At 62.0% G+C, this 111,527-nt stretch carries 112 protein-coding genes, 1 tRNA gene, 1 pseudogene and 1 riboswitch (1 of these 115 running past the window's edge); of the genes and pseudogenes, 62 read left to right on the top strand and 52 right to left on the bottom strand.

All coding sequences use genetic code 11. The features are described from left to right. Positions 1-181 precede the first annotated feature (181 nt). A complete protein-coding gene (locus NKH95_RS24730; RefSeq protein WP_023728964.1) occupies positions 182-397 on the bottom strand; it encodes a helix-turn-helix domain-containing protein in 216 nt (71 codons plus the stop codon). 125 nt (positions 398-522) lie between these two features. Here NKH95_RS24730 and NKH95_RS24735 point away from each other — a divergent pair, with 125 nt between their 5' ends. The 11 genes from NKH95_RS24735 to NKH95_RS24785 all read left to right on the top strand — a co-directional run bounded on the left by NKH95_RS24735 (position 523) and on the right by NKH95_RS24785 (position 8,232). After that, positions 523-801: a DNA -binding domain-containing protein gene (locus NKH95_RS24735; RefSeq protein ID WP_023728963.1), complete on the top strand. Its 279-nt coding sequence runs from the start codon at positions 523-525 to the stop codon at positions 799-801. A 190-nt stretch (positions 802-991) separates the two neighbouring features. Continuing rightward, positions 992-1,147: a transcriptional regulator domain-containing protein gene (locus NKH95_RS24740; protein WP_352893613.1), complete on the top strand. Its 156-nt coding sequence runs from the start codon at positions 992-994 to the stop codon at positions 1,145-1,147. Beyond that, entirely contained in the window at positions 1,092-1,733 is a 642-nt protein-coding gene (locus NKH95_RS24745) for a DUF2285 domain-containing protein (RefSeq protein ID WP_352893520.1), read from the top strand. Before NKH95_RS24740 ends, NKH95_RS24745 begins: the two co-directional genes overlap by 56 nt. A 133-nt stretch (positions 1,734-1,866) precedes the next feature. After that, positions 1,867-2,157, top strand: a complete 291-nt coding sequence (locus NKH95_RS24750) for a helix-turn-helix transcriptional regulator (RefSeq protein ID WP_095084952.1) — start codon at positions 1,867-1,869, stop codon at positions 2,155-2,157. Positions 2,158-2,173: 16 nt separating this feature from the next. Further along, positions 2,174-3,049: a replication initiator protein A gene (locus tag NKH95_RS24755; RefSeq protein WP_352893523.1), complete on the top strand. Its 876-nt coding sequence runs from the start codon at positions 2,174-2,176 to the stop codon at positions 3,047-3,049. Between the two features lie 319 nt (positions 3,050-3,368). Further along, complete coding sequence (locus tag NKH95_RS24760) at positions 3,369-3,833, top strand: DUF2840 domain-containing protein (protein WP_352893525.1); 465 nt, start codon at positions 3,369-3,371, stop codon at positions 3,831-3,833. Next, entirely contained in the window at positions 3,830-4,390 is a 561-nt protein-coding gene (locus NKH95_RS24765; protein ID WP_352893527.1) for a S26 family signal peptidase, read from the top strand. Before NKH95_RS24760 ends, NKH95_RS24765 begins: the two co-directional genes overlap by 4 nt. Positions 4,391-4,436: 46 nt before the next feature. Then, a complete protein-coding gene (locus NKH95_RS24770; RefSeq protein WP_352893529.1) occupies positions 4,437-4,763 on the top strand; it encodes a DUF736 domain-containing protein in 327 nt (108 codons plus the stop codon). Between the two features lie 157 nt (positions 4,764-4,920). Beyond that, complete coding sequence (locus tag NKH95_RS24775) at positions 4,921-5,856, top strand: lytic transglycosylase domain-containing protein (protein WP_352893532.1); 936 nt, start codon at positions 4,921-4,923, stop codon at positions 5,854-5,856. A 246-nt stretch (positions 5,857-6,102) separates the two neighbouring features. Beyond that, positions 6,103-7,842, top strand: a complete 1,740-nt coding sequence (locus NKH95_RS24780) for a relaxase/mobilization nuclease domain-containing protein (RefSeq protein WP_352893534.1) — start codon at positions 6,103-6,105, stop codon at positions 7,840-7,842. 45 nt (positions 7,843-7,887) lie between these two features. Continuing rightward, positions 7,888-8,232, top strand: coding sequence for a hypothetical protein (locus tag NKH95_RS24785; protein ID WP_352893536.1), 345 nt, complete (start codon positions 7,888-7,890; stop codon positions 8,230-8,232). Between the two features lie 119 nt (positions 8,233-8,351). Here the strand turns inward: NKH95_RS24785 and NKH95_RS24790 are convergent, their stop codons facing one another. Genes NKH95_RS24790 through NKH95_RS24800 form a run of 3 tightly spaced genes read right to left on the bottom strand, consistent with a single transcriptional unit; the run spans position 8,352 to position 10,610 of the window. Beyond that, the gene (locus NKH95_RS24790) at positions 8,352-9,422 is read right to left on the bottom strand and encodes a COG3904 family protein (protein ID WP_352893537.1); all 1,071 of its coding nucleotides are present in this window, start codon (positions 9,420-9,422) and stop codon (positions 8,352-8,354) included. Next, positions 9,419-10,135 (bottom strand): hypothetical protein, encoded by a 717-nt coding sequence (locus NKH95_RS24795; protein ID WP_352893539.1) that lies wholly within the window; start codon positions 10,133-10,135, stop codon positions 9,419-9,421. Before NKH95_RS24795 ends, NKH95_RS24790 begins: the two co-directional genes overlap by 4 nt. Then, positions 10,128-10,610, bottom strand: coding sequence for a hypothetical protein (locus NKH95_RS24800; RefSeq protein ID WP_352893540.1), 483 nt, complete (start codon positions 10,608-10,610; stop codon positions 10,128-10,130). Before NKH95_RS24800 ends, NKH95_RS24795 begins: the two co-directional genes overlap by 8 nt. A 605-nt stretch (positions 10,611-11,215) precedes the next feature. Here NKH95_RS24800 and NKH95_RS24805 point away from each other — a divergent pair. The 13 genes from NKH95_RS24805 to NKH95_RS24865 all read left to right on the top strand — a co-directional run bounded on the left by NKH95_RS24805 (position 11,216) and on the right by NKH95_RS24865 (position 23,653). Further along, entirely contained in the window at positions 11,216-13,213 is a 1,998-nt protein-coding gene (locus NKH95_RS24805; RefSeq protein ID WP_352893541.1) for a conjugal transfer protein TraG, read from the top strand. 5 nt (positions 13,214-13,218) lie between these two features. Continuing rightward, positions 13,219-13,671 carry a CopG family transcriptional regulator gene (locus NKH95_RS24810; RefSeq protein ID WP_352560527.1) on the top strand — a complete coding sequence of 151 codons (453 nt, stop codon included), beginning with the start codon at positions 13,219-13,221 and terminating at the stop codon, positions 13,669-13,671. Between the two features lie 208 nt (positions 13,672-13,879). Next, positions 13,880-14,875 (top strand): P-type conjugative transfer ATPase TrbB, encoded by a 996-nt coding sequence (trbB, locus tag NKH95_RS24815; RefSeq protein ID WP_352893615.1) that lies wholly within the window; start codon positions 13,880-13,882, stop codon positions 14,873-14,875. A gap of 52 nt (positions 14,876-14,927) precedes the next feature. Next, positions 14,928-15,188, top strand: a complete 261-nt coding sequence (locus NKH95_RS24820; RefSeq protein WP_502895333.1) for a TrbC/VirB2 family type IV secretion system protein — start codon at positions 14,928-14,930, stop codon at positions 15,186-15,188. Beyond that, positions 15,188-15,469: a VirB3 family type IV secretion system protein gene (locus tag NKH95_RS24825; RefSeq protein ID WP_352560531.1), complete on the top strand. Its 282-nt coding sequence runs from the start codon at positions 15,188-15,190 to the stop codon at positions 15,467-15,469. Before NKH95_RS24820 ends, NKH95_RS24825 begins: the two co-directional genes overlap by 1 nt. Before the next feature lie 13 nt (positions 15,470-15,482). Continuing rightward, entirely contained in the window at positions 15,483-17,990 is a 2,508-nt protein-coding gene (gene trbE, locus NKH95_RS24830; RefSeq protein ID WP_352893616.1) for a conjugal transfer protein TrbE, read from the top strand. A 32-nt stretch (positions 17,991-18,022) separates the two neighbouring features. After that, positions 18,023-18,736, top strand: coding sequence for a P-type conjugative transfer protein TrbJ (gene trbJ / locus NKH95_RS24835; protein ID WP_352560669.1), 714 nt, complete (start codon positions 18,023-18,025; stop codon positions 18,734-18,736). An 8-nt stretch (positions 18,737-18,744) separates the two neighbouring features. Beyond that, the gene (trbK-alt, locus tag NKH95_RS24840; protein ID WP_352560533.1) at positions 18,745-19,107 is read left to right on the top strand and encodes a putative entry exclusion protein TrbK-alt; all 363 of its coding nucleotides are present in this window, start codon (positions 18,745-18,747) and stop codon (positions 19,105-19,107) included. Beyond that, positions 19,104-20,474 (top strand): P-type conjugative transfer protein TrbL, encoded by a 1,371-nt coding sequence (gene trbL, locus NKH95_RS24845; protein ID WP_352893543.1) that lies wholly within the window; start codon positions 19,104-19,106, stop codon positions 20,472-20,474. The genes trbK-alt and trbL overlap by 4 nt, the downstream gene beginning before the upstream one ends. Next, a complete protein-coding gene (trbF, locus tag NKH95_RS24850; protein ID WP_352560537.1) occupies positions 20,471-21,157 on the top strand; it encodes a conjugal transfer protein TrbF in 687 nt (228 codons plus the stop codon). The genes trbL and trbF overlap by 4 nt, the downstream gene beginning before the upstream one ends. A gap of 47 nt (positions 21,158-21,204) precedes the next feature. Further along, entirely contained in the window at positions 21,205-22,218 is a 1,014-nt protein-coding gene (gene trbG / locus NKH95_RS24855) for a P-type conjugative transfer protein TrbG (RefSeq protein ID WP_352560539.1), read from the top strand. Beyond that, complete coding sequence (locus NKH95_RS24860; protein ID WP_352893545.1) at positions 22,215-23,429, top strand: TraB/TrbI/VirB10 family type IV secretion system protein; 1,215 nt, start codon at positions 22,215-22,217, stop codon at positions 23,427-23,429. The genes trbG and NKH95_RS24860 overlap by 4 nt, the downstream gene beginning before the upstream one ends. Beyond that, a complete protein-coding gene (locus NKH95_RS24865; protein ID WP_352560543.1) occupies positions 23,426-23,653 on the top strand; it encodes a DUF2274 domain-containing protein in 228 nt (75 codons plus the stop codon). The genes NKH95_RS24860 and NKH95_RS24865 overlap by 4 nt, the downstream gene beginning before the upstream one ends. 25 nt (positions 23,654-23,678) lie before the next feature. On the opposite strand, the gene NKH95_RS24870 is transcribed toward NKH95_RS24865, so the two are convergent. The 7 genes from NKH95_RS24870 to NKH95_RS24900 all read right to left on the bottom strand — a co-directional run bounded on the left by NKH95_RS24870 (position 23,679) and on the right by NKH95_RS24900 (position 29,508). Then, on the bottom strand, positions 23,679-24,095 hold the full coding sequence (locus NKH95_RS24870) for a LysR family transcriptional regulator (RefSeq protein ID WP_352560545.1): 417 nt from the start codon (positions 24,093-24,095) through the stop codon (positions 23,679-23,681). A 35-nt stretch (positions 24,096-24,130) separates the two neighbouring features. Continuing rightward, positions 24,131-24,733, bottom strand: a complete 603-nt coding sequence (locus NKH95_RS24875) for an acyl-homoserine-lactone synthase (protein WP_352560547.1) — start codon at positions 24,731-24,733, stop codon at positions 24,131-24,133. Between the two features lie 76 nt (positions 24,734-24,809). Continuing rightward, positions 24,810-25,856: a helix-turn-helix transcriptional regulator gene (locus tag NKH95_RS24880; protein ID WP_352893548.1), complete on the bottom strand. Its 1,047-nt coding sequence runs from the start codon at positions 25,854-25,856 to the stop codon at positions 24,810-24,812. Positions 25,857-25,990: 134 nt separating this feature from the next. Then, on the bottom strand, positions 25,991-26,839 hold the full coding sequence (locus NKH95_RS24885) for a hydroxypyruvate isomerase family protein (protein ID WP_352560551.1): 849 nt from the start codon (positions 26,837-26,839) through the stop codon (positions 25,991-25,993). Further along, positions 26,839-27,477 carry a 3-oxo-tetronate 4-phosphate decarboxylase gene (gene otnC, locus NKH95_RS24890; protein ID WP_352560553.1) on the bottom strand — a complete coding sequence of 213 codons (639 nt, stop codon included), beginning with the start codon at positions 27,475-27,477 and terminating at the stop codon, positions 26,839-26,841. Before otnC ends, NKH95_RS24885 begins: the two co-directional genes overlap by 1 nt. Beyond that, the gene (otnK, locus tag NKH95_RS24895) at positions 27,474-28,736 is read right to left on the bottom strand and encodes a 3-oxo-tetronate kinase (RefSeq protein WP_352893551.1); all 1,263 of its coding nucleotides are present in this window, start codon (positions 28,734-28,736) and stop codon (positions 27,474-27,476) included. Before otnK ends, otnC begins: the two co-directional genes overlap by 4 nt. 109 nt (positions 28,737-28,845) lie before the next feature. Beyond that, positions 28,846-29,508: an arylsulfatase gene (locus tag NKH95_RS24900; protein ID WP_352893553.1), complete on the bottom strand. Its 663-nt coding sequence runs from the start codon at positions 29,506-29,508 to the stop codon at positions 28,846-28,848. Positions 29,509-29,785: 277 nt separating this feature from the next. On the opposite strand from NKH95_RS24900, the gene NKH95_RS24905 reads away from it, so the two are divergent. The 4 genes from NKH95_RS24905 (at position 29,786) to NKH95_RS24920 (ending at position 34,806) form a co-directional block, all read left to right on the top strand. Beyond that, complete coding sequence (locus NKH95_RS24905) at positions 29,786-30,862, top strand: isocitrate/isopropylmalate dehydrogenase family protein (RefSeq protein ID WP_352893555.1); 1,077 nt, start codon at positions 29,786-29,788, stop codon at positions 30,860-30,862. A gap of 78 nt (positions 30,863-30,940) precedes the next feature. After that, positions 30,941-32,035, top strand: coding sequence for an ABC transporter substrate-binding protein (locus NKH95_RS24910; RefSeq protein ID WP_352893556.1), 1,095 nt, complete (start codon positions 30,941-30,943; stop codon positions 32,033-32,035). A 19-nt stretch (positions 32,036-32,054) separates the two neighbouring features. Next, positions 32,055-33,743: an ABC transporter permease gene (locus NKH95_RS24915; protein ID WP_352893559.1), complete on the top strand. Its 1,689-nt coding sequence runs from the start codon at positions 32,055-32,057 to the stop codon at positions 33,741-33,743. Beyond that, on the top strand, positions 33,736-34,806 hold the full coding sequence (locus NKH95_RS24920; RefSeq protein WP_352560564.1) for an ABC transporter ATP-binding protein: 1,071 nt from the start codon (positions 33,736-33,738) through the stop codon (positions 34,804-34,806). The genes NKH95_RS24915 and NKH95_RS24920 overlap by 8 nt, the downstream gene beginning before the upstream one ends. 219 nt (positions 34,807-35,025) lie before the next feature. Here the strand turns inward: NKH95_RS24920 and NKH95_RS24925 are convergent, their stop codons facing one another. The 3 genes from NKH95_RS24925 to NKH95_RS24935 form a co-directional block, all read right to left on the bottom strand. Next, positions 35,026-35,691 (bottom strand): GntR family transcriptional regulator, encoded by a 666-nt coding sequence (locus NKH95_RS24925; protein WP_352560565.1) that lies wholly within the window; start codon positions 35,689-35,691, stop codon positions 35,026-35,028. 593 nt (positions 35,692-36,284) lie between these two features. After that, positions 36,285-36,361: transfer RNA gene (locus tag NKH95_RS24930), tRNA-Arg, on the bottom strand. Between the two features lie 83 nt (positions 36,362-36,444). Next, positions 36,445-37,608, bottom strand: a complete 1,164-nt coding sequence (locus NKH95_RS24935; protein WP_352723216.1) for a M20 aminoacylase family protein — start codon at positions 37,606-37,608, stop codon at positions 36,445-36,447. Positions 37,609-37,820: 212 nt separating this feature from the next. Between NKH95_RS24935 and NKH95_RS24940 the strand changes: the two genes are divergently transcribed. Further along, positions 37,821-38,984 carry a D-alanyl-D-alanine carboxypeptidase family protein gene (locus tag NKH95_RS24940; RefSeq protein ID WP_352893561.1) on the top strand — a complete coding sequence of 388 codons (1,164 nt, stop codon included), beginning with the start codon at positions 37,821-37,823 and terminating at the stop codon, positions 38,982-38,984. Between the two features lie 3 nt (positions 38,985-38,987). Beyond that, positions 38,988-40,103: a CobW family GTP-binding protein gene (locus NKH95_RS24945; protein ID WP_352798714.1), complete on the top strand. Its 1,116-nt coding sequence runs from the start codon at positions 38,988-38,990 to the stop codon at positions 40,101-40,103. A 3-nt stretch (positions 40,104-40,106) separates the two neighbouring features. Here NKH95_RS24945 and NKH95_RS24950 read toward each other — a convergent pair whose 3' ends face one another. From NKH95_RS24950 to NKH95_RS24970, 5 genes are all read right to left on the bottom strand, one after another. Further along, complete coding sequence (locus tag NKH95_RS24950) at positions 40,107-40,349, bottom strand: sulfurtransferase TusA family protein (protein ID WP_023811061.1); 243 nt, start codon at positions 40,347-40,349, stop codon at positions 40,107-40,109. An 8-nt stretch (positions 40,350-40,357) separates the two neighbouring features. Beyond that, positions 40,358-41,656, bottom strand: coding sequence for a L,D-transpeptidase family protein (locus NKH95_RS24955; protein WP_127295953.1), 1,299 nt, complete (start codon positions 41,654-41,656; stop codon positions 40,358-40,360). A 217-nt stretch (positions 41,657-41,873) separates the two neighbouring features. Next, entirely contained in the window at positions 41,874-42,824 is a 951-nt protein-coding gene (locus NKH95_RS24960; protein WP_023811063.1) for an acetyl-CoA carboxylase carboxyltransferase subunit alpha, read from the bottom strand. 99 nt (positions 42,825-42,923) lie between these two features. Next, complete coding sequence (locus tag NKH95_RS24965; protein WP_352723211.1) at positions 42,924-43,841, bottom strand: site-specific tyrosine recombinase XerD; 918 nt, start codon at positions 43,839-43,841, stop codon at positions 42,924-42,926. 16 nt (positions 43,842-43,857) lie between these two features. Further along, positions 43,858-44,010 carry a hypothetical protein gene (locus NKH95_RS24970; RefSeq protein WP_013529356.1) on the bottom strand — a complete coding sequence of 51 codons (153 nt, stop codon included), beginning with the start codon at positions 44,008-44,010 and terminating at the stop codon, positions 43,858-43,860. A gap of 210 nt (positions 44,011-44,220) precedes the next feature. Here NKH95_RS24970 and NKH95_RS24975 point away from each other — a divergent pair, with 210 nt between their 5' ends. The 3 genes from NKH95_RS24975 to NKH95_RS24985 are packed head-to-tail and all read left to right on the top strand — an operon-like array spanning position 44,221 to position 46,864. Further along, positions 44,221-44,832, top strand: a complete 612-nt coding sequence (locus NKH95_RS24975) for a shikimate kinase (protein ID WP_128304684.1) — start codon at positions 44,221-44,223, stop codon at positions 44,830-44,832. Next, positions 44,829-45,971, top strand: coding sequence for a 3-dehydroquinate synthase (gene aroB / locus NKH95_RS24980; protein WP_352893565.1), 1,143 nt, complete (start codon positions 44,829-44,831; stop codon positions 45,969-45,971). The genes NKH95_RS24975 and aroB overlap by 4 nt, the downstream gene beginning before the upstream one ends. Beyond that, complete coding sequence (locus tag NKH95_RS24985; protein ID WP_128304682.1) at positions 45,968-46,864, top strand: HlyC/CorC family transporter; 897 nt, start codon at positions 45,968-45,970, stop codon at positions 46,862-46,864. The genes aroB and NKH95_RS24985 overlap by 4 nt, the downstream gene beginning before the upstream one ends. 24 nt (positions 46,865-46,888) lie before the next feature. Here NKH95_RS24985 and NKH95_RS24990 read toward each other — a convergent pair whose 3' ends face one another. Genes NKH95_RS24990 through NKH95_RS25000 form a run of 3 tightly spaced genes read right to left on the bottom strand, consistent with a single transcriptional unit; the run spans position 46,889 to position 51,717 of the window. Further along, complete coding sequence (locus NKH95_RS24990; protein WP_023811068.1) at positions 46,889-48,430, bottom strand: SpoVR family protein; 1,542 nt, start codon at positions 48,428-48,430, stop codon at positions 46,889-46,891. A gap of 9 nt (positions 48,431-48,439) precedes the next feature. After that, the gene (locus tag NKH95_RS24995; protein ID WP_352441756.1) at positions 48,440-49,750 is read right to left on the bottom strand and encodes a YeaH/YhbH family protein; all 1,311 of its coding nucleotides are present in this window, start codon (positions 49,748-49,750) and stop codon (positions 48,440-48,442) included. Between the two features lie 17 nt (positions 49,751-49,767). Next, positions 49,768-51,717, bottom strand: a complete 1,950-nt coding sequence (locus NKH95_RS25000; RefSeq protein ID WP_352723208.1) for a PrkA family serine protein kinase — start codon at positions 51,715-51,717, stop codon at positions 49,768-49,770. A 241-nt stretch (positions 51,718-51,958) separates the two neighbouring features. On the opposite strand from NKH95_RS25000, the gene NKH95_RS25005 reads away from it, so the two are divergent. Continuing rightward, entirely contained in the window at positions 51,959-52,765 is an 807-nt protein-coding gene (locus tag NKH95_RS25005) for an alpha/beta hydrolase (protein ID WP_352554447.1), read from the top strand. A gap of 100 nt (positions 52,766-52,865) precedes the next feature. Next, a complete protein-coding gene (locus NKH95_RS25010) occupies positions 52,866-54,419 on the top strand; it encodes an acetolactate synthase large subunit (RefSeq protein ID WP_128304679.1) in 1,554 nt (517 codons plus the stop codon). A 30-nt stretch (positions 54,420-54,449) separates the two neighbouring features. Here the strand turns inward: NKH95_RS25010 and NKH95_RS25015 are convergent, their stop codons facing one another. Then, complete coding sequence (locus NKH95_RS25015; protein ID WP_128304678.1) at positions 54,450-54,752, bottom strand: BolA family protein; 303 nt, start codon at positions 54,750-54,752, stop codon at positions 54,450-54,452. 181 nt (positions 54,753-54,933) lie between these two features. Between NKH95_RS25015 and NKH95_RS25020 the strand changes: the two genes are divergently transcribed. The 4 genes from NKH95_RS25020 to NKH95_RS25035 all read left to right on the top strand — a co-directional run bounded on the left by NKH95_RS25020 (position 54,934) and on the right by NKH95_RS25035 (position 59,647). Then, positions 54,934-55,563, top strand: coding sequence for a J domain-containing protein (locus NKH95_RS25020; protein WP_032909134.1), 630 nt, complete (start codon positions 54,934-54,936; stop codon positions 55,561-55,563). 123 nt (positions 55,564-55,686) lie between these two features. Continuing rightward, positions 55,687-56,673 (top strand): cobaltochelatase subunit CobS, encoded by a 987-nt coding sequence (gene cobS / locus NKH95_RS25025; RefSeq protein ID WP_023811073.1) that lies wholly within the window; start codon positions 55,687-55,689, stop codon positions 56,671-56,673. A gap of 11 nt (positions 56,674-56,684) precedes the next feature. After that, positions 56,685-58,586, top strand: a complete 1,902-nt coding sequence (gene cobT, locus NKH95_RS25030; protein WP_352893569.1) for a cobaltochelatase subunit CobT — start codon at positions 56,685-56,687, stop codon at positions 58,584-58,586. Next, positions 58,583-59,647, top strand: a complete 1,065-nt coding sequence (locus NKH95_RS25035; protein ID WP_352893571.1) for an esterase-like activity of phytase family protein — start codon at positions 58,583-58,585, stop codon at positions 59,645-59,647. The genes cobT and NKH95_RS25035 overlap by 4 nt, the downstream gene beginning before the upstream one ends. Here NKH95_RS25035 and NKH95_RS25040 read toward each other — a convergent pair. From NKH95_RS25040 to rpmB, 3 genes are all read right to left on the bottom strand, one after another. Further along, entirely contained in the window at positions 59,622-60,293 is a 672-nt protein-coding gene (locus NKH95_RS25040) for a spermidine synthase family protein (RefSeq protein ID WP_352441750.1), read from the bottom strand. The two genes, NKH95_RS25035 and NKH95_RS25040, sit on opposite strands and share 26 nt — an antisense overlap. 59 nt (positions 60,294-60,352) lie before the next feature. Next, positions 60,353-61,033, bottom strand: coding sequence for a queuosine precursor transporter (locus NKH95_RS25045; RefSeq protein WP_352441749.1), 681 nt, complete (start codon positions 61,031-61,033; stop codon positions 60,353-60,355). 182 nt (positions 61,034-61,215) lie between these two features. Further along, a complete protein-coding gene (gene rpmB / locus NKH95_RS25050; RefSeq protein WP_013529373.1) occupies positions 61,216-61,512 on the bottom strand; it encodes a 50S ribosomal protein L28 in 297 nt (98 codons plus the stop codon). Positions 61,513-61,784: 272 nt separating this feature from the next. Between rpmB and NKH95_RS25055 the strand changes: the two genes are divergently transcribed. Genes NKH95_RS25055 through NKH95_RS25065 form a run of 3 tightly spaced genes read left to right on the top strand, consistent with a single transcriptional unit; the run spans position 61,785 to position 64,235 of the window. Continuing rightward, positions 61,785-62,573 (top strand): DUF3108 domain-containing protein, encoded by a 789-nt coding sequence (locus NKH95_RS25055; RefSeq protein ID WP_023811078.1) that lies wholly within the window; start codon positions 61,785-61,787, stop codon positions 62,571-62,573. A gap of 34 nt (positions 62,574-62,607) precedes the next feature. Next, the gene (yddG, locus tag NKH95_RS25060) at positions 62,608-63,564 is read left to right on the top strand and encodes an aromatic amino acid exporter YddG (protein WP_352893574.1); all 957 of its coding nucleotides are present in this window, start codon (positions 62,608-62,610) and stop codon (positions 63,562-63,564) included. Next, positions 63,561-64,235 carry a lysoplasmalogenase family protein gene (locus tag NKH95_RS25065; protein ID WP_128304673.1) on the top strand — a complete coding sequence of 225 codons (675 nt, stop codon included), beginning with the start codon at positions 63,561-63,563 and terminating at the stop codon, positions 64,233-64,235. Before yddG ends, NKH95_RS25065 begins: the two co-directional genes overlap by 4 nt. A gap of 13 nt (positions 64,236-64,248) precedes the next feature. On the opposite strand, the gene NKH95_RS25070 is transcribed toward NKH95_RS25065, so the two are convergent. Then, positions 64,249-64,689, bottom strand: a complete 441-nt coding sequence (locus NKH95_RS25070; protein ID WP_128304672.1) for a cupin domain-containing protein — start codon at positions 64,687-64,689, stop codon at positions 64,249-64,251. A gap of 19 nt (positions 64,690-64,708) precedes the next feature. Next, on the bottom strand, positions 64,709-65,476 hold the full coding sequence (gene gloB / locus NKH95_RS25075) for a hydroxyacylglutathione hydrolase (protein ID WP_128304700.1): 768 nt from the start codon (positions 65,474-65,476) through the stop codon (positions 64,709-64,711). Positions 65,477-65,671: 195 nt separating this feature from the next. Here gloB and NKH95_RS25080 point away from each other — a divergent pair, with 195 nt between their 5' ends. The 3 genes from NKH95_RS25080 (at position 65,672) to NKH95_RS25090 (ending at position 69,303) form a co-directional block, all read left to right on the top strand. After that, entirely contained in the window at positions 65,672-66,454 is a 783-nt protein-coding gene (locus tag NKH95_RS25080) for a class I SAM-dependent methyltransferase (protein WP_352441747.1), read from the top strand. A 132-nt stretch (positions 66,455-66,586) separates the two neighbouring features. Further along, a complete protein-coding gene (locus NKH95_RS25085) occupies positions 66,587-68,413 on the top strand; it encodes an ABC transporter ATP-binding protein/permease (protein WP_352441746.1) in 1,827 nt (608 codons plus the stop codon). Positions 68,414-68,499: 86 nt separating this feature from the next. Then, the gene (locus NKH95_RS25090) at positions 68,500-69,303 is read left to right on the top strand and encodes a DUF1194 domain-containing protein (RefSeq protein ID WP_352441745.1); all 804 of its coding nucleotides are present in this window, start codon (positions 68,500-68,502) and stop codon (positions 69,301-69,303) included. Positions 69,304-69,373: 70 nt separating this feature from the next. Here the strand turns inward: NKH95_RS25090 and NKH95_RS25095 are convergent, their stop codons facing one another. Continuing rightward, entirely contained in the window at positions 69,374-70,306 is a 933-nt protein-coding gene (locus NKH95_RS25095) for a glycosyltransferase family 2 protein (RefSeq protein WP_352441744.1), read from the bottom strand. A 407-nt stretch (positions 70,307-70,713) separates the two neighbouring features. Between NKH95_RS25095 and NKH95_RS25100 the strand changes: the two are divergent. After that, positions 70,714-71,024 (top strand): annotated as a pseudogene (locus NKH95_RS25100) (DUF1330 domain-containing protein). Positions 71,025-71,054: 30 nt separating this feature from the next. On the opposite strand, the gene NKH95_RS25105 reads toward NKH95_RS25100, so the two are convergent. From NKH95_RS25105 to metX, 4 genes are all read right to left on the bottom strand, one after another. Beyond that, a complete protein-coding gene (locus tag NKH95_RS25105; protein ID WP_245273210.1) occupies positions 71,055-72,062 on the bottom strand; it encodes a glycosyltransferase family 2 protein in 1,008 nt (335 codons plus the stop codon). Between the two features lie 163 nt (positions 72,063-72,225). After that, the gene (locus NKH95_RS25110) at positions 72,226-73,080 is read right to left on the bottom strand and encodes a Stf0 family sulfotransferase (protein WP_352774798.1); all 855 of its coding nucleotides are present in this window, start codon (positions 73,078-73,080) and stop codon (positions 72,226-72,228) included. Next, a complete protein-coding gene (gene metW / locus NKH95_RS25115; RefSeq protein ID WP_023811089.1) occupies positions 73,029-73,643 on the bottom strand; it encodes a methionine biosynthesis protein MetW in 615 nt (204 codons plus the stop codon). Before metW ends, NKH95_RS25110 begins: the two co-directional genes overlap by 52 nt. Positions 73,644-73,701: 58 nt before the next feature. After that, on the bottom strand, positions 73,702-74,871 hold the full coding sequence (metX, locus tag NKH95_RS25120) for a homoserine O-acetyltransferase MetX (protein WP_352893578.1): 1,170 nt from the start codon (positions 74,869-74,871) through the stop codon (positions 73,702-73,704). Between the two features lie 114 nt (positions 74,872-74,985). Then, positions 74,986-75,063, bottom strand: a riboswitch (SAM riboswitch). Between the two features lie 136 nt (positions 75,064-75,199). Between metX and hisC the strand changes: the two genes are divergently transcribed. Continuing rightward, on the top strand, positions 75,200-76,309 hold the full coding sequence (gene hisC, locus NKH95_RS25125) for a histidinol-phosphate transaminase (protein WP_023811091.1): 1,110 nt from the start codon (positions 75,200-75,202) through the stop codon (positions 76,307-76,309). Positions 76,310-76,315: 6 nt separating this feature from the next. Beyond that, positions 76,316-77,251: a prephenate/arogenate dehydrogenase family protein gene (locus tag NKH95_RS25130; RefSeq protein WP_023811092.1), complete on the top strand. Its 936-nt coding sequence runs from the start codon at positions 76,316-76,318 to the stop codon at positions 77,249-77,251. A gap of 7 nt (positions 77,252-77,258) precedes the next feature. Here NKH95_RS25130 and NKH95_RS25135 read toward each other — a convergent pair whose 3' ends face one another. Together NKH95_RS25135 and NKH95_RS25140 are read right to left on the bottom strand one after the other, a co-directional pair. Then, positions 77,259-78,182: a sugar kinase gene (locus NKH95_RS25135; protein WP_023811093.1), complete on the bottom strand. Its 924-nt coding sequence runs from the start codon at positions 78,180-78,182 to the stop codon at positions 77,259-77,261. 7 nt (positions 78,183-78,189) lie between these two features. Then, positions 78,190-79,188 (bottom strand): DUF2125 domain-containing protein, encoded by a 999-nt coding sequence (locus tag NKH95_RS25140; RefSeq protein WP_023811094.1) that lies wholly within the window; start codon positions 79,186-79,188, stop codon positions 78,190-78,192. Positions 79,189-79,329: 141 nt separating this feature from the next. Here NKH95_RS25140 and NKH95_RS25145 point away from each other — a divergent pair, with 141 nt between their 5' ends. From NKH95_RS25145 to NKH95_RS25155, 3 genes are all read left to right on the top strand, one after another. Beyond that, positions 79,330-79,851, top strand: coding sequence for a gamma-glutamylcyclotransferase (locus NKH95_RS25145; protein ID WP_127295979.1), 522 nt, complete (start codon positions 79,330-79,332; stop codon positions 79,849-79,851). Positions 79,852-79,972: 121 nt separating this feature from the next. Then, positions 79,973-80,920: an aldo/keto reductase gene (locus tag NKH95_RS25150; protein WP_352723186.1), complete on the top strand. Its 948-nt coding sequence runs from the start codon at positions 79,973-79,975 to the stop codon at positions 80,918-80,920. Positions 80,921-81,010: 90 nt separating this feature from the next. Then, positions 81,011-81,637 (top strand): LysE family translocator, encoded by a 627-nt coding sequence (locus tag NKH95_RS25155; RefSeq protein ID WP_128304661.1) that lies wholly within the window; start codon positions 81,011-81,013, stop codon positions 81,635-81,637. A gap of 25 nt (positions 81,638-81,662) precedes the next feature. On the opposite strand, the gene NKH95_RS25160 is transcribed toward NKH95_RS25155, so the two are convergent. Together NKH95_RS25160 and NKH95_RS25165 are read right to left on the bottom strand one after the other, a co-directional pair. Then, a complete protein-coding gene (locus tag NKH95_RS25160; protein ID WP_352893580.1) occupies positions 81,663-82,463 on the bottom strand; it encodes a lysophospholipid acyltransferase family protein in 801 nt (266 codons plus the stop codon). Between the two features lie 119 nt (positions 82,464-82,582). Further along, positions 82,583-83,476, bottom strand: coding sequence for a LysR family transcriptional regulator (locus tag NKH95_RS25165; RefSeq protein WP_352893582.1), 894 nt, complete (start codon positions 83,474-83,476; stop codon positions 82,583-82,585). A gap of 116 nt (positions 83,477-83,592) precedes the next feature. Here NKH95_RS25165 and NKH95_RS25170 point away from each other — a divergent pair, with 116 nt between their 5' ends. After that, positions 83,593-84,063 (top strand): nuclear transport factor 2 family protein, encoded by a 471-nt coding sequence (locus NKH95_RS25170; RefSeq protein WP_352631955.1) that lies wholly within the window; start codon positions 83,593-83,595, stop codon positions 84,061-84,063. A 21-nt stretch (positions 84,064-84,084) separates the two neighbouring features. Further along, the gene (locus NKH95_RS25175; RefSeq protein ID WP_352612748.1) at positions 84,085-84,717 is read left to right on the top strand and encodes a pyridoxamine 5'-phosphate oxidase family protein; all 633 of its coding nucleotides are present in this window, start codon (positions 84,085-84,087) and stop codon (positions 84,715-84,717) included. Here the strand turns inward: NKH95_RS25175 and NKH95_RS25180 are convergent, their stop codons facing one another. The 3 genes from NKH95_RS25180 to ftsE all read right to left on the bottom strand — a co-directional run bounded on the left by NKH95_RS25180 (position 84,718) and on the right by ftsE (position 87,224). Further along, a complete protein-coding gene (locus NKH95_RS25180; protein ID WP_352893586.1) occupies positions 84,718-85,443 on the bottom strand; it encodes a YdcF family protein in 726 nt (241 codons plus the stop codon). It abuts the gene before it with no gap. Between the two features lie 133 nt (positions 85,444-85,576). Next, on the bottom strand, positions 85,577-86,572 hold the full coding sequence (locus NKH95_RS25185; RefSeq protein ID WP_027038121.1) for a cell division protein FtsX: 996 nt from the start codon (positions 86,570-86,572) through the stop codon (positions 85,577-85,579). Beyond that, positions 86,565-87,224: a cell division ATP-binding protein FtsE gene (gene ftsE, locus NKH95_RS25190; RefSeq protein ID WP_010911739.1), complete on the bottom strand. Its 660-nt coding sequence runs from the start codon at positions 87,222-87,224 to the stop codon at positions 86,565-86,567. The genes NKH95_RS25185 and ftsE overlap by 8 nt, the downstream gene beginning before the upstream one ends. A 192-nt stretch (positions 87,225-87,416) precedes the next feature. Between ftsE and NKH95_RS25195 the strand changes: the two genes are divergently transcribed. From NKH95_RS25195 to NKH95_RS25205, 3 genes are all read left to right on the top strand, one after another. Further along, a complete protein-coding gene (locus NKH95_RS25195) occupies positions 87,417-88,061 on the top strand; it encodes a hypothetical protein (RefSeq protein ID WP_352612750.1) in 645 nt (214 codons plus the stop codon). A gap of 23 nt (positions 88,062-88,084) precedes the next feature. Further along, a complete protein-coding gene (hpt, locus tag NKH95_RS25200) occupies positions 88,085-88,627 on the top strand; it encodes a hypoxanthine phosphoribosyltransferase (protein WP_352441732.1) in 543 nt (180 codons plus the stop codon). A gap of 198 nt (positions 88,628-88,825) precedes the next feature. Next, positions 88,826-89,197 carry a response regulator gene (locus NKH95_RS25205; protein ID WP_352893589.1) on the top strand — a complete coding sequence of 124 codons (372 nt, stop codon included), beginning with the start codon at positions 88,826-88,828 and terminating at the stop codon, positions 89,195-89,197. Here NKH95_RS25205 and NKH95_RS25210 read toward each other — a convergent pair whose 3' ends face one another. Then, the gene (locus NKH95_RS25210) at positions 89,198-90,145 is read right to left on the bottom strand and encodes a DMT family transporter (RefSeq protein ID WP_352893618.1); all 948 of its coding nucleotides are present in this window, start codon (positions 90,143-90,145) and stop codon (positions 89,198-89,200) included. Positions 90,146-90,367: 222 nt separating this feature from the next. On the opposite strand from NKH95_RS25210, the gene NKH95_RS25215 reads away from it, so the two are divergent. Then, positions 90,368-91,249, top strand: a complete 882-nt coding sequence (locus NKH95_RS25215) for a LysR family transcriptional regulator (protein ID WP_023811107.1) — start codon at positions 90,368-90,370, stop codon at positions 91,247-91,249. On the opposite strand, the gene NKH95_RS25220 is transcribed toward NKH95_RS25215, so the two are convergent. From NKH95_RS25220 to argH, 6 genes are all read right to left on the bottom strand, one after another. Next, entirely contained in the window at positions 91,228-91,599 is a 372-nt protein-coding gene (locus NKH95_RS25220) for a glyoxalase superfamily protein (RefSeq protein ID WP_023811108.1), read from the bottom strand. The two genes, NKH95_RS25215 and NKH95_RS25220, sit on opposite strands and share 22 nt — an antisense overlap. Before the next feature lie 109 nt (positions 91,600-91,708). Further along, a complete protein-coding gene (locus tag NKH95_RS25225; protein WP_352893591.1) occupies positions 91,709-94,297 on the bottom strand; it encodes a TIGR02302 family protein in 2,589 nt (862 codons plus the stop codon). 240 nt (positions 94,298-94,537) lie between these two features. Beyond that, positions 94,538-95,479, bottom strand: coding sequence for a threonine/serine dehydratase (locus tag NKH95_RS25230; protein WP_352893593.1), 942 nt, complete (start codon positions 95,477-95,479; stop codon positions 94,538-94,540). Positions 95,480-95,519: 40 nt separating this feature from the next. Beyond that, positions 95,520-96,788: a diaminopimelate decarboxylase gene (gene lysA / locus NKH95_RS25235; protein ID WP_352441727.1), complete on the bottom strand. Its 1,269-nt coding sequence runs from the start codon at positions 96,786-96,788 to the stop codon at positions 95,520-95,522. A gap of 63 nt (positions 96,789-96,851) precedes the next feature. Further along, positions 96,852-97,058, bottom strand: a complete 207-nt coding sequence (gene lptM / locus NKH95_RS25240; RefSeq protein WP_023811112.1) for an LPS translocon maturation chaperone LptM — start codon at positions 97,056-97,058, stop codon at positions 96,852-96,854. Positions 97,059-97,176: 118 nt separating this feature from the next. Next, positions 97,177-98,577 (bottom strand): argininosuccinate lyase, encoded by a 1,401-nt coding sequence (gene argH / locus NKH95_RS25245; RefSeq protein WP_352441726.1) that lies wholly within the window; start codon positions 98,575-98,577, stop codon positions 97,177-97,179. Positions 98,578-98,612: 35 nt separating this feature from the next. Between argH and tlpA the strand changes: the two genes are divergently transcribed. Beyond that, positions 98,613-99,302, top strand: a complete 690-nt coding sequence (gene tlpA / locus NKH95_RS25250; protein WP_352441725.1) for a thiol:disulfide interchange protein TlpA — start codon at positions 98,613-98,615, stop codon at positions 99,300-99,302. On the opposite strand, the gene NKH95_RS25255 is transcribed toward tlpA, so the two are convergent. Further along, positions 99,299-101,731 carry an EAL domain-containing protein gene (locus NKH95_RS25255; protein ID WP_352441724.1) on the bottom strand — a complete coding sequence of 811 codons (2,433 nt, stop codon included), beginning with the start codon at positions 101,729-101,731 and terminating at the stop codon, positions 99,299-99,301. The genes tlpA and NKH95_RS25255 overlap by 4 nt on opposite strands. A 360-nt stretch (positions 101,732-102,091) precedes the next feature. Between NKH95_RS25255 and ugpB the strand changes: the two genes are divergently transcribed. The 4 genes from ugpB to NKH95_RS25275 all read left to right on the top strand — a co-directional run bounded on the left by ugpB (position 102,092) and on the right by NKH95_RS25275 (position 106,414). Next, on the top strand, positions 102,092-103,402 hold the full coding sequence (ugpB, locus tag NKH95_RS25260) for a sn-glycerol-3-phosphate ABC transporter substrate-binding protein UgpB (protein WP_023811116.1): 1,311 nt from the start codon (positions 102,092-102,094) through the stop codon (positions 103,400-103,402). Between the two features lie 194 nt (positions 103,403-103,596). Continuing rightward, positions 103,597-104,481, top strand: a complete 885-nt coding sequence (gene ugpA, locus NKH95_RS25265; protein WP_352441723.1) for a sn-glycerol-3-phosphate ABC transporter permease UgpA — start codon at positions 103,597-103,599, stop codon at positions 104,479-104,481. A gap of 9 nt (positions 104,482-104,490) precedes the next feature. Continuing rightward, positions 104,491-105,339 (top strand): sn-glycerol-3-phosphate ABC transporter permease UgpE, encoded by an 849-nt coding sequence (ugpE, locus tag NKH95_RS25270; protein WP_352893596.1) that lies wholly within the window; start codon positions 104,491-104,493, stop codon positions 105,337-105,339. A 7-nt stretch (positions 105,340-105,346) separates the two neighbouring features. Further along, the gene (locus tag NKH95_RS25275) at positions 105,347-106,414 is read left to right on the top strand and encodes a sn-glycerol-3-phosphate import ATP-binding protein UgpC (RefSeq protein WP_352893598.1); all 1,068 of its coding nucleotides are present in this window, start codon (positions 105,347-105,349) and stop codon (positions 106,412-106,414) included. 13 nt (positions 106,415-106,427) lie between these two features. Here the strand turns inward: NKH95_RS25275 and NKH95_RS25280 are convergent, their stop codons facing one another. From NKH95_RS25280 to NKH95_RS25295, 4 genes are all read right to left on the bottom strand, one after another. Next, positions 106,428-107,510: an ABC transporter ATP-binding protein gene (locus tag NKH95_RS25280; protein WP_352893600.1), complete on the bottom strand. Its 1,083-nt coding sequence runs from the start codon at positions 107,508-107,510 to the stop codon at positions 106,428-106,430. After that, positions 107,507-109,087, bottom strand: a complete 1,581-nt coding sequence (locus NKH95_RS25285; protein ID WP_352893619.1) for an ABC transporter permease — start codon at positions 109,085-109,087, stop codon at positions 107,507-107,509. The genes NKH95_RS25280 and NKH95_RS25285 overlap by 4 nt, the downstream gene beginning before the upstream one ends. A gap of 174 nt (positions 109,088-109,261) precedes the next feature. Next, a complete protein-coding gene (locus NKH95_RS25290) occupies positions 109,262-110,269 on the bottom strand; it encodes an iron ABC transporter substrate-binding protein (protein WP_352893602.1) in 1,008 nt (335 codons plus the stop codon). Positions 110,270-110,427: 158 nt separating this feature from the next. After that, positions 110,428-111,527, bottom strand: partial view of a cytochrome P450 gene (locus tag NKH95_RS25295; protein ID WP_352893603.1) — the 3' portion only. 127 nt of this gene lie beyond the right edge of the window; only the last 1,100 of its 1,227 coding nucleotides appear in the window; its start codon lies beyond the right edge, outside the window; its stop codon occupies positions 110,428-110,430.

Raw genomic sequence — 111,527 nt, forward strand, 5'->3', positions numbered from 1 at the left:
CCCCATTTAAAACGCCACCCTCAACCAAAAATAAAATCTCCCCACACTTCGGGGGGGGGGGGGGTGGTGTCTTTTTTACCCCGGGCGGCCGGTCGGGGGGCTCGGCCCGGCTCGCGACTCTACTGCTCTCATGTTCGGAACTGGTGCACTTCGGGCCAGGTGCGCCATCCAGCCAATCAGTTCACCGTGTCGTTTTTCTGATCAACTCGCATGGGTCCACATTTAGCGCCTTTGCGATCCTACCAAGAACGCTGACGCTTGCCGAAACCCGGGCGCGCTCGATCGATCCGACGTAGCGCATGCTCAGTCCAGAGCTGGCGGCCAGTTCCTCCTGCGTCACGTTCTGGTCATGGCGCAGACGACGCATGTTGACCGCCATGATCTCCTTGAGATCCATGGTGGATTAGGGACCAGAAAGGGAACTATCGTTCTAGGAATGATCGTTCCTATTCGTTATGATCAGACCTCGACTTGGATGATAGTTCCTTCGGGATCGCCGCCAAAATATTAGCGATTGATACTATGCTTAAGCCGCTGCTCGATCCCGATGTCGCCGACGTCGCGCCGGATGCGCCAATCCTGACCGGCTATGACGAGGAGCGATTGCTCACCTATATCCGCCTGCTCGACGCCGCGGCCGAAGATGCGGATTGGCGTGAGGTCGCCAAGATCGTTCTACATATCGACCCTCAGCAAGAACCGGAACGCGCATTCAGGTCGTGGGAGACGCATCTCGCACGCGCCCGCTGGATGACGACGAACGGCTATCGATATCTCCTGGCGGGCGGCGCCCCGCACTAAGTGCTGCTCGCGATTCGCCAGGTTTGCTGAATCAGCACAGCGGTTTGCCGACTCTCCAACTACCCAACGTCTGTATCGGCCTGGATGCTGATTGCAAGGCCTACGGCCTGGTGCCGGCATCGGGAGAGGATTTGGCGCATTGCAAGGCGATTGGACCGATCCGGAAGCCTACGCGCACATGCAAGGCTACATGCCTGCAGAGTTCGCTGCCGAGTATCTGATCCGAAACGACGACTTTGTCGCTGAGTGCGGCCAACTTTCGTCACATCTCCCAGGTTCGGTAGAACCTGTTGGTCCGCCCGACTTCATCGCGCGTTGGGGCGCGCGATTTCACAGTCACCGGTGACGGGCTTCCGTTAGCTGGGAACATCGTCTGGACAGAACTGGCCTCGCCGCGCGTGCTGCGGGCCACGCAAATCCGACCATCAGTCAGCCTTTCGCATCAGACTGTTCAACTTTCCAGACTCGGCAGCGCCGCCGTTTGGAAAACCGACGAGCTTCATATTCTTTGGCCGGCATCGACCGGAACGAATAGTCTCGTCACTGACATGCGCAGCGGCGCGTCCGAATTCAACGCCATCGTCCTGCCACTCGATGCGGCATTCGAGACACGGCTCGACGCAGCGCGCCGGTTCTGGCGGGCGCTGAATGGCCGGCCGCCCGGTCCTGTCTACGGCGTGCTGCCGCAGCAAACGAAGACGAGGCACACTCTCAATCTGCGTGCTCATGACGCCCGTCGCGCAGGGGCCACCTACCGCGAGATTGCGGAGGTGCTTTTGTCACGAGAGTCGATCGCGCCTCGAGACTGGCGCGATCATCATCTCCGGCACAAGGTTCGGGCGATCCTGCGAAGGGCGGATCGCCTTGTGGCCGGCGGCTACCGCGACCTTCTCTTCTATCCACACAGCCGCAGCCGAAAATCCGATCGCTGAGTCCTTCTTCGCAGGGGAGCAAAAACACACCCCCCGATGTTTGCCCTCCCTCGACTTTTCTCATTTCGACCATCGTCCGTTTCGCGCGTCCCGGCAGGCCAGGACGACTGCAGAACCGAATGGAGATCGAGCGATGTCGAAGGGTCCCGCGGACGCGCCCCAAAAATATCTGCGAACGAAGGAGGCAGCACCGATCGTCGGTCTCTGCGCCCGTACGCTTGAAAAGCACCGGACCTACGGCACCGGCCCAAAGTACCGAAAGGTCGGCGGGCGCGTCCTCTACGACATCGATGACCTTCACGCCTGGATCGAGCTTGGCGCGCGTACCTCCACCAGCGATGCGAACGCGACCTTTGTTCCGCCTGCCAAGCCACATGCCGCCCGCGCGCCGGCCTATGCCGGCCGGCGCCATCGCGTCTCCTGATCTGCGGTGCAAGGAAATGCAGCTTCGCTCGATCGATCAGGGTCAGGTTGATTTGTTTCACGCGCGCCCCAGCGTCATTACGCCACGCGATGCGCAAGACCTGATGTCGTGGCCGTTCTTCTCACTCGCCAAATCCCGCCGCGTAACACCGATCGACTTTCGCATGGGCGAAGTCTCTATCCGCGTCGAGGCGACGGTCGAACATGGCATGGCGACGATCTGGGATGCCGACATTCTTATTTGGGCAGCCAGCCAGATCGTCGATGCACGAGACAACGGCCTTCGCACCTCACGCCTGATGGCCGCCACGCCCTATGAGATCCTTGCCTTCATTGAGCGTGGCGACTCCGCTCACTCCTACGACAGGCTGAAAGCCGCGCTCGACCGCCTGCAATCGACGACCGTCGCCACATCTATCCGCCAGTCTTCGGAGCGGCGACGGCATCGCTTCTCCTGGATCAACGAATGGAAGGAACGAATGGACGCCAACGGGCGCCCGCTCGGTATCGAGCTCATTCTGCCAGATTGGTTCTACGCCGGCGTCCTTGATGATGCCCTCATTCTCACGATCGACCGCCAATATTTTGGCCTGACAGGTGGCTTGGAGCGCTGGCTCTACCGTCTCGTTCGCAAGCACGGTGGCCGCCAGACCTATGGTTGGAGCTTCGATCTCCGCCATCTCCATGTGAAGTCCGGCAGCCTCTCGCCCATAAAACGCTTCGCCTTCGACTTGCGCGACATCGTGCGTCGTCAGCCGCTGCCTGGGTACCGGCTAGCGCTCACGATCGATCCCGATGGCCGGTCGCGCCTGAACTTCCAACCCGATCAGTTTGCAAGCGGCAACGCACCGCGCCGCGGACTTCAGGGCCGCTCAAACATTTCTGGGGAATAGCTGTGGACAGGCCCGTGCTATCAGGAACCGCAACTCCCGTGCCATCGGGAACCGGATTCCCGTGCTATCAGGAACCGGAATCGGGCTTAAGTCATTGCAGCGGTTGCCGAACCCGCTCCTCTAACGTTTCTAACTGTGAATCCTTCGGATTCTTTCTAACGGAAAGCGCTCATCCGCAGGGCTGTGGACGACAGCGGAGCCATGATCTTTCGGCCAGGCCGAGAACGATCGACGCCCGTTTTTCTTCCCGAAGCACAGCTGTCTTCTTTGATCCTCGTGTCGCCATGCTGACTGCTGACCTCCGGTCATCGGGGCCAGTATGAGCAATCTTACCCATGTCGAACTGGTGTGGCTGAAGAAGCGGATCGAGAACTACATCCGGTTCGGCCAGGTTGCTTCCAACAGGAGCATCGACCGTAGCCGTCGTGTCGTCTCCTTTACGCCAGGCAGTATCTTCGGCTTCGTTCGCTGGACCGCGAACGACTTCGGCACGGTCGCTTCCCGCATCGATATCCTACGCGCTGCTGCCACCGGCGAGCGCTGCTCGACTGTCGCCTATGTGCGGCCTGGCGCCGACATCCTGCTTACAGCTATCGGATGGCCGAACGTCGAGAAGGTGCTGAAGATTATCGACGCTATCGAAGCGATCGGCATCGATCCCATTGATGTGTCGCCGGACTACTGGCGGCATGCTCATAGCCGGCTCGCCGCGCGCGAGGCGCCCAGGCCCTACACGCGCCAGCGCCATGAGGCATGGCTCCTCCGCCGCCGAATTGAGCCATGAGCATGCGCGCAACGATCATCGTCGCGATGTTCGGCGGCGCGGTCCTCGTCGCCGCGCCGGCATGGATCGACCATCGACCGAAGTGGATCTGGAACGCGTCAGCGAGCGTCCCGGTCGGGCTCTACCGCGTCGAGCCGATCGACCGGATCGGCATTTCCGATATCGCAGTCGTCATGCCGCCCAAGCCACTGGCGGATTTGCTTGCCCAACGCGAATACCTGCCGAACGGCGTGCCGCTGCTGAAGCATGTGTTGGCACTCGCAGGCACAACAGTCTGCCGGCAAGGCGGCTCCATCATCGTCTATGGCGTGGCCTTTGGACGTGCGCTCGATCGTGACAGTCGTGGCCGGCCGCTGCCCGGCTGGCAGGGCTGCCGCATCATTGCCGATCGTGAAGTCTTCCTCATGAACTGGAACTCGGCTGACAGTTTCGATGGCAGGTATTTCGGCCCACTCCCGCTCAATTCGATCATCGGCCGCGCGGTCCCGGTCTGGATCACCGACCGCACCTCTCCCGGCACGGATAGCTCCGTCGAACAAGTTTCCCGCGAGCCATGACGGCTCACATCAAACCCTCGTCAACGCTCATGAAAGGAGCAATACAATGGCCCAGATCGGCACCTTCACCCGCAACGATGACGGCTTCTTCGGCAATATCAGTACGCTGACGCTCGACGCGAAACTCGCCATCTTGCCCGCCGAGAAATCGGACGCGGAAAACGCGCCAGACCATCGCGTCTTCTGCGAAGGCATGGAGATCGGCGCGGCATGGGATCGCGCCGGCGAGAAGGCCGGCAACTATCTCTCGGTCTCCATCGATGATCCGTCCTTCACTCAGGCGATCCGCGCCAACCTCTTTCAGTCCGATGCCGAGAAAAGTGTCTGGACCTTACACTGGAGCAGGCAATCGAAGCGCGACGAGCGAGGTTGATCGGATGCTCCGATTTCGCCTCAGCGAACGTTCTGAGTCAAACCCTTTGATCGATTGGGCGCCGGTCAAACCCTCCGACCCGATCGCCTGTCAGGCGGCCACCGCGCGCAGCGAAGGTCAATGGCGGCCGGACGCTTGCCCGTCGTTCAGGACGTCCATGGCGCCGCAGTTTGCGGCAAGCAGGTCCGGCCGGCGAAGCCTTGCCCTTGACGGAAGCGGGCACGGTGGCAGGCTGCAGGCGCGTCGAGATCGTGGTGCAGGTGCTTTTATCTGCCGAGGCATTGCAGCGCTGTCTGCAAGCGTCATGCTCGCCCTTACGGCGTCTATTGTCTGTGCTGAGCCTTCCGCGCATCGTGAGCGGCCGGCGCACTCCAGCAGTATCATCTCGTCCGTTGATCCCTGGTCGGCGCATATCCGGGAGGCGGCCAAACGCTTTGCCATTCCCGAGCGGCTGCTTCGCGCCGTCATGCATGTCGAGAGCGTTGGCGATGTTCATGCGATGTCGAGCAAGGGCGCAATGGGCTTGATGCAGATCATGCCGGCGACATGGGAGGAACTGCGCATCACGTACGGTCTCGGTGACGATCCTTATCAGCCGCGCGACAACATTTTTGCAGGTGCAGCTTATCTCCGCGAGATGCTTGACCGCTTCGGCCGCAACGGCTTCCTAGCTGCTTACAATGCCGGTCCTGGGCGCTACGAAGAGCACCTTGCAACCGGCCGGCCGCTGCCGCGTGAGACGATCGACTACGTCAGGAAGCTGGCGCCTCTGATCGATGGTTCGGTTCCCATTCCGATGCGCGCACGGCAAGGAGCGGGCAGGGCGAGCGCACTTGAAGCGGCGATTTTCGCGCGTGTCGTGAACACACGGAATAGCTCGGCGCCGCAGGGTGAGCGCGAGACCAATGTTCCCGTCAAGACAGTGTTCACGGCGATCCGTTCGTCCAGCGTGCGAGCACCGGTGGACAAAGCGGTCACCGATCTTACGGCGCTCGTACCGCAACCGGACGGCTCGCGCAGTGAAGGCGTATCAGTTCCGAAGTCCGCTATTCGTAGTCGGTTTGTGCAGACCTCCGCCGCGACTCCACAATGATCTCAGCATTCCTGGTCAATCGCATTCCGACCTGTACCGCTGCGGAAATTGCGGCGGGAGGGTTGGCCGTGAGAGAGGACGAAGAGGGATGGCAGGATAAAGGGCCGCGATGTGCGGCTCGGTCGGGGTGTTGGATTTCAAGGGTTTGTGCGTCGGTTTCGCGATGTACGTGCGAAATCCGCGATGTGCGCGACCGCCATCTTCTCAATCTTTTCAATAGAAGCCGCACCTCGCGGGAAAACGGCCATGAGAAGGGATAACGACTTCCGCGTCCGGCCTGGTCGCATCCGCTCCCATGCCGGCCATCGGGCGCGGCCCTTCATCTTCCAGGCGCTCGCAGCGGCACAGCGTGCGGGCGGTCATATCTCGCGAAAAGGCCGGATCACCTCCCCAAGTGCCTCGACCTTCGGTCGCGGCAGGTCGGCGAGCATCCGCGCCAATCGCCTTATCACCGGCCGCTCGCGCGGCGCGGTCGTCAAGGCACGTGTCGTCCGTCAGTTCCGGGGATCGGCGCCGCTCGCCGCTCATCTCAAATATCTCCGCCGCGAGGGCGTGACGCGTGACGGCGAGAAAGCAAAAATGTTTGGGCCCCACACGGACGAGGCCGATCATGACGTCTTTGCCGAACGATGCAAGGACGATCGGCATCACTTCCGTTTCATCGTATCGCCCGACGACGCCCACGAGTTGGGCGACCTCGAGAGTTTTGCTCGTGACCTCATGGTCGACATGGAGCGCGATCTCGGCACGAAGCTCGATTGGATCGGCGTTGACCATTGGAACACAGAACATCCGCACGTTCATATTCTTGTGCGCGGTGTCGCCGACGATGGCGAGAACCTCGTCATCTCACGCGACTACATCCGCCAGGGCATGCGCGATCGGGCGGGCGACATACTCACCCAGACACTGGGACCGCGGACCAACCACGACATCCGCCGGACAATCGAGCAGCAGGTCGACACCGAGCGCTGGACACAGCTCGACCGCCAGCTTGCACGAGATGCCGATCGTCATGGCGCCATCGATCTCGCGCCGCATCCTGATCGCCAGCCAGATGAGTTCCTGACGATCAAGGTCGGTCGGCTGCGCAAGCTGGAAAGCCTCGGCCTCGCCAGCGAGATCCGCCCCGGCCAGTGGACCATGGCCGAGGAGGCTGAGACGACCTTGCGCGCGCTCGGCGAGCGCGGCGACATCATCAAGCGCGTGCATCGCAGCCTGACCGGCCATGGCATCGACAAAGGCGCGGCAGACTACATCCTTGCAGCTGAGCAGATCGACAAATCTGTTATCGGTCGGCTGCTGGAGCGGGGTCTCGACGACGAGCTACGGGGCTCGGCTTATGCCATCGTCGACGGCATAGACGGTTGTTCGCATCACATCCGGTTTCATGATCTCGACGCCACCGGCGATTCCGCCCCGGGCTCGATCGTCGAACTTCGTCGCTACGCGGATGCGAAGGGCCGCAGCCGCGTTGCACTCGCCGTCCGCTCCGACCATTCGATCGGAGAGCAGGTTCAAGCCGGTGGCTCGACCTGGCTCGACCGTCGGCTTGTCGCGCGTGAACCCGTCGAAGTTGGGGAGGGCGGCTTCGGCATGGAAGTGAAGCAGGCGCTACAGGATCGCACCGATCATCTTGTCAAGCAGGGTCTCGCACGACGCGAAGGTCAACGCGTCATCTTCGCTCGCAACCTGATCGACACGCTACGCGATCGCGAGGTGAACGCACTCGGTGCTCGGCTCGCTGCCGAGACCAGACTGCCGTTCGCGAAGGCTTTGGAAGGCGACCAAGTAGCTGGCATCTACCGGCAACGTTTCTCGCTCGTGTCCGGCCGCTTCGCGATGATCGACGACGGGCTCGGTTTCCAGCTGGTGCCTTGGTCGCCATCGCTTGAAAAACAACTCGGCAGTCACGTTTCTGGCATTGCTCGGGTAGCGGGCGCAGTCGATTGGAATTTCGGAAGGAAGCGAGGAATCGGGTTGTGACTGCCAACAGCCGTCGTGCCAATTCAAGCGTGTGCTTGGTCTAGAATGCGCCAGGAGCCGACGATCGGCATCAGGATATTGAAGGTCTCGAATGTTGAGACATCGCGACTCAAGCCGCAGGAGTTCTTTGAGACGTTGCACGGGTTCTTGTACTTCCACGGGCGCGTGCTCTGGGCCGATGTGCAGGCTGAGGCGATCTCGGATCTCAATCGCTATGCCGGGCTGTCTATAGTCAAGCTGATGAACTCGACCAGCGAAGGGTTCGCGCCGCGCGAAAGGCCGGTTGGAACCGTAGGCGGGCTTACCGGGGTTTTCATCGTAGCCCTCTCGAAGGCGAGTTTTCGGTGCACCCGCGTCGCGAATGGCAGGCCGAGCGCGCGAATGGAGTAAGAGCGATGCAGGCGAATTCCGGAAGATCGAAGAACCTGAATGCCGTGCCGATGGACGATGGCAGCGGGTTTTGGATGTGGTCGCCAGGATTGTCAGGTTAGTTCGGAATCGAAAGCCAGTCACAGACAATTGCGGCGCAACATTGCGAACAGGGGCATCAACCCGTCACTTGGAATATCGGCCCTCACAGCTTCGATTTCGGGACGTACCACCCCGAAACGAACCTGAAATCTCGGAGAGTTGGTCATCGTTTCTTCGATCTCGCGATCCATTTTGAGGGTGCGATACGCAAAGCGCTCGTCTTTTCGAAGCGTAAAGTCACCACCGACCATCTTGCTATCGGTCGAGAGCAGCATCTGGCCGTCATCACTCCCGTTTCCGGCTTCCGGCAACCCCTGATCCGACGGTTTCCTATCAGCCGTCTCCTGAGAGAGCATGAGGTTTAGATTGCGATCTTTACAGAAAAGCGTCACCGTCGCCGACTTGTCGGCCGTTTGTGTCACGGCGACCAGACCATTCTTATATATTTCTAGGTGGGGAGAAGGAGCCAGTACGGGGTCCCAGTTTACCCTGAGCTGCTCCAGTTCGGTCTCGGAAAGATAGGACATGGAATCTGCAGCCTGCCCCGACGCCATTTTTACAAGGATGGGATCAGCACCCATGCGTTGCGTGTACTCGAGCAGAATGCCCGTCAGAATCTGCGCGTTGGTGATGTCAGCCGCCGAAAAAGAGGCATCGCTTCCCGGCTTCGCCTCTGATGTGAACGAGTGGATTCCGTATTTTGCGCCTGCGGGCACCGTGCGCTCGACGCCCCCTAGAAACGCGTAGGTGCAAGCCGACAAGCAGACACCCTCTCCGGATACGTCCTGGACGTCAGGATTGTCACTTCTCGGAACCGCCGCGCCGACGATTGTTCGGATCCCCTGCTTCCGGAACTCGTTTCCAAGCGCCAGTGCTCCCATCAGGCTGCCGCCCTCGGAATTCAGGTATACGAGGCCAGGCCCGCCGAGTTTTCTGAAATCATCGACGCTATCGTCTTCGATCGTGCCTTCGGCAACCATGAATTCGCAGTCATTGCAGTTTCCGCCACTGTAACCCCACACGAATTTCATGCGCTCGGCAGATCCCTCTCCACAGCCTATGAACACGGTACTGATGGCGGCAAGCAGGAACAGGAACGAAGATCTCATTGCTTCGTCAGCACGACATTGAAAGCCTGTTTGCTCTCCTCGGTCGATATCTGGAGAATCCGATTGGCATAGCCCTCCTTGCGGACAAGAATGTCGACCGGCGACAACAACTTTCTGCTTTCGACCGGTATTGCGAACGATGCATCGGTGCGCAATTCCATCTGCTCGCCGTCAACCCAGATTTCGGCATCTTCGGGTTCGCTTTTGAGGCTCACCGCAATGCTGCGCAACTTGCTGAGGTCGGTCGCCCAATTGGTGGCTCTCAAGGGAGGCGGGAGTGTTATCGTGCGAGCGGCCGCCTGCATACTCGACCCCAAATCCACAAGGGTGAAACCTTTCTCCTTGGTCAGCATAGGCTCGATATGGGCAACTTCAGCTGCCTGATCGCGATACGGGATCGACGACACTGGCGAAGATGACGATGCTAAACTCACGCCTCCGTCGTTGGACACATCGATCTCGAAGTATAACATCTTCAAACGGTAGCCGTTCGAATACACTGTCTGCAGGCGATATGTGCCGGGTTGCAGGCTGATAGCGTCACCAACTACCCCCGCAAAGGCATCGCTCATGACAAACGGGCCCTCCATCCGCTGAACTCGAAGCGAACCGTTATCGGGCGCGACAATCTTTACGGTGAAATCACCTGCAAAAGTCGCTTTCGGCACAAGAAACAAACAGGCGACAGCGGCAGCGAAAGCGATCCTACGCACAGACGACCCTCCCGACGACAGCAATGGCAACGAGGGCAGCCGAGGCAACCGTTGTCCAAAACTGGTACATGAGCAGGGACGACGACCGGGGATTTAAGAGAGGGTCCTGCCCCAATGCGATGCTGCTGATCACGACTTCATGCAGCATCTGTCCCAAGAACAACGACAACATCGTCAGGCCACAAACAAATATGAACCCCGCGGTCAAACTCGTGTGCGAGGCCTTTTCGAGCCCGTGAACCATGACATACCAAGCCGCCACGATCAGCCCGACAGACCAACTCGAGAAGAACGACGACTGGTCCAGAATTCCGGATACGGCTACCTGATACAGGTTCGGAAGAAGTTCGGGATCGATTGATTTTACGATGCCGGGCCTTGTGAGATCGTTCTCAAAAATCAACACGCCTGCGAGAATGATCACGACGGCGCACGAGGCAGCCAAGGTCGGCCAGTTCGACCATATCTTCTTCATCAACCGCCCCACAAACAATCCCATGAAACTCTTACAATGGTTGCTTGTGCGGAGACAAGCATAACGGGCTGGTGAATCGGTAGATCTGACTGACAAGTGATCCGATATGAGTCCCGCAATGACCCGCTCTGCGGCCCGATCGACTTAGCGCTTCGGTACAGCTCTTTGGAAACGTCCAGCTATAGGCAGTCAGGGCGAGCTTAATCATTACGGAGCGTGGCATTCAGCCTATGCAAATTCCTATCCCGATGCTTCTGCTCCTACTACTCGTCCGTGCCTCCAGAGTACCATCGGCGTCATGCCTATGCATCTGCAGCTCAATGTTCGCGGAAGGGGATGTCAGCTTTAGGGAGATATTTCAGATTCGTGCGACGACCGGCATGGTGCGCAAAGCGAACGGCCACGCGGCGGCCGGCTTGAGTCGTCTTCGGGTCAAAAGTTGAACTTACGCTTCTGCCCCGACAGAAATTTGAATCTGGTGAAGTCTGAATCGCATCCTGCAAGTTTCTCCACGCCCGCGCACTACGACCGGCTCCTTCTTCTTGCATAGACGAGGTTCCGACATTCTCTATCCACTCCCGATTGTGCAACCCGGGAGACGAGACGTGCCGGCAACCCGGATATTGTGGGGTCAGGTCCTTACCGTTCTTCTGATTGTGCTTATCACCACATGGGGTGCGACGCAGTGGACGGCGTGGCGGCTCGGCTTCCAGCCGCAACTCGGCTTGCCCTGGTTCGAGCTTGCCGGCCAGTCCGTTTATCCGCCGCCTGCATTTTTCTGGTGGTGGTTTCTCTACGATGCCTATGCACCAAAAGTGTTCATCGAGGGTGCGCTGATCGCGGCCAGCGGCAGCTTCATGGCGATCGCAGTTGCTATTGGGATGTCGGTATGGCGAGCGCGGGAGGCGAAGAACGCGGCCACATATGGTTCGGCGCGCTGGGCAACGCGGAAAGAGATCGAAGCCGAGGGCATGATCGGTCCGGATGGTGTTGTGCTCGGCAAGCTCGACGACGACTATCTCCGTCATGACGGTCCTGAACACGTTCTGTGCTTCGCGCCGACCCGAAGCGGCAAGGGTGTCGGTCTGGTTGTACCTTCGCTGCTGACCTGGCCCGGCTCGGCAATCGTCCACGACATCAAGGGTGAGAACTGGGAACTGACGGGCGGATGGCGCGCGCGCTTCGGCCGCGTCCTGCTGTTCGATCCGACCAACGCGACGTCGGCGGCCTACAATCCGTTGCTGGAGGTGCGGCGTGGCGAATGGGAAGTGCGCGACGTGCAGAATGTCGCTGATGTCCTGGTCGATCCGGAAGGTTCGCTGGAACGCCGGAATCATTGGGAGAAGACAAGCCACGCGTTGCTGGTCGGCGCCATCCTGCATGTTCTCTATGCCGAGAATGACAAGACGCTTGCCGGCGTCGCGAACTTCCTCTCCGATCCGCAAAGGCCGATCGAGACAACCCTGCGCACCATGATGCTGACGCGGCACCTGGGTGACGCCGGTCCGCATCCGGTCGTGGCATCGGCGGCGCGAGAACTGCTCAACAAGTCGGAGAATGAGCGCTCCGGCGTGCTGTCCACCGCCATGAGTTTTCTGGGGCTCTACCGCGATCCGGTCGTGGCGAAGGTAACATCTCGTTGCGACTGGCGGATTGCCGACCTTGTCGAGGGCGAGCGGCCGACGACACTCTACCTGGTCGTGCCGCCATCGGACATCAGCCGCACCAAGCCGCTGATCCGCCTGGTGCTCAACCAGATCGGCCGCAGATTGACGGAGGATCTCCATGCGAAGGATCGGCGGCAACGTCTGCTAATGATGCTGGACGAGTTCCCGGCGCTCGGGCGACTTGATTTCTTCGAAAGCGCGCTGGCCTTCATGGCGGGCTACGGCATCAAGTCCTTCCTGATCGCGCAGTCGCTCAACCAGATCGAAAAGGCTTATGGGCCGAACAATTCCATCCTCGACAATTGCCATGTGCGGGTGAGCTTCGCCACCAATGATGAGCGGACCGCCAAGCGCGTGTCAGACTCGCTGGGAACAGGAACCGAGATGCGAGCCATGAAGAACTATGCCGGTCACAGGTTGTCGCCCTGGCTCGGGCATCTCATGGTCTCGCGGCAGGAGACAGCGCGTGCTTTGATGACGCCCGGCGAGATCATGCAGCTTCCGCCGACCGATGCCATCGTCATGGTGTCGGGCCTGTTCCCGATCCGGGCGAAGAAAGCCCGGTACTTCGCCGATCCGCGCGTTGCCGAGCGTGTCCTGCCACCGCCGAAACCTGGAGGGAGCAAGAAGACGTCACGACACGACGATTGGACTGGCGCAACAGTTCCCGCGGCATCGGAAGGCAATCCTGCGCAATCGAAGCCCTCAATGGGTCTACAGGACGAGGATCCGGCAAATGGCGGCATCCGCCGCCAGCCCGAGCTTCCCGAACACGAGGATATCGCGCCGGAGCGAACAGCACTGCGCGACGATGAGTTCGACCTTGACCGGGACGAACCTGACGACGACGCTGTCCGTCGGCGCTCGGTCGACCAGGTTATGCGGCGCGCCGCACGACAGGCCGCCCTTGATCCCAATGACGGCATTGAGCTCTGAGCCGCATGAAGAACGCCAAGAAAAAGCGGCTCTCGGCCTATCTCGATCCAGACGTGATGAACGCGCTTGCTGATTATTCTGCACGGCGTGACGTCTCGCTGTCGCTGATCGCCGAGGCAGCGATCGCTTCCTTCCTGTCACCGGACGCCGAGGAGAGGAAGGAGGCGGCGATCACCCGCCGCCTCGACCAGATCGACCGGCGTGTGCAGCGTGTCGAGCGCGATGTCGGTATTGCCATCGAGACACTGGCGCTGTTCGTTCGCTTTTGGCTCAACTCGACTCCGGCCCTGCCAGAATCCGCCCAGGCCGAGGCCCGCGCGAAGGGCCTGCAGCGGTATGATGGTTTCGTGGATGCGCTCGGTCGCAGACTGAGCAAAGGGCCCAAACTCAGGCAGGAAATCGCCGAGGATGTACCGCCAGCCTCGCCGGCCGACACGGATGATGCCCCAGCAAGGTAGACAGCGGAGCCGGCGAGGTGACGCACCGCATTTCGCAAGTCTCTACACGTCGCAGCCCGCCCACCCGTTTTGCTTGTTGCAAGGCCGGTATTCCTGCCTCTTCTAATCATCCCCGACCGCGGCATGAAACAACTCGCCGCGAAGAATGGGGATCATCGTGGCAATCAATTATCACTCTGGTAGCGAGGCGGTTTCACGCGGCGCGCGCATGCTGCGCACGGCGCTCGGCCCGGCTATCGCCGGATATCTAGAAGACCCCGCCGTCGTTGAGATCATGCTCAACCCGGATGGGCGGCTGTGGGTTGACCAGCTGAAGGAAGGGCTTGTCGCCACCGACGAACTTCTGATCCCGGCCGATGGCGATCGCATTGTCCGACTGGTCGCGCATCATGTCGGTGCGGAAGTGCATTCCGGGCACCCTCGAGTATCGGCCGAACTGCCGGAAACGGGCGAGCGGTTCGAGGGCCTGTTGCCGCCTGTCGTGGCAGCACCCACCTTCGCTATCCGCAAGCCTGCCGTCGCTGTGTTCAAGCTCGAAGATTACGTCGCCACCGGTGTCATGAGCGAAGCCCAGGCCGATGTACTGCGGCTCGCCGTCGAAAGGCGCAAGAACGTGCTGGTCGCCGGCGGAACGTCGACCGGCAAGACGACGCTGGTCAATGCGCTGCTGGCGGAAGTGGCCAAGACTGCCGATCGCGTCGTGCTGATCGAGGACACGCGCGAACTGCAGTGTGCCGCACCGAACCTCGTGGCGCTCCGCACCAAGGACGGTGTCGCCTCGCTTTCCGATCTCGTGAAGTCGTCGCTTCGGCTTCGTCCCGACCGCATCCCGATCGGTGAGGTGCGTGGCGCGGAAGCACTCGACCTGCTGAAGGCCTGGGGCACGGGCCACCCCGGAGGCATCGGCACCATTCACGCAAGCTCCGCCGTTGGTGCTCTGCGCCGACTTGAGCAACTTGTGCAGGAGGCCGTCGTCACGGTCCCGCGCGCGCTCATTGCCGAGACGATTGACCTCGTCGCCGTACTCGCTGGCCGCGGTTCAGGCCGCCGTCTCGTCGAGATCACTTGGGTCGACGGGCTTGGCTCCACCGGCGACTACCGAACGCTCGAGGCCAAGCTCGAGACCAGGCCAACCATGAATCCCCAATCCTCCATGGAGTCCCAGAATGAATCCGATCCGCTTCACTTCATCGTCTATCCGTAAGTTTGGTTTTACGCTGCCGCTGACGACGGTCTCGACCGTCGTCACCCCCTTGATGATCGCCCCGGCCTTTGCCGCCGGTTCCTCGATGCCGTGGGAGCAGCCGCTCCAACAAATCCTCGAATCCGTCGAGGGGCCAGTCGCCAAGATCGTGGCGGTGATCATCATCATCGTCACCGGCCTGTCGCTCGCGTTCGGCGACACGTCGGGCGGATTCCGCCGGCTGATCCAGATCGTGTTCGGACTGTCGATCGCTTTTGCAGCCAGTTCGTTCTTCCTGTCCTTCTTCTCATTCGGCGGTGGGGCGCTCGTCTGATGGCAGGGCTCCCGCTGGAAGACGAAGACGTCCGTGGCTTCTTCGCGCTGGTGCATCGCGCGCTCACCGAACCGATCCTGCTCGGTGGCGCGCCGCGCGCGGTCGCCATCGCCAACGGCACGCTGGCCGGCGCGTTCGGATTGGGACTTCGCCTGTGGATCGCTGGCCTCGCCATCTGGGCGATTGGCCATTTCGCGGCCGTCTGGGCAGCGAAGCGCGATGCACAGTTCGTCGATGTCGTTCGCCGGCACCTACGCTATCCCGCGCATTTCGGCTGCTGAGAGGTTTTTCGAGATGATCAACCTCGCCGAATATCGCAAGAAGGGCGCTGGCCTCGCCGACCATCTGCCCTGGGCCGCCTTGGTCGCGCCGGGCGTCGTGTTGAACAAAGACGGCTCCTTCCAGAGGACCGCCCGTTTTCGCGGTCCCGATCTCGACAGTGCGACGCCGGCGGAACTGGTCGGCACGACGGCGCGGCTAAACAGCGTGCTTCGCCGTCTCGGCTCCGGCTGGGCGATCTTCGTCGAAGCGCAGCGTAATCCGACCACCAACTATCCCAACAGCCAGTTCCCGGATTCCGCATCGGCACTGCTCGACCTCGAGCGGCGCGAGCAGTTCGAGGACTCCGGTGTGCTGTTCGAGAGCACCTATTTTCTCACCTTCGTCTGGCTGCCGCCAGCCGAGGAAGCCTCGCGGATAGAGAGCTGGCTCTACGAAGGCCGGGAGAAGAGCGGCGTCGATCCTTGGGAATTGTTGAAGGGTTTTGTCGACCGCACCGACCGCGTGCTCAACCTAGTCGAAGGTTTTGTGCCGGAGGCCGCATGGCTCGACGACGCCGAGACTTTGACCTACCTGCATTCTTGCATTTCCACGAAGCGCCACCGTGTCCGTGTGCCGGAAACGCCGATGCATCTCGATGCGCTGCTGGTCGATCAGCCGCTTGCTGGTGGATTGGAACCGAGACTCGGCGATGCCCATCTGCGTACGCTCACCATCATCGGTTTCCCCGGCGCAACCTTTCCGGGGATACTCGACGATCTGAACCGGCTTGCCTTCCCCTACCGCTGGTCGACGCGGGCGATCATGCTCGACAAGACTGACGCGACCAGGCTGGTGGCGAAGATCCGCCGCCAGTGGTTCGCCAAGCGCAAGTCGGTCGCGGCGATCCTCAAGGAGGTGATGACCAACGAGGCATCAGTCCTCGTCGATACGGATGCCGCAAACAAGGCCGCCGATGCGGACGCCGCCCTTCAGGACCTCGGCTCCGACCAGATCGGCCAGGCCTATGTCACAGCAACGGTGACGGTGTGGGATGTCGATCCGTCAATCGCCGACGAGAAGCTACGTCTCGTCGAGAAGGTGATCCAGGGCAGGGACTTCACAGCAATCATCGAGGGCGTCAACGCCGTCGAAGCATGGCTCGGCAGCATCCCAGGCCACGTCTATGCGAATGTCCGCCAGCCGCCACTATCGACGCTGAATCTCGCTCACATGATCCCGCTATCGGCAGTCTGGGCGGGACCCGTCGAGGATGAGCATTTTCGTGCACCGCCGCTGTTCTTCGCCAGGACGGAAGGCGCGACGCCATTCCGTTTCAGCCTGCATGTCGGCGATGTCGGTCACACCCTCGTCGTGGGTCCGACCGGAGCCGGCAAGTCAGTCCTGCTGGCGATGATGGCGCTGCAGTTCAGGCGCTACGGGGACAGCCAGATCTTTGCCTTCGACTTCGGGGGTTCAATTCGAGCGGCCATGCTTGCCATGGATGGCGACTGGCACAATCTCGGCGGCAATGCGGCGAGCGGACAGGGTCCGGACGATCCGATTGCGCTGCTGACCCTGGCGGATCTGTCGGATAACGTTGACGCCGTCTCGCTGCAGCCGCTTGGCCGTATCCATCAAACGCCAGAGCGGGCCTGGGCGGCCGACTGGCTCATCGACATTATTCTGCGCGAGGGCGTCCCAGTCACGCCGGAGGTCAAGGAATATCTCTGGTCGGCGCTGACGTCATTGGCATCCGCGCCAGTTCAGGAACGCACACTGACTGGCCTGACGGTGCTGCTGCAATCGGCGCCGCTGAAGCAGGCGCTGCGGCCCTATTGCATCGGCGGTCCCTATGGCAGGCTGCTCGATGCCGAGCAAGAGCATCTTGGCGGAGCATCCGTCCAGGCATTCGAGACCGAGGGGCTGATCGGTACTGGTGCGGCGCCCGCCGTGCTTGCCTATCTCTTCCATCGGATCGAGCAGAGGATGGATGGGCGGCCGACGCTGCTGATCATCGATGAAGGTTGGCTGGCGCTCGACGATGGCGGCTTCGCCGATCAGCTCCGAGAATGGCTGAAAACCCTTCGCAAGAAGAACGCCTCCGTCATCTTTGCTACGCAATCGCTCTCCGACATCGACGGCAGCAGGATCGCGCCCGCCATCGTCGAGAGCTGTCCGACGCGGCTGTTCCTTCCGAACGACAGGGCGATCGAGCCGCAGATCACCCAGATATACCGACGCTTCGGTCTGAACGATCGCCAGATCGAGATCGTCGCCCGGGCGACCCCGAAGCGTGACTACTACTGCCAGTCGCGGCGCGGCAACCGGCTATTCGAACTGGGCCTTGGTCCGATCGGGCTGGCGCTGTGCGCCGCATCGTCCAAATCCGATCAAGCGGCAATCGACCGGATCATCACTGGCACCGGCCAGAAACATTTCCTCGAGGCCTGGCTAGCCGATCGCGGCGTTTCCTGGGCGGCCGACCTCGTTCCCGATCTCACCAACGTCATCGACCAATCCGCAAAGGATATTCCGTCATGAATTCCGTTCGCAGCAATCTTCGTTTTCGACACATGACGGCAGCCAGCGTCATCACCGTCGCGATCGCGATGTCATCGGCGCCGGCGTCGGCGTTCATCGTCTTTGATCCCACCAACTATAGCCAGAACCTTCTCCAGGCCGCTCGCGCCCTGGAGCAGATCAAGAACCAGATCACCTCGCTTCAGAATGAGGCGCAAATGCTGATCAACCAGGCAAAGAACCTCACCTCGCTGCCGACCTCGTTGCTTGGCCAGATCGAAGGCAATTTCTCTCAGATGAAGACCCTGCTCGGCGAGGCCGACAAGCTCGCCTACAGCGTCCAAGACATCGAGAGCCAGTTCACCTCGACGTACGAGAGTTTTGGTTCGGACCTCTCCAGCCAGCAGCTTGTCGATGGCGCGCGTGAACGCTGGCAGACATCGGTGTCGGCCTTCGAGCACTCGCTGAAGACCGGCGCCGTCGCCGTGGACAACATCGAGGGGACACAGGAACAGACGAGCGCGCTGGTCGGCGCCAGCCAGTCTGCCGTCGGCGTGCTGCAGGCGACGCAAGCCGGCAACCAGCTTCTTGCCGTCCAGGCAAGGCAGGTGTCGGACCTGACGGCGATGATGGCAGCGCAGGGACGCGCCAACGCACTGGAGCAGGCGAGGCGGGCCGCCGCGCAGGAGCAAGCACGAGAACAGTTCAGCCGCTTCATGGCGGGTAGCGGCTACAGCCCGTCGACAGTCCGCATGTTCCACGACTGAGGCTGGTCATGGATATCAAGATCGCCGCCCGGATGACAGCCGTTCTTGCCCTTGGCGCCGCCATGACCGCCGCCTTCATGGCGTTGCGCGGCGACGGCTCGCAGGACGCGTCCTCCCCGCGCTCCGCACATCCGGGCGGCGAGCCGGCACGAGTCGAACTTTCGCGATGCCGGAACATCGGCATGGCCGCGATAGCTGACGAAGCATGCAGGAAGGCTTGGGCGGAAAACCGCCGGCGTTTCCTTCGGCCGGCACAGCCAGCAACGCCGTATGCAGTTCCATCAGTCGAGAAGGACCAGAGCCGGCTCCTGCCCCTTCAGCCGTCGATACCCCACGAAGATCAACGCCGCCTGAACACGGTGACGCCATGAATGACACCGGGGTCATCGACCGCTTCCTGGATACTTTTACCCGTTACATCGACTCCGGGTTCGGCCTGCTTGGTGGCGAGGTGGCCTTTCTTACCTCTACCTTGATCGTCATCGACATCACACTCGCCGGACTGTTCTGGGCCTGGGGCGCGGACGAGGACGTTATGCACCGGCTGGTGAAGAAGACGCTCTATATCGGCTTCTTCGCCTTCATCATCGGCAACTTCAACCGTCTGGCCGGCATCGTCTTCGAAAGCTTTTCCGGGCTCGGCCTGAAGGCCGGAGGATCCGCACTTTCGGGCTCCGCGCTGCTTCAACCGGGACGCGTCGCGCAGGTCGGCATCGACGCCGGCAATCCGATCCTTGAGGCCGCCAGCCAGTTGATGGGCTACGTCTCCTTCTTCGAGAATTTTGTCCAGATCGCGGTGTTGATGATCGCCTGGGCGATCGTGCTCATCGCTTTTTTCATCCTCGCCGTGCAGATCTTCGTCACGCTGATCGAGTTCAAGCTGACGACGCTTGCCGGCTTCGTGCTGATACCCTTCGCACTGTTCAACCGGACCGCCTTCCTCGCCGAAAAGGTGCTCGGCAGCATTGTTGCCTCGGGCGTGAAGATTCTCGTGCTCGCCGTCATCGTCGGCATCGGCTCGGGTCTCTTCGGCGAGTTCACCCAAGGTTTTGGCGCCGAACAACCGACAATCACTGATGCACTGTCGCTCGTTCTCGGCGCCCTGTCACTGATGGGGCTTTCGATCTTCGGTCCCGGCATCGCGACCGGCCTGGTTTCCGGCGCACCGCAGCTTGGCGCGGGCGCTGCTGTGGGCACCAGTCTCGCTGCCGCCGGCCTTGGTGCTGCTGGTGCCATGGGCGCCCGCGCCGGGTTGAGCGGCGGCGCAAGTGCGCTCAGTGCAGGTAGGCGCATGTCGGCGGCCGCCGCACGCGGCGGCGCGCATTTGGCCGGCAGCACCTCGACAGCTTTCGGCCTCGCCGCCGCAACATCCGGACAGAGCGGTGCAGGCTCGATTGTCACCGGCATGGCTGGTGTCGCCAAGGCTGGTGCCGGCGCTGCCGTTCAGCCGGTGAAGCAGGCAATGTCGCGCGCGGCTTCAGCCCTGTCTTCCAGCCAGCAGGCTGGCCGCTCGGCCGCATGGACCGCAACGGGTGGAGAGCAGCCAGCAACAGCTGCTGCTTCAGGGCGTGCGTCGGCGGATGAATCCGGTGCCGGATCGCCGCCAGCATGGGCCAACCGCATGAAACGCGGCCAAGCAATGAGCCATGGCGCCAGCATGGCCGCGCATTCCGTCCGGTCCGGCGATCACGGCGGCGGCTCGATGAATGTTTCCCTCAATCAGGACGACCGCCGATGAATCTCTTCAAACGATCTTCCGTTCGTTACGGAACGACGCCTCAGCCGGAGACGCCGTATCAACGCGCTGCCCAAGCCTGGGATGAACGTATCGGCTCGGCTCGCGTGCAAGCGAAAAACTGGCGGCTGATGGCCTTCGGCGCGCTGGTTTTGGCAAGCGGTTTCGCCGCCGCGCTGATCTGGCAGTCGACGCGTGGCACGATCGTGCCCTGGGTCGTGCAGGTCGACAAGCTAGGCGAGGCGCAAGTGGTTGCTTCAGCTGTCGCCGACTATCGGCCGACTGATCCGCAGATCGCATGGCATCTGGCCCGTTTCATCGAACAGGTCAGAAGCATCCCGGACGATCCCGTCGTTGTCCGGCAGAACTGGCTGCGCGCATACGACTACACGACCGACCGCGGCGCCATTTCTCTGAACGACTATGCCCGCCTGAACGACCCATTTGCCAAGGTCGGCAAAATCCAGATCGCGGTCGAGGTCTCCAGCGTCATCCGTGCCTCGCCGGACTCCTTCCGCGTCGCCTGGACCGAGCGCCGCTACGAGAACGGCAGCCTGGCCAGCACCGAGCGCTGGACCGCCATCCTCACCATAGTGACTCAACAACCCCGCGATGCCGATCGGCTGAAGGCCAATCCGCTCGGCGTCTACGTCAACGCCATCAATTGGTCGAAGGAACTTTCATGAAGCACGCGATACAAGCAGTAAGATCAAGGGGACATTCAACCCACAACATGACCAACGCGCGGGTGCTTGTCCTGGCACTGCTGTCGGCGACGGTGCTCGCAGGCTGCGCCTCGAAAAAATACATCCCGCCGGAGATCAACTACGACGATGCGATGCCTGCCGTGCAGAAGCTCGATCCGCCTGGAGCGGTGAAAGTGGTGGAGCTGCCGAAACCGCTTCCGCTGCCCGGTCAGCTAAAGCCGATAGAGGGCAGTAAGGCGAAGGCGGAGCCGGTCGATCCGAAACAGAGGATCAGCCAGGCCAATGAGGCGGCACGAATGCAGCCCGTCCGAGATGGCTTTATCAACGCGATCCAGCTCTATCCCTGGAGCGAGGGCGCGCTCTACCAGATCTATGCCGCTCCCGGCCAAGTCACCGACATCGCGCTGGAGCCCGGCGAGCAGCTCGTCGGCTCTGGTCCTGTCGCTGCCGGCGACACCGTGCGCTGGATCATCGGTGATACGCAGAGCGGGGCAGGGGAACGGCTGCAGGTCCACATTCTCGTCAAACCTACGAGGCCCGACCTCCAGACCAACCTTGTCATCAACAGTGATCGCCGCACCTATCATCTCGAGCTGCGATCGACTGAGAAGACCTATATGGCCTCTGTGTCCTGGGAGTATCCGCAGGACCAGTTGATGGCGCTGCGGCGCCAGAACGCACAGGCTTCCGCAGCGCAGCCGGTCGCTTCCGGCGTCGACATCCAGAAACTCAATTTCCGCTACCGCATCGAGGGCGACTCGGCACCGTGGAAGCCGCTACGCGCGTTCGATGACGGCTCAAAAGCCTACATCGAGTTTCCGTCCGGCATCGCTCAGGGTGAGATGCCGCCGCTCTTCGTCATCGGCCCATCGGGCGGCTCGGAACTGGTCAACTACCGCGCTCGGCAAAACTACTATGTCGTCGACCGCCTCTTCGCCGCAGCCGAACTGAGGCTCGGCGACAAGACGAGCGAGAAGCGTGTCAGAATCGTGCGCACTGACGGGAAAAAACCGCAACGCAGCGTGGGGCTGTTCCGATGAGCGACGTTGCAAATCCCCCGAACGTTGACATCAAGGCCGAACTACGTCTGAGGCCCGAGCCCGCCAGGGTCACGCGCCTTTCGCGCAAGGTGCTGATCGGTCTTGGTGGAGTGGCCAGCGCTGCGATCCTTGGCACACTCATCTGGGCGCTCGACAGCAAGCGGCGCGACAACAATGAGCCGTCCGAACTCTTCACCACCGAAAATCGATCGACCGCCGACGGGCTACAAACGCTGCCGAAGGATTATGCAGGCATTCCAAAACTCGGCCCGCCATTGCCCGGCGATCTTGGCCGGCCAATCCTGCGTGCGCAGGAGCGCGGCCAGTCGATCGATGTGCCCAACATCACTACGCCGCGCGCCGATCCGGACGAGCAGCGCCGCCTCGCCGAGATTGAGGCCGCGCGTGTCGCAAAGCTCTTTACCGACACCAACGCGCGAGCGAATCCCGCGCGGCAGGATACTGGTGCAGGAAATGCCGTGGCGAACGCCATGTCCGGCTTGACACCACCAACCGAACAGCCGCCGCTCGATCCTGGTGCTGCGCAAAACATGCAGGACCGCAAAGCCGCCTTCGTCAACGCCGAACCGGATCGCCGCACCGTCAGTTCTGACCGTCTCGCCGAGAAGGCCTCGCCCTATGTCGTGCAGGCCGGCACGGTCATTCCGGCTGCTCTCGTCACCGGCATTCGTTCCGATCTTCCCGGTCAGATCACTGCTCAGGTTACCGAGAATGTTTACGACAGCCCGACAGGATCGTATTTGCTGATCCCCCAGGGCGCACGCCTGATCGGCCAGTACGACAGCCAGGTCGCCTTCGGCCAGTCGCGTGTGCTTCTGGTCTGGAGCCGCCTCATCATGCCCGACGGCACCGCGATCGTGCTGGAGCGCCAGCAAGGTTCCGACTCCGAAGGGTTTTCCGGGTTGGAGGACGAGATCGACCATCACTGGGGTCAGCTCTTCCGGGCGGCGGCGCTCTCGACCCTCCTCGGCGTGGGGACCTCGCTTGGTTCCGGCGACGGCGAAAGCGATATCGCTAAGGCCATCCGCGAAAGCGCACAGGATTCGGCTTCGAATGTCGGTCAGCAGATCGTGCGCGACCAGCTGAACGTCCAGCCCACGCTTACTATCCGCCCCGGTTTTCCGGTTCGGGTCATCGTCAATCGTGACCTTGTACTGACGCCTTATGGCACGGCAAAGGAGCCGTCATGATCAAGCTGAAGCTTTCCGCCATTCCTGATGATCGGCCGGTCAAGATCACGATCGAACTACCCGCCGCCGTTCACCGCGATCTCGTCGCCTACGCGGAGGTGCTCAGCCGCGAAGCCGGACGGACCGTCACCGATCCGGCTAAGCTGATTGCACCGATGCTGGCGCGGTTCATGGCGACAGATCGGGCGTTCAGCCGAACCCGAAACGATCCTAAAGGCAGCTGATTTCGTGCGCGGATGATGAAGGGTGTCAGGACGCAGGAGACCGCGTCCGGAGCAACGCGATGAAGGGAGCCACGTTGGGATCGCTGCTCATCGATCCAACGACAGCGTTGAGAAACGCGCAATGGCAGAGGGACGCACCCACCCCGGCCGATGGCTGGACACTCTGCCCCGACCCTGTTGCTTCAACCTGCTCAAGCGCTTGATCCAGATCGTCCAGAATGCGGCGGAGGTTGGCCAGGAAGCGTTCGCCGGCAGCCGTCGTGGTGACCCCGCCCGGATGGCGTTCGAACAAGGCCAAGCCCAATGTCAACTCGAGATGCCTGGTGCGCCTGCTGAGCGCGGAATGATGAATTCGCAACCGCCGGGAGGCACCGAGAAAGCTGCCTTCCTCGGCGACAACGATCGTACAGTAGAGCGTGACCAGTTGAATGGAGCGCCACATTGAGCGTCCTTTGTGCGGAGAGGAGGTAGCGCTTGTCACAAGATTGATTTGTTGAGCTTCGGGCTGCGCGTCTCGTGAAGCCTTTGCAGCGTGCGTTCATCGAAACGCGCTGTGACAGCCACTGTCTCTTCACCGCCTATGACCTTCGGCAGCCCCAGCGGGGTCACCCTGAAATGCAACTGGACCAGGCGCAGCAGCCATAGCGGGTTCATTTCGATGATGATCGTATCGATGCTGTTACCTAAGCCCCACTCGACGATACCGGACAAAAGCGCATTCGCCACTGGACTGAGCATTCGTCCCCTCTCGCGATATTGCGCCTCGACGCAGTAGCGCGTCCATTCCCAAATGTTCTCGCCGACCGGCTGTCTGCCTTCGCAAAGGTTCGACAGGACCTCCGACAAGAGGTGGGGGCGCGTCGAAGGCAGCATCCGTTGATAGCCGACAACGCGGTTCTCGGCGGTAAAAAGCATGTGGACTGCGTGCTCATCGTCGAAGCGGTCGATCTCACGACCGTCTTCGCGTCGCAGATCTGTCCAGCCCTTCTCTTCGACAAACACCCTGTGGCGAAGACGGAACGCCTGATCCAACTCTGCCGGATATTCTTCTGCATTCTGCGCCGTAACGACAAGAAGCATCTTGGTTGTCCTCCAGTTCGTGGGGTCAACCAATGGTCCTTTCCAGAAGAAGGCGGCATCACGTATTTGCGTGAGATTAGGCAATCAGACCCAGGCGGAAAGCTTCCGCGACAGCATGTATGGTGCTTGTTACGCCGAGCCTCTCGCGCACCAACCGCAAGTGAGTATCCGCAGTATTGCGGCTGATGTGGAGGTGATCGGCGATTTCGTCCACGGTAAGGCCTTCGGAAGCCCATCGCAGAACGTCGTGCTGCCGTGGAGACAGACGGGCTGGCCTCGTGTTCCGCTTTCCGTCTGCGAGAACAGCCACGCAGCCAAAAGCGTAGGCGGCAACGAACTGAAATGCGAGACGGTCGTGAGAATCTGGTTCGAGCTTTTTGCCTGCAACGGAAAACCCGATTGCGTGGCCTTCCGTTGTCGCGAACGGTAACGTCAAACCCTCGCGTAGGTTGAACTCAGCCGCCTCGTCCATGATCCGGCGCCCGGAGGGAGCGACGTTGCATAGTGTGTCTAACTCGCTCCAGAGGAATGGCATGTTGCCGCGACTTACAAGTTGAATAGTTGGGTCGCGATAGAGATAGCCCTTCGAAAAATAGCGCGTGGACCATTCCTCCGGCCATGCGTCGAGCAGCACATGTGAAAGCTGCTCACGCCTTAAAGCGCGAGGCGGAGGGATTGGCCCTGCCAGCAAGTTCGTCGCGCCAAATCGTTCGGCGTAGCAAAGAAGATGCCGACATATCTCTTGTTGGGTGGAACTTTTCCGGATCTCGTTCAGAAAGCCGAACATGTCATCAAGACGCCGGCGCCAAGTCGTGGCTGGTATAGGTACTTTCATGGCCTGTATCACATTATAATATGACGATACTTCTTTGCCTTCTGGATATCGCTCTAGCGAGCGCTGAGACTCCGGTGCGAGGTTCGCCGAGCGGCGGTTTTTGTCACAAGAGAAGCTCCTGATAACTACGCTCCAATCGTGCGAGCAAAGGCGATCATCCGCCTCTGCGCTCGCCGTCTTGCCTGCCAGCCTGCGCCGGTAGGACGTCGGAAACTCTCCGCGACCCAAAAGACCTTCCATCCGCCCCCTCATCAGCACCCGGCGGTGCGATGCGACCACAGCGGCCATCGCCTCGTCCGATCGCGCAGATCTCATCATCGGACAGAGTTCTCATGCGTTCCAATCGACGACGATCTTTCCGCTCATTGATCAAGCTGGTCGATCCGGCTGTTGGGTCACGAGCGGCGTCGTTTCTTCCGTGTTTATTTGCGAACCTCCTGTCGCTGGGAAGCGCGAGTCAGCCAGGATTTCAGGAATCGCGCGCTCTGGATTGTCGATTGTGAAGGGATGTATTCGAAGCCGATGGCGCCCGCGAAACCAACGTCTGTCAACGCCTGCAATATTGCGTCGAAGTCGATATTGCCGGTTCCTGGCTCATGGCGACCAGGAAAATCGGCAATGTGCATGTGACCGATGCGATTTCCATTTGTCGCGATCCAGATCGGAAGATCGACATTGGTGACAGCGGCATGGAACGTGTCGACAAGGAGAGCAATGTTTCCGGGTCCAAAGCTGTCCTGTACGCTTGCAGCCTTGTCGAGGGTGGAGATTGCGTAGCCCGGTACAGCAGCGCTACTGATCGCCTCGATCAAGACCTTGATGCCTGTGTTCGCAGTCCTCTCCACGGCGTATCGGATGTTTTCCAAGTAGACGTCATGTGCACGGGCTGGGTCCGCATCGCCGGGCACGCCCGCCATCGGATGCACGTAAGGTGCGCCGACGATCGAGGCATAATCTACAGCCTTGTCGAAGCTGGCTCGGAAGTCCGCTTCGCGTCCGGGGAGTGAGGCCAGGCCCTTTTCACCCTTGCGGGCATCGCCGGCCCCTCCGGCCAATTGCGCAAACGCCAGCCCGAGTTCATCAACGATCTTTCGCATCTCAGTTGCATCGATGGCGAACGGTTGGGGGTGCTCCACGGCGGTAAATCCGGTTTCGGCTGCCGTCTTCATGCGCTCTGCGAGCGGAAGCTCATTGAAGAGATAGCCGATGTGCGCGGAGAGTAGAGGCGTCCTGTCCAGAACTGCCTCGCCCGCTACGATGGCCGTACTCATCAATATCCCCCGAACACTATCTTCAACTCGGATACATTCTCCTCAGTCAGCATGCGGGCAGGCATGCCGCGGAGCAACACAAGGAGCTTTGCTGTTTCTTCCAATTCCTCGGCAGCGTACACGGCCGACGCTATGTCCTTGCCAGTCACGACGGGACCGTGATTGGCCAGAAGGACGGCCGCATATTTTCCTTCCAGCGAGCGAATGAGATCTCCCGCTTTTTCGTCGCCGGGCCTGACGTATGGGACTAGCTTGACCTGACCGACACGCATGACGACGTAGGGCGTCAGTGGGGGAATGCAGTCCCCCGGATTGGTGTCGTTGAGGCAAGACAATGCGGTCGCGTATGTTGAATGAAGGTGAACAACCGCACCTGTTTGCGGGCGCGTTTCGTAAAAGGCGTTATGGAGAAAGATTTCTTTTGAAGGCTTGTCGCCCGACAGATGCCTTCCGTCCCGGCTCACCTTGCTGATCTTCGCCGGATCAAGGAAACCGAGGCACGAGTTCGTCGGAGTCATGAGTATCACATCGTCGATGGCAGCGCTGATGTTGCCTGCGGAACCGACTGAGAAGCCACGTTCGAAGAGTGAACGCGAATACCGTGCGATATCTTCGCGGATCTTGCTTTCTGTGCTCACTTTGCGTTCAACCTTTCCAATGCTTTGAGGAAGAAGTCCGGAGAGCCGAAGTTGCCGGACTTCAAGGCGAGGGCAATTGGTTGTTCGCCTTGCGACAAAAGGACAGGCACTCCGGGGTCGATTTCCTGCCCAATGGTGAGCGCACCGAGATCGAGTGCCGATACAACTGCGCCCGACGTCTCGCCGCCCGCGACGACCAACCGCTTCACCCCTGTCGCGACGAGCTTGCGCGCGGTGTCAGCAAAGAATGCGTCCAGCTTCGCGGCAACTTCTTCGCGACCGTACCTTGCCTGCATGGCATGCACCTCTTCAGGCGTGCCCGATGAGTAAGCGAGAGGTGCACGGCCATGATTGACTTTCATGAACTCGACGATCTGATCCGATGTGGTTTCACCCCGCATCACTAGGTCGACATCGATTGCCAGAGTGGGGTGATTGGCCTTGTGCATGTCAATCTGCCCGCGGGTTGCGCCCGAGCAGCTGCCTGCCAAAATTGCCTCCGGCCCTTTGGCTCCAACCGTGCGGCCCGCGCTTCCAGTGGCCAAGCCGCGTCGAATGAAGTTTTCGGCAAGTCCTATGGCAATTCCGGAACCACCGGTCACGAACTTGTGGCCGGCAACGGCCGCCCCAATTGTTACGAGTTCCTCGTCAGATGTTGCGTCGACAATAACAAGAGTGTCTTCCTTCGAAGCCAGAGCGGCGGCGACTGCCTTGACGCCCTTTAGAACTGTATCGTGTGAGACGAGGCCGACCGAGCGCCGTGTCTGATATCCTAGCCATCTGCGGATATCCGGATCGGTCATCGGTGTTAGAGGGTGGTTCTGCATGCCGGATTCGTTGAGAAGCCGATCATGTACGAAAAGATGGCCCATGTAGACGGTACGGCCTGCCCCTGGAAAAGCCGGACACGCGACTGCAACTCTCACGCCGAGCGCTACCGCAAGCGCCTCCGCGACCGGGCCTATATTCCCTTCACGAGTTGAATCGAAGGTCGAGCAGTATTTGAACACGATCTGCTGGCACCCTTGTGCGAGCAGCCATTTCAAAGCTTCCAAAGACTGAGCAACCGCATCCTCGACGGGAATCGTACGGCTTTTCAACGCAACAACGCCCGCTTCGACGTCCGACGACGCGCCAGAGACTGGTACGCCAAGAAACTGTGCAGTCTTAAGGCCACCGCGGAGCGGCAGCCCCTTGGCAATCGTATTTGCGATGTCGCTTGCGCCGGTAAAATCGTCGGCGATTACACCAAGAAGCATTGCATCGTCCTTCTTTGTCCTCGAACCCGAGGCCCTGGCACGGCCGAGGATGTTCCCGAATGCATGGTCCAGCGCCGGCTTCGCGGCTTCGACCGACGGCTTGGGATAACTAGGATCCAATTAGCCCGCGCAACTTTGCTACGGCTTGTTCTGGACTGCTTAAGACTGGAATTGTCGTCGCGGCCTGCACGTCGGAAAGCGCGCGCGCCATCGAGAACTGGGCGAGTGTCACAGCTTCAAATCCGGAAAGGCACGTGGCTGCTTCTGCGATAAGCCGATTGTGCGTTGCCACGTCTCCGACCCTGACAGCATCGATTGCGCCGGGAACGAAGAAGCTGATAATTTCGGCAGCTGCCCCCAGCTTCCTGGCTTCTTCCCGAAATTCTTGCTCCATGCTCTCTTTCGCGGGGGCGAACGTGTAGAGCATGGCAGTCTTGCCACCTCGTGCGATCGCGGCCTCGAACATTGCCTCATTCGGCTTGAGGACCGGAACCTCTACCTTGGACGCCGCATACTCGATGGCGGGGCCGAATGCCGAACACGTAAAAAGCACTGCGGTACTGCCGGTTGACACGCCATACTCTGTCAGGCTCACAATGCGTTCGATGAGTTGATTGGAAATTTCAGCCGCTTTTGCACGATCAAGGGCGAGGCTTTCATCCAAAATATTGATGGGTTCTGCTTCGGGCCAAGTCGCGCGAAAGGCATCTAGAATTGGCTCTATAGCAACTGGCGTTGCGTGGATCAGTGCGATTCTGAATAACTTTGACATTGTCGTACTTTCGATACTGGGTAGCGGCTGGCTGGACACGGTTGGAAGCTTAGGCGCCTGTTTTCACAGCGCATTTTATGGCATGCGCTCTCTACCAGTGGACAGGCAAAGCTTCCGCGGGCGCTTAGAGCCAATCTGAAATCTTCTTTCCTCCTTTGATCCCCGTGCTTGAAGGTGGCTCTTATCCAGAGCGCGACAATTCGGGATATTTCCGATTGACGTGATCGCATACTGCAGCGTATACGGTCAAGTATAAAGCGAGGAGGAGCCACGCGAAATGAGAATTGCAGTTTTGCCAGGTGATGACATTGGTCCGGAGATCACGGAAGCATCGCTAACCGTGCTCAACGAAGCAGACAAGCGCTTCGGGTTGGGCCTTCAGTTTGACGTGCACGAAGTAGGGATGGCTTCTCACCGCCGATCCGGCACGACCCTGCCCGATGCCGCGCTCAAGGCGACTGTAGACGCCGACGGCGTGCTTCTCGGACCTGGCGGCATGACCGAATACCCGCCCGTCTCCGAAGGCGGGATCAACATTCCGGGCACGATCCGCAAGAGGTTGGACCTGTATGCAAACCTTCGCCCGGCACGCTCGAGGCCGGGTCTGGAGCGGGCACTGCCAGGTCTCGATTGCATGGTCGCCAGAGAGAACACCGAGGGCTTTTACGCTGACCGCAATATGTTCCTAGGCAGCGGCGAGTTCATGCCTACGCCGGACATCGCCTTGGCGGTTCGCAAGATCACGCGACAGGCATCACGACGCATTGCCGAGAAGGCGTTCGCCTTGGCGCAGGGTCGCCGGAAGCATGTCACGGTTGTTGGCAAGCGCCACGTCCTGCAGGTCAGCGATGGGCTTTTTGTGGAAGAGGCAGAAGCCGTTGCGTGCAACTATCCTGGCGTCGCGGTTCGCGAAGTCGATATCGACGCGATGGTGGCCGACATCTACACCAATCCAAGCCGTTTCGACGTCATCCTCATCACCAACATGTTCGGCGACATCCTGTCCAACCTCGCGGTCGCGTTATCTGGCGGTCTGGGCCTTGCCGCGGCACTGAACGTTGGTGATACGCGCGCCGCCGCGAACGCAGGGCACGGTTCGGCTCCCGACATCGCCGGAAGAGGCATTGCAAATCCAAGCGGCTTCATCCTTTCCGCCGCCATGCTTCTTGACTGGTGGGGTGCGCGTCAGGGGGGCAAGAAATTCCAGCATGCGGCAAAGGCAATCGAACAGTCGCTCGATAGCCTTCTGACATCGGGCCAGCGGACGGGTGATCTTGGTGGCCAGTTCCGAACACAGGGCTTTGCGAAAGCAATCGCCGAAAATCTCCGCGAACCGATCAAAGCAGCCAGTTAGCTGCACTCTGACGGCGAGGATTCGCTGCCAGGGCATGAACAAAGTAAAAATCACTGAAGCGTCATGGGAGGATACCAGATGCACGCACTGAAGGCAGTCGCTTACGCAGCAACATTCCAGTCGATCGTCATGACGGCCATACCCGCAAATGCGCAGCAGGTGCCTGAAGGCTACCCGGCTGAGTATTCAGACGTCGTGGCGGCCGCTATGAAGGAAGGGCAGGTCAGCGTTTATTCTCCGACAGACTCGGAGCAAGCAGAAGGCCTAATCAAGGGCTTCGAAAAGGCTTTTCCGGGCATTGCTGTGACATTGAACGACGTTGCCAGCGGGGCTGTTTACAACCGCGTGGTGAGCGAAGCCGCGGCCGGACAGGTGGGCTCTGACGTCGTGTGGTCCAACGGGCTCGATCTCCAGTTGGAACTCGTGGAAGAAGGCTATGCCGAGCGCTACAGATCGGCCGAGGCAGCAAACATTCCAGCCTGGGCTCAGTACAAGGATGCTGCCTATGCGACGACCGTCGAACCGATCATCTTCATGTACAACAACAAGATATTCAAGGAAGCGCCCCCCAAGAACCACAAGGATCTGGCCGACCTTCTCGACAGTAAGTCGACGGAACTGCAGGCCAAGGTGGCCACGTTCGATCCTGAAAAATCCGCGTCGGCCTATACCGTCATGGAAAACGATGTCATCAACGACAACGGCTTTTGGCCGTTGATCGAAACCTTCGGCAAGGCCAAAGGCAAAGTTTACTCCAGTTCGGGCCAACTGCGCGAAAAGGTGCTGTCTGGCGAACATCCCTTTGCGTTCAACGTCAACGGCGCTTACGCCAAGGGCTGGGCCAAATCGAATCCGACCTTGACCGTCTTGTATCCCGAAGACTACACGATCGCTGCCTCGCGCGCGGCCTTTATCAGCAAGAACGCCCCGCACCCAAACGCTGCAAAGCTCTTTCTCGACTACATGCTGTCGAAGGCAGGCCAAAAGGCCGTTGCAGAAGCCGGTCTTCCATCGGTTCGCAGCGACGTTTCCGCCGATAATTTCGACTCCGTGAACAAGGAAGCAGGCGGCAAGCTCGTGCCAATCAAGCTGGACGCTGCTCTGCTCGAAGGTCTGCAAGCGACCAAGCGCGGGGAGTTCTTTCGCAACTGGAAGAAAGCGCTCAATCAGTAAGGCCAAGGAGCCCGTAGAAATGGCTAGAACAAATGCCGATGCTACGGGGTTCCGACTAAGCGTCTTGGCCGCCCTCGGAATTCTCGTATTGTCTCCCGTGCTTCTGATCGTTTATCAGAGCTTCTTGACCGGGCCCTTCTTTTCGCCGATGAGCGAACTAGGCCTCGACGCCTACGTTTATATCTTCAGCGATCCAGATTTTTATCGTGCCTTGGCGACAACCGCTGTCTTTGCGCTCGGAACCATCACGGTTTGCGTGCCCTTGGGGGCGGTGCTTGCATTCCTCGTCACACGCACCGATCTCGCCGGTCGGCGTTGGCTCGAGGGCATCGTCCTCGTGCCTATGTTCCTCTCGGCGATCGTTCTGGGCTTTGGCTACACGGTCGCCGTCGGACCCGCCGGCATCGTGAGCCTCGCCTTCGAACGGGTCTTCGGCTTCGTACCCTGGAACATCTACGGCCTCTATAGCCTGATCCTGATCTCAGGTCTGACGCACGTGCCGTACGTTTACCTCTATTCATCGGCTGCCATGCGCAATCTTCCAGGTGACCTGGAGGAAGCAGCTCGGACATCGGGCGCTGGCGTGTGGACGGTTGCACGGTACGTGACATGGCCACTCATCATGCCGGCGCTCATCTTCAGTGTCGGTCTCAATGTCATGCTGGCGTTCGAAGCGTTCGGCCTGCCGCTTGTGCTTGGCGATCCGGCTGGAGTTCTTGTTCTCACCACCTACATCTACAAGCTGACGACCATCCTCGGCATTCCGTCCTATCAGCTCATGGCGGTCGTCGCGGTCGTCCTTCTTGCCATCATTTTCCCCTTGGTCTTCATTCAGCGCAAGCTTCTCAGCCGCGCCCGCCGCTTCGCGGCGATTGGCGGCAAGGGCGCTCGCGTCACGCGAATTCGCTTGGGAAAAACCGGCCAGGTCGTTGCGTGGATTGGCATCGCCACGTGGCTTTTCATTGCCATCGTGCTTCCAATCGGCGGGATCGCGGTCAGAGCGTTCGTCGACTCTTGGGGATCAGGCGTAAACCTTCTCGACCACCTCACGCTGAACAACTTCGAGCAGCTCTTTCATATCGACGCTCTGCAAAGAGGCATAGTCAACACGGTGCTCCTGGCGGTCATAGGCGGAGCGCTTGCGGTCGGCGCCTATCTGATAATCGCTTTGGCAGGTCATCGTTGGAGTGGTGCCGGTCATACGGCGCTGGACTACATGGTGCTCATGCCCAGGGCGCTGCCCGGTCTCATCATCGGTCTGGCTTTCTTCTGGATATTCCTCTTCGTGCCGTTCCTTCAACCATTGCGGCTGACTCTCATCAGCCTCCTCGTGGCGTACATCATCGTCGGGCTGTCTTACGGGCTGCGGTTGATACAGGCCACACTTCTTCAGGTCGCGCCCGAGCTGGAGGAGAGTGCGCGTTCAGCGGGCGCCACCATCGGCCAGACCTGGTCGCGGATCGTGATTCCGATTATCCGACCCGGTCTGCTCGGCGCCTGGACGATGATCATGATCATTTTCCTGAGGGAGTACGCCACCGGCGTCTACCTCATGACCAATGGCACCGAGGTGATCGGCTCGCTAATCGTTTCGCTAATGGCCAGTGGATCACTCGACACGATCGCCGCGCTGGCACTTATCAGCGTCGTCATGACGACGGGCGGTCTTGTACTGGCAAATCGCCTCGGAGGAAAAATTCATGAGTGATCTGATTGTTGATGACATTCACATGCATCTGGGGGCATTGCACGTGCTCCAGGGCACTTCATTTACGGCGAACAGAGGCGAAGTCGTCGCACTCCTCGGAGCTTCCGGCAGCGGCAAGACGACCTTGCTGCGTACCATTGCCGGCCTCGAAATCCCGAGCAAGGGTCGCATTGAGATCGGCGGCAATCCGGTGTTCGACTCTACGACGAACACGCTTCTCCCGCCGGAAAGGCGTGACATCGGTCTGGTCTTTCAATCCTATGCGCTCTGGCCTCATAGGACGGTTGCCGAGAATGTCGCTTTCGGCCTGACGATCCGCGGGAAAGATAAGACCGAGATCGGCAAGCGTGTTCAGGAAATGCTCGAAAAGCTGGGGCTTGGCCACCTCGGCGAGCGCTTTCCTTTCCAGCTTTCCGGCGGCCAGCAACAGCGTGTCGCGATCTGTCGGGCACTGGTCTATCAGCCGAAGGTCATCTTGCTTGATGAACCATTGTCGAACCTCGATGCGAAGCTCCGCGAAGAGGCGCGTTACTGGATCAGAAAGCTCATTCTCGAGCTGGAACTCTGCGCGGTGATGGTTACGCACGACCAGCACGAGGCGCTCGCCATGGCTGACAACATATTGCTGCTCAAGAATGGGACTATCGTGCAAAGTGGGTCGCCGTTGGAAATCTACAGCAATCCGACCAACCGCTACACGGCCGAATTCCTTGGCAACAACAACAGCATTGACGGCAACTTGAGCATCAAGGACGGCAAGCCAGTTGTAAGCGGACCGTCATGGTCGATCACCGGCGTCATGCCGGAAGGACCGTCGGCCGCCGATGGCAACGCGGCATCGGCAATTGTGCGTGTCGAGCGAACTGCAATTCACGATGGACCCGGTCCGAATCGCATTGCCGTCAACCTGGACGCCAGCATGTATCTGGGCGATCACTGGGAATATCGCCTCAGTGGTCCCGGCGTTTCGCTGAAGGCGCTGGGAAGTGTTCGCCGCGAGCCCGGTAACGTCTGGTGCGAGCTTCCATCAGACAGCGTCTGGATATTCTCGCGGGCATTGTAAACGTCCGGTATCCGCGGGTCGGTGAGATCCGTACGCCTCCTGGTACATTCCTATAGGCCTCCCAAGCCTGACTCTCGGCCATCCGAATCCCCTCGTGGGAGATGGATGGCCGACGTTCTTCTCGGCTTTGGACGAGCGCTGGTGGCTAAGGCCGGATCATGCGGACATGGCAATGCTTGCTCAGGACTCGAATTCGGCGGCCAATGCGCCTTCAGGCCCTTACATCATGCTGGTTTCGAGGCGCTCCACGATCTCATCAATTTCCTTGGCGCTACGACGGCGCTGTTGTTTATGTATGGATCGCGCCAACTGAAGATCTCCTTTGAGAAGGGCGTCGACCAAGGCCCCGTGAGCTTCCGTCGAAGGCACCGGAGTTGGCCTAAACGTGCGGGTTATGGTCCGTACGCGCCACATCTGTTCGAGGAACTGGTTAGCGCATTTGATAAGGACTTCGTTGCCACTCAGTCTCAGCAATGCGCCATGGAATTCCGCGTCTGCTTCTGACCACAGCTTCAAATCGTCCATCTCGTTCGCCTTGCGCATCTTGGCGACCGAGACCACGAGGGATTGAAGCAGCTCCTGGGAACAGCGCTCGTGGATCAAGTCGATCGCGAGCAATTCGAGGCCGGCAAGAACCTCTTGGATGTCCCACAGTTCCTTCCGCGAAATCAGGGGCACGCGGAAACCCTGGCGCGGCAGCACCTCCAGCAATTTTTCTTCAGAAAGACGCTGCAACGCAACTCTGATCGGCGTACGACTCATCCCCAGACGTTTCTCGACCTCACCGATGGAGATTGACACGCCCGGCCGATAGCTACCTGCGAGGATGTCACGCTTGAGTGATGCATATGCGACGTCGTAGTTCGTTTGATTTTCAGAAGCCACTGGCGCTCCAGATTATGACGGGAATTATACGTTATTGTATACCTAGTAGGGCCGCAAATGTCCATCTCTCCTTCTTACGTTGAAAGCGGAAGTCGGTGTGCCCAATCCCGACGAAGCCAAACGGATGATTCAATGGGTGGGACGTGATCCAGCCTGATTGAACAATGCCGAGTGGATGATCGTGCACCAGGATCATTGTGCTGCTTAGATTCGAGACGAATTTTCCATTCAGATGGCCACCATCAGCGAATGTCGGGTATCGGTGGTTGGCGCCTCTCTGCAACCAACATACCTTGTAGTCGCACGGCCCTGGCTCGTTGGTTTCGACGGACTGATTGTTTTTGTTGAAAAGGTGACGTCCCTCCGGGCCTACCAAATCGCATCCCTGCGATACTGATCTGACCTGTCAAATCGCCACGATTAGCGAATGTCGGTATCGGTGGCTGCATGTCCCCACATCAACGATGTGACATCGTGCGAATCCAAAATCAGGCTGCCGATTACCGCCAACATTCGTGCAAAAAACGCCGTACTAATTGCCGTACTAATTGGCAAAAAAGTACGGCGTCGATCCGTTAAGTGTTTGAAAACGTTGGTGATCCCGACAGGAATCGAACCTGTGACCTACAGATTAGGAATCTGCCGCTCTATCCTACTGAGCTACGGGACCACGCGGCCAGACACATAGCCGCTTCGGATCGTTTCGCCAAGAGGCCGGCCGAAGGCAATTCGGCCGACTTTGCGCTGCCGTCGTCAGGCGGCCAGCGCGGTTTCCGCCAGTTTCACCCAGTAGCTCATGCCGTGCGGGATGACCTCGTCGTTGAAGTCGTAGGCCGGGTTGTGGAGACCGGCGGTGTCGCCATTGCCGATGAAGATGAAGGCGCCGGGGCGGGCTTCGAGCATGTAGGAGAAATCCTCGCCGCCCATCACGGGCTGGATGCCGCGGTGGACATGGGCGTCGCCGGCGACACTCATCGCGACATCACCGGCAAACACCGTCTCTTCCGCGTGGTTGAAGGTCACGGGGTAATTTGCCTGGTAGTCGACCTCGATCTTTGCCCCGAACGCGGTCGCCAGCCCGTCGCAGATGCTGCGGATGCGCTCTTCGGACTTCTTCGCGATCTCCTTGCGCAAGGTGCGCACGGTGCCGGCTATTTCAGCGGTTTCGGGGATGATGTTGTAGGCGTCACCGGCGTGGAACTTGGTCACCGACACGACCACGGCCTCGACCGGATCGGTGCTGCGCGAGGCGATCGTCTGCAAGGCGCCGACCAGTTGGCTGGTGATGACGATCGGGTCGATCGTGCCGTGCGGCATCGCCGCGTGGCCGCCCTTGCCGCGCACGGTGATGGTGAACTCGGCGGTCGCCGCCATGATCGGACCCGGGCGAATGGCGAACTGCCCGACAGGCAGGCCCGGCATGTTGTGCATGCCGAACACCCTGGAGATGTCGAAACGCTCCATCATGCCGTCCTTGACCATCTCGTTGCCGCCGCCGCCGCCCTCTTCGGCCGGCTGGAAGATCACCGCCACGGAGCCGGTGAAGTTGCGCGTCTCGGCGAGATATTTGGCCGCGCCAAGAAGCATCGCCGTGTGGCCGTCATGGCCGCAGGCATGCATCTTGCCGGGGATGGTCGAGGCGTAGGGCTTGCCCGATATCTCGTTGAGCGGCAGCGCGTCCATGTCGGCGCGCAGGCCGATGGTCGGGCCTTCGCCCTGGCGGCCGCGGATGACGCCGACGACGCCGGTCTTGCCGAGCCCGGTGACCACATCGTCACAGCCGAAAGCCTTCAGCTTCTCGGTGACGAAGGCGGCGGTCTTGAAGACGTCGAAGTTCAGTTCTGGCGTCTGGTGCAGATGCTGGCGCCAGCCGGCAACTTCGTCCTGCATTTCGGCGGCACGGTTCAGGATTGGCATGATGGTTCCATCTCGCTGTTGGGACAGCGGCGTTGGCCGCTGCCTTGCAATTGTGATCGCCAGGCACTTTGCCATCTTGGCGTCACATAGAGTAAATAGCACCGCAACAATGGGTCCGGTTTTTGAGGGGTCGGACCATATGCTGGCGATCGCGTAACGAAATCTTACGGAGCCAGGGGCGACTACGGCAAGAGGCGATTTCGGATTTGATCATGCGGTACAGGCATTTCCTCAAACTATTCTCGGCTGGCACAATCGCGCTGTCGGTCCTGGCCGGGCCGGCGCTGGCCAATCCGGTGGTCGTGTTCGACCTCGGCAGCGGCAAGATCCTGCAACATCAGGACGCGTTCAAGCGCTGGTATCCGGCGTCGCTGAGCAAGCTGATGACCGCTTATGTCACCTTTCGGGCGATCGCCGCCGGCGAGGTTCAGCTTGATTCGCCGATCAAGGTGACCAAGCACTCCGCTTCCGAGCCGCCAAGCAAGATGGGCTTCAAGCCGGGCTCGGTGATGCGGCTCGACAACGCACTGAAGATGATGCTGGTCAAATCGGCCAACGACATCGCCATGGCGGTGGGCGAAAATGTCGGCGGTTCGCAGGCGGCCTTTGCCGACCGGATGAACGCCGAGGCGACCCGGCTCGGCATGAACGGCACGCATTTCGTCAATCCGAATGGGCTTTTTTCGCCGGATCAGTACACGACGGCGCGCGACCTCGCCGTGCTGGTGATGGCGATCCGCCGCGAATTTCCGCAATATGCGCCGTGGTTCTCGATCGAGGGTCTTGCCGTCGGCAAGAAGGCGATCCCCAACTACAATCTCTTGATCGGCCGCTATCCCGGCGCCGATGGCATGAAGACCGGCTTTGTCTGCCCTTCCGGCTTCAACATGATCGGTTCGGCGACCCGCAACGGGCGCACGCTGGTCGCGGTGGTGCTTGGCGAGAAATCGGCCGTCACACGTGCCGAGACCGCCGCGAGATTGCTCGATCAAGGTTTTGACGCGCCGGCCGCCGGCTCGGCCACCGTCACCACGCTGGCGCCCTATGGCGACACTGTCTCGCCCAACGACATGCAGGACGAGGTCTGCAAGAAGAAGGCGCCTGCGGAGCAGTCCGAGGCGCCGCCGGTTGCCGCCAAGAACGTGCCGAAATCGCCCTATCAGGAAAAGCTCGACCATGTGCCGACGCTGATTGCCGTCGGCCTTGGCGGCGCCACCGGTCCGGCGCCGAAGGCCATCCTCGACCAGGGCGGCCAGGAATATGCCGATGTGCCGATCCCGAGCTGGCGGCCCGACAGGCCGGCACCGGCCGGCACCGGTCCGAAGATTGCCGGCTCCGCCGCACAGGGCGACCAGCCGGCCAAGGTCGCGAACTAGCCAATGGCGAGCGGCTTCCCGATCCCCGTCTCGGTGCTGACCGGTTTCCTCGGCGCCGGCAAGACGACGCTGCTCAACCGGCTGCTCAAGGATCCGGCGCTGGCCGATACGGCGGTGATCATCAACGAGTTCGGCGAGGTGGCGATCGACCATCTGCTGGTCGAGCAGTCTTCCGACGGCATCATCCAGCTGTCGGACGGCTGCCTGTGCTGCACGGTGCGCGGCGAACTGGTCGACACGCTGGCCGATCTGGTCGACCGGCTGCAGACCGGCCGCATCGCCCGTCTGGCCCGCGTCATCGTCGAAACCACCGGCCTTGCCGACCCGGCGCCGGTGCTGCAGTCGATCATGGCGCATCCGGCGCTGATCCAGGCCTTCCGGCTCGACGGCGTCATCACTCTGGTCGATGCCGTCAACGGCAACGCCACGCTCGACGCCCATGTCGAGGCGGTGAAGCAGGCTGCCGTCGCCGATCGCATCGTGCTCAGCAAAGCCGATCTGGTCGCCGATCCCAATGAGTTGGAAATGCTTCGGGCGCGCCTGCGGCAGATCAATCCGGGCGCCGAACTGCTCGATGCCGGCGACACGGAGACAGGCGTGGCGGCGCTGTTCGACTGCGGCCTTTACAACCCGGCAACCAAATCCGCCGATGTGCGGCGCTGGCTGGGCGAGGAAGCGGCGCGCGATCACGACCACCACCATCATGATGGGCATGATCATGCACATGGCCATGACTACGGTCATCGCCACGATCAGCGCGTGCGTTCCTATTCGCTGGTGCATGACGGCCCGGTGCCGTTTTCGGCGATCGAGATGTTCCTCGACCTGCTGCGCTCGACCCATGGCGAGCGCCTGCTGCGCATGAAAGGCGTTATCGAGTTGCAGGAGGACCCGTTGCGACCGCTGGTGATCCATGGCGTGCAGAAGATTCTGCATCCGCCGGTGCAATTGCCGTCCTGGCCGGATGGCCAACGCGGCACGCGGCTGGTGCTGATCACGCTCGATATGCCCGAAGATTATATTCGCAGGCTGTTCGCCGCCTTCACCAACCGGCCGTCGATCGACACGCCCGACCGCGCCGCGCTGGAAAACAACCCGCTGGCGATTGCCGGGCGTTGAACTCTACGATTGCTGTTCGCCGCGCTCGATCAGAAAGCGATGGCCGCCGGAGACCGCCGCCGTTTCAATCAACTGGTGGCCGCTCTCCGAACAGAATGCCGGAATGTCGATGACGGCGAGCGGGTCCGTGGTTTCGAGCCACAGCCGGCTGCCCGGTTGCATCCCGGCCAAGCGCTTCTTGGCCTTGAGCACGGGCAAGGGGCAGTTCAGCCCCTTGAGGTCATAAATAGCGGCGCGATCATCCACGGGCGAAATCAACCGCCGAACATGCCGAGCAGCTTGTTCTTCAGCTTCGTCACGCGGCTCTCGTCGGCACTCGCCGCTTGCGTCTCAGCCATCGGTGCCGCTTCCGAAGGGGCCGCGATGGTCGCGGTGGCGACAGGGGCTTCCTTGGCGGCCTTTTCGGCCTCCTTTTCGGCCAGAGCCTGAGCCTTGGCGGCTTCCTTGGCTTGCTTGGCCGCCTCTATGGCGGCCAGCCTCTGCTCCTCGGCCTTCTGCTTGGCCGCCTTTTCGGCGTCGAGGGCCGCCATCTTGCGGCCAGCGGGCGAATCGATGCGGCCCATGCGTGCCGTCTCGGTGACCGAGCCGTCATTGTTGAGCGACGGCGGATCGATCGGCACGCGTTCGCCGCGTGCGCGGCGCTTGGACCAGTCGGAGACGATGCTGGCTTCCTTGATACCGGCGATGGTCGGCTTGGGCGCCGGCACGCTGGCCTTGACCGCGCCGCTGAATGCCGCGTCGTAGGTGCTCATGTAGGAATTGTAGGCGCTCTTCAGCGAATCAGGCTGCGTCGTCGCCGGGCAAGCGCCGGTCGGGTCGAATGTCTGACCGTCGGCGGCAACCTGGTTGAAGACATAACGCTTCTCGCAGACATCGACCTTCGGCGGCACCTTGGTGATCTCGAAATTGTCGTAGCCGACCTTCAGCATCTTCCAGAAGTCGTAATTGGGGTCGTTGCGGTAGCGCGCCATGTTGGCGGCAGTCATGCGGAACGGAAACGCCTGGATCTGGAACTCGGTCTGGCCGCCCTGGAAAGCATCGCGGCCGAAGGCATAGATCTGCTCGATCTGCGCATCGGTCATCGAATAGCAGCCCGACGACGAACAGGCGCCGTGCACCATCAAATTGGAGCCGGTACGGCCATTGGCGCGGTCATAGGCGTTGGGATAGCCGATGTTGAAGGACAAATGGTAGTTCGAGCGCGGATTCATCTGCGCCGGGCGCACCGTGTAGAAGCCTTCCGGCGCCTGGCGGTCGCCTTCTGTGTATTTCGGCCCGAGCTTGCCCGACCATTTGCAGATGTCGTAGCTGGCGACCATGTCGTAGCGGCCGTTGGTCTTGGCCTTCCAGATCTCGAGCTTGCCTTCTTCCTTGAAGATACGAGCCATCACCGACGAGGTGCGGACCATGCCCTTGGCTCTCATGTCGGCGAGGATCTTGTCGGGCAGCGGCTTGTTGGCCTCCGGCGCGAAATCCTTCATCGACGAATTGTTGCAGCCGGCAACGCCGAGGGCGGCGATCAGGATTCCGGTGCGGGCAAGCTTGATAAACATGGCTGCGGATATCGTCTTTTCTCTGGCGCCAGGACGTTTCCTGCCCCGGCTGCTGCACTGCGCATCGACGGACCCTAAGCCCGTTAACCCTAACAAATTCCTTACCGCAAGTGCCGACGCATCCCCCTGCGGCAGTCTCATTGAGCCGAATGCAGCGGCATTTTTGTGGCAAAAATGCTCCGCTCCGCCACATTGTGGCCGCCAAGGCTGCATGCGGTCAGAGACTGCGGCCCATGGCCAGGTATTTTTCGCGGCGCTGCTCGCGGAAATCGGTGTTGGCGCCGGCAAAGTCCTTCATCGTCCTGGCGATGAGGTCTCCGGTCGCGCCGATCACGGTTTCGGCGCCGCGATGCGCGCCGCCGAGCGGCTCGGGGATAATGGCGTCGATGATCTTCAGCTCCAGAAGGTCCTGCGCGGTGATCTTCATGTTGGTTGCCGCATCCTTCGATCGCGTCGTGTCGCGCCACAGGATAGAGGCGGCGCCTTCCGGCGAAATCACCGAATAGATGGCGTGTTCGAGCATGTAGACGCGGTTGGCGGTGGCGATGGCAATGGCTCCGCCCGAACCACCTTCGCCGATAACCACCGAGATCGACGGTACTTTCAGGCCGAGGCAGGTCGAGGTTGAACGGGCGATAGCCTCCGCCTGGCCGCGCTCTTCAGCGTTGACACCGGGATAGGCGCCAGCCGTGTCGACCAGCGTCAGCAGCGGGATCTTGAAGCGGTCGGCCAGTTCCATCAGCCGTACCGCCTTGCGGTAGCCCTCCGGGCGAACCGATCCGAAATTGTGCTTCAGGCGGCTGGCTGTGTCGGAACCTTTTTCCTGGCCGATGATGGCAATGGGTTCGCCGCGGAAACGGGCGAAACCGCCGACGATCGCCTGGTCCTCACCGAAATTGCGGTCGCCGGCCAGCGGCGTGAAATCGGTGAACAGGCCCTTGATATAGTCGACGCAATGCGGCCTGTCGGGATGGCGCGCCACCTGCACCTTCTGCCACGGCGTCAGCGCCTTGTAGGCGTCGCGCAGCGCGTCGCGGGAGCGCTTCTCGAGACGGCTGATCTCGTCGCCGACATCGACCGCCTCGCCGTTCTCGGCAAGCTTCTTCAGCTCGAGGATCTTGCCCTCGAGGTCCTGCACCGGCTTTTCGAAATCGAGGTAGTTGTACATGCGTGAGCGGACCGATACGTCGGAAGGCAATGGCTGACGGAACCCTTGAATCCAAGGCTCCGGGCGGTGAAATGTCGTCCTCACATAGCGATATGAGGCCTAGTCGGCAAGCGGATGATGATCGTTGACCAGCCGCACCAGCCGCTCTTCCAGCACATGGGTGTAAATCTGTGTCGTCGATATGTCGGCATGGCCAAGCAATTGCTGCACGACCCTGAGATCGGCGCCGTTCTGCAGGAGATGGCTGGCGAAAGCATGGCGCAGTACATGCGGCGAGATCTTCGCCGAGGCGATGCCGGCCCTTGCCGCCAGCCCCTTCAGGTCACGCGCGAAGACCTGGCGCGAGAGATAGCCGCTGTCGGAGGCGGCCGGAAACAGGAACGGACTGTCGGCAAAGGCGGGCACCCTGGCGCGGGCGGCAAGCCAGGTCTTCATCGCCGTGCGCGCCTTGGCGGAGAGCGGCACCATGCGCTCCTTGTCGCCCTTGCCGCGCACCATGAAGAAACGGTCGTCGCGCTGCGCCACCGTCACCGGCAGGCCGACCAGCTCCGAAACGCGCAGGCCGGTGGCGTAAAGCACCTCGACCAGCGCATGCAGGCGCAGTGACGCCAGACTGTCCCCATCGCCCGACGAGACACCGCCGGCCTCAAGCGCCGCACGGTCGATCAGCCGGCCGGTGTCGGCCTCGCTCATCGTCTTGGGCAGCGGGCGGCCCTTTCTCGGACTGTCCAGCGTGCCGGTCGGGTCATCGCCGCGCAGGCCTTCGGCGTAGAGGAATTTGAAGAACTGGCGGATCGCCGACAGTTTGCGCGCCTGCGAGGTGGCTGCAAAGCCGCGGGCGGCAATGTCGTCGAGATAGGCGCGGATATCGGCGGCGGCGGCACCGGCCAGCCCGCCATCGATCGCGCCAGAAGCGTCCTCGAGGTCGCGGCGGTAGGAGGAAAGCGTGTTTTCGGCCGCGCCCCGCTCGGCGCTCATCATTTCCAGAAAGGCTTCGATGCGGGCGGCGCTGTTCATTCAATTTTCTTCGGGTTCAGCTTTTCTTGGGGTTCAGCTTTTCCGGAGGGATGCGCACGCTCATTTCCCCCTTCTTTGGCTCGACGAACATCACCAGGGCGAACATCGTACCATAGGCAATGCCAGCCAGAATCGCTGTTACCACGACAAAGCGAAACAGTGTCGGCATCAATTTTCGCCCGTCTTCTTGTTCTGCGTTTCCAAACCCTGTCCCCTTATGGGACGCCAATCCGGCCAATTCAAGGAAGAAGCTGGGGCCTGTTAGCAACTTCTCATGCAGACCCTGCCGGTCCATATCGGGTTCAAGGCACTTGCCACGCTTGACGCAAACGGGCTTTTCATGTCGATACGCCGGCAAAGAGGGCCTTCGAACAATCCAATGAACGCGCTGCCAGCAAATCCTCCAGACGAGACCCACGCCGCGTTGCTTGGCCGGCTGGGCAGCCGTTCCGTCGTCTTCGTCGGACTGATGGGCGCCGGCAAGACGGCGATCGGCCGTAAGGTGGCGACGATGCTGGCGCTGCCCTTCATCGACAGCGACCAGGAGATCGAAAGCGTCTCGCGCATGACCGTTCCGGAGCTGTTCGAGCGCTATGGCGAGACCGAATTCCGGGCGCTGGAGCAGCGCGTCATCCTGCGCGTGCTGGAAAACGGCCCGCAGGTGCTGTCGACCGGCGGCGGCGCCTTCATGAATGCGCAGACGCGCGAGGCGATTGCAGCGCAGGGCGTGTCGGTATGGCTGAAGGCCGAGCTCGATCTTCTGATGGACCGCGTCTCCAAGAAGCAGAACCGGCCATTGTTGAAAAGTGCCGATCCGCGCGCCGTGCTGAAGCGGCTGATGGGCGAGCGCTATCCGGTCTACGCGACATCGGACGTCACCGTGCCGACCCGCGACGACCGCAAGGAAGTCATCGCGACCGAGGTGGTGGACGCGCTGTGCCGGCATTTCGGCATCGATGAGGCGGCTGCGGCGGGCGAGGTGGAATCGTGAGCATCGATGCACCCATTGTCGTCGAAGTAGGCCTTGGCGATCGGACCTATGACATTCTGATCGGCTCGGGGTTGTTGGCCCGCGCGGGCGCGGAGATTGCGCGCCGGCTGCCGGGCACGCGCGCCGCGGTCGTCACCGACGCCAATGTCGCGGCAGCGCATCTCGCTGCCCTTCAGGCCAGCCTCGAAACGGGCGGCATCCAGACCGCCGTGATCACGTTGCCGCCCGGCGAGAAGACCAAGAGTTTTGCCCGTCTCGAAGAGGTGGTCGACGGTGTGCTGGCTGCGAAACTGGAGCGCGGCGACATCGTCATCGCCTTCGGCGGCGGCGTTATTGGCGACCTTGCCGGCTTTGCCGCCGGCATCGTGCGGCGCGGCATGAATTTCGTGCAGATCCCGACCTCGCTGCTGGCTCAGGTCGATTCCTCGGTCGGCGGCAAGACCGGCATCAACAGCCCACGCGGCAAGAACCTTGTCGGCGTCTTCCATCAGCCGAAACTGGTGCTGGCCGACACCGGCGTGCTCGACACGCTGCCGATCCGCGAATTCCGCGCCGGCTATGCCGAACTCGCCAAATACGGGCTCATTGACCGGCCGGAAATTTTCGCCTGGCTGGAAAAGAATTGGGTCCAGGTTTTTGCCGGCGGGCCGGAGAGGGCGCAGGCTATTGCCGAAGCCTGCCGCGCCAAGGCCGATGTGGTTGCGCGCGACGAATTCGAGACCGGCGACCGCGCGTTGCTCAATCTCGGCCACACATTCGGCCACGCGCTGGAAGCCGCCACCCAATATGACGGAAGCCGCCTCGTCCATGGCGAAGGCGTCGCAATCGGCATGGCGCTGGCCTACCGGTTCTCGTCACGGCTCAATCTGGCCAGCCCCGACGATGCCGCGCGCGTCGAGTCGCATCTGCGCGCCGTCGGCCTGCCTTGGCGGATAGCCGACATCCCGGGCGAATTGCCTGACGCCGAGGCTCTGCTTGCCTTCATCGCCCAGGACAAGAAGGTGTCACGCGGCGCGCTGACCTTCATCCTGACGCGCGGCATCGGCCAGGCTTTCATTGCCAAAGATGTTCCGGCATCGGAAGTGCTGTCGTTTCTGACAGAAAACCATCCTGACCAGCAGAAGATGCGGCCGAGATGACCAACGAGCCCGGCTGGATCGTCGTCGCCGTCCTCGCCATCCTCATCGTGCTGCTCGTTGCCGTGCGCACGCGCCTGCTTGCCATGTTCGGATACGAGCTTTCGCGCATCGAGCCGCAGCGTTCCAGCCAGGACGAATTGCGCGGTGCGGTCGACGATTTCCGCCGCGACGGCCAGGTGGTGCGCGAGGATCGCGACCGCGTCGGCGGGCTGTTCGATCTCGCCGAGCTGGAAGTCTCCGACGTCATGGTCCACCGCACCAACATGCGCTCGGTCAATGCGGACAATGCGCCGGAAGCGGTGGTGCGCGAGATTTTGCAAAGCCCGCACACCCGCATGCCGCTGTGGAAAGGCTCGCTCGACAACATCGTCGGCGTGCTGCATGCAAAGGATCTGCTGCGCGCCTTGAACGAAGTCGGCAACGATTTCTCCCGGATCGACGTGATGAAGATCGCCTCGAAACCCTGGTTCGTGCCCGACACCACGACCTTGCAGGAACAGCTCAACGCCTTCCTTCGCCGCAAGGCGCATTTCGCCGTCGTGGTCGACGAATATGGCGAGGTCGAAGGGCTGGTGACGCTGGAGGACATTATCGAGGAGATCGTCGGCGAGATCGCCGACGAGCATGATGTCGACATACAGGGCGTCAAGCAGGAGGCCGACGGCTCCGTCGTCGTCGACGGGACGGTGCCCATCCGTGACCTCAACCGGGCTCTCGACTGGAACCTGCCGGATGAGGAGGCCACCACCATTGCCGGCCTCGTCATCCACGAGACGCAATCGATCCCCGAGGAGAAGCAGGCTTTTACGTTCCACGGCAAGCGCTTCGTCGTGATGAAACGCGACAAGAACCGGATCGCAAGGCTGAGGATCAGGCCAGCCGGCGACACCTGATACGCGCAGGGAGGCCGGGGCACGTCATCCGGCGATCTGGCTGGTCGAGCGTTCGTGGATCGTCGCGCCGGTCTCGGCATCTATGGCGGCCAGGCTGACTTCATAGCCCCAAAGCCTGCGAATGTGACGAAGCGTGGCGTCGCGGCTGGCATCCTCGAGAAGGATGCCGTCATTGACCTTGTGCTGCAGCCGCAAATGGCGGTCGCCGAGCAGATCGACATCCACCACCTGAATGTCCGGCCGGTTCGCGCCGAGATCGTAACTGTTGGCGAGCGCGTCGCGTATCTTGCGGTAGCCGCGCTCGTCGTGGATCGAGGTGACCTGACAATGCGGTTGGTCGGCAGCGTCGCCGAGCACAAAAAACCGCCATTTCCGGATCATGGCCGGACTGAGGTACTGGCGGATAAACGATTCGTCGCGATGATCGGCCCATGCGTCAAGCAGGACCTCGCGCCAGTTGCCCTGGCCGGCGATGTCGGGAAACCAATCGCGGTCCTCGGCCGTGGGTTTGGTCGAGATGCGCTGAATGTCCTGCATCATGTCGAGGCCGAGAGCATAGGGGTTGATGCCTGAAAAGCGCGGATCGTCGAAGGCCGGCTGAAAGACCACGTTGGAATGATTGCGCAGGATTTCGAGCATGGCGCCTTCGCTGATCTGGCCGCGGTCGAACAGCATGTTCATCAGCGTATAGTGCACGAAAGTGGCACAGCCTTCGTTCATCACCTGTGTTTGCCGTTGCGGGTAAAAATATTGCGCGATGACGCGGACGATCCTGATGATCTCACGCTGCCAGGGCTCCAGGACCGGGCTGTTCTTTTCCAGGAAATAGAGCAGGTTTTCCTCAGGCAGGTTGAGCGATTTCTTCCGCTCCGGGTCCTGGCCCTTTTCGTTGGTCGCTTGCTGGGAAGGCGGCAGCGTACGCCACAAGTCGTTGTAGGAGCGCTCCTCGTATTCGAGACGCTCGCGAATTCCTTCGCGTTGCCGTTCGGACGACAGCCTCGGCGGCCGGTGATAGCGAAACACGCCCTGATCCATCAGCGCGTGAGCGGAATCGAGAACAGCCTCGACGGCGGCGAGGCCGTGCCGCTCCTCGCAACGGACTATGTAGCCCTTGGCGAAGTCCAGGTAGCCGAGGATCGCACCCGCATCCGTCCACTGTTTGAACAGCTGATTGTTCTTGAAGAAATGATTGTGCCCGAGCGCTGCATGGGCCGTCACCAAGGCCTGCAGGGCCATGGTGTTTTCCTCCATCAGATAGACGATGCAGGGATTGGAATTGATGACCAGTTCATAGGCAAGCCCTCGCCCGCCTTTGCGATAGAGCAGATCCTGGTGGAGGAAATGTTTGCCGAAAGACCAGTGACGGTACATCAATGGCATGCCGATGGACGAATAGGCGTCGAGCATTTGTTGCGACGAGATGATCTCCATCTGAACGGGATAGGTGTCCAGATGAAGCTCTTCGACCGCAAGTGCCTCGATCGCGTCATAGGCCCGCGACAATGTTTTGAAATCCCAGTCTGACCCTGAGAAAAGCAGACTGGATTTGCTCGCTTGTCTGGCCATCGGGAACCCTCACGCTCTCTTGAGGGAGGCCGGCTGCCTGCCGAAGAGCTGGCGAAAGACCGGGTAGATATCGGCGGGTGTGGCGATGCGGCTCATCTGGAAGTTCGGCCACTTCTGGTCGATGGCGTTATAGGCACGCCACAGCGACGTCCCGTTTTCGGTCGAGCCGAAAATATGGGCTTCACGCTCGTCGATGATCTCGACATAGGCAAAATATTGGCACAGCCGCATGAGTTCGCCGTTGAGCAGCGAAATGCATCGCTCTGAATCGCCGGCGAAATTGTCGCCGTCCGAGGCCTGGGCGGCATAGATGTTCCAGTCGTGGGCCGGGTAACGGCTGGCGATAATACGGTGCATTTCCTCCAGCGCGGTGGAAACGACGGTGCCGCCGCTTTGGGTGTTGTAGAAAAATGTCTCCTCGTCGACCTCCTGAGCCAGGTGCGTGTGGCGGATGAAGACAATCTCGATGCGGTCGTAGCGTCGTTTCAAGAACAGGTGCAGCAGCACGAAGAAACGCTTGGCCAGATCCTTCTCGCGCTCGCCCATGGACCCGGACACGTCCATCAGACAGAACATGACGGCATTGGCGTTCGGCACCGGCCGGGAATCGAAGCGGTTGAAGCGGATGTCGACCGGATCGACATAGGCAATCCGGCGGCGGCGTCGTTCCAGCCGGTCAAGCTCTTCGCGCAATGCCGCAATACGCTGGCGCGCGTCGACGCTGGATGGCGCCGACTCGAGCGAGGCGATTTCCTCGAGGAGGACATCCAGTTCGACCTGCTTGGGGCGCCTCAGCGCAATGCGGCGGCCGTGGCTGTTGCGCATCGTGCGGCCGACATTGATGTTGGTCGGCGAACCGGTGGCGGCGAAGCCGGCTCTGCGCGGCTTGAAGGCAAGGATCTCCTTGAGGTTGAGCTTGACCATGTCCGGGAGCTCGAGATCCTCGAAGAACAGATCGAGCACTTCCTCGCGCGACAGTACGAAACGAAAGTCGTCCTCTGATGCCTTGTTTCCCGGGGACGATGCTCCCCCGCCGCCTCCGCCGGGCTTGGGGATCAGGTCTCCGGCGGAGAAATGCCTGTTGCCCGGCAAGATGTGCTGGCGCCTGCCGGTGTCGCCGGCGTTGTTGAAGCTCGGCTCGCTTGTGCCTCTTTCGGGCATGCGCACGGCGTGCTCGGAATCCGCGTCGGCAATCCTGCCGGTGCGGATCTGGTCGCGTATGCTCCGCTTCAATTCCTCGCGCGCGCGTCGGAGGAAGCGCTGGCGATTGCCGAGACTCTTGTCTTTCGGGTTCAGGCGGCGGTCGATGAAGATCGGCATGGAACCATCCGGGTTCTCTAACCCGCCCTGTTCACCCGCATGTACCAGTCCACAAGGCGACGAACCTGCCGCTCGGTGTAGCCGCGCTCGACCATCCGCTGCACGAATTCATTGTGCCGCTTTTCCGTGACGCTGTCCTGCTTGGAGCCGAAACTGATCACCGGCAGGAGGTCCTCGACCTGGCCGAACATGCGTTTCTCGATGACTTCCCGCAGCTTTTCGTAACTTGTCCACGCCGGGTTGCGGCCATGGTTTCTTGCACGGGCGCGCAGCGTGAATTTCACCACCTCGTTGCGGAAGTCCTTGGGATTGGCGATGCCGGCCGGTTTTTCGACCTGCGAAAGCTCGTTGTCCAAAACCTCGCGGTTGAGGATCTGGCCGGTGTCGGGATCCTTGTAGTCCTGGTCTTCGATCCAGGCGTCGGCATAGGCGATGTAGCGGTCGAAAAGATTCTGGCCGTACTCGCTGTACGATTCCAGATAGGCTTTCTGGATCTCATGGCCGATGAATTCGGCATACCGCGCGGCCAGCTCGGACTTGATGAACTCCAGATAGGCGGCTTCCGTCTCCTTCGGAAACTGTTCGCGCTTGATTGCCTCCTCCAGGATGTACATGAGATGCACGGGGTCGGCGGCCACCTCTTCGGTGTCATAGTTGAAGGTCTGCGACAGGATCTTGAAGGCAAAGCGCGTGCTGACGCCGGCCATGCCCTCGTCGACACCGGCGGCGTCCCGATATTCCTGAACCGACTTGGCCTTGGGGTCGACTTCCTTGAGGTTCTCGCCATCATAGGCGCGCATCTTGGTGTAGAGCGGCGAATTGTCGTGCTCGGCCAACCGGGTCGAGACGGTAAACCGGCTGAGGATGTCCAGCACCTCTGGAGCGCAGGGACTGGCGGCCAATTCGCTCTCCCGCAGCAGTTTCTCGTAGATCTGCCGCTCTTCGGTTATCCGCAGGCAATACGGCACCTTGACCACGAGGATGCGATCGAGAAAAGCCTCATTGTTCTTGTTGTTCTTGAACTGCAGCCATTCCGACTCGTTGGAATGAGCCACGATGATCCCCTGATAGGGAAAGGCGCCGAAATTTTCGGTGCCGTTGTAGCTGCCTTCCTGGGTGGCGGTCAGCAGCGGATGCAGGACCTTGATAGGCGCCTTGAACATTTCGACGAATTCAAGCAGGCCCTGGGTGGTCCGGTTCAGTCCGCCACTATAGGAATAGGCGTCCGGATCGGATTGGCTGAAATTTTCCAATTGCCGGATATCTACCTTGCCAACCAGGGCCGAAACGTCCTGATTGTTCTCGTCGCCGGGTTCGGTCTTGGCGATGCCGATCTGGCGCAGTCGCGAAGGCATCAGCTTGACGACGCTGAACTTGGAAATGTCGCCGGAAAGTTCGTCGAGGCGCTTGGCCGCCCATGGCGAAATGAGTCCGTTCAACCGGCGTCGGGCAATGCCGTATTTTTCCTCCAGCAGGTCGCCCATGCGATCAGGATGGAAAAGACCAAGCGGCGATTCGAAAACCGGGCTGACCTGGTTGCCGACCTTCAGCGTATAGATCGGGCGCTGTTCCATCAACTTCTTCAGCCGCTCGGCAAGGGAGGATTTGCCGCCGCCCACCGGGCCGAGCAAATAGAGGATTTGCTTGCGCTCCTCGAGCCCCTGCGACGCATAGCGAAAATAGCCGGCGATGCGCTCGATTGTGTCCTCCATGCCATAGAAATCGGCAAAGGAAGGATACACTTTCAGGGTCCGGTTGGAGAAAATGCGGCCGAGCCGCTCATCCTTGCTGGTGTCGACCAGGTTCGGCTCGCCGATCGCCTCGACCATCCGTTCAGGCGCTGAGGCATACATCGACTTGTCCTCGCGGCAGGCAAGGAGATATTGCTGGATGCTGATCTCTTCCTGCGTCGCGTTGGTGTAAATTTCCGAAAACAGATCGAAGACGTCAGACTGGTTCTCTCGCATGATGCTTTTGCCCTCGGAGCCGCTGTGGCTTCCATTCGGCTCACCTCGCATTCAACTGTCGGGGGGTACCGTTTGTTCCCTTCATGTGAAGAGGTGGCTACGATCATAAGGATTTGAGGCCACTCCGGGATCAAGGCGCTCGGTGCGGAGCGGTATTCAGCGCGGGTAGCGGGTGTGTGGCGAATCCCTGACTGGACGGCTGGGGCCGCCGCGTGCAGTCTTGCCTCGTCAGGAGACAGTGATGATCGATCGACGAAGCCTGATCATGGCCTCGGTGGCGGCGATGCTGCCATTGGAAGCATCGGCCGCGTCGGAAACACGCCGACCCACGCCAAAAACCTTAGACTACGGGCCGGCCAAGCTCGACATCTATGCGCCCGATGGTGCAATGGACCTGCCGGTCGTGTTTTTCGTTCATGGCGGCACCTGGCAGTTTGGCAAACGCAGTCAGGTCGACGCCAAACCGGCCTTCCTGCTCGCCAACGGCTTCTGCTTCGTCTCTATCGATTACCGCATGTTGCCGCAGGCCGATGTCGCCACCCAGGCCGGTGACGTCGAAAAGGCCTACGCCTACATCAGGGCCAACATCGCCCGGCATGGCGGCGATCCCAACCGCATCGTCGGCATGGGCCATTCGGCCGGCTGCCATCTGATTGCGCTGACCGGCATGCGCGGCGGGTTGCCCGGCATAGCTGCGCTCATTCTCGACGATACCAGGGCCTATGATCTTGCAGCACTTGCCAAGAAGGGCGGCATGGTGCGGGCCTATGCCCGCGTCTTTTCCGATCCCGCGCAATGGGCGGCACTGTCGCCGGCCAGCCATGTCGACGGCCGCAGGCACCCGCCGACTTTCATTGCCTATTCGCGCGCCCCTGGCCGCGGCGAGGACTCCAAGGCCTTTGCCGAGCGCCTGCGCGCGACCGGCACCAAGGTCACGCTGTTCGACGGCAGCGCCTACACGCATATGTCGATCAATCGGGATTTCGGCGAGGATGGCGACGCGCTGACCGCGGCCGCTCTGGCATTCCTGAAATCGACGGTTGGCTGATCTTTACGGCACTGGATCAGATCAAAAGTGGCGGCGGGACATTGCTGTGCGGGCGCGCCAGGGTGCAAGTGCTCTTCGATCGTGAGCGGGAGGGAATTGCATGAACGGTGCCGATGTCCTGTGTGACGTGCTTCTGGCCAACGATGTGACGGTCTGCTTCGCCAATCCCGGCACCTCCGAAATGCACTTCGTTGCAGCACTTGACCGCAAGCCGAAAATGCGTTGCGTGCTCGGGCTGTTCGAGGGGGTGGTGACCGGGGCCGCCGATGGCTATGCGCGGATGACCGATCGGCCGGCCGCGACGCTGCTGCATACCGGTCCCGGCCTGGCCAACGGACTCGCCAACATGCACAATGCCCGGCGTGCCTTCAGCCCGATGATCAACATCGTCGGCGACCACGCCTCTTACCATCTGCCGCTCGATGCCCCGCTCACCAGCGATATCGAAAGCCTTGCGGCGCCGATGTCCAACTGGGTCGGCCGCGTCAAGGGCCCGGCCGATATCGCGCCGGCAGCTGAAGCAGCCTTTCGCGCCTCGCTGACACCACCCGGCGTCGCGACGATGATCCTGCCGGCGGATGCCGCCTGGGGCGAAGTCGACGCGGTTTCGGTCGGCAAGGTGAAGCTGGTGCCAGCGCCGGCCGTCGATATGGACGCCGTGCGCAAGGTCGCCGCGGCGATCCGTGCCGCTCCGGGCCGGGCAGGCATGATCGTTCGCGGAAAGGCCGCACGCGCCGATGCGCTCGCCATCGCCGGGCAAATCTCGACGGGCAGCGACGTCCGGCTGTTCGGCGAGGTTCTGATCGCACGGATGCAACGCGGGCGCGGGCGTGTCGCGCCGGCCCGCATCCCCTATCCGGTCGACGCGGCGATGGCTGTGCTCAGGGATGTCGATGTTCTGATCCTGGTCGGCGCGAAGGAGCCGGTTGCCTTCTTCGCCTATCCGGGAAAACCGGGACGGCTCGTTCGGGAAGGCTGCGAGGTGCTGACACTGGCCGCCCATGGCGAAGATCTGCATGCGGCGCTGGAGGCGCTTCGCGACGAACTTGGCATCAAGCCGCCGAAACGACAGGTCGTCGCGGCCGCTTTTCCCGACGAGGCAACGCCGAGCGGCAAGCTGACGGAAGATGCGATCGCGCTGTCGGTGGCGCGCAAACTGCCGGCCGATGCGATCATTTGCGATGAAGCGGTCACCTCGGCCAGGCGTTTCTTCGCGCTGTCGGCCTTTGCAGCGCCGCACGACTACATGATGGGCACGGGCGGATCGATCGGCGGCGGCATCCCGATGGCGACCGGGGCGGCAATCGCCTGTCCGGACCGCAAGGTGATCAATCTCGAGGCCGATGGCAGCGGGATGTACACGGTGCAGGGATTGTGGACGCAGGCGCGGGAAAAGCTCGACGTGGTGACGATCGTGTTTTCCAACCGAACCTATGCGATCCTGCATGGCGAGATGAAGAATGTCGGCGTCGGCGCCATCGGCGAGAACGCCAGGCGCATGCTCGACCTCGACTATCCCTCGCTCGACTGGGTGTCGCTGGCCAAAGGCATGGGCGTGGAGGCGGCCCGCGCCGATACGTGCGAGCGCTTCGAGGCGCTGCTGGACAGCGCGCTGTCACGGCGCGGGCCGTTCCTCATCGAAGCGGTGCTCTGAGCGCGGCGAAAAACGATAGGCGGAACCGAGCTACCAGCGGGTCTTTTCGCCGGGAGCCGCCGGTTCGATCGCCAGCGCGTGCACGCCGGCCTTCAATTCATCGGCAAGCAATTCATTGACGGCGCGGTGACGGTCGATGCGGCTCATGCCGGCAAAGGCAGAAGCGACGACGCGGACGCGAAAATGCGTCTCGCCGGTGCCGTCGTAAGTGCCGTGGTGGTCGGAGCCGTGATGGTGGTGACCGGCATGGAGATGGCTCTCGTTGATGATAACCAGCCTGTCCGGCGAAAATGCCTTATTGAGCTTGTCTTCCATGGTCGCCTCTATGGACATCGCCATCTCCCTTCACCAAATATCGCTGGCGTCTCGGCCTGGAAACCGAAAATCGGTTTCGCGAGGGGCCGCCGCCGTGCAACAAAATCCGCCATTCGCCTGCTTTATGCCGCGATTCAGCGGTTAGGGCGATGATCGCGAAAATGTCAATTCTTGTTTCGCATCTGCGAACGCCCCATAAATGGGTAAGATGAAGCCGTACCCCAAATATTTCGAGAAGATTCGCGTCCGCCCCGACAAGGACGCGGAGCTGAAGTCGCACTCGCCGATCTGCCAGTGGGACGGCTGCAAGGAAGCGGGCACCCATCGTGCGCCGGTCGGGCGCATGAAGGAGGGCGAGTATTTCCATTTCTGCTTCGATCATGTGCGCGAGTACAACAAGGGCTTCAACTACTTTTCCGGCGTGCCGGACACCGAGGTCGCGCGCTTCCAGAAGGAAGCCATGACCGGGCACCGGCCGACCTGGAAGATGGGCGCCAACGGGGCCTCGACGCGGTCGTCGCCCGATATGGCCCAGATGCGTTCCGGCCGGGCCGGCTACTATAACCGCATGCGCGACCCGTTCGACCTGTTCAAGGGACCGAAGGATCCGCGCGAGGCGCGCGAGCGCAAGGCCAAGCCGCTTGAGGCCAAGGCGCTGGAAACGCTTGGCCTTGATACAAAGGCGACTGGCAAGGAGATCAAGGCGCGCTATAAGGAACTGGTGAAACAGCACCATCCGGATGCGAATGGTGGCGACAGAGGTTCGGAAGACCGGTTCCGCGATGTGCTGCAGGCCTATCGCGTGCTCAAACAGGCGGGCCTGTGCTGAGCGACCATACGGTTCGTGTCGTTTTCCAACTTTCATAAGGTTGGAAAAGGCTCTAAGACCGCCCCCGGACAAAATCGATTGCCGGCGAAATCAGACGTTTCGCCCGTGGAGACGTTGAGAGATATGAACAAGGTCGATCGTGACATCGCCAACCTGCCCGACACGACGGTGTCGGTGAAGGAGAAATTCGGCTTCGAGTCCAAGATGGTGGTGCCGGCCTATTCGGTGACATCGGAGCATGTGCCCGACATCGACCCGGACTATCTCTTCGACAAGAACACGACGATGGCGATCCTTGCGGGCTTTGCCTACAACCGCCGCGTCATGGTGTCGGGCTATCACGGCACCGGCAAGTCGACCCATATCGAACAGGTTGCCGCCCGGCTTAACTGGCCTTGTGTGCGCGTCAACCTCGACAGCCATGTCAGCCGTATCGATCTCGTCGGCAAGGACGCGATCGTCGTCAAGGATGGCCTGCAGATCACCGAATTCCGCGACGGCATCCTGCCCTGGGCCTACCAGCACAATGTCGCGCTGTGCTTCGACGAGTACGATGCCGGCCGTCCGGATGTGATGTTCGTCATCCAGCGCGTGCTGGAATCGTCGGGCCGGCTGACGCTGCTCGACCAGAGCCGGGTCATCCGCCCGCATCCGGCCTTCCGGTTGTTCTCGACCGCCAACACGGTCGGCCTCGGCGACACCACTGGCCTCTATCACGGCACCCAGCAGATCAACCAGGCGCAGATGGACCGCTGGTCGATCGTCACCACGCTGAACTATTTGCCGCACGACAACGAAGTCGCCATCGTGCTGGCCAAGGCCAAGCACTATCGCGACAGCAAGGGCAAGGACATCGTCAACAAGATGGTGCGCGTCGCCGACATGACGCGTTCGGCCTTCATCAACGGCGATCTGTCGACCGTGATGAGCCCGCGCACCGTGATCACCTGGGCCGAGAATGCCGAGATATTCGGCAATATCGGCATGGCGTTCCGGCTGACCTTCCTCAACAAGTGCGATGAACTGGAACGCTCGGTGGTGGCCGAGTTCTACCAGCGCGCCTTTGGCGAGGATCTGCCCGAGAGCGCCGCCAACGTGGTGCTGGGCTAAGCAGAGTCTCGATGGCGGGTCCGGGCGACAACACGCGCAACAAGTCGAAGACGGGTTCTGAAGCCGACGGCTTCAAGCGCGCCGTCACCGTCTGCATGCGCGCCATCGCCGGCGACAAGGAGCTGGAGGTCGGCTTCGCCAAGGACCGGCCGGCGCTCGCCGGCAGCCGTGCGCGTCTGCCAGAATTGCCGAAGAAGGCGTCGAAGACCGATATCGCGATCACCCGCGGCCTCGGCGATTCCATGGCGCTGAAGCGCGCCTGCCACGATGTGCGCATCCACACCAAGCTGGCGCCGGAAGGCAAGGCGGCCCGCGCCATCTATGACGCGGTCGAACAGGCTCGCGTCGAGGCGATAGGCTCACGCGCCATGCAAGGCGTCGCCGACAATATCGGCTCGATGCTGGAGGACAAATACGCCAAGGCCAATCTCGTCGACGTCAAGGACAAGGCCGACGCGCCGATCGAGGAAGCACTCGCCCTGATGGTGCGCGAGAAGCTCACCGGCCGTCCGATCCCGAAAAGCGGCGAGCGGCTGGTCGAACTCTGGCGCCCTTGGGTCGAGGAAAAGGCCAAGGCCGATCTCGACGGGTTGTCGGCCAAGCTCGGCGACCAGCAGGCGTTCGCCCGGGTCGTGCGCGAGATGCTCGCCTCCATGGAAATGGCCGAGGAGCTCGGCGACGACCAGGAGACTGAAGATTCCGAGGACAATGACGACAACCAGCCGCAAGGCGAGGAGCAGAGCGAGGAGGGCGGCGAAGAGGATTCCGGCTCCGAGCAGTCGCAGTCCGAGGACGCCGAAGCTTCGGCCGATGACGAACAGTCGGCCGAGACCGAAGCCTCCGACGCCACCGCGGACGACCTGTCCGACGATGACGACGCCGATGCCGAAACGCCCGGCGAGGCGCGCCGCAACGACAATCCCTTCACCAATCTGCCGAAGGAAATCGACTACAAGGTCTTCACCACGGCTTTCGACGAGACGGTCGGGGCCGAGGAACTGTGCGAAGAAGAAGAGCTCGACCGGCTGCGCGCCTTCCTCGACAAGCAGCTGGCCAATCTGTCCGGCGTCGTCGGGCGGTTGGCCAACCGGCTGCAACGTCGCCTGATGGCACAACAGAACCGCTCCTGGGATTTCGACCTTGAAGAGGGTTACCTCGACCCGGCAAGGCTGGTGCGGGTCGTCATCGACCCGATGCAGCCGCTGTCGTTCAAGCAGGAGCGCGACACCAAATTCCGCGACACGGTGGTGACGCTGGTGCTCGACAATTCCGGCTCGATGCGCGGCCGGCCGATCACGGTCGCGGCAACCTGCGCCGACATCTTGGCCCGCACGCTGGAGCGTTGCGGCGTCTCGGTCGAGATCCTCGGTTTCACCACGCGGGCCTGGAAGGGCGGGCAGGCGCGCGAGAAATGGCTGAAGGACGGCAAGCCGCCGAATCCTGGCCGGCTCAACGATCTGCGCCACATCATCTACAAGTCCGCCGACCATCCGTGGCGGCGGGCACGGCGCAATCTCGGCCTGATGATGCGCGAAGGCCTGCTCAAGGAAAATATCGACGGCGAGGCGCTGCTGTGGGCGCACAACCGGCTGATCGCCCGGCCCGAGCAGCGCAAGATCCTGATGATGATCTCGGACGGGGCGCCGGTCGACGATTCGACGCTGTCGGTCAATCCGGGCAATTATCTCGAGCGCCATCTGCGCGCCGTCATCGAGCTGATCGAGACGCGTTCGCCGGTGGAACTGCTGGCCATCGGCATCGGCCACGACGTCACGCGCTACTACCGCCGGGCTGTCACCATCGTCGATGCCGAGGAACTGGCCGGCGCCATGACCGAGCAGTTGGCTTCGCTGTTCGCCGAGGAAAGCGCGAAGGATACGCGACGCGGCGGTGGTATGCGGCGCGCCGGATGATTTCCAGGCGCGGCGGCTTTCAGCAGACGCTTTTCGCCGCCGTCGCCCTGCTTTCCGGCGTGGCTTCGGCGGCAGCCGGTTCGGCCGACTCTAGTTCTGTCGAACCGGTCGAAATCTCGGCCCGCTCGATCACCGAATTCCACATTGGCCGTGCCGGCAAGCAGTTCGGCCCGTTCGAATTCGTCGGCGGGCTGGAGATGACCTCGCCGACACGCGATTTCGGCGCGCTGTCGGCCTTCCGCTTCCTGAAAGCCGGCGGTGACTTCATCGGCGTTGCCGACACCGGCTTCTGGTTCTTCGGTACGGTGGTCCGCGACGCGGAAAAGCGACCCTCCGGCATCCAGAATTTCCGCATGCAGCAGATGGTCGACCAGACCGGCCGGCCGATCGACAGGAAATGGGAGGTCGATGCGGAAGGTCTCGCGGTCAAGGACGGCATCGCCACCGTCGGCTTCGAGCGCAGCCACCGCGTCGCCCAGTTCAAGATCGACTCCAACGACATGAAGGCACCCTTCAAGCCGCTGGATTTCGCCGTTCCGGCCCGCGAGCTGCGTCAGAATCGCGGCTTCGAGACCGTCACCCACGCCAATGCCAACGGCCAGCATGAGGGCGGCCTAGTCGTGGTCTCCGAGAAGAGCCTGGACAAGGCCGGCAACATCTATGCCGCCATCATCGAAGGACCGCACAAGGGCGTCTTTACCGTCAAGCGCAATGGCGATTTCGACATTACCGACGGGGCCTTCCTGCCGGATGGCGACCTATTGCTTCTGGAGCGCAGTTTCTCGATGGCCAGCGGCGTCAAGATGCGGCTGCGGCGCATCTATGGCGAAAGCGTCGAGAAGGGCGCGGTCGCCGACGGGCCGGTGCTGCTGGAGGCCGACATGGGCTACCAGATCGACAATATGGAAGGGCTCGACGTCTGGACCCGCGGCGACGGCGCGCTGATGGTGTCGCTGATCTCCGACGACAACCACTCGATCCTGCAGCGCAACCTCTATCTGGAATTCATTCTCCACCAGGATGAGCCCGCCGGCTTTACGTCCTGGTGGCGATCCAGATGACATGGCGGGCGCCACGCTTGCCGTTGGCGCGCGTACTGACCTCTTCGACCCCGAAGCCTGCCTGCTTCAGCCGCCGCGTGAAGCCGATGTCGGGGCCTTGCGACCACACTGCCAGCACGCCGCCGGGTTTCAGGGCGCTGCGTGCGGCTGCGAGGCCGTGCACGCTGTAAAGTGCGTCGTTGGATTTGTGGACGATGCCTTCCGGGCCGTTGTCGACATCGAGCAGAATGGCGTCCCAGGCCGCGGGCCGCGACCGGATCAACTGCCCGACATCGGTTTCCTGGATGGTGACGCGAGGATCGTCGAGACAGCCGTCAAAGATTTCGGCCATCGGGCCACGTGCCCAGGCGACGACGGCGGGCACCAGTTCGGCGACGACTATTCCGGCATCATTGGCCAATTCTGTGAGTGCGGCGCGCAAGGTAAAACCCATGCCAAGCCCACCGATCAGGATTGTGGGCCGGCTCTGGCCGGCAATCCGCTCGCAGGACAGTTTTGCCAGCGCTTCCTCGGAACCGCTGAGGCGGCTGTTCATCAGTTCGTTGGTGCCCAGCATGATCGAGAATTCGGTGCCGCGCCGCTTGAGGCGAAGTTCTTGTGCGCCATCCGGGATCTTGGCCGAATCGAGCTGGACCCACGGGATCATGATCTTTGTCCGACCATGATCTTTTCCGAAAACCGGGTCCCACTTTTCGGGATCATGGTTTAAGCCGCTACCGCCGGCTGGCTCCAACGGGCCGCGAGCAGACGGTAGGGGATCAACGCCACCACGGCGATGATCAGCTTCACGCTGAGGTCGCCCAGCGCCCAGGAGATCCAACGCATCGCGTCGACATGGAAGATGCCCATCAAGGGTGCGTTTTCCAACGCAAAGCCGTCGTTGGGACCAGCGAAGGCGAAGGCGGCCGAGAACGCGACGGTGAAAAACACGGCGGTGTCGAACACCGACCCGACCAGCGTGCCGATGATCGGCGCGCGCCACCAGCTCTGCCGGCGCAGCCGGTTGAAGACGGTGACATCGAGCAGTTGCGCGCTGAGGAACGCCGCTCCGGACGCGGCCGCGATACGCACCAGCCGGTCGGCGGCGGTCTCGAGTTCGATCAGGCCGTGGCGGAACAGGAAGGGCGGGACAAGGATCGAGCAGATCACCGCCGTCATGAAGCCGACAAAGACGATCCGGCGCGCCGCAGTGGGTCCGTAGCGGCGGTTGGCGAGGTCGGTGACCAGGAACGAGAAGGGATAGGTGAAGGCCCCCCAGGTCAGAAGATCGGCCAGCGAGAGGCCGCCGATCTGACCCTGCATCGGGAATTGCACGAGAATGTTCGATGCCACGACGACAAGCGCCATGGCGGCCACGAATGGCAAATACCGCGAGAAGGAAGTCATTTTTTTATCCTGGGTAATGGAACCAGCCAAGCACCATGCCCATGCGGGCGATGCTTGCCTTCGTATGTGGGCACCGGATTGCCAAACCTTGCGGCTTCGATCCGATGCTCAGGCCAACAAGATGTTGGCCAGAGGCCAACAAGAGGTCGGCCAGGGCGGTCGTCCCCCGCCTTTGAACTGTTTTAAGCGGCAGCCTGCTCGGCGGTCTTCTTGGCGATCTGCTTTTTCAGCAAACGGGCGCGCTGCGACAATTCCTTGACGTCTGCCTTGGCCAGGAAGGCGTCGAGGCCGCCGCGATGTTCGACCGAACGCAGCGCGTTGGCCGAAATGCGCAGGCGCACGTTCTGGTTCAGCGCTTCCGAAATCAGCGTCACATTGACGAGGTTCGGCAGGAAGCGACGCTTGGTCTTGTTGTTGGCGTGGCTCACATTGTTGCCGGACATGACTGCCTTGGCAGTGAGTTCGCAGGTGCGGGACATTGTTCTAACCTTCAGTTCTCGGGTCTGCCAAACACTCAAGCCCACGCCGGGTGGCGCGCGGTTCTGGTCAGGCGGCCTTATGGAAAAAGTTGGCGTTCCATAGTTGCATTTCGCCGAGGCGTCAAGCTCCGGCTTGCCCAGCCCCTGCATTGCCCACGGCGCGCCCGGCATTTTCATATTAAGGCCGGAATTCATCCTATAAGCGGTTCCATAGGGACATGCCAGACCGGAGTTGCCCGCCTCCGGCCCAAAATCAAGGACCCGATCCCGCCATGCTTCGTTCGCCACATGCCCTTGTTGCCATGCTTGCCATAGCTTTGCCGTCCGCCGCGTCTGCTGCCTCGCCGCAGTCGTTCAAGGGCGAGTACACGGTGTCGTTTCTTGGTCTTTCGATAGCGAAATCAACGTTTTCCAGCCGCTATGAGAACGGCGCCTACGCGATCCAAGGCAGTGTCACCGCGGCCGGTCTCGCCAAGCTGTTCGACGACACGCGCGGCACGATCTCGTCCAAAGGCACGATTGCGGGCAAAAAGATGGTGCCGCAGGCATTCCGCGCCGACTACACCTCCGGCAAGAAGGCATCGGTGGTCGATATCCGCTTTGCCAATGGCAGGGTCACTTCGACGAAGGTCGTACCGGCACCAGGCAAACGCGACCCCAAGAACTGGGTACCGCTCGGTGCCGGCGACCTGGCATCGGTGCTCGATCCCATGGCCGCCACCGTCATTCATGCCGACAGTCTCGACCAGGTCTGCGGCCGCACGGTGAAGTTCTATGACGGCGAGATGCGTGCCGACCTGACGTTGACCTACGCGTCGAAAGGCACGATCTCGGTCCCGGGCTACAAGGGCGACACCGTCACCTGCCAGATGGGCTTCGAGCCGGTGGCGGGTTATCGCAAGGGCCGCAAGGCGCTCAACTATCTCAAGAACAAAAGCCGCATGATGGTGACGTTTGCACCGCTCGGCCAAACCGGCGTATATGCGCCGATCCGTGCCACGGTTGGCACGCAGATCGGCACCTTGACCATCAGCGCCGGGCGTTTCGAAGCCGTACAATAGCCAGGCGCGGAATTGGCGCGCCACTGGAGACAGAATGGGGCGCGCAACACTGATCGGCTTTTCGGCGGTCGCCATGTGGGCGTTGCTCGCACTGCTCACCGATGCGTCGGGCCAGGTGCCGCCGTTCTTGCTGTCGGCGATCACCTTCTCGATCGGCACCGGCGTCGGGCTGGTCGCGCGGCTGTTCATGCCGGCACCCGACAAGAGCCAGAAGATACCGCCGCAGGTGTGGCTGATCGGCATTGCCGGCCTGTTCGGCTATCACTTTTTCTATTTCACCGCGCTGCGCAATGCGCCGGCGGTGGAGGCGAGCCTGATCGCCTATCTGTGGCCGCTGCTGATCGTGCTCGGCTCGGCGCTGATGCCGGGCGAAAAACTGGCCTGGAACCATGTCGTCGGTGCGCTGCTCGGCCTTGCCGGCACCGTGCTGATCGTCACCAAGGGCGGTGGGCTGGCCTTCGACGCCCGCTATTCCTTCGGCTATGCCATGGCTGCCGTCTGCGCCGTCCTGTGGTCGGCCTACTCGTTGTTGTCGCGGCGTTTCCCGTCGGTGCCGACCAGCATCGTCACCTGGTTCTGCGCGGCGACCGCGGTGCTGTCGCTCGCCTGCCACCTGGCGCTGGAACAGACGATTCTGCCTGACGGTGTCGGCCAGTGGCTGGCCGTGCTCGGCCTTGGCCTGATGCCGGTGGGTGCCGCCTTCTATGCCTGGGACATCGGCGTCAAGCGCGGCAACATCCAGGTGCTGGGTGCTGCAAGCTATGCGGCGCCGCTGTTGTCGACGCTGGTGCTGATCGCGGCCGGCGTCGCCGAGCCGTCGCTGCGCATCCTCGCCGCCTGCGTGCTCATCACCGGCGGCGCGGTGCTCGCCGCAAAATCCCTGTTCCTGCGCAAGCCGGCTGCGGTCGAGAGCGGAGCCGAGGCATCCGAAAGCGGAGCCGGGGCATCCGAAGACGGAGCCCGGGCATCCGAAGGCGGAGCCAAGGCATGACGATGCCGTTTGCGGGCGGCATCGACGCCAATGCCAATGCGACACTGATTTTTTCGCTGGCGGCGGCGGTCATCTACGCCTTCACGCTTGGCATGCCGCCGACGCTGGCCCGCTCGGCCGCAAAGACGCTTGCCGTAGCGATGCTTGCCGTGCTGGCGGGGCTGCAAGGCGGCCCGCTGCTGCTGGTCGCCGCGCTCGCACTCAGCGCCGTTGGCGACGCCTTCCTGTCACGCGACGGCGAAAAGGCCTTTCTCGGCGGGCTGGCCAGTTTTCTTGTCGCTCACATCGTCTATGTCGCGCTGTTCCTGCGCAGCGGTGGCGGGTTGGGAGTGCTTGGCGCCGAGCCGTGGCGCGGAGCGATCGCGCTCGCCATGGCGGTGTTCGTGGTCATCGTGCTGGCGGCGCTGTGGCGTCGTGTCGGTCCCAGCCTGCGTATCCCGATCACCGTCTATATCGCCGCGATCCTGGCAATGGGCATCTCGGCGCTGACAACAAGCAATATGTGGGTGATCGGTGGCGCCGTGCTGTTCATGGCATCGGACGGGCTGCTCGCCACGGAGAAATTCCTGGTCGCCGCCATCTCGCCCCACCGCGCCTGGATGCGCTTCGCCGTCTGGGCGCTGTACTACGCCGCCCAGCTCGCGACCACGCTAGGCTTCCTGCTAAATTAGGGCTCTTGCCAAGTTAGGATTGTCCAGGCTGCCAGCCGGGTGCCGCCAGTTCAAAGGCCGCAAACTCGAAGCCCGGCGCGACGGTGCAGCCGACCAGCGTCCATTCGCCCAGGCTGCGCGCCGATTGCCACCAGCCTGCGGGCACGACGATCTGCGGCCGCTCACCGGCTGCGAGATCGATACCGAGGACTTGTTCTATGACCTGATCAACCTTCGGGCTGCCTTCTTCCCACATCGACAGCGCCAGCGGGGCGCCGGCATGGAAATGCCAGACCTCGGCGGCATCCTTGACCCGGTGCCAGGCCGAAACCTGATGCTCCTCAAGCAGGAAATAGATGGCAGTCGAATGGCCGCGCGCGCCGCCGGTGCCATCGCGAAAGGTCTCGGCATACCAGCCGCCTTCCGGATGCGGCTTCAGCCCCAGCGTCGCGATAATTTCTGCGGAGCTGGTCATGGCGACGATACCACCGGGCCTAGAAATTGTCCTTGCGCTTGCGGATTTCGGCAAAGACCTCGGCGTCCGAAGCTTTCTCCAGCCCCAGATGCTTGCGGATCGCCGGATCGTGCCAGCGCAGGAAGGGATTGGTCGACAGCTCCTCGCCGATCGTCGTCGGCAGCGTCGGCTTATTGTCGGCGCGCAGCTTTTCGATCTTGGCGGCGCGTTCCTTCAATGCCGAATTCGTCGGGTCGACGGTCAGCGCGAAACGGGCGTTGGCGAGCGTGTATTCATGACCGCAATAAATAATCGTTTCGGCCGGAAGCGCGGCCAGCTTCTTCAGCGAATCGTACATCACCGGCGGCTTGCATTCGAACAGCCGTCCGCAACCCAGCGCAAACAGCGTGTCGGCGGTGAACGCCACACCCGAAGCCGGCAAATAGTAGGAAACGTGGCCGGCGGTGTGGCCGGGCGTGGCGATGACTTCGATCTTTTCATCGCCAAGATGGAGGACCGAGCCGTCTTCGACGGTTTCGTCGATGCCGGGGATATTGGCCTTTTCCGCTTCCGGGCCGACGATGCGCAGCTTGAAGCGCTCCTTCAACGCAAGATTGGCCTCGACGTGATCCATGTGATGATGCGTGGTCAGGATCATCGTCGGCGTCCAGCCGGTGCGCTTTATCGCGGCCAGGATAGGCGCTTCCTCGGGCGCGTCGATGATCGCGGTCTGGCCGCTTTTGGGATCATGCACCAGCACGCCGAAATTGTCGCTGCGGCACATGAACTGTTCGATTTCGACCGGCATCGCATCTCTCCGTTTATGGCCGCAGACATAGGGCGCCGGCGCGTGGATGTCATCCTGGATGTTGAAGACATCCTGGATGTGAGCAACATTCCGGGACGTTGAACAACATCCCGCAATGTCTAGTGACATTCCCGGAATGCCAGGTCGTCGCGGCCTGTTGTTGAAACCCGCCGATATCGCGGCTACATCCCTGCCATGCATTCCGACATCGTCGATCTTCGCTCCTTCTATTCGACAACACTCGGCCGTTTCGCCGAGCGTTCGATCACCATGGCGTTGTCGTCGATATGGGCGGTCGTGCCCAACGAGCGGCTGGTTGGTCTGGGCTACACCTTGCCGTGGTTGGAGCGGTTCGGCACCGACGCCGAGCGGGTCTTCGCCTTCATGCCGGCGACGCAGGGCGCGGTGGTGTGGCCGGCGACAGGGCCGACGGCGACGGCACTGGTCTTCGACGAGGAACTGCCGCTGGTCGATTCCTGCATCGACCGCATGCTGCTCGTCCATTCGCTCGAACATGTCGAGAACCCACGTGAGACGCTGAACGAGATCTGGCGCGTGCTGTCGCCGGCTGGCCGGGTCGTCATCGTCGTGCCCAACCGGCGCGGTGTCTGGGCGCGCTTCGAGCACACCCCATTCGGCAATGGCCGGCCCTTTTCGCGCGGCCAGCTAACCGAATTGCTGCGCGAGGCGAATTTTACGCCCGCCGCCTGGTCCGATGCGCTGTTCTTTCCGCCGTCGAGGCGCCGTTTCATGATGCGCTTCCACAATGTGCTGGAGCGCGCCGGCCGGCGGCTGTGGCCGATCTTTTCCGGCGTCATCGTCGTCGAGGCGCAGAAACGGCTCTATCAAGGCGTGCCCGTCGTCCAGCGCGCCTCGCGCCGCGTCTTCGTGCCGGTGCTGTCGCCGCATGGCGCCACCCGGCTTGGCCGTCACAAAGCCGGTGCCGAGCCCTCGGCTGCGCGGGTGACGGCTTCGTGATCACGGCAAGCGTGCCTGACGTCGTTTCCCTGCCTATCTGTCGCAAGCGGACCGACAGCCCATCCGGCAGCCCATACGAACGCCTGTCAAGTTTCTCCATCCGGTTTCAGCACTGACGCAAGGACCTCGGCCATGGCTGATCAACCGGACAATGCCGCCGCCGTTCAGCCGGTTGCCGTGGCGGTCGAAGCCAGCAGCCTGCGCGATCAGGTGATGACGATCCGGCGGGCGCTGGCGGGATCGCCGGTTCGCAAATGGTTGCAGTGGACATCGGTCGGCATCATGGCCGTGATCATTGCAACGTCGATCGGCCAGGTTCTGCTCAACCGCTGGAACCAGCCTTTCTACGATGCGCTTGCGCGCCGCGACATGGCGGCCTTCCTGCACCAGCTCCTCGTCTTCGCGATGATCGCCGGCGGGCTGCTGGTGCTCAATATCGGCCAGACCTGGCTCAACCAGATGATCAGGCTCAAACTGCGCGAGGCGCTGACGCTGGATCTGATCGATCAGTGGATGCGGCCGGCGCGCGCCTTCCGGTTGGCCAATGCCGGCGCCATCGGCGTCAATCCCGACCAGCGCATGCAGCAGGACGCCGCGCATCTGTCCGACCTGTCAACCGATCTCGGCGTCGGCCTGCTGCAGTCGTGCATCCTGCTGGTGTCCTTCGTCGGGGTGCTGTGGGAGCTGTCCTCGGGCTTCGTGTTCCACATCGGCGGGACCTCGCTGGCCATACCGGGCTACATGGTCTGGGCCGCCATCCTTTACGCCGGCATCGCCTCCTGGCTGAGCTGGCTGGTCGGGCGCCCGCTCATCCGCCTGAACAGCGACCGCTATACACGCGAAGCCGAGCTGCGCTCCTCGATGGTGCGCGTCAACGAGAATGTCGATGCCATTGCGTTGTATCATGGCGAGGCCGACGCCAGGCGGCGGCTCGAACTCGATCTCGGCACGGTGCTGGGCGCCATGCGGCGCATCTACACCGCCCAGATCAACCTGTCCTGGGTGACCGATACCTATGGCTGGATCACCGTCGTGGCGCCCATACTGGTCGCTTCGCCGGTCTATTTCTCAGGTGATATCAGCTTTGGCGGGCTGATGATGGCGGTCGGCGCCTTCAACCAGGTCCACTCCTCCTTGCGCTGGTTCATCAACAACATCGGCAGTATCGCCGATTGGCGCGCCACGCTGATGCGCGTGGCCGATTTCCGCATCGCGCTCGATGAAACCGATGCGCTGCACGACACCGAAAAGCGCATCGCCTTCGGCCAAAACGTCAATGGCAGCCTGACTTTCGAGAAGCTCGAAGTGACCTCGCCGGAGGGTTGCACCAGACTCGCCGACCCGCATGTCGAAATCCGCCCCGGCGAGCGCGTCATGATCACCGGCGACCCCGGTGCGGGCAAGACGCTGTTCTTTCGTGCCATTGCCGGCCTGTGGCCATGGGGAAGCGGCCGGATCGGCCTGCCGGCGGGAGAAACCCCCATATTCGTGCCGCGCGTGCCTTATTTTCCGGTCGGCACGTTGCGCGAAGTCCTCGATCACCCGAACGGGCCCGCGCCGGCGAACGATGCCGACATTTCGGCGGTGCTGGCCGAGGTCGGCCTGGGACGGCTATCCTCGTCGCTCGACCGCGCCGGGCGTTGGGACCATGAGTTGGGCGATGACGAACAACGCTCGCTGGCCTTCGCCAGGCTCGCGTTGCGGCAGCCGAAATGGGTGATCATCGATGAGGCGCTGGATGCGTTCGACGGCCCATCGCTAAGACGCGTGCTGTCGATGCTCGAGAAGCGTTTGCCGGGGACAGCGATCCTCAACATCGGGCGCGGCCAGCACAACAACCACTTCTTCCCCCGCGCGTTGACGATCGTCAAGGATTCCGGTGCGCCAGCCCTGAAGCCCGCCCGCGTCAGGGCCGGCGCGATCGAACCGCCGCCAGCCGCCGCTCGTCGCAAGAAATGAGCTGATTTCCGGGCGAGGGAAGCAGAGCTTTATTTTGCCGCGATCGCGAGGGAAGCTCCTCGGGAGAAACAATCTTGGCGACGGCCATGCTTGATGCTCTGCGCCTGCTTGCCTGTCTTGCCTGCGCCCAGGCTGCCCCGGCCGCCTCGCCGCCGGATGCGCTCGCCGTCGACGTCGAGCTGGTGCTGGCGGTCGACATCTCGCTGTCGATGGACGAGAAGGAGTTCGCCCTGCAGCGGGCCGGTTATGTCGAGGCGCTGCGGCATCCCGACTTCATCAAGGCTGTCCGCGCCGGCGCCAAGGGCCGCATAGCGCTGACCTATTTCGAATGGGCCGGCACGGTGCGCGACGACGCGGTTATCGGCTGGCAGATTATCGATAGTGCCGAGAGCGCGAACAGCTTTGCCGACAAGGTCGCGGCTCGTCCGTTCCGCAGCTTTCGCGGCACTTCGATTTCCGGCGCGCTGGCCTTCGGCACCGAGCTTTTCGACCGCACGTCTTTCCAGGGCGAACGCAGCGTCATCGACATTTCGGGCGACGGACCGAACAATATCGGGCCGCCGGTCACCGCGACGCGTGATGCGGCGACTGCCAAAGGCATCATCGTCAACGGCCTGCCGATCCTGATCAGCCCGTCGCCCACCTTCAGCCATCTCGACCAGTATTATGCGCAGTGCGTGATCGGCGGACCCGGTTCCTTCGTGCTGCCTATCTATGCCGCCGCCGAGTTTTCGACAGCCATCCGGCGGAAGCTGCTCCTGGAAGTGAGCGGCATTCAGGACGAGGTGAGAAGTGTCCCCGTCGACGCGGCGACGCCGATAGACTGCCTGCAAGGCGAACGGGACAGGCGGTTTCTATCGGATCCGTATTTTCCCGAACTTGACCGTTGAGCTCTCGACAGAGGGGTTAACGCGATCCGGAGGAAAAACCATTCCACAATTTCCCGGAATCCCTATCGGTTTAAGCGGGCCGGGCACCAAATTGATTGCGAAACTCGTTGGAGAGATCGCGGCGCCAGCGCCGGCCATGGACATAGCCTTGCATCAATTCCGGCAGCGAATAGCCAAGCGTTTTGGATGAACGGTTGGCCATGTAGCCCTGAAATGCCTCCGGTATCCTGCCTCGCAGGATGTCGGCGATGAGCTGCCGCGAGATCATGTAAGGCGGAATGTGCGGGTAGGCATGGGCAATATGCGGATGTTTGCCCATCAGGTTCGCATAGGCCTCGACATAGCCGTCACGGCGGCCGGAAATCGAGTTCTCCGAATTGTATTTCGTCCAGTCCAGATCCCTGGACAACTGCGCACCGAAGCGCCGGGCAAGGCGCAGCAGCAATTCGCGATCCTGCATGCGGGTGATGTCGCTGTCGTAGCCGCCGATGGCCAGCAAGGCTTCGCGGCGAGCGGTGATCGCGGAGCCGGCAATGAAGATGGTCTGCCCAACCAGCGTCCGCTCCAGCATTGCGGGGCTCACGAACGCCTCGGGGTTGACGCAGTTTGTGATGCGATTGCCTTTCAGGGACACGAACGAACTGATCAGCACTTGCAGTGCAGGATTCTCATCGAACCAGGTCAGGGTTCGTTCAAGCCGGTGCGGCATGTAGATGTCGTCGGAATCGAGGAACGTCACCAACGGTGCCCGCGCGCGCTCGATGCCGGCATTCCTGGCAGCGTTGGCGCCTCGCCATTTCGCCCCGACATAGATCAGCCGCGGGTCCTGGATACGGGCCAGCGCCGCTTCGGTTCCATCAGCCGAACCATCGTCGACGACAATGTGCTCAAGCCTCGACATGCTCTGGGAGAGTACGCTTTCCACGGCGCGCAACACCGTTTCGCGTCGGTTGTGGGTCGGCGTAATGACCGTGATGAGAGGTGTTGGTTGGATCCCGGCCATGTCTGTCAGCTGTTTCCTGCGCAGGGTTGCGCGTCTGTCCAGGACTTTTCGATTTTCAGAACGGTCGAATGGATTGGACTTCCCTTCCTCTACACCGCATCACAGTCGGCGCGACGCTACAAAAAACGACTGCCCCTGTCACCCACCGTGCCGGTACTCAATCCGCGCGAGACAACGAATCCCCGCTGCTAGCGTTCCAATTGCAACAGCACCGCCGCACATAGCATTGCGAATCACCATGGAAGCAACCCATCATGACAGGTAGCATACATCTCATTACCTCAGACGTAATCGCTTAGCGCTCGGCGTTTGGTCAGATTGCCCATGCGAGGCCGGCAACTCGGCTTCGATGACAAGGGAGTCCAGTCATGGCCGCTTACGCCGTCGCCCATATGCGCCAAGCCGCAATGGGTCCGCAGATCGTCGAATATCTGCACAAGATCGATGCCACGCTGGAACCTTTCGGCGGCCGTTTTCTGGTTCATGGCGGCGATGTGGAGGTGATCGAGAACGACTGGCCTGGCCATCTGATCATCATAGAATTCCCGACAGGCAGCATGTGCGTGGCTGGTACAATTCGCCCGCCTACCGGGCGATACTGGCGCTGCGCACGGACAATTCGGAGGCGGATGTCGTGTTCGTCGACGGCGTCGAACATCCGCACAAGGCCACGGATGTTCTGGAACAATCGACGGGTCAAGGATCAATTGGACGCTGAACCGCGGTTCAAGGAAGGGCGGTAAAGCGTCTAGCTGTGCCCAACATAGTCGGGCACAGTTTCAATTTTGTCACGAACCATGCCAGTCGCAAAACTGAACTGGCCCCAAAACGCCAAACCATAAAATGCCTGACCGACAATCAGAGAAAAGGGAACCTGCCAAAGCGGCATCCCCGTTTCCCGGGCATGGCCTACGATCCGTCGTGTCGTGCGCCATGACATGGTGAGCCACCGGCTGAAAGACTTGACTATCCGTCGCGCGCGGCTCGGCGAATTGAGCGCAACGAACTTCCGGTCGGCGTCGCGACCTGTAACCAGGGCGCGCCAGTAAAAGAACCGCCAGCCCCGCGGCGAATAGTGATAAACGCGTGCGTCGACATTATGAATTTTGTGGCCCTCCCGCAGCAGTTCGCGCATCAGCAAAGTGCAGGAAACCTTGAAGCCGTTATGTTTTGGAAAAGGATGGCTGACGATCCACTCGCGTCGAAACGCTACATTGTTAGCGTTGATCGCTCGCTTCGAGGCAAATCGCCCGTCTCCACGGGCCATCGGGAAAAACCAGATCAACGCAAACGTTCTTGAAAAGAAATCGTCGTATGAGAGGTATGTATATCCGTTTGCGCAGATAACTTCAGAGTTTTCAAAGGGCTCAAGCAGTCCTGGTAGCCATCCTGGTTCCGCGACCACGTCGGAATCCATAAAGATGACGATATCTCCGTCCGATGCCAGCATGCCGTTGTTCTTCAGGTCGTAATATCGGCCGCCAGGGAAAGCCGTGAAGACGAGTTCGGCAACCTGACCGAGCTGCGGGGCCTCATTCGAAATCTCACGACGCAACGCATCCTCGTCCGACTCTGCTCCCCCGTGAGAAATAACGATCCTTGGTCGCACTAAACCGGTTGCTGAAACCGATGTGATTTCCCGAGCCAAGGCCTTCATCCCAACGCCGATCTCGTCCCAGTCGATCGATTTTGCATTCTCCATTTCGACGACGAGTGAATACGTTGGACGCTCTTGAGCCATATCTGAACCGATCAAGTTATTAGTGCCGATGTGGCTATAACGCTCTCGGCGGGCTGTCAAACCAGCGTGCAATAAGAATTTGTGCTCGTGATCGCCATGGACGGCGATGCGCTTTGATCAATAACATCGCATCTCTGGCGCCCCTGGATGCTTCGTGTTCTCGTACAATGCCGTTCGATCAGATCGAGAACCTTGAGCTCCTCTTTTTAAGAAAACCGCGACGGCAATTGTTGGCATGGAAGTTCGACGTGTCAGAATATTCCGCCAAGAACCGCTCTCTCCACTCCTCATTGATGGTGTCTCGTTGAATATCGAGGCCCGAATCGAGATCAGACCCGGGTTTCAAGACAAGCTTGGCGTCGACCAGAGATGCAGCCCTTTCAAGGCAGGTCCGTGGATGTTCAAGGAGTTCTTCGTATGTCAGTGATAGGAAGGACAATCCGTTTTTTGCAAACCAGACATCCCAGGCCAGATTTTCCAGGATGATTTTTTCAAGCGAGTCCGCGATTGCTTTGCCGTCGTAGCATGGTCTCTTCTGATCGGCCTCGGTAGAGCGGAACCGACCACTCTGACGAGCGCGGGTCCACGAAACTGCTTGACCAACGAGGTCCCCACGCGTCAACCGCATATAGCGCAGCTTTGGAAGGCTTGCGGGGAGATCCACGGTTTTGGCAACCTGTGAAAACTGGCTGGCAAACAGTTTGACCGCGTAAATCCCGGAGGGAGACCGCCCGTCCTTCAGTGCATGCAAAACCTGGGCACGGGGGTCGCGGGGATAGTTCGGCATTTCTAGAACACGACGGCCCCCGAACCACTCGAGTGGGTTGCCAAGCCCGGTGGCTGCCATCAATCCGGCTAGGTGGTTGCTGCCACTGCGCGGTGAGGTGCAGATGAGAATTCCGGCTTTCAACCCAGCCCGCATGTCCGGTGGGATTTCAACTGGCAGAGGGCGCCTACGAAAGAGATACATGGCGATCAATATTACCGTTTCAGCAAGAACACTGCCTGCTGGCCGAAGAAGTTCCAGAACCACCACGGCATCGACAGGCCGATCTTCTGGCCGGCGGCGTCGAGAGCGGTTGCCTTCTCGACGGTCGCGCCGAGCTCGTCGCACAGATTGACGAAGTCGCGGATGGTGCAGAAATGGATGTTGGGCGTGTCGTACCAGGAATAGGGCAGGTCCTTGGTCACCGGCATGCGGCCCTGGATGAACAGCGACAGGCGCACCCGCCAGTGGCCGAAATTGGGGAAGGACACGATGGCGCGGTTGCCGATCCTGAGCAGTTCGTCGAGCACCAGCTTCGGGTTGCGGGTGGCCTGCAGGGTCTGCGACAGGACGACGAAGTCAAAGCCCTTGTCGGGATAGAATTCGAGATCCTTGTCGGCATCGCCCTGGATGACCGAGAGGCCTCGCGCCACGCATTCATTGACGCCGCGCTGCGACAGCTCAAGTCCACGGCCGTCGACCTGCTTGGTGTCCTGCAGCAATTCGAGCAGCGAGCCGTCGCCCGAACCGACATCGAGCACGCGCGACTGTGGCGGGATGAGGTTGGCGACGACTTCTAGGTCGACGCGCTGGTCGCGGTTGACGCTCATGGCTTCGCCTCCTGCCTGGCGCATGATCTCGATCCGAAAAGCCTGCAATTTTTCGGGGTCATGCGCTGAGCCCTCTCGCCCGGGCCGCCGAGCCGATGAAGCCGTTTATGGCGGCAAACAGTTCCGGCTCGTCGAGCAGGAATGCGTCGTGGCCGCGGTCGGTTTCGATCTCGACGAAGGATACCGATGCGCCGGCGGCGTTGAGCGCATGCACGATCGAGCGGCTCTCCTCGGTCGGAAACAGCCAGTCCGAGGTGAAAGACACCAGGCAGAAGCGGGTTTTCGTTCCGGCGAAGGCATCGGCCAACCGGCCGCCATGGTCGGCGGCAAGGTCGAAATAGTCCATCGACCGCGTCATGTAGAGGTAGGAGTTGGCGTCGAAGCGATCGACGAAGGTCATGCCCTGATGGCGCAGATAGCTTTCGATCTGGAAGTCGGCGTCGAAGCCGAAGGTCAGCGCTTCGCGATCCTGCAAATTGCGGCCGAATTTCCGGTGCAGCGCGGCTTCCGACAGATAGGTGATGTGGGCGGCCATGCGTGCCACCGCCAAGCCCTTTTCCGGGCGTTTGCCGTGCTCGAAATATTTGCCGCCATGCCAGTCCGGATCGGCCATGACAGCCTGCCGGCCGACCTCATGAAAGGCGATGTTCTGCGAGGAATGGCGCGCGCCGGTGGCGATCGGCAGCGCCGAGAAGACGCGCTCCGGATAGCTCGATGCCCATTCCAGCACCTGCATGCCGCCCATAGAGCCGCCGAGCACGCAGAACAGCTTTTCGATGCCGAAATGGTCAATCAGCATCTGCTGCGCCCGCACCATGTCGCGGATGGTGATAATGGGCAGGTCAAGCCCATAGGGCTTGTCGGTGGCGGGATTGGTCGAGGCCGGACCGGTGGACCCAAGGCAACCACCGATGACGTTGGAGCAGATGACGAAGAAGCGATTGGTGTCGATGATCTTGCCGGGGCCGATCAACACTTCCCACCAGCCAGGCTTGCCGGTCACCGGATTGGTGCTGGCGACGTGCTGGTCTCCGGTCAGTGCATGGCAGACGAGGATGGCGTTGGAGCGGGCATCGTTCAGCGTGCCGTAGGTCTGGTAGGCGATCTGGAACGGTGACAGCAGCGTGCCGGCGTCCAGCTTGAGCGGCTTGTCGGATCCAAAACGCAAAACCGGGCTCGACGGTTGGTCGACCTCGTTGTTGGTTTTGCGGGCACGCAGAATGGCCATGACATCCATCTCACACTTTGAGCCCACGCATCGCGCTTGTCGAAAGTCGATGCCGATCCGGGTGTCCGGCCGGCGCGGACAACAAAAAACCGGCATTGCGGTTGCAAAGCCGGTTACAGGATGCAAACGGCCCTTTAGCAAGTTGTTTAACGTGGCTGCAAGCCGACCGGCCAAATCACCACGGAAGTCCGCTCCCCTTCTAGGGCTGTGGCGCGCCGGCGTCAACGGCCAGCCTTGGGCGGTGGCTGTCGCCTCTCGACATTGCAGGCCACGGCTTGTATTTCCGCTGCGGCTTCCCTCAGGAAGCGTTCTCGACGGATTTTGCGACATGAGCCAGACACCGGACCAGGCACGTCCAACCCCGCGCGCGGGCATCATGGACATAGACGCCTATGTGCCGGGCAAGAGCACGGCGCCCGCGGGCGTCGCCAAGGTTCACAAGCTGTCCTCGAACGAGAATCCGCTAGGGCCCTCGCCGAAAGCGATCGAAGCCGCGCGCGAGATTGCCGGAAAGCTCGACGTCTATCCAGATGGCACCGCCAGGCGGCTGCGCGAAGCGATCGCCGAGGTGCATGGTCTCAACCCGCAGAACATCATTTGCTCCAACGGCTCCGACGAGATCCTCGGCCTGCTGGCGCAGACTTATCTGGCGCCCGGCGACGAGGCTGTCATCACCGAACACGCCTTCATGGTCTACAAGATCTACATCCAGTCGGCAGGTGCCGTTCCGGTGACGATCAAGGAAAGAGACGAGCGCGCCGATATAGACGCCATCCTCGCAGCCGTCACGCCGCGCACCAAGATCGTGTTCCTGGCCAATCCCAACAATCCGACCGGCACCTATGTGCCTTTCCAGGAGGTGCGCCGCCTGCATGCCGGCCTGCCCAGGCACGTGCTTCTGGTGCTAGACGCGGCCTATGCCGAATATGTCCGCCGCAACGACTATGAGGCCGGCATCGAGCTGGTCGGTGCTGCCCAGAACGTGGTGATGACCCGTACCTTCTCCAAGATCGGCCTCGGCGGAGCGCGGATCGGCTGGATGTATGCGCCGATGCATATCGTCGACGCCATCAACCGCGTGCGGGGTCCCTTCAACGTCAATGCGACGGCGATCGAGGCCGGTATCGCAGCCATCCGCGACCGCGCCCATGTCGAGCGCAGCGTGGCGCACAACGAGACCTGGCTGGCCTGGCTGAGCGAGGAATTCACAAAGCTCGGGCTGCGGGTAACGCCGAGCGTCGGCAATTTCGTCCTCGTTCATTTTCCTGACGATCAGAAGCATTCGGCGGCGGCGGCGGACGACTATCTGACGGCGCGCGGCTATATATTGCGGCGCGTTTCGGGCTATGGCTTTCCCAACGCGTTGCGCATGACCGTCGGCACCGAAGAAGCCAATCGCGGCGTTGTCGCCGCTCTCACGACATTTCTGAAAAGCTAGAACGCCATGACATCACCGATGTTTGAAAAGATCGCGCTGGTCGGCATCGGCCTGATCGGCTCGTCGCTGGCCCGCGTCATCCGCCGCGAGGGGCTGGCCCGTCACGTGGCCATATCAACGCGCAGTGCGGCGACGCTGGCGCGAGCCGAGGAACTCGGGCTCGGCGATAGCTATACCACCGATGCGAAAGAGGCGGTCCGCGATGCCGACCTAGTCGTCATTTCGGTGCCGGTCGGCTCATCCGGCGCGGTGGCCGAGGAAATCGCGCCGGCGCTGAAGAAGGGCGCGATCCTCACCGATGTCGGCTCGACCAAGGCGTCTGTCATCGCGCAGATGCAGCCTTATGTCCCTGAAGGCGTCCATTTCATTCCCGGCCACCCGCTGGCGGGCACGGAAAAATCCGGCCCCGACGCCGGCTTCGCCGACCTGTTCGACAATCGCTGGTGCATCTTCACGCCGCTGCCCGATACCGACGCGGACGCGCTGGAGCGGCTGTCGGAGTTCTGGCGCCGCTGCGGCGCCAACATCGATACCATGGACCCGCAGCATCACGACATGACGCTGGCCATCGTCTCGCACCTGCCGCACATCATCGCCTACAACATCGTCGGCACCGCCGACGATCTGCAGTCGGTGACCAAGTCCGAAGTGATCAAATATTCGGCTTCCGGCTTCCGCGACTTCACGCGTCTTGCCGCTTCCGATCCGACCATGTGGCGGGATGTGTGCCTGCACAACAAGGACGCCATCCTCGAAATGCTGGCGCGGTTCTCGGAAGATCTGGCGTCCCTGCAACGCGCGATCCGCTGGGGGGACGGCGAAAAACTCTTCGACCTGTTCACCCGCACCCGCGCTGTGCGCCGCTCGATCATCGAGGCCGGCCAGGACATCGACGTGCCCGATTTCGGTCGCCAGGCCGTCGAGCATCCCGCGAAGGGCTAAGTCAGTTTCAGGCTGGCCAGGTCTGCGCAACCATGGCCAGCGTCTCGGCCCGGTTCGGCGCACCAAGCCTGCCGCCGAAGCGCAGGCATTTGAGCGCGGCGGCCGCACTGGCAAAGCGCAAAGCCTGCTCGACCGGCATGGCTTCCGCCAGCCCGACGGCGAAGGCGCCGTGAAAGACATCGCCGGCGGCCAATGTGTCGATCGCCTTGATCTTCGGTGCCGCGACATGGCGCACGCAGCCTGCGCGACGGTCGTGCCACCAACTGCCCGCCGCGCCGCCTGTCACTGCGACAAAAGCGTCGGTGCGGCTGGCGAGATCGGCGCAAGCCGTTTCCGGATCGAGCGCCTGGCCGCAGACAATGCGCGCCGCCGTTTCCGAAGCGACGATGTGCGTGGCGAGCGGCAACAGCTGTTCCAGGATCTGCAACGGTGCGGTATCGGCATCGAGGATTGCCGGCCGGCCGAGGGCGCGCGCCGCTCTCAGGGCAAGGGCTGCCGCACCTGGCCAGCGGACATCGACCAGTACGGCGTCGAATGCCGTGAGGTCGGCGACCGGCAAGGCTTCGGGATCGGCCTGGGCAAGCCCGTCATAGAACGGCACGATGATGCGCTCGCCATACGCGTCGACCAGGATCGAGGCCAGCGCCGAGCGGGCGCCTCTGACGCGGCGCACAAAGGTGCAATCGACGCCTTCGGCCTCGATGCCGGCGATGAGCTGGTCGGCGACGGCATCGTCACCCGCGCTCGCCCACAGCGATACCTCGGCCCCCAGGCGATGCGCGGCGCAGGCAGCACTCGTGGCCATGCCCGAGGCGATCTGGACGCCGTCGGAGGCAATGAACTTGCCTTGATGCACGGGCAGCGTCTCGACGCGCAGGATGGTGTCCAGCGTCAAAGCGCCAACGCTCAGCAGCTTCACGGGTCTTGCCATCGCAGCGCTATTCCACCGGCTTGATCTTGCCCAGCGGAATGAAGCCGAGCGAGGCCTTGCCCCTGACCACCTTCAGCGGCATCGACGGTTCGTTGCCGAGCACCGCCAGGGCAGCAAAGCCCTGCTCGATCTGGCTTTTCTGCTCGGGTATGGCGGCGCCGAGAATGGCCGCCACCGCCTTCGGGTCCTTCAGCCTGATCATCAGATCGGCGTTGATCAGGCCCTCGGCATCGACCGAGAGCGGTCCCGAAACGGTGACGCGCGCCGTCCCCGACGACAGGTCGAGGTTGCGGATTTCGATCGCCTGGCCACGAAGGCTCTTCACCTGCGTGCCGATCAACGCGACACCGTTCTTCAGCGTGACGTCGCCACTGGCATCGAGCGCCGGAAGCACGCGCCCGCCAATTGCGTCGGGGTCGATCTCGAGATCGCCGAAACTGCCGAGATAGTCGATATCCTCACCGTTGGGCTGCAACTGACCCGATGCCTTGCCGGCGCTGAACAGTTGCACCGGATCGGTGTCGTCGGCCGGGTCGGTCTGGCCGGAAAGGCCCTCTGCCTCCAGCGAAATCCGCTGCGGCAGCGGCCACCACAATTTGAAATTGGCCTGCAGATTGTCCCAGTCTATCCACAGCGGCACCATGTCCGGAACGGAGGTCCTGAGCGGGCCGCGCAGATTGGCAACCGGCGACAGAGGCTGGATGATCTGGGCGGCTGCGTTGAAACTGCCGGCTGAAGCCGCAATGTTCTTGGCATCGTCCTCATAGGCGAGGTTGTCGCAGGAGACGGTAAAGCTCAAGGGATAGCCGCTGACCTGGAGATTGCCGCAGCCGGCCTCGACGCCATTCTTGTTGAGCGTGGCAACCGCCTTGTCGGCTTCGCTCCTGACGCGGTCAGCCAGATAGAACCAGCCGCCGCTGTAGAGGGCGAACAGCACGACGATGAATGCTGCAAGCCAGACCACACGGCGACGTTTGTTCGGCTGGCGTTCGTCACTTGACGTCATGCTTTGGCTCTCGTTAACGCATGGGTGTTGCGGACGGGTAGGCGATTCCGCCAGGTAGACAGACGAATAGTTAGACGGGACGGGCGGAAAAAACACCGGTCCGGTTCGGTGTTGGCATCTTTTGCAATCAGGCGCGGCGATATGGGCGATTTTTGGGTGTTTGGCTATGGCTCGCTGATCTGGCGGCCGGGATTCGCGCATGTCGAAACACAGCGTGCCCGCCTGCATGGCTACCGGCGCTCGCTCTGCGTCTATTCCTTCGTGCATCGCGGAACGCGCGAGCGGCCGGGGCTGGTGCTCGGCCTCGACCGTGGCGGGTCCTGCGTCGGCCTCGCATTCCGCGTTCCCGGCGACTTGCACGACGAGGTCATGGCCTATCTTCGCGAGCGCGAACTGGTCACCAATGTCTATCTGGAGCGCATGCTCAAGATTCGCCTCGACGGGGGCGGTACGGTCGACGCGGTGGTCTACATTGTCGACCGCCACCACGAGCAATATGCCGGAGCGCTCGACGCGGCGGATGCGGCGGCCGTGGTGCGCGGCGCGGTCGGCCAGTCCGGCAACAACGAGGACTATGTGCTGAGCACGCTTGAGCATCTCGAGGCGTTGGGCATCCGCGACCACTGGCTGGAGGATGTCGCCAGGCAGGTCGCGCCTTTGTGAAGCTGGCTCTGCGGAAAAAGGCGGCCAGGCCTTTGACCTCGTTCAGGCAAGACCTAGGTTAGGCTCCGACTCTCAGCCCGCGGGCGCCATTTGCCCGCCCCAATCATCCCGGAGATACGCCTTGCAGAAACGTCGTCTCGGTCGCACCGACCTGTCCATCGCGCCGCTGGTTCTGGGCGGCAACGTCTTCGGCTGGACCGCCGACGAGAAAACCTCGTTCGACCTGCTCGACCGCTTCGTCGGCGCCGGCCTCAACGCCATCGATACGGCGGATGCCTATTCGCGCTGGGTTCCCGGCCACAAAGGCGGTGAATCGGAAAACATCATCGGCAAATGGATGAAAGACCGTGGCAATCGCGACAAGGTCGTGGTGATCACCAAGGTCGGTTCGGATATGGGGCAGGGGCACAAGGACCTGTCCGCCGCATACATCGAAAAGGCCGTCGATGCATCGCTGAAGCGGCTGCAGACCGAGTTTATCGATCTCTATCTGTCGCATTGGCCGGACCCTGCAACGCCCTATGAAGAAACGCTTGGCGCCTACGAGAAGCTGCTCGCCAAGGGCAAAATCCGCTATGCCGGCTGTTCGAATCTCGACGCCGGCCAGTTGCGTGCCGCACTCGATGTGGCGAGCTTGCGCAGCCTGCCGCGCTACGAGGTGCTGCAGCCGGAATACAATCTTTACGATCGCTCGTCCTTCGATGGGCCGTTGCGCGATCTATCCGTGGCCGAGGACATCGGCGTCATCACCTATTTCAGCCTGGCCAAGGGTTTCCTCAGCGGCAAATACCGCAGCGAAGCCGATCTCGGTCAAAGCCCGCGTGGCGGCGGGGTGAAGGACTATCTCAATGCGCGCGGCATGCGCATCCTTGCGGCACTCGACGCGGTTTCATCAAGGCATTCGGCCAAGCAGGCGGAAGTGGCGCTTGCCTGGGTTATCGCTCGGCCGGGCGTCACCGCGCCGATCGCCAGCGCCACCAAGCCTGAACAGATGGACAGCCTGATCAGGGCAGCGTCGCTGAAACTGACCGCCGACGACATGGCCGAACTCGACAGAGCGAGCGGCTGAAGCTCAGTCGCGACGCCTCGCACGAACGTCCAAGACGCCCCTCTGGTCCTGCCATACCGTCTCTTCGCGCAAGGCAGGACAGAGGATAAAATGGCTGAGCCGCTTCTTTCGCAGCCGGATTTTTGGGGACAACTTCTCGCGCTGATGCTTGCCGCCCTGGTGATCATGGGCAGCCCGGGACCGGCGACGATAAGCGTTACCGCCGTTGGCGCTGCCTTCGGTTTGCGCCGCTCGCTGGGTTATGCCTGGGGAATCATACTGGGCACGATCGCCGTGCTTCTGGTTGTCGCGACCGGGGTCGTGGCGGTGCTCACCGCGATGCCGAGGCTGGCGCCGTTGCTGGCTTTCGCTTCCGCGGCCTACATCCTCTATCTCGCCTTCAAGATCGCCACGGCGCCGCCCATGGCAGCACGCGGCGCCGAGGCTTCGTGTCCAACATGGCTGGCTGGATTCCTTCTCGCGGTCGCCAATCCAAAGGCCTATGTGGCGATCGCCGCCGTGTTCGCCGGTGCTTCGTCCAAACAGGGCGCCACTGAGCTTGGTCCATGGCTGAAGCTGACGGCTCTCGCCCTGATGATCGTTGCCATCCATGCTCTGTGGCTTGTCGTGGGAGCATCGTTCGCGCGCTTCCTGCGCCGGCCGGCGGCCTCGCGGATCATCAATCTGGTCTTTGCCGCGACGCTGGTGTTGACCACCACGCCGGCCGTGTTCGGTTGAGAACTGTCGGCCGGAGACTTCCGATTCAGGCTTTGGTTCTTTTAGCCGCGTCCAGCTCTTGCAGCCTTTTCACCGCTGTCGGAGGCAAGGCAGGCGGGCTCGGACCGCGCGCCACATCAATCAGGAATTGGTCGCAGGCAGCCTCGGTCTCGCCGATCAGCCGGGCCATGAATTCGTCCTTGCTCAAGCCGGGCGGGATCGGCGGCAGGAAGCGTGCCTTGATGGTGCCGGGGTAGCGCAGGAATTTCCGGCGCGGCCAGTACAGGCCGGCGACATGGGCAACCGGCACCACCGGAACGCCAAGCTGCGCATAGATTTCGACGATGCCGTATTTGTAGGCCGGTTCGTCGCCCGGTGCCCGGCGTGTGCCCTCGGGATAGATGATCAGCTGGCGAGGGTTGCGCGCCATCTCCTCCTTGGTCGCGGCGACCACGGCCTTCAGCGCCTTCGAGCGGCTGCCGCGGTGAACCGGGATCATCCGCATCTTCATGATGTACCAGCCGAAGAACGGGATCCAGGTCAGCTCTCGTTTCAAGATGTAGAGCGGGTCCTGGAGGAAGGGGAAGAAGGCGATCGCGTCCCAGAACGACTGGTGCTTGGGCGCCAGGATGAACGAGCCTGCTGGCAGGTTTTCCTGGCCAGTGATGTCGCTCTTCGTTCCAGCGATCTTGTCGAAGAGCCACATCGAGGTGCGCGACCAGAATTTCGGCACGAACCAGGCGCGGTGACGGGGCGACAGGAAATAATAGGGGGTCCAGAGGATCATCTGGACGATCAGGTTGACGTAGAAGACGAAATTGAACGTCAGCGATCTGGCATAGAGCATGGGGGAGGCCCGGTGAGGAGGTGAGCGTTGGTTACACCAAGCGCGGGGAAAAAGGAAATGGCCGCAGGGCGCCTTGACCGACGAAGAAAGCGGTCGCCGATTGGGGAGACCCGGTTCCGCTACTTCAGCCGCGCCTTCAGGCGCGGGCCGGCAAAATCGAGGAAGGCACGCAGCTTCACCGGCAGCAGGCCATGGCCCGCATGCACCAGGCTTACCGGCCATGGATTTGGCTCGAACTCCTCCAGCAGGACGCGCAGCATGCCGGACCGCAGCGCGGCCTCGATCTGGTAGGAGAGCACTTTTGTGAGCCCGACGCCGGCAATCGCCGCATCGATGGCCGCTTCGGCGGTGTTGACCTGAAGCCGTGAATGGACCTGAACCGGGATTTCTGCCTTGCCCTTGATGAAGCTCCAGGTGGCGGCGGAAGCAAGTCCCTCAAAGGTGATGCAATCGTGTGTTTCCAGATCTTCCGGGGTGATCGGCGTGCCGTGTTCAGCCAGATAGGCGGGGCTGGCGCAAACGACGCGGCGGATCGCGCCGACGCCCATGGCGACCAGGCTCGAATCGGGCAACCGGCCGATGCGGATGGCGAGGTCGAAATGGTCCTCGACCAGCTGGGTTATGCGGTCTGCCAATATCAGGCGGATGTCCACGTCGGGATAGGCTGCGAGAAAGCCGGTGACGACCGGCAGCACGTGCAGGCGGCCAAAGACGACCGGCGCGGTGATGGCCAGTTCGCCGGTCGGAGCACTGTATTCGCCGGCTGCCGTGCGTTCGGCCTCGCCGACGTCGTCGAGGATGCGGCGGCAGGCGGCAAGATAGGTCTGGCCGGCATCGGTCGGTGTCAGCCGTCGCGTCGAGCGATTCAGGAGACGTGTGTTCAGATGGCGCTCGAGATCGGAAATCTTGCGGCTGACCGTCGCCAGCGGAATGCCGAAACGGCGGCTGGCCGCGGAAAGGCTGCCGGCCTCCACCGCGGCGACAAAGAGCGACATGGCTTCGAGACGATCCATAACTTCTTCCGGAAAATGGAAGGATGAGTTGCAAATATGCCATCTGCATTGGAAGGATGGAAGGCTTTATATTGGGTATCGGCCTGCCTGCAGCATGGCCTCGCAAAGGAGTTGCCATGTCCGAAGCCCGGCCGCCACTGCCGCCCTTCACCGCAGAGACATCAGCGCAAAAGGCGCGCATGGCCGAGGACGCCTGGAACTCCCGTGATCCGGCACGGGTCGCGCTTGCCTACACAATGGACAGTCGCTGGCGCAACCGGGCCGAATTCCTGCAAGGGCGCGATGCCATCCAGGCGTTCCTGACACGCAAATGGAGCCGCGAGCTTGACTATCGTCTGATCAAGGAGGTCTGGGCCTTCCACGGCAACCGCATCGCCGTGCGCTTCGCCTATGAATGGCACGACGACAGCGGTTCATGGTTCCGCAGCTACGGCAACGAGAACTGGGAATTCGACGAACATGGACTGATGCGCCTGCGCATCGCCAGCATCAACGACCTGCCGATCGGCGAGGCTGACCGCAAATATCACTGGCCGCTCGGCCGGCGGCCGGACGATCACCCAACACTGTCGGAACTCGGGCTTTAGAGCAATTCCAGGAGGCTTTCGATGAACGCGCATGCTTTCACCAGCGACGTCGCCTTCACGCCGACCGTCAAGGCGATCCAGGCACGCAAGGGCTCGCGTCAGTCCTATGCCCGCGTCGAGGAGCGTGGCGGCTGGCAAGCTGTCATCACCCCTGACCTTGCCGCCTTCATCGAGATGCAGACCAGCGTTTTCCTGTCGACGGCCAATGGCGATGGCCAGCCCTACATCCAGCATCGCGGCGGACCCGCCGGCTTCCTCAAGGTGCTGGATGAACACACGATCGGCTTCGCGGATTTTGCCGGCAACCGGCAGTTCATCACGCAGGGCAATCTGGCCGACAATCCAAGGGCGTTCCTGTTCCTGATCGACTATATGCACCGCCAGCGCATCAAGATCTGGGGCACGGCGCGGGTCGTCGAGAGTGACGCCGAGTTGATGGCGAAACTGATGCCGCAAGACTACAAGGCGCGCCCCGAGCAGGTCATCCTGTTCACGGTCTCGGCCTGGGATGCCAATTGCCCGCAGCATATCCCGCAACGGTTCGAGGCGGCCGACGTGGCGGCGGCACTCGAAGAGCGGGACAAGCGTATCGAACGCCTTGAGCAGGAGATCGCACGGCTCAGGGGAAATTCGGGCGCGGCCGCAGGGGAATAATCAGCCGCCGGCCGCGGTTTCGGCCAGTGCGATGCCGTTAGGCGTCGGCTTGACCGGCACGATGCCGCGCGCCAGCGCCAGCAGATATTTGTTGTATTCGGTGAACAGCACGCGCAATGCCCGCGGCTTGGTCAGCCAGCCGCCATTGTCGAGGTTGGAATTGACCACCGGATAGGGCTCGAGCTTGGCGCCATGCAGCAGCCTGCCCATTTCCAGCAGGCTGCGGGGCATGTGATAATTGTTGGTGACGAGGATCACCGTGCCATAGGCGTGGCTCTCGACCCATTTGGCGCTTTCCTCCGCATTGCCGATCGTATCGAGCGCGGCGCGGTCGATGTCGACGCAACAGGAAAACAGCTTCTTGTCGCCGCCGGTCGCTGCCTGCAGCTGGCGACGGCTGGCCGAAGGGTGCACGCCGCTGATCAGCAGCCGTTCGCCCTTGCCGGACGCCAGCAGATCCATCGCCGCATCGAGGCGGGATTGGCCGCCGGTCAAGACAATGATCGCGTCCGCCCTGGCCGGATTGGCGGGCGTCGTCAGATGGCTTACCTTGTTGGCGAACCAGCCGAAACCGCCGGCAAACAACGTAGCGAGGATGAGCAGAGACAGAGCCGAGAGGCGCAACGCGGCTCTTAGACGGCTCACAGCGCGGCGGTTATGCGAACGGGCAACCACCACTGGCATCTGCCCAGCCGTACCGGTCGAATCCCGCGCGTCCATCGCCATATGGTTAATCCTGAAATGCGGCTTTGGGTAGGTAAAAGACGCACTTTGCGTTACGTGAATTCTCCATCCGTGATCACCCTGTTTTATCCATGGCGTTGTCCCAAAACCGGTTCCCACTTTTGGGCGACATGAATTAGCCTGCATCCGGTTGGCGGACATCGATGTCGCTGAGATAGGCAACCACGGTGGCGTGGGACGTGGCAGCCGTCAGTCCGCCGATCACCAGCACCATCAACACGACACCGAGATAGCCTGCCGAACCGATGGCGAAATTGCCGAACAGGGCGGTCGCCTGGTCGGCCTGCGGCGTCGCCATATTGCGCGACGACCACCAGGAAAAGACGATGAACACGAGCACTGCGGCGGCACCGCCAGCCGCTGCTCCCTTCATGCCGGTGACCAGGAAATGCCGGCGGAATTCGCGCGCGATGAAGCGTGCCTCGGCGCCGACGAAATGCAGCACCTCGATGATGTGACCGTTGCCGGCCATGGCTCCGCGCGTCGCGAACACCACGGTCAGCACGGTCGCCGACAGCATCAGCGCCAGCACGGCAATGCCGATGGTCACCGTCGTGCGGGCCATCGCCACCAGCCGGTCGACCCAGGTGCGGTGATCGTCGAGCGATGCGCTCGGCAGTTTCGGCGTGATCGCGGCGCGCATGGCGGCGAAATCGGGCGGGCTGTTCTCGTCGATGGTGACGATAATCAGGCGCGGCACGGGTAATTCGTCGATGTTGAGCCCCGAGCCCAGCCAGGGCTCAAGGAGCCTCGCGGTCGCCTCGCGGTCGATGATCCGGGTCGTCTTGACGCCAGGGAATTCACCGGCGATCTGGGAGGCCTGGGTAAGGGCTGCTTCCATGTCGAGCCCGTCGACCGGCTTGATCTGGATGGTCGCCTCGCGCGAAATCTGGTTCTCCCAGACGGACGCTGTGTCGCGCACCAGCGTCACCGCGCCGAAAGTCAGGCAGGACAGGAAGGTCATGATGGCGATGACCAGGACCAGTGCCCGGCCAGCGATGTTCTGCGCCGGCACGATCGGCGCCATCCTGCGCTGGGCGCGGGGCTTTGCCTCGGTCGCCTCGGCGTCCTGCTCCCGTTCCACAAAATGTTCGGCGGACAGTTCAGTCATAGATGTCCAGCCTTCCGCCGGCCAGGATCATGCGGCGCGCGTCGACCTGTTCCATCAGGCCAAGGTCGTGGGTGGCGATCACCACCGCGGTGCCGAGCCGGTTGAGCTCGATGAACAGCCGCAGCAGGCGTCGCGCCAGCGGCGGATCGACATTGCCGGTCGGTTCGTCGGCGAGCAGGATTTCCGGCTGCTCGATCAGCGCCCGCGCGATCGCCGCGCGCTGCTTCTCGCCGCCGGACAGAACCGGCGGCAGCACGTGCATGCGCTCGCCCAGCCCGACCCACTTCAACAACTCGGTGACATCGGTGCGGTAGCTCGCCTCCTCGCGCCCGCGCACGCGCAGCGGCAGCGCGACGTTCTCGTAGGTGGTCATGTGGTCGAGCAGGCGAAAATCCTGGAACACCACGCCGATGCGGCGGCGCAGATGCGGCAATTCGGTGCGCGAGATGCGCGAACGGTCCTTGCCAAAGATGGTGATCAGCCCGCGCGTCGGCTTCAGCGACATGAACAGCAGGCGCAGCAAGGTCGTCTTGCCGGCGCCCGAAGGCCCGCTCAGGAACTGGAAGGAGCGCTCCGGTATGTGCAGGGAGATGTCGCGGAGGATTTCCGGACCCATGCCATAGCGGAGGCCGACATTTTCGAAACGAATCAATTTCGACGACCTGAATTTCGGCACGGCGGCGAGCCGGCCTGTTCTAGATAAAGACCATCGGCCGGCATGGTTAACCGGCGGTTAATTTCTGGGCTGTTTCGGCTCGTCACGAGGGCTCCGGTGGGGAAGCGTTAACCATCTGTGTTTACGCAAAAGAAACGAAAAGCGAACACGTGCTGCAATGCTGGGGCCATGATGGCTGACGATCGAACCGCGCGCCCGGTTTCCGGCGAAATCATGACCGATCCGGCGGCAATTGCCGCAGCGGACAGGTTCATGCGTGGTTCGGCCGCCGACATCGTCGATGCCGACTACGTGGTGATGCCGCGCCTTGCGCCTGCGGTGGAAAGCGTTTCGCCGCTGCCGCGCGCGATCGTCACGCCGCCCATCGAAGGCATGGACATGCTGCGCAAGCCCGAAGCCTCACCGGAGCGGCTACCGGCCTCGCGCGGCGGACCGATCTTCTGGGTCGCTGGTATCGGCGCTGCCTTGGCCGCGTTCTGGGTCTCCGGCGGGCACGCGCTGGTGCGCCAGGCGCCGTTCCTGTCCAGCGCGCAGGCGTCGGCGCTCAGCATTTCGGGCGTCACGTCACGCGTCGACGCTACCGGGCCGAACGCCGCACTGTTCGTCGATGGCGAGGCCGTCAATGACGGTGCGAAACCGACGCAGTTGCCGCCGCTTGAAATCCGGGTGACTGGCAATGACGGGCAGACCACCCGCTATACGTTGGGGACATCCGGCCGCTCGCTGGCCTCTGGCGAAAGATTCGGCTTTGCCAGCCGGCTCGACGTGCCTAGAAACGGTGTGAAGACCGTGTCGGTCACTTTCGCCGAATAGGCGATCACCGGGGAAGACCATCAATGCCCATCGTACGCGGCAAGGACATCGAGGTTCTGTTTTCAGCATCGGCGATCGCGCGGCGCAATCTGGAACTCGCCAAGGAGATTGCCGGCCACGACTATCACGATCTGCTGGTGATCTCGGTCCTGAAGGGCTCGTTCATCTTCGCCGCAGATCTCATCCGCGCCATGCATGATGTCGGCCTGTCGCCGGAGGTCGAATTCATCTTCATCTCCAGCTATGGCGCCGGCACCAGCAGCGGCGAGGTGAGGGTGCTGCGCGAAATCGACAATGAGGTCGCCGGCCGCGACGTGCTGCTGATCGACGACATTCTCGAATCGGGGAAGACGCTGAGCTTTACCCGCGAGCTGATGTTGTCGCGGGGCGCCAAGAGCTGTTCGATCGCCGTGCTGCTCGACAAGCGCATGCGCCGCCAGACCGAGCTCAATGCCGACTATGTCGGCTTCGACTGCCCCGACTATTTCGTTGTCGGCTACGGCATGGATGTCGCGCATGCTTTTCGCGAGTTGCCGTTTGTCGGTGTCGTCAAAGGGGATGTCTGAGCGGCATCAAAAAGGTTTGCTGATGCTTAGAGCGGTTCGCCGCTTCACGAAAACGCCGAACCGCTCTAGTTTTTTGTTTTGACGCAATTCCCAAGGGAAAGCGCTATGCGCTTTTCCCGGAAAACCGTCTCACACTTTTCCTGAATTGCTCGGGGGCTTTCAGGAAAAGTCAACTTTTCGCGGCCAAATATGCCGGCCATGGCAAAGCTTCTGATCGTCGAGGACGATGAGTCCGTCCGCACCCTGGCCGCCCGCGCGCTTGAACGCGCCGGGCACACAATCGATATCGCGGCGGACGGCGCGCAGGGGCTTGCGCAGATCAAGGCAGCGCGTGGCGGCTACGATCTGGTCGTCTCCGATATCCGCATGCCGGAGATGGACGGCATCGAGATGGCGATCGCGGCGGCAGCATTGTTTCCGGCGATGAAGATCGTGCTGATGACCGGCTATGCCGACCAGCGCGAGCGCGCCGAGGAGTTGAACGGCATCATCCTCGATGTCGTGCAGAAGCCCTTCACGCTGGCCGAAATCCGCTCGCGCGTCGAGCGGGCGCTGATCTGCTTCGTCTGATCAGGCTGGATCGGCAGCAGTGAGCACGGGTGGAACGCTCTTGCGCCGTTCGGTGTTGAGCGCCAACAGGCCGGCGCCGATGATCAAGACGGCCCCGATGACGGTTGTCGACCGCGGTACTTCGGCGAAGAACAGGAAACCCCACAGCGGCGACCACAGGATGCCGGTGTATTCGAAGGTGGCAACGCGGTTGGCCGGCGCCATCCGGTAGGCCTGCGACAGCAGGATCATGCCGGCGGAGGCGACGAAACCGCAGGCGGCCATCTTGAGAAAATCCGGCAGCGTCGGCCAAAGCCATGGCCTTACCAGGAATTCCAGGCTCGGGTGAACGGCGTGTGTAATGCCGGCCAGGTGAAACGCCCCGGCAACCACGGCGGCGCCGACCAGATAGGCGCCGTTCTGATAGAAGGCCATGACGGTGGAGGATTCGGTATCGCCGATCTTGCGGGCCATCAGCTGCGAAAAACCATAGAGCGCCGCCGAGCCCAGCGACAGCAGCGCAGCCCAGTCGAACAGCCCTGCGCCCGGACGCAGCATCACGAGGACGCCGAACAAGCCGATCAGCACGGTTGCCAGTGTCTGCCAGGAGACGCGCTCGCCAAGGTACGGCCCGGCCAGCACCATGATGAACAGCGGCGCCATGAAATAGAGCGCCACCGCATCGGCAAGCGGCAAGGCGGCGATGGCCAGGTAGTACATCGTATAGGAGGTGAACTGGATGAAGGCGCGCGCCGTCAGCATGCCGAATCGCTTCGACTGGATCGCCCGCAGGCCGACGTCGGCATGGACCAGAACGATCAGGATCGGCAGGGCGACGATCGAGCGGATCGCCATCACCTCGGTCACTGGATAGCCGCTCGACACGGCTTTGACGAGCGGATCCTGCAGCGAAAAGATCAGCACGCCGAGGCACAGGCTCAAGATGCCGCCCACCATCCGATTCTGCATCTGCATCCAGGCTCCTGCGCGTACGGTCCGAAGCTGTCGCCTGCGGCGTAAAAAGAACCCGCCACCGTTTCGGGCAGCGGGCACGAGTGAGGACTCTTGATTGGTCCACGGCTGATTTCGCAGCCGCATATCCAATGGGTGAGGCGACTATCGTCCGCCATTTGACATGTTGCAAACGAATTGGAATGATGCCAGCAATCAAATTCCCTTATGGCGGATTTCATGCGGCCGACCCTCGACAGCGATCTCCTGCGCACCTTCGTGGCGATTGCCGAGACCGGCAATTTCACCAAGGCGGCGGAGCAGGCCGGCCGCACCCAGTCCGCGGTGTCGATGCAGATGAAGAAGCTCGAAGAGCTGATCGGCGCCAGCCTGTTCGAGCGCGGTTCGCGCGGCGTCGCGTTGACGCGGCGCGGCGGCGAACTCATCGTCAACGCCCGCCGCATTGTCTCGCTGCTCGACGAGACGTCGGCATCGATGGCGGCAGCGCCGCTTGGCGGGCCGGTCCGCATCGGCATTCCGGAGGAATATGGCCACGCCATCCTGTCGCGCGCGCTCGGCGCTTTTTCGAAGCGTCATACGCAGGTCGAGGTCACCGTGCGCTATGCCCATTCCGGGGCGCAGATGGCGGCGCTCGCTGCCGGCGAGCTCGATCTGTGCGTGGTGTTCGAATGGCAGGATCCTGCCGGCGGCGAAGTGCTGATGCAGGACCCGACCGTGTGGGTGACGTCGACCCTGCACCATATGCATGAGGAACAGCCGGTGCCGATCGCGCTCTACAACCGGGCCGGCTGGTGCAAGGACTTTGCCATCAAATCACTGGAGCAGCGCGATCTTGCCTATCGTGTCGCCTATACCAGCGACACCACCGGCGGCCTCAAGCTCGCCGTCACCTCCGGACTGGCGATCGCGCCGATTTCGCGCAGCAACATTCCGGACGGCTGTCGTGAACTGACCACGGCAGACGGATTCGGCGCCATCGATTCCTCGAACGTGGTGATGCACCGCAACCCGAATGCGTCAGGCGAGGCGATCGACGGCATGCAGGATGCTATCCGCGAAGCCTTCGTCAACAGGCTCAGTCAGCCGGCGGCATCCTCGTAGAAATGCAGCCTGTTGCCGAACGGATCGGCGACCGATATCTCGCGGGTCTTCCAAGGCGTCTCTTCCACGCCCGGCCTGGCGAAGCGGTAGTTTTTGCCGATCAGTTCGCCATGAAGAGCCGTGATGTCCTCGACCTCGATGCGCAGGGCGATGCCGGGTGCACCGTCGCCGTGATGTTCGCTGAGATGCAGAACACAGCCGTCGCGGCCGACCGCCATGTAAAGCGGCGCGTCGTCGGCGAAGCGATGTTCCCACTGCACCTCGAAGCCGAGGAAGCCGACGTAGAATTCACGTGCCTTGGCAATGTCGAAGATGCGCAGGATGGGTGTGACGGCGCCAAGTCTGGGCATGGTGGTGCAACCGTGCGAGAGGGTTTTCAGGTGGGATGGCGGACGGCAATCCCTTTGTTTTATAGCAATTCCGGACGGAAAACCGCTTCATAATTTTCGTGGAATTGCTCTATTTCAGCTCGAGCAGCCGTTCCAGATAGCTGCGTTCAATGTCAGGGCTGAGCGCATTGCCGAGCCGCTTGCGGATCGCTTCCAGTATCTGGCGGGCACGCTGCACGTCGATCTCGTCGGGCACCTTCACCGAATCGCCGAAGTCGGGACCCGTGCTGGCGCGTGGCCGGCCGAGCGGATCACGATCGGCGTTCTGCTGGCGGCCGCCTTCCTCGCCGCCGCCCTGGTCGCCTTGCATGGCCTGCATCTGCTTCATCATGTCCTTGGCGCCCTTGCGCAGCGCTTCCAGCGCCCGGCCCTGATGACCGACGGCCGCATCGCCTTCGCCCTCGCCGAGTGCCTGTTCGGCATTGCCCATGGACTTGCCGGCCTCGCCAAATCCTTCATTGGGCTCCATACCCATGCCTTCGAGGCCTTTCTTCAGCTGCTCGAGGTCGCTTTGCAGTTGGCCCTGGCCCTGCTGCAGCTGTTTCAGCGCATCGGCGAATTCCTGGGGTGTCATCGGCTTTTGCCGGGCGAGCGGATCGCGGTCTTCGCCGACGCCGGGTCTGTCCTCATCCTGGCCGCCTTCGCCGAGCTGTTCGTCACGGTTCTGCCCGCGCTGGCGCTCGCCGCGCTGCATCTGATCCATGCGGAAGGTGTCGTTCATCATCTCCTGCTGACGTCGCAGGATCTCGCCCAGCTTGTCCATCTGCTGGCGCATCTCGCTGTCCTGCTGGCCGCCTTGCTGCTGACGGCCGGCTTGCAGATTGTTCATCATGTCCTGCAGTTGCGACAGCAGTTGCTGGGCCTTGTCGCGATCACCGGACTTGGCCAGGTTTTCGATCTGGTCCATCATGCGATCGATGTCGCTCTGGCGTAGTTCCTGGCCGTTCTGCTGCATCTGCGGGGCGTTGGGATTCTGCTTGGCGCGCTCCGCGAATTCCTGCAGGAACTGGTTCATCGCCTCGCGCAGTTCCTTCATCGCCTTTTCGATTTCAGCGTCGCTGGCGCCATTCTTGATGGCGTCCTGCAGCGCCTGTTGCGCTTGGCGCAGCCGCTTTTCGGCGGCCGAAAGATTGCCTTCCTCGATGCCGAGCGCGATTTCCCAGAGATAGGAGACCTCGCTGCGCAATTGATCGTCGCTCTCGGCCATCTTCAGCCGGGTGCGGGCACTCATAATGGCGAGGTAGTGGGACATATTGTCGAACGTGTCTTCCGGCCGCAGCGTGATGGCGTCCATCAGGTCGAGCACGCGCGGCTTGGCGTTGGCGTCGAGCGCCAGCAGGCGGCGCTGTTCGATCACGGCGCGTGCCAGCGGATTGGCGAAAGGCCGCTCCGGCATCAGCAGCGTCTTGGTTTGGCTCGATGCGGTGTGCCCGGCATCGTCGGTGGCGACCAGCGTCAGCTTAATGCTGCTGCCGGCCCAGACATGCTCGGTCAGGTCCTTGGAGGTCCTGGCGGCGTTCGACTTGCCGCCGCGGCGCGGCAGCGTCAGCGGCATTTCAGGTGCACCGTACAGCGGACGCGCATTCGGCGCCTGCGGATCGGCGAGCGCGAACACCGCCTTGGCGGTGGCGGCGCCATAGTCGTCGTCGATTTGGTAGTTTAGCTCGAAGGCGCCATTGGCGGCGCGCTTGGGCTCGCCGACGAAGCGGATCTGCGGCGGCTTGTCCGATATGACCGCGAAGGCCCAGCGGCCGAGCTGTTCCTCGCCCGACGTCAGCGTCAGCGTGCCGTCGCCGGTCAGCTTGCTGGTGAACTGGCGCACCTTGGACGGCGTCGCCGGGCTTGCAGCCGGCTTGGCGGCGGTCTGCGGCGCAGCGGGGTCGATGACGCGGGCGTTGCCATTCTTGTCGGCATAGCCGAGCGTTTCCTCGCCCGAGCCGCCCGTCACGCGCAGCGAAACGTCGCTGCCTTCGGGAACCGTAAAGGTCGGGATCGCCTGGTTTGCGTCGGCGGTCAAGAAGATCGGCGGCTTGCCGGTATAGGCCGGTGGCGTCACCCATGCATCGATGCGCGGCGGCACGATATCGCGCGTCCCATGGGCATTGAAGCCGTCGCTGATCCTGCCGCCCGTCGGTCCGAAGGAGAAGGCGAAGGCGGTAACGAGCAAAAGGGCCGCCACCGCGCGCAGCCCCCAGGGGTCGCGCTCCGGCACGCGTGTGCGCGGCAGGTCGGCGCCAAGGTTGTCGAGCTTTCCAGCCATGCGCTTCTGGTGTTCGCGCCACAGCGCCTGCGAGAAGCTGCTTTCCCTGCCGCTGGGCCGGTCGGTCTGCACCAGCACCGGGCTGTGCAACAGTTGATTGGCGGCCTCGATGCGGCGGTCAATTTCGGCGGCGCCCGGCAGGCGGAAGAAGCGCAGCGGATAGAGCGCGGCCAGTGCCGCTATGGCAAAAGCAGCGATCAGGCCGATGCGCGCCATATCCGGCAGCCGGGAGAACAGCCCGAGCCAGGAGATGCTGAGGAACAGGCTGGCGACTATGACGAGCGGAAGCAGCAACGGCCAGCCGCGCTCGACCATCATCGAGACCCGCGTCGCCAGCCGGCTCATGGCCAGGCGCCCGGCGAGGCCGCGATCGCTGCTGAGGGTGGGTCGTTGCGTCATCGGCCCTTCCTTGAGCCTATTGCATCCCGAAAACCGGGATGCGGCCCTATCCCTTTGAGCATGATCTGTTCCGAAAGGGATTTCACTTTTCGGGATCATGCTGTGGAGCGGGCAGGATAGCCCGACGCCTCACGACTCAAAGAATACCAGCAAACACGGCAAAGGCGAGGCAGTTCGGAAAAACGTGAAGTGGCCGCTATCGTTCCATCCTGCATACCCTTCAGAAGTTGGTGGGCCCCTTTAGAAGGTAGCGGGGTCTGCATTCGCCCCGCAGACCAGTACGGCGACCCGTTCGCCCGCCGCCGGCGCATAGCGGCCGGACAGGACCGCGGCAAAGGCGGCCGCACGTCCCGGCTCGGAGATGATGCGAGCCCGGTTCCACAGCGCCTTCTGCGCGGCGATGATGTCGTCGTCACTGACCAGGATCGAGCGTTCGACAAAGGCCTCGGCGATCGGGAACATCATTTCGCCGACGCGCTTTGGCGCCAGCGAATCGGCGGCGATGCCCTCGGCCGGTGCGTCGACGGGGTGTCCGGCCTCGAAGGCGCGATGCAGCGTCGGCGCTCCTTCCGGCTCGACGGCGATGATGCGGATGCGGCCGGCAAACCAGGCAGCGATGCCGCCGATCAGGCCGCCGCCGCCGACAGCGACCAGCAGCGTGTCGATCTTAGGCAAATCGCTCTCGATTTCGAGCCCGAGCGTGCCTTGGCCGACGAGCGTTTCCTCCTGGTTGAAGGCATGAATCTGCAAGGCGCCGGTTTTCTCGGCGAAACGTTCGCTGGCCGCCAACGCCTCGGCATAGCGGGCGCCGCCGACGATCAGCTCGGCGCCGTAGCTGCGGATCCGTTCCAGCTTGGCCGCCGGGCTCACCTCGGGAACGAAGATGGTCGCCTTATGGCCCAGCCGCATGGCGGCATAGGCGACGGCCGCGCCATGGTTGCCGCCCGATGCCGCGACGACACCGGCGTCGGGAACCGGCCGCTCCAGGAGATTGGTGAAAGCGCCGCGCGCCTTGAACGAGCCGGAATGCTGCAGGCATTCGAGCTTCAGGTCGACGGCCAGCGGCGGCCGGTCGAAGTCGGCCATGTCGACGCGCAGCACCGGCGTGTGCCTGATATAGGGGCGGATGCGCGGTTCCATCGCGGCAATGCGCTCGCGTGTGACGGTGATGCCGTTCGTCATGATTCGCTCCCTGTGACGGGTAGGTGTGTTTCCGGCGCTTCTATGCAAGCCAGTCGGGCATGGAATCCAACCCAATCAGGTCGTCATAGGTCGGGCGTGGGCGCACGACGTGGAACCGGTCGCCGTCGACCAGCACCTCCGGCACCAGCAGGCGGGTGTTGTAGGTGCCGGCCTGCACCGCGCCATAGGCGCCCGCGGTGGAGACGGCAATCAGATCGCCGGCCTTCAGCCTGGGCAGATCGCGGTCCAGGCCGATATAGTCGCCGGTCTCGCAGACCGGGCCGACCACGTCGACCATCATGCGCGGCGTATCGGCCGGCGGCTGCACGACCGGACGAATGTCGTGGAAGGCATCGTAGAGCGTCGGCCGGATGAGATCGTTCATTGCGGCGTCGACGACGAGGAAGTTCTTGGCGTCGCCTTCCTTTACGAAGATCACTTCCGAGACGAGGATGCCGGCATTGCCTGATATCAGCCGGCCAGGCTCGAACATCACCTTCAGCCCGAGCTTGGTGACATGCTTCCTGACGATCTGGGCATAGGCGTCGGGCAGCGGCGGCGGGTTGTTGTCGATGCGGTAGGGAATGCCGAGCCCGCCGCCGACATCGATATGCTCGATGGCATGGCCGTCCGCCCGCAGCGCGCCGACGAGATCGACAAGCAGGGCGAAGGCATCGTCGAAGGGCTGCAGCTCGGTGATCTGGCTGCCGATATGGGTATCGATGCCGGTGATCCTGATGCCGGGAAGCTTTGCCGCGCGGGCATAAACCTGCCGCGCCCGCTGCCACGGGATGCCGAACTTGTTCTCGGCCTTGCCGGTGGAGATCTTCTTGTGGGTCTTGGCGTCGACGTCGGGATTGATGCGCAGCGAGATCGGCGCCACCTTGCCAAGGGCAGTGGCCCGCGCCGACAACAGCTCGAGTTCAGGCTCGGACTCGACGTTGAAGCAGAGGATGCCGGCGGCAAGGGCAAAGTCCATTTCGCGCGCGGTCTTGCCGACGCCCGAAAACAGGATCTTGCCGGCCGGAATGCCGGCGGCCAGCGCCCGGCGCAATTCACCTTCCGAAACCACGTCGGCGCCGGCGCCGAGCTTGGCCAGCGTCCGCAGGACGGCCTGGTTGGAATTGGCCTTCATGGCGTAGCAGACAAGCGTGTCGAGCCCGGCAAAGGACTGGGCAAACACTCGGTAGTGCCTGGTCAGGGTGGCCGTCGAATAGCAGTAGAATGGCGTGCCGATCTGTGCTGCGATATCTGGTATCGCCACGTCCTCGGCATGGAGCACGCCGTCGCGGTAGTCGAAATGGTTCACGAGAGTGGTTCCGGAAGTTGGGGCGCGATGAGATCGGGTTGGAAGGCCCGGCTCTCGTCGGCTCTAGATCAGCGGGTCGAGGATGAATTTCTTGTCCTTGACCGGTTTTTCCGGCTCCGGCGGCACGGGCTGGTGGGCCTTCGAGGCATCCTTGCGCGCCTGTACGGCCGCCTCATAGGGCGTGTCGAGAGCGCCCCTCCTGCCGCAGGCCGAAACGGCCGCGATCGCAACCAGCAGCGTCAGCGTCACCAAAATCCTGCTTCCGGTCATCGATCCATCCGTCCGAAACGTTTGTCAGCCGCCGCTTTTAGCCGAGTTCTCGGCGCATTGCACCCCGAGATATTGCCCGTCGCAATATCCGGGATATTACTGCTCGCAATATCCGGCATTACGCTTTCGCCAGCCGCTTTTTCCAGGCGCGGATCTGCTTCCTCACTTCCGACGGCGCGGTGCCGCCGAAACTGATGCGGCTCTTGACCGAGTTCTGCACCGCCAGCACCGAAAATATGTCGGCCGTTATGCCGGAATTGATCGACTGCAAATCCTCCAGTGAAAGCCTCTCCAGCCCCACCTTCTTGTCTTCGGCCAGCGCCACCGCCCGGCCGGTGACATGATGCGCTTCGCGGAACGGCAGGCCGAGCGTGCGCACCAGCCAGTCGGCAAGGTCGGTTGCTGTCGCGTGGCCGGAGCCGGCGGCCTTCTTCATCGCGGCAGCGTTGACCGTCATGTCCGAGACCATGCCGGTCATCGCCGCCAGCATCAGATCGAGCGTCTCGGCGGCGTCGAACACCGATTCCTTGTCTTCCTGCATGTCCTTGCCATAGGTCAAAGGCATGCCCTTCATCACCGTCAGCAGGCCGACCAGATGACCGGTGACGCGGCCGGTCTTGCCGCGCACCAGTTCGGCTGCATCGGGGTTCTTCTTCTGCGGCATGATCGATGAGCCGGTGGAAAACGAGTCCGACAGCCTGACAAAGCCGAATTGCGGCGTCGACCAGATGATGATCTCTTCAGCCAGCCGTGACAGATGCGTGGCGCAGATCGCGGCAAGAGCGAGGAACTCGAGCGCGAAATCGCGATCCGAGACGCTGTCCAGCGAATTGCGCATCGGCTCGCGGAAGCCGAGCGCCTTGGCGGTCCGGTGACGGTCGATCGGGAAGCTGGTGCCGGCGAGGGCTGCGGCACCGAGCGGGCTTTCGTCCATCCGTTCGATCGCATCGCGCGCGCGCGACAGGTCGCGAGAAAACATCTCGACATAGGCCATGCAATGATGGCCGAAGGTCACCGGCTGGGCCGCCTGCATATGGGTGAAGCCCGGCATCACGGTCGCCGCATGCTCCTCGGCCCGCTCCAGCAGCGCCTCGATCAACCCCTTCAACGCCCCGGCGACGCGAAAGCACTCCTCCTTGACCCACAGCCTCAGATCGACCGCGACCTGGTCGTTGCGCGAGCGTGCGGTGTGCAGGCGGCCGGCCGCCGGGCCAATCAGATCGGCAAGGCGCGCTTCGATGTTCATGTGGATGTCTTCGAGCCGTGGCGAGAACTCGAAGCTGCCGGCCTCGATCTCTTTCAGGATCGTGTTCAGCCCGTCTGCGATTTTTTCTTGGTCGGCCGCCGAAATAATGCCCGTTTGCGCCAGCATCTCGCTATGGGCGATCGAGCCTTTGATGTCCTGCGCATAAAGCTTGCGGTCGAAGGAGATAGACGCGTTGATCGCTTCCATGATCGCGGCCGGACCCGAGGCAAAACGTCCGCCCCACATCTGGTTGCTGGTTTTCTTGTCGCTCATGGCTATAACCCGTGCTTCGGAGCAGTTTTGAGAAAATGGCAGACGGTAGTAGATTCTTCCCGGCCCCGCGCCTGATCCTCGCCGCCTTGGTGGCGGGCGCGCTGGCGGGCGCGGTCGCGGTATATGTCAGCGAGAGCCGGTCTGGCAACAATGCACCGGCACAAGCTGCCGTGGATGAGAGCAAGGACGATGTCGGCTGCGCGGCCAAGAGCGACCGCGCCAAGAAAATCGCGGCGTCGGCCACCGGTGAGGTTGCGGCACTTTTGCCGGCCGATCCGCCACAATCCCTGAAGAGCCTTGCCTTCAATGGCCCGGACGGCAAGCCGATGACGCTTGCCGATCATGCCGGCAAGACGGTGCTGCTCAATCTGTGGGCGACATGGTGCGCGCCGTGCCGTGCCGAAATGCCGGCGCTCGATGCGCTGCAGAAGGAAAAGGGCAGCGACTCCTTTGAAGTGGTCGCCGTCAATGTCGATGCCGGCGACGATGTGAAGCCGAAGAAGTTCCTCAGCGATACCGGCGTCACGACGCTCGATTATTACCGGGATTCGACGATGGCGCTGTTCAACGACCTCAAGAAGCGCGGCCTGGCGCTAGGCCTTCCCGTTACCATGCTGATCGACGGCGAAGGCTGCCTGATCGCCCATATGAACGGCCCGGCCGAATGGTCGGGGCCGGACGCCAGGCGGCTGATCGAGACGGCACTCAAGCCCGAGAGTTTTTAAGCCCTATTGAGGACAGGCGCGGGTGCGAAGGCCAGAACGCTTCTGTCGCGCAAGGTGGCGGGTTTGCTGCCGACAGCGGGTGCGACGACACCGGTCAGCTCGCCGAATTCCTCGATGAGAGCTGGCCTGCCGATGTAATAGCCCTGGCCGATCTCGCAGGCTTCGGCGTCCAGGAATTTCAGTTCGCCGAGCGTCTCGACACCTTCCGCCAGAACCGGCAGGCCGAGACCGCGTCCAAGTCCCAGGACGGCGCGCACGATCGCCGCGACCTGGCCGTTCTTGTCGACGGACTTGATGAAGGAGCCATCGATCTTGATCTTGTCGAAGGGGAAGGCGCGAAGGTTGGAGAGCGAGGAATAGCCTGTTCCAAAATCGTCCATGGCGACCCGCACGCCCAGCGCCTTGACCTGCCGCAAGGTGGCCAGTGCCCGCGGCATGTCCTTAACAAGCGCCGTCTCGGTGATCTCAAGCTCGAGCCTGCCGGGCGCCAGGCCGGAATTCAGCAAGGTTTCGTGGACCTTGCGGCTGAAATTCGTGTTGTGGAGCTGCACCGCCGAAACGTTGACGGCCACCGTCAGCGGATTTTCCCAGCGGGCGGCTTCCTCGCAGGCGGCCGTCAGCACCCATTCGCCAATCTGGCCAATGGCGCCGCTGTCTTCGGCGATCGGGATGAATATGCTCGGCGACACGTCGCCGCGCGTCGGATGCCGCCACCGGACCAGCGCTTCGAAACCGACCATCTTTCCGCTGCTGATCTCTTTCTGCGGCTGGTAGACGAGGTAGAACTCCTGGCGTGCGACCGCCTGGCGCAGCTCGTGCTCCATCACGCGCTTGTCGCGGGCCTCGGCCCCCATCGAAGCTTCGAAATAACGGTAGGTGTCCTTGCCTTCGGTCTTGGCCCGGTAGAGTGCCGTATCGGCGTGGCTTATCAGGCTGGCCTGGTTCTCGGCATCCGATGGATACAGCGCTATGCCGATGCTGGCCGACACAAGGCCGCCGCCGACAGAAAGCCGGTTTTCCTCGCGCATGGCGGTCAGCACCGCGTCGGCGATACGGCCCGCCTCCAACGGGTCGGTCAGGTTCGGCGCGATGATGGCGAACTCATCGCCGCCCAGTCGCGCCACCATCTGTCCTTGGCGAAGAATGCCGGTAACGCAATGCGCAACCTTCTGCAGCATGGCGTCGCCCGCGCCGTGCCCATACAGGTCGTTGACCTCCTTGAACCGGTCGAGATCGAGCAGCAGAAGCGCAAGCTGGCCGCCTTTCCTGGTCCGGCCCATCGCAGCAATTTCCGTCTCCAGCCGGCCGGAAAAGCTGCGGCGATTGGCCAGTCCGGTCAATGGATCGAAATGGGCAAGCCGCAGGATCTCCTGTTCCGCCTTCTTGCGCTCGCGAATGTCGCGGACCGCGACCACGTTGTGCGGTTTGCCACAGTAGTCGATGCTCCTGGCGATCAGCTCGACAGGAATGCTCGTGCCATCGCGGCCGCTCAATTCGGCCTCCTGCGGCTGTTCGCCGAAGCCTGACATGTCGGATCCGAAGAGATCGCCAAGCTGCATTCCGTTCAGCGTCGCTGTTGCGATGCCCGTCAATGTCGCCATGCTGTCATTGGCACTGATGATGCGGTTGCCGTCGCAGACGATCAGCCCCTCCACGGCGGCATTGGCCAGGCCGTGCATGCGGTCGACCTCGAGCTTCTGGCGACGGAAGCGCAGATCGATATACAGCGCCGATGCCGACAGGACCAGAATCACCAATGTGGCGGCGGCGGCGGCGAAAGCCTGCGAGGTCGGCTCGATCGTGTATTCGGATATGACGATCGAGGGATCGGGGAAGATCGAGACGGCACCCATGCCGATGAAATGCAGGGTGCAGATTGCCAGCGTCAGCAGCACCGCGCCGCCGGATGTCGCCTTCAGGGAGGGGCGGCGCTGCACGACACGCAGCGCCAGCGCCGCGAGCGTTACGCCGGCCAGAAGGGAAACGGCGACAAGCAACAGGTTCCACTCGATGCGGCCCTGAACCTCGAACGCCGCCATACCAATGTAGTGCATGGCCGCGATACCGCCGCCCAGCACGGCGCCGCCGACGAGATGATAATCGAACTCATTCCGCAAGGTGGCGATCCACATGCCGGCTGCCGTCAGAGTGACCGAAGCAGCGAGCGAAAGCACGGAGAGTGCGGGATCGTAAGCACTGGGTATGCCCGGTGTGAATGCGAGCATGGCGATGAAGTGCGTTGCCCAGATGCCGAAGCCGGTCGAAGTGGCCGCGATCATCAGCCAGGCAAGCCGGTTCCGATCGGTGGAGCGGCTTATGTGATGAAGCAGGTTGACGGCAGAGAAACAGGAAATTCCGCAGATCAGCGCGGCAAGTGCGACCAGTCTCAGATCGTGTTCGTTGACGATACAATTGTAGACCGTCAGCATTTTATTTCACCTGATCTTTGGAAATAAACAGGGCAGCAGGATTGAGTAGCGCGTTGCCGTTGAGGGATCGATAAAGTCGCCTGCAACCTTGGCGTGTCTCTTCGGGTTGCGGCGGCTGCAATCAGGGCTGACACGCCGAAGCCAGCTTGGCAGTTCCGATGGTAGTTCCTGGTGCGCTTGTCGTCGCGCTAAGCCGGCTAACCGTGTGGCTTTCCATGTCTCAAAGCGGAGGCGAGGGTGGCGTGAGGTAAAGGGTGAAGTTCGTCGATCTGCAACAAAACCGTTGTCTGATTGTCACGAGCGACACATATTGCCTTTGCGGGAGTGCCCCTTTCGCCAATGACAAACGGGAGATGAAACATGAAGTCCTTCGGCTTCGCGGCCGGTGTTGCCGCCACCTTTATGCTGCTTTCCTCAACCTCCGCTTTTGCTGTCACGCAGATCAGTTGGTGGCACGCCATGACTGGCGCCAATGCCGAAGTTGTCGACAAGATCTCCAAAGATTTCAATGCCAGCCAGAGCGACTATGAACTCGTTCCGGTGTTCAAAGGCACGTATCCCGAGACGCTGAATGCCGGCATCGCCGCCTACCGCGCGGGCCAGGCGCCCGATATCATGCAGGTGTTCGACGTCGGCACCGGCGTGATGATGGCAGCCGAAGGCGCAATCAAGCCGGCAGCCGATGTGTTGACCAGCGCTGGAATGACCTTCGACAAGAGCCAGTATCTGCCAGGCATAGTCGGCTATTATTCGAAGCCGGACGGCACCATGCTCTCCTTCCCCTACAACTCCTCCTCGCCGATCCTTTATTACAACAAGGATATCTTCAAGAAGGCTGGTCTCGACGTCGACAGCCCACCCAAGACCTGGAATGAGGTGTGGGAAGACGCCAAGAAGATCAAGGCGAGCGGCGCGGCCGCCTGCGGCTACACCTCGACCTGGCTGACCTGGATCCATCTGGAGAATTTCGCGGCCTGGAATGACGTGTCATGGGCCACCCAGCAGAACGGTCTGGCCGGCGGCGATGTCGAGCTCAAGATCAATGCGCCGATTTTCGTCAACCATTTCCAAGCGCTCGCGGACCTCGCCAAGGACGGCACCTTCAAATATGGCGGCCGCACCTCGGAAGCCAAGCAGATATTCCTTGCGGGCGAATGCGGGATCATGACCGAATCCTCCGGCGGACTTGGCGATATCGTCAAGTCCGGCATGAATTACGGCATCGGCCAATTGCCCTATGACAGCGACGCCAAGGGCGCGCCGCAGAACACGACGCCGGGTGGCGCCAGCCTGTGGGTTTTCGCTGATAAATCCGACGAGGAATACAAGGGCGTCGCGGCCTTCTTCGCCTACCTGTCGAAGACCGAGGTGCAAGAATACCTGCACCAGAAGTCGGGTTATCTGCCGGTGACGCTGGCGGCTTATGAAGCGACCAAGAAGTCCGGTTTCTATGACAAGAACGTCGGTCGCGAGACCCCGATCCTGCAGATGACGGGTAAGGCGCCGACCGACAATTCCAAGGGCGTACGTCTGCCGAACCTGCCGCAGGTGCGCGATATCCAGAACGAGGAGTTCGAGAAGATGCTCGCCGGCCAGCAAACCGCGCAGCAGGCGCTCGACAACGCGGTTACGCGTGGCAATGCGGCGATCAAGGAAGCGCTGGGGAATTAGAGCGAGCGCAGGTCCTTGCTCTACGGCGCACCCACCTGTCCTGCCAGGCGTCTCCCCTCGGCGAGGGGAGTTTTGCCGTCCCTTGCGATTTCGCCAATGGTCGATGATGCCAACGCCGAAACGCTCGTCAAAGCCATCTTGGCGAAGAGGGGTGCCACATCGTGCCGCCCGCCCCATCACCTCGGAGTGGCTCCATGACCCCTCGCGTCGTGTTTCCCAACAAGATCCTTCCCTACCTGCTGGTGGCGCCGCAACTGGCCATCACGCTCGTGTTTTTCTACTGGCCGGCCGGTCAGGCGTTCTACCAATCCATGCTCAGGCAGGACCCGTTCGGACTGAGGACCAAGTTCGTCTGGTTCGCCAATTTCAGGAAAGTGCTTGCCGATCCGGCCTACCTGAACTCGATCAAGGTCACGGTGGTGTTTTCCCTTGCGACCGCTATCGTCGCCATGTGCGTGGCGCTCCTGCTTGCGGTCATGGCAGAGAAGGTGGTGCGCGGCAAAGGTCTTTACCGCACGCTCCTGATCTGGCCCTACGCAGTGGCGCCGGCGATCGCCGGTATGCTGTGGCTGTTCCTCTTCAACCCGTCGATCGGGTCGCTGGCCTACATGCTGAGGAGTCTCGGCATCGCCTGGGATCCACTGCTCAACGGCACCCACGCCATGATCCTGCTGGTGTCCGCCGCTGCCTGGAAGCAGATCAGCTACAATTTCCTGTTCTTCGTCGCCGGCCTGCAGGCGGTGCCGAAAGCCTTGATCGAGGCGGCGGCCATGGACGGCGCCGGCGAGACCAAGCGATTCTGGACCATCGTCTTCCCGCTGCTTGCGCCGACGACCTTCTTCCTGCTGGTCGTCAACACCGTCTATGCCCTGTTCGACACCTTCGGCATCGTCCATGCCGTCACCGGGGGCGGTCCGGGCAAGACGACTGAGACGCTGGTCTACAAGGTCTACAATGACGGCTTCGTCAATCTGATCCTCGGTGACTCGGCGGCGCAGTCGGTCATCCTGATGGTCATCGTCATCTCGCTCACGGCCATCCAGTTCCGCTACGTGGAACGCAAAGTCCATTACGGCTGAGGGCGAGCGATGATCGGCCAGTCACCGCTCCGCACCGTCATCGCCCACGTCGTGCTGATCCTCGGCATACTGATCGTCGCCTTCCCGATCTACTACACATTCGTTGCCTCGACGCAGACGCTGCAAACGATCCTCAGGCCGCCATTGCCGCTCCTGCCCGGCGATCAGTTCTGGAACAATTACGCCGAAGCGCTGTTCGGCGGTGTCGGTCGCATCGGCGGCGTCAGCGTCGGTCGATTGCTGCTCAACACCACGGTCATGGCGCTCGGCATCGCGGTGGGGAAGATTTTCATCTCGATCCTGTCGGCCTATGCGATCGTGTTCTTCCGTTTTCCGCTGCGGATGGTCTTCTTCTGGCTGATCTTCATCACCCTGATGCTTCCCGTCGAGGTGCGCATCCTGCCGACCTACAAGGTGATGGTCGATCTCGGCATGATCGACACCTATGCCGGCTTGATCATCCCGCTGATCGCCTCGGCCACCGCCACATTGCTGTTTCGACAGTTTTTCATGACCATTCCAGGTGAGCTGGTGGAGGCGGCGCGTGTCGACGGTGCGGGGCCGTGGCGCTTCTTCTTCGATATCCTGTTGCCCTTGTCGCGGACAAATATCGCGGCGCTGTTCGTCATCCTCTTCATTTATGGCTGGACGCAGTATCTGTGGCCGCTGCTCGTCACCAACAGCAGCAACATGAACACGATCGTCATCGCGCTCAGAAAGATGGTCTCCTTCGCCGATGCCGATACGCAATGGCACCTGGTGATGGTCACAGCGATGCTGGCCATCGTGCCGCCGATCCTGGTCGTGGTGCTGATGCAACGCTGGTTCGTTCGCGGCCTGGTTGATTCCGAAAAGTGAGAAGCTGATGGCGACCGTCGATCTGAAGGATGTGAAGAAGGTCTACCCCAGCGGTTTCGAGGCCGTGAAGGGCGTTTCAATCGCAGTTCCCGACAGGCAGCTTTGCGTGCTGGTCGGCCCATCGGGCTGCGGTAAGTCCACGCTGCTCAGAATGATCGCCGGGCTCGAAACCATCTCCTCGGGAACAGTTGCGATCGACGGCAAGATCGTAAACTCAGTCGGTCCGACCGAGCGTGACATCGCCATGGTGTTCCAGAACTACGCGCTCTATCCGCATATGAAAGTCTACGACAACATGGCCTATGGGCTGCGCAACCGCGGCACGCCGAAAAACGAGATCGACAGCCGGGTTCGCGCGACGGCGAAAATACTCGAACTTTCGGCGCTGCTCGACCGCCGCCCGCGGGAGCTTTCTGGCGGCCAGCGCCAGCGTGTCGCCATGGGTCGTGCCATTGTGCGCAACCCGAGGGTTTTCCTGTTCGACGAGCCGCTCTCCAATCTCGATGCCAAATTGCGTGGCCAGATGCGCGTCGAGATAAAGAACCTGCAACGCTCGCTTGGCGTCACGTCGGTCTATGTCACGCATGACCAGCTCGAGGCGATGACGTTGGCCGACATTCTCGTCGTCATGAATGCCGGACTGGTCGAGCAAATGGGGGCGCCGCTCGACGTCTACGAAAGACCGGCCTCGACCTTCGTCGCTTCCTTCATTGGCGCGCCGCCGATGAATCTCCTGGCACTGACCGAAGGCGCCTCGGGCGTGGTGCTCGCAGACGGCACGGCGATCGCTTTCGCACCTCGGGAGGCAAGAGCTGCGACCCTCGGTTTTCGGCCCGAGAATGCCGACGTCACCTTCAATGCGGAGGCGCCGTCCGGCGCGCTCGTCCTGCCGGCGCTGGTCGAGGCAGTCGAACCGGTAGGCGCTGAAAGTTTCCTTCACTGTGCGGCAGGCGGCAACCGCATCGTCGTGCGTGTCGCGGGTCGCGCCACCGCCACGGTTGGCAACCAATTGCGCGTGGTTGCCAAGGCAGAAAAGCTGCACTGGTTCGATCAGGCAGGAAAGCGCGTCGGTTAACCGCATACGGCGTTCAGGCGAAGACATGCGCCTTTCCCGATACGGTCAGCCGGACGATCTCGCCGACCGCCGGCGCGTCCATGCCCGGTTTGCGCAGGACCAGCGGCGTGTTGCCGATCGCTGCCGCATCGGGCGGATCGGCATTGTTCAAGAGCCGCACCGCGACCGTGCACATCGAGCCGGCGAATTCAGATTCCGTCACTTCGCCGAACAGCATGTCCGAGGTGCCGGACATGCCCTCGCGCGACGTTCTCTTCAGCGCGATCTGCTCCGGGCGAAGCATGATGCGGGCGATGTCGCGGCTGTCATTGGTGTCGACCGCGATACGGCCGAGCGGCGAGTTGGCGAATCCATTCGATATCTTGGCCGGCAGGATGATGGCGTCACCGAGGAATTCGGCGATCATCCTGTCCTTCGGCTTGAGATAGAGCTCGCGCGGCGTGCCGATTTGCGAGAACTTGCCGTCGCGCATCACCGCGACCTGGCTGGCAAAGGACAGCGCCTCGGCCTGGTCGTGCGTCACCAGGATGGTGGTGATGCCGGCGGCTTCCAGCAGCTCGGCTACCGCCTTGCGCATCGAGGCGCGCAGGCCGGTATCGAGCGCCGAGAACGGCTCGTCGAGAAGCATCAGCCTGGGCTTCATCGCCATGGCGCGGGCGAGCGCCACGCGCTGCTGCTGGCCGCCGGAGAGCTCGTGCGGGCGGCGTTTGAGGATCGCCTTGTCGAGCCCGACGATATAGGCGAGCTCGATGATGCGCTCAGCGCGCTTGTCCTCGCCGCGGCCCATGCCGAAACCGATATTGTCGCCAATGGTCAGATGCGGAAACAGGGCACCATCCTGCGCCACCACGCCGATGCCTCGCCGATATGCCGGCACCGCAGCGCCGCCATTGGCCAATATCGTACCGTCGAGCGTGATGTGCCCCTGGTCCGGCGCCTCGAAGCCGGCAATCAGCCGCAGCAGGGTCGTCTTGCCGCAGCCGGAAGGACCGACAATCGCCGTGCGGCTGCCGCTGGCGACGTTCAGGTCGACGCCGGCAAGGGCGGCCACCGGGCCGTACTGCTTGTGCAAGCCGCCGATTTCGAGAAAGCTCATCGTCCGGCCATCCGTTTCGACTGGACATAGAGCAGCCAGGTCAAGGGCAGCGACATCGCCACCATGATGAAGGCGTAAGGTGCCGCGGAGGCATAATCAATCTCACCGCTGTAGGACCAGAACGCCATCGCCAGCGTGCGGGTACCGTTGGGCGCCAGCATCTGGGTGGCGGTCAGTTCGTTCATGATGCCGAGCGCCACCAGCGCCATGCCGGCCGCGGCACCAGGCGCCGACAGGCGGATCGTCGTCGACCACAGCGCCTGCAGCGGCGGCCGGCCGAGGCTGGAAGCGGCGCGTTCGAGTTCGACCGGCGCCTGCGCGATCGACGCCCGCAGGCTGACCAGCGCGCGCGGCAGGAACATCAGCGCATAGGCCACCAGGATCGTGAACAGGGTCTGGTAGAGCGGCAGCGCGATGCGCACCGTGATGGTGACCAGCGCCAGTGCAATGACAACCCCCGGCAACGAGCCGACAATGTAGTTGCAGCCCTCCAGCATGCGCTGCAATGGCCCCGGGGCGCGGATCGAGATCCAGGCCATCGGCATGGCGGCGACCGTGGCCAGCAAGGCGCCGGCGAGCGCCAGGAACAGCGTCTGCCCAAGCGCCAGGCCGATCTCGTCCAGGCGCCAGACAGCGGCGCCGCCGGCGGCAAGCCAGCCGCCGATGGTGACGAACGGCACGCCGAGCGCCAAAAGCGTGGTGACGACAAGCAAGAGCAGGCTCGGGATGGTGGCGCGTCCGAGGCTCGTGCGCTGCTGATGGCGCGCCGCACCTGAGCCGACGCGGGCATAGCGCTCCTCGCCGCGCACCAGCACTTCGAGGCCGAGCAGCACGAAGCAGCAGCTGACCAGCACGCCGGCCAGCATGTTGGCGGCCGGTCCGTTGAAGGTCGACTGGAACTGGTCGACGATCGCCGTGGTGAAGGTGTCGAAGCGGATGAAGACATAGAGGCCGTACTCGGCCAGCAGATGCAGGCCGACCAGCAGCGAGCCGCCGCAGATGGCGAGCCGCAATTGCGGCAGCACGACCCGCCAGAACACGCGTCGGGGTCCAAGGCCGAGTGCGGCGGCGGCGTCCTCGAGGGCGGGATCGAGACGGCGCAATGCCGCCGACACCGGCAGATACAGGAACGGGAAATAGGCGATCACGGAAACCAGCACGCCGGCCCACAAGCCGTGCAGTCCCGGCACCATGGTGACCCAGGCATAGCTGTGCACGAAGGCCGGGATGGCGAGCGGCGCCACGCACAGCCAGGCCCAGAGCCGGGCGCCCGGCAGGTCGCTGCGCTCGGTCAGCCAGGCCAGCGCAACCGACAGCACGATGGTGATCGGCACGGAGAGCGCGACCAGCAGGACAGTGTTGACCAGAAGCTCGCCGACACGCGGCCGGAAGACCAGCGCCGAGACGGTTTCCCAGCCGGTCTGCACCGCGATCCAGATGATGAAGGCGAGCGGCACCAGCGCCAGCAGCGCAACGAAGATGGCGGCGAGGACCAGCCAAAGCGGTGCGCGTCGCCGGGCCCTTCGGCCTGTGCCCGAAGGCAGGCCCGAACGCGCAAGATCGACCGCGGACTGCATCAGGTCAGACGCCGTGCCGCTGCCGTCCAGCGGCAGCAATTGAAAGACCGCGATCACGGTCGGGAACACAGCGTGTCGTCATCGACGAATGCCATCTCGAAAAACAAAATCACTCCCGCGGAAGGCGAATTCCCGCGGGAGCGTGGTCGGGTGTCCTTTTAGGACGAATGGCAACTAAAGCAAGCCGGCTGCCGTCATCAGGTCGGTGACCTTCTTGGAGTTCAGCGTCGTGGCGTCGACCTTCGGCGCCTGCAGATCGGCGAGCGGCACCAGCTTCGGGTTGGACTCGGCACCCTTGCCGACCGCGTATTCGAAGGAATCGCCGGTTTTCAGCACGTCCTGGCCGCCCTTGCCGGTCAGCCATTTCAGGAAGGCCTGGGCTTCCTTGGGATGCTTGCTCGAAGCCAGCACGCCGCCGCCGGAGATCGAGACGAAGGCGCCCGGATCCTGGTTCTTGAAATAGTGCAGCTCGACATTCCCGCTGTTTTCGCCAGTCTTGGCCTGATCGCCGAAGTAGTAATAGTGATAGATGATGCCGCCTTCGATCTCGCCGGCATTGACCGCCTTCATCACCGTGCTGTTGCCCTTGTAGGCGGTGAAGTTGGTTTTCATCGCCTTCAGCCAGTCGGCGGTAGCGGCTTCGCCCTTGAGCTGGAGCAGCGCGCTGACGATCGCCTGGAAATCGGCGCCCGACGGGGAGGCGGCCCAACGGCCCTTCCAGCTCGGATCGGCGAGGTCAAGCATCGACTTGGGCAACTGGTCGGCGGTCAGCTTGGTCTTGTTGTAGGCAAAGACCGTGCTGCGGGCGGCAACGCCGACCCATTTGCCGCTGGCCGGCTGATAGTCCTGGGGAACCTGTGCCAACGTGTCGGCGTCGACCGGAGCGAACAGGCCGGCCGCCTCGACCAGCACCATGGCCGGCGAGTTTTCCGTCAGGAACACGTCGGCCGGCGAAGCAGTACCCTCAGCGACGATCTGGTTGGAGAAGTCGCTGTCGCCGCCATTGCGCACGGTGACCTTGATCCCGGTTTCCTTGGTGAAGCCTTCGGCCCACGCCTTGGTCAGGCTTTCGTGCTGGGCGTTGTAGACAATGATGCCGGCATCCTCGGCCATCGACGGGCTGGCGATCAGCATGATTGCCAGCGCGGTGGCGCCGGCGAGGGTGGAAAGAGCGTATTTCATGTCATTGTCCTAAAGTTCGGTTGGCACCGGCTCACCTACCGATACCTGACTCCCTTAGTCAAGATTGGTGATCTGCTTCAATCGGCCGCTGAAGCACAAACGCTTGATATCGGGCTCACAATTCCAAGTGATGAAGTGACGCGACTGGCGTGCCGAATTCAACCCGATGGTTGATCGGCCGACCGGATGAATGGGGCGGCTTGCAGACCGTGGAAAAGCACCGAATGCCGCCTGACGACCCTGGGAAGGTCCAAGCACCAGCCTTTGGCCTGCGTGAACAAGGCCTCCAGCAGTACAGCCATTTCTAACCGGGCGACGTGTTGACCCAGACAGGCATGCAGTCCGGTGCCAAAGGCAAGGGCCGACGAAATGCCGGAACCCAAATCCAACCGGTCGCCCGCCGGAAAAACAGAAATGTCTCGATTGGCGCTCGCCAGCACGGGTACAACGGCCTGCCCGGCTTTTATGGTTGCGCCACCAAACTGCAAATCTTCCGCGGCGATACGCGCTCCGGCATAGTGAACCGGAGCGCAAAAACGGAGCAGCTCTTCGGCTGCTGAAAACCAACTGACTTTCCCATCTTCAAGCAGCGAAAGCTGTTCTGGGAAGCGTGCAAGCGCGACCAGCGCATTGCCGAAGGTATCGACGACTGTCGCCTGCCCGGCAAAGAGCAGGAATACGATGTTTGCAATGACATCGTCTCTCAGCCAGCGGCCAGCCTCGACTTCGGCAAGCATCTGAGCTGAAATACCGTTTGGGCGCACAGTACCGTGTTCTATCACGCTGGATACCCATGCCTCCAACCGGCGGCAGGCATCGTTTGCGTCTTCGTCTACGCCGCCGGCCCTTATTTCCAGGGCGTTGGCCATAAGCTGTGCGTCGGCGCCAATCCGCCAGGGATCGTCCATGTCGATACCAAGGATCTGTTCCAGGCCTGAAAACGATAGCGGCAGGCCTATATCACGAACCGCGTCGAACTCCGGTTTTTGTACAGCTGCCTGCGTAAGTTCCGACGCTTTGGCCGCAAGCCGGTCGAACAGCCCGTTGCTGGAGGAAAAGCTTAGCGAACCAGCCAATGGGCGGCGCAGGCGCATGTGCCGCGGCGGGTCGGACAGCAGCATGGAACGGGTCAACAGGTCCAGGGCCGGATTGGCGCTGATCTTTTGCCTGACCTCCTGATAGGCGCCCGGCGGTGCCTGCAGCAACAGCGGGTGTTTCAAGGCCTGGGAAACAAGCGCATGGCTGAACACGTAGAAGG

The organism is Mesorhizobium sp. M0848 (genome assembly GCF_040319805.1).
Classification (GTDB): Bacteria; Pseudomonadota; Alphaproteobacteria; order Rhizobiales; family Rhizobiaceae; genus Mesorhizobium.

Excerpts from the sequence above, each read along its gene's own strand:
- NKH95_RS24730 (WP_023728964.1), bottom strand. The coding sequence starts at position 397 with ATGGATCTCAAGGAGATCATGGCGGTCAACATGCGTCGTCTGCGCCAT.
- NKH95_RS24735 (WP_023728963.1), top strand. The coding sequence starts at position 523 with ATGCTTAAGCCGCTGCTCGATCCCGATGTCGCCGACGTCGCGCCGGAT.
- NKH95_RS24740 (WP_352893613.1), top strand. The coding sequence starts at position 992 with ATGCCTGCAGAGTTCGCTGCCGAGTATCTGATCCGAAACGACGACTTT.
- NKH95_RS24750 (WP_095084952.1), top strand. The coding sequence starts at position 1,867 with ATGTCGAAGGGTCCCGCGGACGCGCCCCAAAAATATCTGCGAACGAAG.
- NKH95_RS24755 (WP_352893523.1), top strand. The coding sequence starts at position 2,174 with ATGCAGCTTCGCTCGATCGATCAGGGTCAGGTTGATTTGTTTCACGCG.
- NKH95_RS24760 (WP_352893525.1), top strand. The coding sequence starts at position 3,369 with ATGAGCAATCTTACCCATGTCGAACTGGTGTGGCTGAAGAAGCGGATC.
- NKH95_RS24765 (WP_352893527.1), top strand. The coding sequence starts at position 3,830 with ATGAGCATGCGCGCAACGATCATCGTCGCGATGTTCGGCGGCGCGGTC.
- NKH95_RS24770 (WP_352893529.1), top strand. The coding sequence starts at position 4,437 with ATGGCCCAGATCGGCACCTTCACCCGCAACGATGACGGCTTCTTCGGC.
- NKH95_RS24775 (WP_352893532.1), top strand. The coding sequence starts at position 4,921 with ATGGCGCCGCAGTTTGCGGCAAGCAGGTCCGGCCGGCGAAGCCTTGCC.
- NKH95_RS24780 (WP_352893534.1), top strand. The coding sequence starts at position 6,103 with ATGAGAAGGGATAACGACTTCCGCGTCCGGCCTGGTCGCATCCGCTCC.
- NKH95_RS24785 (WP_352893536.1), top strand. The coding sequence starts at position 7,888 with ATGCGCCAGGAGCCGACGATCGGCATCAGGATATTGAAGGTCTCGAAT.
- NKH95_RS24790 (WP_352893537.1), bottom strand. The coding sequence starts at position 9,422 with ATGAGATCTTCGTTCCTGTTCCTGCTTGCCGCCATCAGTACCGTGTTC.
- NKH95_RS24800 (WP_352893540.1), bottom strand. The coding sequence starts at position 10,610 with ATGAAGAAGATATGGTCGAACTGGCCGACCTTGGCTGCCTCGTGCGCC.
- NKH95_RS24810 (WP_352560527.1), top strand. The coding sequence starts at position 13,219 with ATGAAGAACGCCAAGAAAAAGCGGCTCTCGGCCTATCTCGATCCAGAC.
- trbB (WP_352893615.1), top strand. The coding sequence starts at position 13,880 with ATGCTGCGCACGGCGCTCGGCCCGGCTATCGCCGGATATCTAGAAGAC.
- NKH95_RS24820 (WP_502895333.1), top strand. The coding sequence starts at position 14,928 with ATGATCGCCCCGGCCTTTGCCGCCGGTTCCTCGATGCCGTGGGAGCAG.
- NKH95_RS24825 (WP_352560531.1), top strand. The coding sequence starts at position 15,188 with ATGGCAGGGCTCCCGCTGGAAGACGAAGACGTCCGTGGCTTCTTCGCG.
- trbE (WP_352893616.1), top strand. The coding sequence starts at position 15,483 with ATGATCAACCTCGCCGAATATCGCAAGAAGGGCGCTGGCCTCGCCGAC.
- trbJ (WP_352560669.1), top strand. The coding sequence starts at position 18,023 with ATGACGGCAGCCAGCGTCATCACCGTCGCGATCGCGATGTCATCGGCG.
- trbK-alt (WP_352560533.1), top strand. The coding sequence starts at position 18,745 with ATGGATATCAAGATCGCCGCCCGGATGACAGCCGTTCTTGCCCTTGGC.
- trbL (WP_352893543.1), top strand. The coding sequence starts at position 19,104 with ATGAATGACACCGGGGTCATCGACCGCTTCCTGGATACTTTTACCCGT.
- trbF (WP_352560537.1), top strand. The coding sequence starts at position 20,471 with ATGAATCTCTTCAAACGATCTTCCGTTCGTTACGGAACGACGCCTCAG.
- trbG (WP_352560539.1), top strand. The coding sequence starts at position 21,205 with ATGACCAACGCGCGGGTGCTTGTCCTGGCACTGCTGTCGGCGACGGTG.
- NKH95_RS24860 (WP_352893545.1), top strand. The coding sequence starts at position 22,215 with ATGAGCGACGTTGCAAATCCCCCGAACGTTGACATCAAGGCCGAACTA.
- NKH95_RS24865 (WP_352560543.1), top strand. The coding sequence starts at position 23,426 with ATGATCAAGCTGAAGCTTTCCGCCATTCCTGATGATCGGCCGGTCAAG.
- NKH95_RS24870 (WP_352560545.1), bottom strand. The coding sequence starts at position 24,095 with ATGTGGCGCTCCATTCAACTGGTCACGCTCTACTGTACGATCGTTGTC.
- NKH95_RS24875 (WP_352560547.1), bottom strand. The coding sequence starts at position 24,733 with ATGCTTCTTGTCGTTACGGCGCAGAATGCAGAAGAATATCCGGCAGAG.
- NKH95_RS24880 (WP_352893548.1), bottom strand. The coding sequence starts at position 25,856 with ATGGCCGCTGTGGTCGCATCGCACCGCCGGGTGCTGATGAGGGGGCGG.
- NKH95_RS24885 (WP_352560551.1), bottom strand. The coding sequence starts at position 26,839 with ATGAGTACGGCCATCGTAGCGGGCGAGGCAGTTCTGGACAGGACGCCT.
- otnK (WP_352893551.1), bottom strand. The coding sequence starts at position 28,736 with ATGCTTCTTGGTGTAATCGCCGACGATTTTACCGGCGCAAGCGACATC.
- NKH95_RS24900 (WP_352893553.1), bottom strand. The coding sequence starts at position 29,508 with ATGTCAAAGTTATTCAGAATCGCACTGATCCACGCAACGCCAGTTGCT.
- NKH95_RS24905 (WP_352893555.1), top strand. The coding sequence starts at position 29,786 with ATGAGAATTGCAGTTTTGCCAGGTGATGACATTGGTCCGGAGATCACG.
- NKH95_RS24910 (WP_352893556.1), top strand. The coding sequence starts at position 30,941 with ATGCACGCACTGAAGGCAGTCGCTTACGCAGCAACATTCCAGTCGATC.
- NKH95_RS24915 (WP_352893559.1), top strand. The coding sequence starts at position 32,055 with ATGGCTAGAACAAATGCCGATGCTACGGGGTTCCGACTAAGCGTCTTG.
- NKH95_RS24920 (WP_352560564.1), top strand. The coding sequence starts at position 33,736 with ATGAGTGATCTGATTGTTGATGACATTCACATGCATCTGGGGGCATTG.
- NKH95_RS24935 (WP_352723216.1), bottom strand. The coding sequence starts at position 37,608 with ATGCCAATCCTGAACCGTGCCGCCGAAATGCAGGACGAAGTTGCCGGC.
- NKH95_RS24940 (WP_352893561.1), top strand. The coding sequence starts at position 37,821 with ATGCGGTACAGGCATTTCCTCAAACTATTCTCGGCTGGCACAATCGCG.
- NKH95_RS24945 (WP_352798714.1), top strand. The coding sequence starts at position 38,988 with ATGGCGAGCGGCTTCCCGATCCCCGTCTCGGTGCTGACCGGTTTCCTC.
- NKH95_RS24955 (WP_127295953.1), bottom strand. The coding sequence starts at position 41,656 with ATGTTTATCAAGCTTGCCCGCACCGGAATCCTGATCGCCGCCCTCGGC.
- NKH95_RS24960 (WP_023811063.1), bottom strand. The coding sequence starts at position 42,824 with ATGTACAACTACCTCGATTTCGAAAAGCCGGTGCAGGACCTCGAGGGC.
- NKH95_RS24965 (WP_352723211.1), bottom strand. The coding sequence starts at position 43,841 with ATGAACAGCGCCGCCCGCATCGAAGCCTTTCTGGAAATGATGAGCGCC.
- NKH95_RS24970 (WP_013529356.1), bottom strand. The coding sequence starts at position 44,010 with ATGCCGACACTGTTTCGCTTTGTCGTGGTAACAGCGATTCTGGCTGGC.
- NKH95_RS24975 (WP_128304684.1), top strand. The coding sequence starts at position 44,221 with ATGAACGCGCTGCCAGCAAATCCTCCAGACGAGACCCACGCCGCGTTG.
- NKH95_RS24985 (WP_128304682.1), top strand. The coding sequence starts at position 45,968 with ATGACCAACGAGCCCGGCTGGATCGTCGTCGCCGTCCTCGCCATCCTC.
- NKH95_RS24990 (WP_023811068.1), bottom strand. The coding sequence starts at position 48,430 with ATGGCCAGACAAGCGAGCAAATCCAGTCTGCTTTTCTCAGGGTCAGAC.
- NKH95_RS24995 (WP_352441756.1), bottom strand. The coding sequence starts at position 49,750 with ATGCCGATCTTCATCGACCGCCGCCTGAACCCGAAAGACAAGAGTCTC.
- NKH95_RS25000 (WP_352723208.1), bottom strand. The coding sequence starts at position 51,717 with ATGCGAGAGAACCAGTCTGACGTCTTCGATCTGTTTTCGGAAATTTAC.
- NKH95_RS25005 (WP_352554447.1), top strand. The coding sequence starts at position 51,959 with ATGATCGATCGACGAAGCCTGATCATGGCCTCGGTGGCGGCGATGCTG.
- NKH95_RS25010 (WP_128304679.1), top strand. The coding sequence starts at position 52,866 with ATGAACGGTGCCGATGTCCTGTGTGACGTGCTTCTGGCCAACGATGTG.
- NKH95_RS25015 (WP_128304678.1), bottom strand. The coding sequence starts at position 54,752 with ATGTCCATAGAGGCGACCATGGAAGACAAGCTCAATAAGGCATTTTCG.
- NKH95_RS25020 (WP_032909134.1), top strand. The coding sequence starts at position 54,934 with ATGGGTAAGATGAAGCCGTACCCCAAATATTTCGAGAAGATTCGCGTC.
- cobS (WP_023811073.1), top strand. The coding sequence starts at position 55,687 with ATGAACAAGGTCGATCGTGACATCGCCAACCTGCCCGACACGACGGTG.
- cobT (WP_352893569.1), top strand. The coding sequence starts at position 56,685 with ATGGCGGGTCCGGGCGACAACACGCGCAACAAGTCGAAGACGGGTTCT.
- NKH95_RS25035 (WP_352893571.1), top strand. The coding sequence starts at position 58,583 with ATGATTTCCAGGCGCGGCGGCTTTCAGCAGACGCTTTTCGCCGCCGTC.
- NKH95_RS25040 (WP_352441750.1), bottom strand. The coding sequence starts at position 60,293 with ATGATCCCGTGGGTCCAGCTCGATTCGGCCAAGATCCCGGATGGCGCA.
- NKH95_RS25045 (WP_352441749.1), bottom strand. The coding sequence starts at position 61,033 with ATGACTTCCTTCTCGCGGTATTTGCCATTCGTGGCCGCCATGGCGCTT.
- rpmB (WP_013529373.1), bottom strand. The coding sequence starts at position 61,512 with ATGTCCCGCACCTGCGAACTCACTGCCAAGGCAGTCATGTCCGGCAAC.
- NKH95_RS25055 (WP_023811078.1), top strand. The coding sequence starts at position 61,785 with ATGCTTCGTTCGCCACATGCCCTTGTTGCCATGCTTGCCATAGCTTTG.
- yddG (WP_352893574.1), top strand. The coding sequence starts at position 62,608 with ATGGGGCGCGCAACACTGATCGGCTTTTCGGCGGTCGCCATGTGGGCG.
- NKH95_RS25065 (WP_128304673.1), top strand. The coding sequence starts at position 63,561 with ATGACGATGCCGTTTGCGGGCGGCATCGACGCCAATGCCAATGCGACA.
- NKH95_RS25070 (WP_128304672.1), bottom strand. The coding sequence starts at position 64,689 with ATGACCAGCTCCGCAGAAATTATCGCGACGCTGGGGCTGAAGCCGCAT.
- gloB (WP_128304700.1), bottom strand. The coding sequence starts at position 65,476 with ATGCCGGTCGAAATCGAACAGTTCATGTGCCGCAGCGACAATTTCGGC.
- NKH95_RS25080 (WP_352441747.1), top strand. The coding sequence starts at position 65,672 with ATGCATTCCGACATCGTCGATCTTCGCTCCTTCTATTCGACAACACTC.
- NKH95_RS25085 (WP_352441746.1), top strand. The coding sequence starts at position 66,587 with ATGGCTGATCAACCGGACAATGCCGCCGCCGTTCAGCCGGTTGCCGTG.
- NKH95_RS25090 (WP_352441745.1), top strand. The coding sequence starts at position 68,500 with ATGCTTGATGCTCTGCGCCTGCTTGCCTGTCTTGCCTGCGCCCAGGCT.
- NKH95_RS25095 (WP_352441744.1), bottom strand. The coding sequence starts at position 70,306 with ATGGCCGGGATCCAACCAACACCTCTCATCACGGTCATTACGCCGACC.
- metW (WP_023811089.1), bottom strand. The coding sequence starts at position 73,643 with ATGAGCGTCAACCGCGACCAGCGCGTCGACCTAGAAGTCGTCGCCAAC.
- metX (WP_352893578.1), bottom strand. The coding sequence starts at position 74,871 with ATGGCCATTCTGCGTGCCCGCAAAACCAACAACGAGGTCGACCAACCG.
- hisC (WP_023811091.1), top strand. The coding sequence starts at position 75,200 with ATGAGCCAGACACCGGACCAGGCACGTCCAACCCCGCGCGCGGGCATC.
- NKH95_RS25130 (WP_023811092.1), top strand. The coding sequence starts at position 76,316 with ATGACATCACCGATGTTTGAAAAGATCGCGCTGGTCGGCATCGGCCTG.
- NKH95_RS25135 (WP_023811093.1), bottom strand. The coding sequence starts at position 78,182 with ATGGCAAGACCCGTGAAGCTGCTGAGCGTTGGCGCTTTGACGCTGGAC.
- NKH95_RS25140 (WP_023811094.1), bottom strand. The coding sequence starts at position 79,188 with ATGACGTCAAGTGACGAACGCCAGCCGAACAAACGTCGCCGTGTGGTC.
- NKH95_RS25145 (WP_127295979.1), top strand. The coding sequence starts at position 79,330 with ATGGGCGATTTTTGGGTGTTTGGCTATGGCTCGCTGATCTGGCGGCCG.
- NKH95_RS25155 (WP_128304661.1), top strand. The coding sequence starts at position 81,011 with ATGGCTGAGCCGCTTCTTTCGCAGCCGGATTTTTGGGGACAACTTCTC.
- NKH95_RS25160 (WP_352893580.1), bottom strand. The coding sequence starts at position 82,463 with ATGCTCTATGCCAGATCGCTGACGTTCAATTTCGTCTTCTACGTCAAC.
- NKH95_RS25165 (WP_352893582.1), bottom strand. The coding sequence starts at position 83,476 with ATGGATCGTCTCGAAGCCATGTCGCTCTTTGTCGCCGCGGTGGAGGCC.
- NKH95_RS25170 (WP_352631955.1), top strand. The coding sequence starts at position 83,593 with ATGTCCGAAGCCCGGCCGCCACTGCCGCCCTTCACCGCAGAGACATCA.
- NKH95_RS25175 (WP_352612748.1), top strand. The coding sequence starts at position 84,085 with ATGAACGCGCATGCTTTCACCAGCGACGTCGCCTTCACGCCGACCGTC.
- NKH95_RS25180 (WP_352893586.1), bottom strand. The coding sequence starts at position 85,443 with ATGGCGATGGACGCGCGGGATTCGACCGGTACGGCTGGGCAGATGCCA.
- NKH95_RS25185 (WP_027038121.1), bottom strand. The coding sequence starts at position 86,572 with ATGACTGAACTGTCCGCCGAACATTTTGTGGAACGGGAGCAGGACGCC.
- NKH95_RS25195 (WP_352612750.1), top strand. The coding sequence starts at position 87,417 with ATGATGGCTGACGATCGAACCGCGCGCCCGGTTTCCGGCGAAATCATG.
- hpt (WP_352441732.1), top strand. The coding sequence starts at position 88,085 with ATGCCCATCGTACGCGGCAAGGACATCGAGGTTCTGTTTTCAGCATCG.
- NKH95_RS25205 (WP_352893589.1), top strand. The coding sequence starts at position 88,826 with ATGGCAAAGCTTCTGATCGTCGAGGACGATGAGTCCGTCCGCACCCTG.
- NKH95_RS25210 (WP_352893618.1), bottom strand. The coding sequence starts at position 90,145 with ATGCAGAATCGGATGGTGGGCGGCATCTTGAGCCTGTGCCTCGGCGTG.
- NKH95_RS25215 (WP_023811107.1), top strand. The coding sequence starts at position 90,368 with ATGCGGCCGACCCTCGACAGCGATCTCCTGCGCACCTTCGTGGCGATT.
- NKH95_RS25220 (WP_023811108.1), bottom strand. The coding sequence starts at position 91,599 with ATGCCCAGACTTGGCGCCGTCACACCCATCCTGCGCATCTTCGACATT.
- NKH95_RS25225 (WP_352893591.1), bottom strand. The coding sequence starts at position 94,297 with ATGACGCAACGACCCACCCTCAGCAGCGATCGCGGCCTCGCCGGGCGC.
- NKH95_RS25230 (WP_352893593.1), bottom strand. The coding sequence starts at position 95,479 with ATGACGAACGGCATCACCGTCACACGCGAGCGCATTGCCGCGATGGAA.
- lptM (WP_023811112.1), bottom strand. The coding sequence starts at position 97,058 with ATGACCGGAAGCAGGATTTTGGTGACGCTGACGCTGCTGGTTGCGATC.
- argH (WP_352441726.1), bottom strand. The coding sequence starts at position 98,577 with ATGAGCGACAAGAAAACCAGCAACCAGATGTGGGGCGGACGTTTTGCC.
- tlpA (WP_352441725.1), top strand. The coding sequence starts at position 98,613 with ATGGCAGACGGTAGTAGATTCTTCCCGGCCCCGCGCCTGATCCTCGCC.
- NKH95_RS25255 (WP_352441724.1), bottom strand. The coding sequence starts at position 101,731 with ATGCTGACGGTCTACAATTGTATCGTCAACGAACACGATCTGAGACTG.
- ugpB (WP_023811116.1), top strand. The coding sequence starts at position 102,092 with ATGAAGTCCTTCGGCTTCGCGGCCGGTGTTGCCGCCACCTTTATGCTG.
- ugpA (WP_352441723.1), top strand. The coding sequence starts at position 103,597 with ATGACCCCTCGCGTCGTGTTTCCCAACAAGATCCTTCCCTACCTGCTG.
- ugpE (WP_352893596.1), top strand. The coding sequence starts at position 104,491 with ATGATCGGCCAGTCACCGCTCCGCACCGTCATCGCCCACGTCGTGCTG.
- NKH95_RS25275 (WP_352893598.1), top strand. The coding sequence starts at position 105,347 with ATGGCGACCGTCGATCTGAAGGATGTGAAGAAGGTCTACCCCAGCGGT.
- NKH95_RS25280 (WP_352893600.1), bottom strand. The coding sequence starts at position 107,510 with ATGAGCTTTCTCGAAATCGGCGGCTTGCACAAGCAGTACGGCCCGGTG.
- NKH95_RS25285 (WP_352893619.1), bottom strand. The coding sequence starts at position 109,087 with ATGCAGTCCGCGGTCGATCTTGCGCGTTCGGGCCTGCCTTCGGGCACA.
- NKH95_RS25290 (WP_352893602.1), bottom strand. The coding sequence starts at position 110,269 with ATGAAATACGCTCTTTCCACCCTCGCCGGCGCCACCGCGCTGGCAATC.